This window comes from Micromonospora sp. WMMD1102, from assembly GCF_029626265.1.
In the GTDB taxonomy this organism is placed as follows: domain Bacteria; phylum Actinomycetota; class Actinomycetes; order Mycobacteriales; family Micromonosporaceae; genus Plantactinospora.
The window spans coordinates 6,818,558-6,930,815 of record NZ_JARUBN010000001.1 but is presented as its reverse complement, the minus strand read 5'-3'; the positions used below and the strand labels follow the sequence as shown (position 1 = coordinate 6,930,815).

General features: G+C 72.5%; 111 protein-coding genes, 5 pseudogenes and 1 riboswitch (2 of these 117 cut by a window edge). Of the genes and pseudogenes, 57 read left to right on the top strand and 59 right to left on the bottom strand.

All coding sequences use genetic code 11. The features are described 5' to 3' along the window. The 3 genes in view from O7626_RS31340 to O7626_RS31330 are tightly spaced (at most 15 nt apart) and all read left to right on the top strand, a layout consistent with a single transcriptional unit that may run on beyond the window. Positions 1-34 carry the final stretch of a hypothetical protein gene (locus O7626_RS31340; RefSeq protein ID WP_278064630.1) on the top strand. 377 nt of this gene lie to the left of the window's left edge, so 34 of the gene's 411 nt are visible here — the last part of the coding sequence; the start codon falls outside the window, past its left edge; its stop codon occupies positions 32-34. Beyond that, positions 31-405, top strand: a complete 375-nt coding sequence (locus tag O7626_RS31335) for a hypothetical protein (RefSeq protein ID WP_278064629.1) — start codon at positions 31-33, stop codon at positions 403-405. Before O7626_RS31340 ends, O7626_RS31335 begins: the two co-directional genes overlap by 4 nt. Before the next feature lie 15 nt (positions 406-420). After that, positions 421-783 (top strand): hypothetical protein, encoded by a 363-nt coding sequence (locus tag O7626_RS31330; RefSeq protein ID WP_278064628.1) that lies wholly within the window; start codon positions 421-423, stop codon positions 781-783. Positions 784-787: 4 nt separating this feature from the next. Here the strand turns inward: O7626_RS31330 and O7626_RS31325 are convergent, their stop codons facing one another. The 4 genes from O7626_RS31325 to O7626_RS31310 all read right to left on the bottom strand — a co-directional run bounded on the left by O7626_RS31325 (position 788) and on the right by O7626_RS31310 (position 2,377). Further along, complete coding sequence (locus O7626_RS31325) at positions 788-922, bottom strand: hypothetical protein (protein ID WP_278064627.1); 135 nt, start codon at positions 920-922, stop codon at positions 788-790. A 648-nt stretch (positions 923-1,570) separates the two neighbouring features. Next, complete coding sequence (locus tag O7626_RS31320; RefSeq protein WP_278064626.1) at positions 1,571-1,840, bottom strand: hypothetical protein; 270 nt, start codon at positions 1,838-1,840, stop codon at positions 1,571-1,573. Continuing rightward, positions 1,830-2,003, bottom strand: coding sequence for a hypothetical protein (locus O7626_RS31315; RefSeq protein ID WP_278064625.1), 174 nt, complete (start codon positions 2,001-2,003; stop codon positions 1,830-1,832). The genes O7626_RS31320 and O7626_RS31315 overlap by 11 nt, the downstream gene beginning before the upstream one ends. Continuing rightward, on the bottom strand, positions 2,000-2,377 hold the full coding sequence (locus O7626_RS31310) for a hypothetical protein (RefSeq protein WP_278064624.1): 378 nt from the start codon (positions 2,375-2,377) through the stop codon (positions 2,000-2,002). Before O7626_RS31310 ends, O7626_RS31315 begins: the two co-directional genes overlap by 4 nt. Before the next feature lie 232 nt (positions 2,378-2,609). On the opposite strand from O7626_RS31310, the gene O7626_RS31305 reads away from it, so the two are divergent. Then, on the top strand, positions 2,610-3,815 hold the full coding sequence (locus O7626_RS31305) for a helix-turn-helix transcriptional regulator (RefSeq protein ID WP_278064623.1): 1,206 nt from the start codon (positions 2,610-2,612) through the stop codon (positions 3,813-3,815). Further along, complete coding sequence (locus O7626_RS31300; protein ID WP_278064622.1) at positions 3,812-4,045, top strand: hypothetical protein; 234 nt, start codon at positions 3,812-3,814, stop codon at positions 4,043-4,045. The genes O7626_RS31305 and O7626_RS31300 overlap by 4 nt, the downstream gene beginning before the upstream one ends. On the opposite strand, the gene O7626_RS31295 is transcribed toward O7626_RS31300, so the two are convergent. Continuing rightward, positions 4,019-4,231, bottom strand: a complete 213-nt coding sequence (locus O7626_RS31295) for a hypothetical protein (protein ID WP_278064621.1) — start codon at positions 4,229-4,231, stop codon at positions 4,019-4,021. The genes O7626_RS31300 and O7626_RS31295 overlap by 27 nt on opposite strands. Before the next feature lie 87 nt (positions 4,232-4,318). Here O7626_RS31295 and O7626_RS31290 point away from each other — a divergent pair, with 87 nt between their 5' ends. Further along, positions 4,319-4,564: a hypothetical protein gene (locus O7626_RS31290; protein WP_278064620.1), complete on the top strand. Its 246-nt coding sequence runs from the start codon at positions 4,319-4,321 to the stop codon at positions 4,562-4,564. A gap of 59 nt (positions 4,565-4,623) precedes the next feature. On the opposite strand, the gene O7626_RS31285 is transcribed toward O7626_RS31290, so the two are convergent. From O7626_RS31285 to O7626_RS31235, 11 genes are all read right to left on the bottom strand, one after another. Beyond that, positions 4,624-6,771, bottom strand: a complete 2,148-nt coding sequence (locus O7626_RS31285) for a hypothetical protein (RefSeq protein ID WP_278064619.1) — start codon at positions 6,769-6,771, stop codon at positions 4,624-4,626. Between the two features lie 81 nt (positions 6,772-6,852). Continuing rightward, positions 6,853-8,118, bottom strand: coding sequence for a hypothetical protein (locus O7626_RS31280; RefSeq protein ID WP_278064618.1), 1,266 nt, complete (start codon positions 8,116-8,118; stop codon positions 6,853-6,855). 133 nt (positions 8,119-8,251) lie between these two features. After that, entirely contained in the window at positions 8,252-9,172 is a 921-nt protein-coding gene (locus tag O7626_RS31275; RefSeq protein ID WP_278064617.1) for a hypothetical protein, read from the bottom strand. Beyond that, positions 9,169-9,351, bottom strand: coding sequence for a hypothetical protein (locus O7626_RS31270; protein WP_278064616.1), 183 nt, complete (start codon positions 9,349-9,351; stop codon positions 9,169-9,171). Before O7626_RS31270 ends, O7626_RS31275 begins: the two co-directional genes overlap by 4 nt. Next, positions 9,348-9,770, bottom strand: coding sequence for a hypothetical protein (locus O7626_RS31265; RefSeq protein ID WP_278064615.1), 423 nt, complete (start codon positions 9,768-9,770; stop codon positions 9,348-9,350). The genes O7626_RS31270 and O7626_RS31265 overlap by 4 nt, the downstream gene beginning before the upstream one ends. Further along, positions 9,767-10,015, bottom strand: coding sequence for a hypothetical protein (locus tag O7626_RS31260; RefSeq protein ID WP_278064614.1), 249 nt, complete (start codon positions 10,013-10,015; stop codon positions 9,767-9,769). The genes O7626_RS31265 and O7626_RS31260 overlap by 4 nt, the downstream gene beginning before the upstream one ends. After that, complete coding sequence (locus O7626_RS31255) at positions 10,015-10,593, bottom strand: hypothetical protein (protein WP_278064613.1); 579 nt, start codon at positions 10,591-10,593, stop codon at positions 10,015-10,017. Before O7626_RS31255 ends, O7626_RS31260 begins: the two co-directional genes overlap by 1 nt. Further along, entirely contained in the window at positions 10,590-10,937 is a 348-nt protein-coding gene (locus tag O7626_RS31250; protein ID WP_278064612.1) for a hypothetical protein, read from the bottom strand. The genes O7626_RS31255 and O7626_RS31250 overlap by 4 nt, the downstream gene beginning before the upstream one ends. Next, the gene (locus O7626_RS31245; protein WP_278064611.1) at positions 10,934-11,839 is read right to left on the bottom strand and encodes a hypothetical protein; all 906 of its coding nucleotides are present in this window, start codon (positions 11,837-11,839) and stop codon (positions 10,934-10,936) included. Before O7626_RS31245 ends, O7626_RS31250 begins: the two co-directional genes overlap by 4 nt. Next, positions 11,839-12,276, bottom strand: a complete 438-nt coding sequence (locus O7626_RS31240) for a hypothetical protein (RefSeq protein WP_278064610.1) — start codon at positions 12,274-12,276, stop codon at positions 11,839-11,841. The genes O7626_RS31245 and O7626_RS31240 overlap by 1 nt, the downstream gene beginning before the upstream one ends. Continuing rightward, positions 12,273-12,563, bottom strand: coding sequence for a hypothetical protein (locus tag O7626_RS31235; protein ID WP_278064609.1), 291 nt, complete (start codon positions 12,561-12,563; stop codon positions 12,273-12,275). The genes O7626_RS31240 and O7626_RS31235 overlap by 4 nt, the downstream gene beginning before the upstream one ends. A gap of 130 nt (positions 12,564-12,693) precedes the next feature. Between O7626_RS31235 and O7626_RS31230 the strand changes: the two are divergent. The 6 genes and pseudogenes from O7626_RS31230 to thpR form a co-directional block, all read left to right on the top strand. Then, positions 12,694-13,251, top strand: a pseudogene (locus tag O7626_RS31230) (NCS2 family permease); the annotation flags it as partial. 135 nt (positions 13,252-13,386) lie between these two features. Beyond that, on the top strand, positions 13,387-13,836 hold the full coding sequence (locus tag O7626_RS31225; protein ID WP_278064608.1) for a MarR family transcriptional regulator: 450 nt from the start codon (positions 13,387-13,389) through the stop codon (positions 13,834-13,836). Between the two features lie 104 nt (positions 13,837-13,940). Next, positions 13,941-15,227, top strand: a complete 1,287-nt coding sequence (locus O7626_RS31220; protein WP_278064607.1) for an MFS transporter — start codon at positions 13,941-13,943, stop codon at positions 15,225-15,227. Between the two features lie 225 nt (positions 15,228-15,452). Continuing rightward, positions 15,453-16,238 carry a maleylpyruvate isomerase N-terminal domain-containing protein gene (locus tag O7626_RS31215; RefSeq protein ID WP_278064606.1) on the top strand — a complete coding sequence of 262 codons (786 nt, stop codon included), beginning with the start codon at positions 15,453-15,455 and terminating at the stop codon, positions 16,236-16,238. Positions 16,239-16,298: 60 nt separating this feature from the next. Continuing rightward, positions 16,299-16,808, top strand: a complete 510-nt coding sequence (locus O7626_RS31210; protein WP_278064605.1) for a hypothetical protein — start codon at positions 16,299-16,301, stop codon at positions 16,806-16,808. A gap of 41 nt (positions 16,809-16,849) precedes the next feature. Continuing rightward, complete coding sequence (thpR, locus tag O7626_RS31205; protein ID WP_278064604.1) at positions 16,850-17,419, top strand: RNA 2',3'-cyclic phosphodiesterase; 570 nt, start codon at positions 16,850-16,852, stop codon at positions 17,417-17,419. Positions 17,420-17,436: 17 nt separating this feature from the next. On the opposite strand, the gene sepH is transcribed toward thpR, so the two are convergent. The 3 genes from sepH to O7626_RS31190 all read right to left on the bottom strand — a co-directional run bounded on the left by sepH (position 17,437) and on the right by O7626_RS31190 (position 21,143). Then, positions 17,437-18,507, bottom strand: a complete 1,071-nt coding sequence (gene sepH / locus O7626_RS31200; RefSeq protein ID WP_278064603.1) for a septation protein SepH — start codon at positions 18,505-18,507, stop codon at positions 17,437-17,439. Between the two features lie 190 nt (positions 18,508-18,697). Then, on the bottom strand, positions 18,698-19,825 hold the full coding sequence (serC, locus tag O7626_RS31195) for a phosphoserine transaminase (protein WP_278064602.1): 1,128 nt from the start codon (positions 19,823-19,825) through the stop codon (positions 18,698-18,700). 211 nt (positions 19,826-20,036) lie between these two features. Beyond that, on the bottom strand, positions 20,037-21,143 hold the full coding sequence (locus tag O7626_RS31190) for a citrate synthase 2 (RefSeq protein WP_278064601.1): 1,107 nt from the start codon (positions 21,141-21,143) through the stop codon (positions 20,037-20,039). 246 nt (positions 21,144-21,389) lie between these two features. Between O7626_RS31190 and pdxH the strand changes: the two genes are divergently transcribed. The 6 genes from pdxH to O7626_RS31160 all read left to right on the top strand — a co-directional run bounded on the left by pdxH (position 21,390) and on the right by O7626_RS31160 (position 26,863). Then, positions 21,390-22,043 carry a pyridoxamine 5'-phosphate oxidase gene (gene pdxH, locus O7626_RS31185; RefSeq protein ID WP_278064600.1) on the top strand — a complete coding sequence of 218 codons (654 nt, stop codon included), beginning with the start codon at positions 21,390-21,392 and terminating at the stop codon, positions 22,041-22,043. Positions 22,044-22,219: 176 nt separating this feature from the next. Further along, positions 22,220-23,482 carry an MFS transporter gene (locus O7626_RS31180; RefSeq protein ID WP_278066397.1) on the top strand — a complete coding sequence of 421 codons (1,263 nt, stop codon included), beginning with the start codon at positions 22,220-22,222 and terminating at the stop codon, positions 23,480-23,482. 16 nt (positions 23,483-23,498) lie between these two features. Next, positions 23,499-24,437 carry an aldose 1-epimerase family protein gene (locus O7626_RS31175; RefSeq protein ID WP_278064599.1) on the top strand — a complete coding sequence of 313 codons (939 nt, stop codon included), beginning with the start codon at positions 23,499-23,501 and terminating at the stop codon, positions 24,435-24,437. A 21-nt stretch (positions 24,438-24,458) separates the two neighbouring features. Beyond that, complete coding sequence (locus O7626_RS31170) at positions 24,459-25,091, top strand: nitroreductase family protein (RefSeq protein ID WP_278064598.1); 633 nt, start codon at positions 24,459-24,461, stop codon at positions 25,089-25,091. Between the two features lie 187 nt (positions 25,092-25,278). Next, positions 25,279-25,578 (top strand): type II toxin-antitoxin system VapB family antitoxin, encoded by a 300-nt coding sequence (locus O7626_RS31165; protein WP_278064597.1) that lies wholly within the window; start codon positions 25,279-25,281, stop codon positions 25,576-25,578. A 94-nt stretch (positions 25,579-25,672) separates the two neighbouring features. Continuing rightward, complete coding sequence (locus tag O7626_RS31160) at positions 25,673-26,863, top strand: acyl-CoA dehydrogenase family protein (protein WP_278064596.1); 1,191 nt, start codon at positions 25,673-25,675, stop codon at positions 26,861-26,863. Between the two features lie 210 nt (positions 26,864-27,073). Here O7626_RS31160 and O7626_RS31155 read toward each other — a convergent pair. The 6 genes and pseudogenes from O7626_RS31155 to O7626_RS31130 all read right to left on the bottom strand — a co-directional run. After that, positions 27,074-27,322: pseudogene (locus O7626_RS31155) on the bottom strand (transposase); the annotation flags it as partial. Positions 27,323-27,380: 58 nt separating this feature from the next. Continuing rightward, entirely contained in the window at positions 27,381-27,710 is a 330-nt protein-coding gene (locus tag O7626_RS31150) for a hypothetical protein (protein WP_278064595.1), read from the bottom strand. Positions 27,711-28,127: 417 nt separating this feature from the next. Continuing rightward, positions 28,128-28,286: a hypothetical protein gene (locus tag O7626_RS31145; protein WP_278066396.1), complete on the bottom strand. Its 159-nt coding sequence runs from the start codon at positions 28,284-28,286 to the stop codon at positions 28,128-28,130. Positions 28,287-28,396: 110 nt separating this feature from the next. After that, entirely contained in the window at positions 28,397-28,897 is a 501-nt protein-coding gene (locus O7626_RS31140; protein WP_278064594.1) for a transposase, read from the bottom strand. A 50-nt stretch (positions 28,898-28,947) separates the two neighbouring features. Beyond that, positions 28,948-29,136 carry a carboxymuconolactone decarboxylase family protein gene (locus tag O7626_RS31135; protein WP_278064593.1) on the bottom strand — a complete coding sequence of 63 codons (189 nt, stop codon included), beginning with the start codon at positions 29,134-29,136 and terminating at the stop codon, positions 28,948-28,950. Between the two features lie 43 nt (positions 29,137-29,179). Next, positions 29,180-30,199: an ABC transporter substrate-binding protein gene (locus O7626_RS31130; RefSeq protein WP_278064592.1), complete on the bottom strand. Its 1,020-nt coding sequence runs from the start codon at positions 30,197-30,199 to the stop codon at positions 29,180-29,182. A 250-nt stretch (positions 30,200-30,449) separates the two neighbouring features. Between O7626_RS31130 and O7626_RS31125 the strand changes: the two genes are divergently transcribed. From O7626_RS31125 to O7626_RS31110, 4 genes are read left to right on the top strand one after another with little or no spacing between them, the layout of a single operon-like run. Further along, a complete protein-coding gene (locus O7626_RS31125; protein ID WP_278064591.1) occupies positions 30,450-32,252 on the top strand; it encodes a glycoside hydrolase family 15 protein in 1,803 nt (600 codons plus the stop codon). Further along, entirely contained in the window at positions 32,252-33,031 is a 780-nt protein-coding gene (locus O7626_RS31120; RefSeq protein WP_278064590.1) for a glucose 1-dehydrogenase, read from the top strand. Before O7626_RS31125 ends, O7626_RS31120 begins: the two co-directional genes overlap by 1 nt. Positions 33,032-33,075: 44 nt before the next feature. After that, positions 33,076-33,513, top strand: a complete 438-nt coding sequence (locus tag O7626_RS31115; RefSeq protein WP_278064589.1) for a DUF1622 domain-containing protein — start codon at positions 33,076-33,078, stop codon at positions 33,511-33,513. After that, positions 33,510-33,845 (top strand): hypothetical protein, encoded by a 336-nt coding sequence (locus O7626_RS31110; RefSeq protein ID WP_278064588.1) that lies wholly within the window; start codon positions 33,510-33,512, stop codon positions 33,843-33,845. The genes O7626_RS31115 and O7626_RS31110 overlap by 4 nt, the downstream gene beginning before the upstream one ends. Here O7626_RS31110 and O7626_RS31105 read toward each other — a convergent pair. From O7626_RS31105 to O7626_RS31090, 4 genes are all read right to left on the bottom strand, one after another. Further along, a complete protein-coding gene (locus O7626_RS31105) occupies positions 33,842-35,002 on the bottom strand; it encodes an endo-1,4-beta-xylanase (RefSeq protein ID WP_278064587.1) in 1,161 nt (386 codons plus the stop codon). The genes O7626_RS31110 and O7626_RS31105 overlap by 4 nt on opposite strands. A 205-nt stretch (positions 35,003-35,207) precedes the next feature. Beyond that, positions 35,208-36,659: an extracellular solute-binding protein gene (locus O7626_RS31100; RefSeq protein ID WP_278064586.1), complete on the bottom strand. Its 1,452-nt coding sequence runs from the start codon at positions 36,657-36,659 to the stop codon at positions 35,208-35,210. Next, positions 36,652-37,155, bottom strand: coding sequence for a sigma-70 family RNA polymerase sigma factor (locus O7626_RS31095; RefSeq protein WP_278064585.1), 504 nt, complete (start codon positions 37,153-37,155; stop codon positions 36,652-36,654). Before O7626_RS31095 ends, O7626_RS31100 begins: the two co-directional genes overlap by 8 nt. Positions 37,156-37,279: 124 nt before the next feature. Next, on the bottom strand, positions 37,280-38,056 hold the full coding sequence (locus tag O7626_RS31090; RefSeq protein WP_278064584.1) for a GntR family transcriptional regulator: 777 nt from the start codon (positions 38,054-38,056) through the stop codon (positions 37,280-37,282). Between the two features lie 404 nt (positions 38,057-38,460). Between O7626_RS31090 and O7626_RS31085 the strand changes: the two genes are divergently transcribed. After that, on the top strand, positions 38,461-38,715 hold the full coding sequence (locus O7626_RS31085) for a flavin reductase (protein WP_278064583.1): 255 nt from the start codon (positions 38,461-38,463) through the stop codon (positions 38,713-38,715). A gap of 6 nt (positions 38,716-38,721) precedes the next feature. Here O7626_RS31085 and O7626_RS31080 read toward each other — a convergent pair. Next, positions 38,722-38,832, bottom strand: a pseudogene (locus O7626_RS31080) (bifunctional 5,10-methylenetetrahydrofolate dehydrogenase/5,10-methenyltetrahydrofolate cyclohydrolase); the annotation flags it as partial. Between the two features lie 405 nt (positions 38,833-39,237). Here O7626_RS31080 and O7626_RS31075 point away from each other — a divergent pair. Together O7626_RS31075 and O7626_RS31070 are read left to right on the top strand one after the other, a co-directional pair. Then, a complete protein-coding gene (locus O7626_RS31075) occupies positions 39,238-40,062 on the top strand; it encodes a DUF4230 domain-containing protein (RefSeq protein WP_278064582.1) in 825 nt (274 codons plus the stop codon). Then, positions 40,059-40,958, top strand: coding sequence for a hypothetical protein (locus O7626_RS31070; RefSeq protein WP_278064581.1), 900 nt, complete (start codon positions 40,059-40,061; stop codon positions 40,956-40,958). The genes O7626_RS31075 and O7626_RS31070 overlap by 4 nt, the downstream gene beginning before the upstream one ends. Before the next feature lie 101 nt (positions 40,959-41,059). On the opposite strand, the gene O7626_RS31065 is transcribed toward O7626_RS31070, so the two are convergent. Beyond that, on the bottom strand, positions 41,060-41,266 hold the full coding sequence (locus O7626_RS31065; RefSeq protein ID WP_278066395.1) for a PspC domain-containing protein: 207 nt from the start codon (positions 41,264-41,266) through the stop codon (positions 41,060-41,062). Positions 41,267-41,619: 353 nt separating this feature from the next. Between O7626_RS31065 and O7626_RS31060 the strand changes: the two genes are divergently transcribed. From O7626_RS31060 to O7626_RS31040, 5 genes and pseudogenes are all read left to right on the top strand, one after another. Then, a complete protein-coding gene (locus O7626_RS31060; protein WP_278064580.1) occupies positions 41,620-42,990 on the top strand; it encodes an L-serine ammonia-lyase in 1,371 nt (456 codons plus the stop codon). Positions 42,991-43,128: 138 nt separating this feature from the next. Next, a complete protein-coding gene (locus tag O7626_RS31055; RefSeq protein WP_278064579.1) occupies positions 43,129-43,956 on the top strand; it encodes an ABC transporter permease in 828 nt (275 codons plus the stop codon). A gap of 43 nt (positions 43,957-43,999) precedes the next feature. Continuing rightward, on the top strand, positions 44,000-44,746 hold the full coding sequence (locus tag O7626_RS31050; RefSeq protein WP_278064578.1) for an ABC transporter ATP-binding protein: 747 nt from the start codon (positions 44,000-44,002) through the stop codon (positions 44,744-44,746). Continuing rightward, positions 44,746-46,827: pseudogene (locus O7626_RS31045) on the top strand (DUF5941 domain-containing protein); the annotation flags it as partial. The gene O7626_RS31050 and the pseudogene O7626_RS31045, both read left to right, overlap by 1 nt. 253 nt (positions 46,828-47,080) lie before the next feature. Further along, positions 47,081-49,324 carry a CDP-glycerol:glycerophosphate glycerophosphotransferase gene (locus O7626_RS31040; RefSeq protein ID WP_278064577.1) on the top strand — a complete coding sequence of 748 codons (2,244 nt, stop codon included), beginning with the start codon at positions 47,081-47,083 and terminating at the stop codon, positions 49,322-49,324. A gap of 100 nt (positions 49,325-49,424) precedes the next feature. Here the strand turns inward: O7626_RS31040 and O7626_RS31035 are convergent, their stop codons facing one another. Then, entirely contained in the window at positions 49,425-51,077 is a 1,653-nt protein-coding gene (locus tag O7626_RS31035; RefSeq protein WP_278064576.1) for a glycosyltransferase, read from the bottom strand. 156 nt (positions 51,078-51,233) lie between these two features. On the opposite strand from O7626_RS31035, the gene O7626_RS31030 reads away from it, so the two are divergent. The 8 genes from O7626_RS31030 to O7626_RS30995 all read left to right on the top strand — a co-directional run bounded on the left by O7626_RS31030 (position 51,234) and on the right by O7626_RS30995 (position 63,990). Then, positions 51,234-53,264: a hypothetical protein gene (locus tag O7626_RS31030; RefSeq protein ID WP_278064575.1), complete on the top strand. Its 2,031-nt coding sequence runs from the start codon at positions 51,234-51,236 to the stop codon at positions 53,262-53,264. Between the two features lie 105 nt (positions 53,265-53,369). Beyond that, on the top strand, positions 53,370-54,677 hold the full coding sequence (locus O7626_RS31025) for an ABC transporter ATP-binding protein (protein WP_278064574.1): 1,308 nt from the start codon (positions 53,370-53,372) through the stop codon (positions 54,675-54,677). 68 nt (positions 54,678-54,745) lie between these two features. Further along, entirely contained in the window at positions 54,746-55,879 is a 1,134-nt protein-coding gene (locus tag O7626_RS31020; protein WP_278064573.1) for a hypothetical protein, read from the top strand. A gap of 381 nt (positions 55,880-56,260) precedes the next feature. Next, the gene (locus O7626_RS31015) at positions 56,261-56,725 is read left to right on the top strand and encodes a DUF4442 domain-containing protein (protein WP_278064572.1); all 465 of its coding nucleotides are present in this window, start codon (positions 56,261-56,263) and stop codon (positions 56,723-56,725) included. Between the two features lie 150 nt (positions 56,726-56,875). Then, the gene (locus O7626_RS31010) at positions 56,876-58,411 is read left to right on the top strand and encodes a multicopper oxidase domain-containing protein (protein WP_278064571.1); all 1,536 of its coding nucleotides are present in this window, start codon (positions 56,876-56,878) and stop codon (positions 58,409-58,411) included. 138 nt (positions 58,412-58,549) lie between these two features. After that, entirely contained in the window at positions 58,550-59,338 is a 789-nt protein-coding gene (locus O7626_RS31005; protein WP_278064570.1) for a beta-phosphoglucomutase family hydrolase, read from the top strand. Then, positions 59,335-61,710: a glycoside hydrolase family 65 protein gene (locus O7626_RS31000; protein ID WP_278064569.1), complete on the top strand. Its 2,376-nt coding sequence runs from the start codon at positions 59,335-59,337 to the stop codon at positions 61,708-61,710. Before O7626_RS31005 ends, O7626_RS31000 begins: the two co-directional genes overlap by 4 nt. 162 nt (positions 61,711-61,872) lie before the next feature. Beyond that, positions 61,873-63,990, top strand: coding sequence for a hypothetical protein (locus O7626_RS30995; protein ID WP_278064568.1), 2,118 nt, complete (start codon positions 61,873-61,875; stop codon positions 63,988-63,990). A 44-nt stretch (positions 63,991-64,034) separates the two neighbouring features. Here O7626_RS30995 and O7626_RS30990 read toward each other — a convergent pair whose 3' ends face one another. The 5 genes from O7626_RS30990 to O7626_RS30970 form a co-directional block, all read right to left on the bottom strand. After that, positions 64,035-65,063 (bottom strand): hypothetical protein, encoded by a 1,029-nt coding sequence (locus O7626_RS30990; RefSeq protein ID WP_278064567.1) that lies wholly within the window; start codon positions 65,061-65,063, stop codon positions 64,035-64,037. A gap of 2 nt (positions 65,064-65,065) precedes the next feature. Further along, a riboswitch (cyclic di-AMP (ydaO/yuaA leader) is annotated at positions 65,066-65,199 on the bottom strand. A 107-nt stretch (positions 65,200-65,306) separates the two neighbouring features. Continuing rightward, positions 65,307-65,978: a DNA alkylation repair protein gene (locus O7626_RS30985; protein WP_278064566.1), complete on the bottom strand. Its 672-nt coding sequence runs from the start codon at positions 65,976-65,978 to the stop codon at positions 65,307-65,309. A 52-nt stretch (positions 65,979-66,030) separates the two neighbouring features. Continuing rightward, the gene (locus tag O7626_RS30980; RefSeq protein ID WP_278064565.1) at positions 66,031-66,684 is read right to left on the bottom strand and encodes an SRPBCC domain-containing protein; all 654 of its coding nucleotides are present in this window, start codon (positions 66,682-66,684) and stop codon (positions 66,031-66,033) included. Continuing rightward, entirely contained in the window at positions 66,681-66,899 is a 219-nt protein-coding gene (locus O7626_RS30975; protein ID WP_278064564.1) for a hypothetical protein, read from the bottom strand. The genes O7626_RS30980 and O7626_RS30975 overlap by 4 nt, the downstream gene beginning before the upstream one ends. A 150-nt stretch (positions 66,900-67,049) precedes the next feature. After that, positions 67,050-67,253, bottom strand: a complete 204-nt coding sequence (locus O7626_RS30970) for a hypothetical protein (RefSeq protein ID WP_278064563.1) — start codon at positions 67,251-67,253, stop codon at positions 67,050-67,052. Positions 67,254-67,531: 278 nt separating this feature from the next. Here O7626_RS30970 and O7626_RS30965 point away from each other — a divergent pair, with 278 nt between their 5' ends. After that, positions 67,532-68,182, top strand: a complete 651-nt coding sequence (locus O7626_RS30965) for a hydrolase (protein WP_278064562.1) — start codon at positions 67,532-67,534, stop codon at positions 68,180-68,182. Between the two features lie 102 nt (positions 68,183-68,284). On the opposite strand, the gene O7626_RS30960 is transcribed toward O7626_RS30965, so the two are convergent. The 4 genes from O7626_RS30960 to O7626_RS30945 all read right to left on the bottom strand — a co-directional run bounded on the left by O7626_RS30960 (position 68,285) and on the right by O7626_RS30945 (position 72,314). Beyond that, a complete protein-coding gene (locus O7626_RS30960) occupies positions 68,285-69,097 on the bottom strand; it encodes an FAD:protein FMN transferase (RefSeq protein WP_278066394.1) in 813 nt (270 codons plus the stop codon). 42 nt (positions 69,098-69,139) lie between these two features. Then, entirely contained in the window at positions 69,140-69,646 is a 507-nt protein-coding gene (locus tag O7626_RS30955; RefSeq protein ID WP_278064561.1) for an FMN-binding protein, read from the bottom strand. Positions 69,647-69,684: 38 nt separating this feature from the next. Continuing rightward, positions 69,685-71,340: a ferredoxin reductase family protein gene (locus O7626_RS30950; RefSeq protein ID WP_278064560.1), complete on the bottom strand. Its 1,656-nt coding sequence runs from the start codon at positions 71,338-71,340 to the stop codon at positions 69,685-69,687. Positions 71,341-71,528: 188 nt separating this feature from the next. Continuing rightward, positions 71,529-72,314, bottom strand: coding sequence for a hypothetical protein (locus O7626_RS30945; RefSeq protein ID WP_278064559.1), 786 nt, complete (start codon positions 72,312-72,314; stop codon positions 71,529-71,531). A 554-nt stretch (positions 72,315-72,868) separates the two neighbouring features. On the opposite strand from O7626_RS30945, the gene O7626_RS30940 reads away from it, so the two are divergent. The 3 genes from O7626_RS30940 (at position 72,869) to O7626_RS30930 (ending at position 77,388) form a co-directional block, all read left to right on the top strand. After that, positions 72,869-75,985 carry an AfsR/SARP family transcriptional regulator gene (locus O7626_RS30940; RefSeq protein ID WP_278064558.1) on the top strand — a complete coding sequence of 1,039 codons (3,117 nt, stop codon included), beginning with the start codon at positions 72,869-72,871 and terminating at the stop codon, positions 75,983-75,985. 95 nt (positions 75,986-76,080) lie between these two features. Next, entirely contained in the window at positions 76,081-76,839 is a 759-nt protein-coding gene (locus tag O7626_RS30935; protein ID WP_278064557.1) for a YafY family protein, read from the top strand. Between the two features lie 93 nt (positions 76,840-76,932). Further along, entirely contained in the window at positions 76,933-77,388 is a 456-nt protein-coding gene (locus O7626_RS30930; RefSeq protein WP_278064556.1) for a nuclear transport factor 2 family protein, read from the top strand. A gap of 27 nt (positions 77,389-77,415) precedes the next feature. On the opposite strand, the gene O7626_RS30925 is transcribed toward O7626_RS30930, so the two are convergent. Both O7626_RS30925 and O7626_RS30920 read right to left on the bottom strand, forming a co-directional pair. Further along, a complete protein-coding gene (locus O7626_RS30925; RefSeq protein ID WP_278064555.1) occupies positions 77,416-77,829 on the bottom strand; it encodes a VOC family protein in 414 nt (137 codons plus the stop codon). Continuing rightward, positions 77,826-78,707 carry a helix-turn-helix domain-containing protein gene (locus O7626_RS30920; protein WP_278064554.1) on the bottom strand — a complete coding sequence of 294 codons (882 nt, stop codon included), beginning with the start codon at positions 78,705-78,707 and terminating at the stop codon, positions 77,826-77,828. The genes O7626_RS30925 and O7626_RS30920 overlap by 4 nt, the downstream gene beginning before the upstream one ends. Positions 78,708-78,828: 121 nt before the next feature. Between O7626_RS30920 and O7626_RS30915 the strand changes: the two genes are divergently transcribed. Continuing rightward, positions 78,829-79,455, top strand: coding sequence for an NADPH-dependent F420 reductase (locus O7626_RS30915; protein WP_278064553.1), 627 nt, complete (start codon positions 78,829-78,831; stop codon positions 79,453-79,455). Between the two features lie 298 nt (positions 79,456-79,753). Here O7626_RS30915 and O7626_RS30910 read toward each other — a convergent pair whose 3' ends face one another. From O7626_RS30910 to O7626_RS30885, 6 genes are all read right to left on the bottom strand, one after another. Further along, positions 79,754-80,935 (bottom strand): AI-2E family transporter, encoded by a 1,182-nt coding sequence (locus tag O7626_RS30910; protein WP_278064552.1) that lies wholly within the window; start codon positions 80,933-80,935, stop codon positions 79,754-79,756. 150 nt (positions 80,936-81,085) lie between these two features. After that, on the bottom strand, positions 81,086-82,009 hold the full coding sequence (locus tag O7626_RS30905) for a hypothetical protein (protein ID WP_278064551.1): 924 nt from the start codon (positions 82,007-82,009) through the stop codon (positions 81,086-81,088). A 166-nt stretch (positions 82,010-82,175) separates the two neighbouring features. After that, entirely contained in the window at positions 82,176-82,859 is a 684-nt protein-coding gene (locus tag O7626_RS30900) for a response regulator transcription factor (protein ID WP_278064550.1), read from the bottom strand. Further along, entirely contained in the window at positions 82,829-83,995 is a 1,167-nt protein-coding gene (locus O7626_RS30895; protein WP_278064549.1) for a hypothetical protein, read from the bottom strand. Before O7626_RS30895 ends, O7626_RS30900 begins: the two co-directional genes overlap by 31 nt. Beyond that, positions 83,985-85,226 (bottom strand): ATP-binding protein, encoded by a 1,242-nt coding sequence (locus O7626_RS30890; RefSeq protein ID WP_278064548.1) that lies wholly within the window; start codon positions 85,224-85,226, stop codon positions 83,985-83,987. The genes O7626_RS30895 and O7626_RS30890 overlap by 11 nt, the downstream gene beginning before the upstream one ends. A 189-nt stretch (positions 85,227-85,415) precedes the next feature. Then, positions 85,416-86,462, bottom strand: a complete 1,047-nt coding sequence (locus O7626_RS30885; protein ID WP_278064547.1) for an L-dopachrome tautomerase-related protein — start codon at positions 86,460-86,462, stop codon at positions 85,416-85,418. A 167-nt stretch (positions 86,463-86,629) separates the two neighbouring features. Between O7626_RS30885 and O7626_RS30880 the strand changes: the two genes are divergently transcribed. Beyond that, positions 86,630-87,109, top strand: a complete 480-nt coding sequence (locus O7626_RS30880) for an NUDIX domain-containing protein (RefSeq protein WP_278064546.1) — start codon at positions 86,630-86,632, stop codon at positions 87,107-87,109. A gap of 130 nt (positions 87,110-87,239) precedes the next feature. Continuing rightward, a complete protein-coding gene (locus O7626_RS30875) occupies positions 87,240-87,863 on the top strand; it encodes a DedA family protein (protein ID WP_278064545.1) in 624 nt (207 codons plus the stop codon). A 116-nt stretch (positions 87,864-87,979) separates the two neighbouring features. On the opposite strand, the gene O7626_RS30870 is transcribed toward O7626_RS30875, so the two are convergent. From O7626_RS30870 to O7626_RS30845, 6 genes are all read right to left on the bottom strand, one after another. Further along, a complete protein-coding gene (locus tag O7626_RS30870) occupies positions 87,980-88,441 on the bottom strand; it encodes a hypothetical protein (RefSeq protein ID WP_278064544.1) in 462 nt (153 codons plus the stop codon). A 230-nt stretch (positions 88,442-88,671) separates the two neighbouring features. Further along, a complete protein-coding gene (locus O7626_RS30865) occupies positions 88,672-89,298 on the bottom strand; it encodes a LysE family translocator (RefSeq protein ID WP_278064543.1) in 627 nt (208 codons plus the stop codon). A gap of 76 nt (positions 89,299-89,374) precedes the next feature. Continuing rightward, on the bottom strand, positions 89,375-90,745 hold the full coding sequence (locus O7626_RS30860; RefSeq protein ID WP_278066393.1) for an endo-1,4-beta-xylanase: 1,371 nt from the start codon (positions 90,743-90,745) through the stop codon (positions 89,375-89,377). A gap of 535 nt (positions 90,746-91,280) precedes the next feature. Further along, entirely contained in the window at positions 91,281-91,838 is a 558-nt protein-coding gene (locus tag O7626_RS30855) for a GNAT family N-acetyltransferase (RefSeq protein ID WP_278064542.1), read from the bottom strand. Between the two features lie 45 nt (positions 91,839-91,883). Beyond that, positions 91,884-93,179 (bottom strand): DUF6596 domain-containing protein, encoded by a 1,296-nt coding sequence (locus O7626_RS30850; RefSeq protein WP_278066392.1) that lies wholly within the window; start codon positions 93,177-93,179, stop codon positions 91,884-91,886. A 41-nt stretch (positions 93,180-93,220) separates the two neighbouring features. After that, a complete protein-coding gene (locus tag O7626_RS30845) occupies positions 93,221-93,577 on the bottom strand; it encodes a YciI family protein (protein WP_278064541.1) in 357 nt (118 codons plus the stop codon). A 207-nt stretch (positions 93,578-93,784) separates the two neighbouring features. Here O7626_RS30845 and O7626_RS30840 point away from each other — a divergent pair, with 207 nt between their 5' ends. The 5 genes from O7626_RS30840 (at position 93,785) to O7626_RS30820 (ending at position 97,835) form a co-directional block, all read left to right on the top strand. Next, positions 93,785-94,615, top strand: a complete 831-nt coding sequence (locus O7626_RS30840; protein WP_278064540.1) for an NAD(P)-dependent oxidoreductase — start codon at positions 93,785-93,787, stop codon at positions 94,613-94,615. 107 nt (positions 94,616-94,722) lie between these two features. Further along, complete coding sequence (locus O7626_RS30835; protein ID WP_278064539.1) at positions 94,723-95,331, top strand: helix-turn-helix domain-containing protein; 609 nt, start codon at positions 94,723-94,725, stop codon at positions 95,329-95,331. Between the two features lie 221 nt (positions 95,332-95,552). Then, a complete protein-coding gene (locus tag O7626_RS30830) occupies positions 95,553-96,236 on the top strand; it encodes a hypothetical protein (protein ID WP_278064538.1) in 684 nt (227 codons plus the stop codon). Continuing rightward, positions 96,160-97,155 (top strand): sensor histidine kinase, encoded by a 996-nt coding sequence (locus O7626_RS30825; protein WP_347404877.1) that lies wholly within the window; start codon positions 96,160-96,162, stop codon positions 97,153-97,155. The genes O7626_RS30830 and O7626_RS30825 overlap by 77 nt, the downstream gene beginning before the upstream one ends. 5 nt (positions 97,156-97,160) lie before the next feature. Further along, a complete protein-coding gene (locus O7626_RS30820; protein WP_278064537.1) occupies positions 97,161-97,835 on the top strand; it encodes a response regulator transcription factor in 675 nt (224 codons plus the stop codon). A 6-nt stretch (positions 97,836-97,841) separates the two neighbouring features. Here the strand turns inward: O7626_RS30820 and O7626_RS30815 are convergent, their stop codons facing one another. Beyond that, the gene (locus tag O7626_RS30815) at positions 97,842-99,446 is read right to left on the bottom strand and encodes a MerR family transcriptional regulator (RefSeq protein ID WP_278064536.1); all 1,605 of its coding nucleotides are present in this window, start codon (positions 99,444-99,446) and stop codon (positions 97,842-97,844) included. Positions 99,447-99,638: 192 nt separating this feature from the next. Here O7626_RS30815 and O7626_RS30810 point away from each other — a divergent pair, with 192 nt between their 5' ends. Beyond that, complete coding sequence (locus O7626_RS30810; RefSeq protein WP_278064535.1) at positions 99,639-103,073, top strand: BTAD domain-containing putative transcriptional regulator; 3,435 nt, start codon at positions 99,639-99,641, stop codon at positions 103,071-103,073. A 109-nt stretch (positions 103,074-103,182) separates the two neighbouring features. Here the strand turns inward: O7626_RS30810 and O7626_RS30805 are convergent, their stop codons facing one another. After that, complete coding sequence (locus tag O7626_RS30805; protein WP_278064534.1) at positions 103,183-104,496, bottom strand: S1 family peptidase; 1,314 nt, start codon at positions 104,494-104,496, stop codon at positions 103,183-103,185. 134 nt (positions 104,497-104,630) lie between these two features. Here O7626_RS30805 and O7626_RS30800 point away from each other — a divergent pair, with 134 nt between their 5' ends. The 4 genes and pseudogenes from O7626_RS30800 (at position 104,631) to O7626_RS30785 (ending at position 107,931) form a co-directional block, all read left to right on the top strand. Next, positions 104,631-106,031: an ATP-binding protein gene (locus O7626_RS30800; RefSeq protein WP_278064533.1), complete on the top strand. Its 1,401-nt coding sequence runs from the start codon at positions 104,631-104,633 to the stop codon at positions 106,029-106,031. Next, entirely contained in the window at positions 106,028-106,726 is a 699-nt protein-coding gene (locus O7626_RS30795) for a response regulator (RefSeq protein ID WP_278064532.1), read from the top strand. The genes O7626_RS30800 and O7626_RS30795 overlap by 4 nt, the downstream gene beginning before the upstream one ends. A gap of 382 nt (positions 106,727-107,108) precedes the next feature. Beyond that, positions 107,109-107,588, top strand: a pseudogene (locus tag O7626_RS30790) (DUF5996 family protein); the annotation flags it as partial. Positions 107,589-107,655: 67 nt separating this feature from the next. Further along, complete coding sequence (locus O7626_RS30785; protein WP_278066390.1) at positions 107,656-107,931, top strand: DUF5996 family protein; 276 nt, start codon at positions 107,656-107,658, stop codon at positions 107,929-107,931. A 109-nt stretch (positions 107,932-108,040) separates the two neighbouring features. On the opposite strand, the gene O7626_RS30780 is transcribed toward O7626_RS30785, so the two are convergent. Beyond that, entirely contained in the window at positions 108,041-108,175 is a 135-nt protein-coding gene (locus O7626_RS30780) for a hypothetical protein (protein ID WP_278064531.1), read from the bottom strand. Between the two features lie 532 nt (positions 108,176-108,707). On the opposite strand from O7626_RS30780, the gene O7626_RS30775 reads away from it, so the two are divergent. Beyond that, positions 108,708-110,939 carry an Ig-like domain-containing protein gene (locus tag O7626_RS30775; protein ID WP_278064530.1) on the top strand — a complete coding sequence of 744 codons (2,232 nt, stop codon included), beginning with the start codon at positions 108,708-108,710 and terminating at the stop codon, positions 110,937-110,939. A gap of 249 nt (positions 110,940-111,188) precedes the next feature. On the opposite strand, the gene O7626_RS30770 is transcribed toward O7626_RS30775, so the two are convergent. Next, positions 111,189-111,659 carry a VOC family protein gene (locus O7626_RS30770; protein ID WP_278064529.1) on the bottom strand — a complete coding sequence of 157 codons (471 nt, stop codon included), beginning with the start codon at positions 111,657-111,659 and terminating at the stop codon, positions 111,189-111,191. A gap of 574 nt (positions 111,660-112,233) precedes the next feature. On the opposite strand from O7626_RS30770, the gene O7626_RS30765 reads away from it, so the two are divergent. Further along, positions 112,234-112,258: the start of a hypothetical protein gene (locus O7626_RS30765; protein ID WP_278066534.1), read on the top strand. The gene runs 323 nt beyond the window's last position; 25 of the gene's 348 nt are visible here — the first part of the coding sequence; its start codon is at positions 112,234-112,236; the stop codon falls past the right edge of the window.

Genomic DNA, 112,258 nt, shown 5'->3' with positions numbered 1-112,258 from the left:
TCGGTCGCTACGGCGGATGGAGAAGACGCCGTGAACTGGCAGATCGTCGGCATGGTTCTCGGCGCTGGCGGGATCTCCGGGTTCCTCGGGTCACTGCTGTCCGGCCTGTTCAACCGGCCGTCGATTCGAGCCGACGCGGTGGTGAAGCTGACCGAGTCCGCCGTGCGGCAGGTCGACGAGCTACAGGAGCGGACCGCCGCTGCCGAACGTCGGGCGGCCGAGGCGGAACAGGCCGCCGACCAGGCGCGGATGAAGGTCCGCATCCTGTCCGACGAGGTGGACGGGCTGATCGCCCGGATGCGGTTGTGGCGTGCCGAGATCCTGGCCGACCCGGGCGCTTCGGAGCGGTTGAAGCAGCTCGTATCTGTTGACCCCGGCCAGTCGTCGAACGGCCGGGCACCCTGACCTGAGGAGGGTCACATGATCCGCAAGTACGGTAAGGCGCTCGCCGCCGTGGCGGGCGCTGCCCTGGTGGCCGCGTACGGGGCGTTGAACGGCAACCAGCACGTCGACCCGGAAGAGGGCGTACAGATCGCGATTGCCGCCGCGACGGCGGTAGGGGTGTATCTGGTGCCGCTGGCACCCCAATACCGGTGGGCGAAGACGGCGGTGGCGGTGGTGCTCGGCGTGTTGCAGGTGTTGGCGACGTCGATCCTCGGTGGGCTCGACGGGCAGGAGTGGATCGCGCTTCTGCTCGCCGGGCTGACCGCTGCTGGTGTCGGGTTCGCCCCGGCGGTGTCCGACAACGGAATCGCCAGCGCCTCGCCCGCCGCACGATCCTGACCGGTCACTCCGGCGTGTTCAGGATGCCGCAGCAGCAGAAGATGGAGAGCACGCCGAAGAAGATCAGTACGGCGCTTAGGGTCACCGGGGATGTGAACTGGAGAGGCCCAAGGCGGAAGTTCCAGCGAACTTTGCTCACAGCCGATGACCGTACCGTCCGCGCGCAACAAGCCACCGGCTGTCTCATGCGTGACGGTAGATGTCACCTGTGAGACACTTTCACTGGTTGTCGTCGTCCTCGATCTGACGCGTTCCTGACTCCCCAGCCAGGAAGATCCCCAAGAAGCGGCCCGCCCCAAGACCCCCGGGGCGGGCCGCTCTTTTGTGTTCCCACACAACCCACGATCAACTCAGTTGGGGGAATCCTCGCCGGGCTTGGCCGGTGCCGGTTCGACACCATCCGGTGGGATGCTCCGGTACCAGTCACACGAGGCCCGGGTGTGCCGGCCCATGTATCCGGCGCCGCACCGCTCGCACGTCTTCACCGTCGGCCGCCTCGGCATCCCGCCTCCCCTTCCTGACCCGGACTTGAATTCTCGCCCCCGCCGTTCAAGTCGCGGGGACGACACTTCAAATCGGCTACTCGAGCGGCGACCCGTCACCAGGGCCGAGGCGCAGCGGCGGCGGTGCCGGCGGCGGACCATCCGGCCAGCACACCCGACACTCGCACAGCAGGGTCACCACCCCGGCACCCTCACCGATGATCACCGACCCCGGGCAGCCGTGCGGCGTGTCGCTCGCCAACGCCGGCCGGACACCGAGACGGCACGGCATACAGATCGTCGTGTCAGTCACGGCCGACCCGCCCCCGCAACGTCTGCGCCACCTGCCGCAGCTCGGCCGGCGACACCTGCTCCGGGTGGCAGGCACGGGCCAGGATCTCCGCAGCCTGCCCCGGCACCGGATCACCAATCCGGGCGAAGTAGCCGACAGCCCATGTCAGGTACCGGCAGCGGCCGTCGTCGTCGCACTGCCAACAGCGGGCGCCGTTGCGGTGCATGTGGAGGAATCGGCGGGCCGTCAGATCCTCCAACGTCGTCGACCAGCTATCGAACATCGACGTCACCGTCCGCCCCTTCCTGCTCGGGATGCGCCAGCGGGCCGTACTGCCGGTCAAGAGCATCGATCAGCAGCCGGGCCAGCGACCCCGCAGGCAGGCTGCGCTTCAACGCGTACGCCCGCCGCAGCACCGCCCGCACCTGCTCCGGGTCGGCGCTCACTGCCGATCCAATGCGTCAACCAGGGCGTCGAGCCGGGCCAGCACATCCACGCACGGGGCATGATCCGGGCGGGCGCCGCAGCGGACGGTGTGACCCCACACATGCGCCCAGCCGACCCCCTGCCGGTACTCGACCGGCTCGTGGACCTTCGCCACCACCAGTTGCACCCGCCGGTCGAAGCCGGGTGCCGTCTTGCTCAGCCAGTCCGCCGGTTCCAGGTCGACGACCAGGCCGGGCCACACCCGGCGCAGCCGGGCCACGTCCAAAGCGCGCTGCCGGGCGCGGTCCGCTTCCGCGTTCTGCTCGACCTGGCCCCGGTCGAAGACCCGGTTGGGCCGGTTGTCACCGGGCCGCCACCTGTCGAACGCGCCCATCGTCCCTCCCTGCCAGTCGGGGGAGGTGCGACGGCCGATGCCCTCTGCCGTGCCGACCGGCCGCCGCACCCGCTAGGGGTGGGTGGCACCCCGCACGGGGGACGGAGCGCCACCCGGATACGGGCCTGTCCGGGGGAGAACGATCCCGCATCCTTGCCCAACAGCCTTCACGCACTTACCGTGCGTAGGGAGCCACCCCGCGTCCACAACCGTCCACAGACAGGGCCGCACCATGGGTGACAGCTTCGGAGAGGTGCTGCAATCACTACGAGAGGCCGCAGGCGTCAGCCTGCGCGCACTCTCCGCCCGCACCCACTACAGCACGTCGCAGATCAGCTATGTAGAGACTGGGGAGCGGCGACCGTTACCCGAGTTCGCCGCAGCATGCGACCGAGCGTTGGGGACAACGCCGCTGCTCACGGTCCTCATCGCACTCGACGGAGAGGACCAGGCCATGAGACGACGCGCACTCCTGACCACCCTGACCGCAGCGACCGGAACCGTCGGGATCGCCGGGGCGACCGTCGTCGCCGAACTCATCCGACAGGGTTTGCTCGACGCGTCCGGAAACGTCGAAGACTGGGGCCAGGTCGTCGCCGACTACTCCCGGCGCCTCGTCGTCGACCCGTCCCCGTCGTACGGGGTGGCGCTCGCCGGTCAGATGGCGATAGCGCAGCAGCAGATCATCACCAGGGGTGCGACGCCGGAGCTGCTGCGGGCGGCCGGACTCCTCACCCAGTTGTACGGCCTGTGGTGCGGCAACCAGAACGACGTCACGTCGGCGCACGGCTGGTACCGAACGGCGGCGATGCTCGCCGACCGGTCCGGCGACACCCCGTCGCGGGTGTTCGTCCGAGCCCGGACCGCCTCGCGGGGCATCTTCGAGGGGTACACGCTGCGGGAGACGATCGACCGGGCCAACGGTGCGTTGGGGATCTCGAACCGGCCATCTCTCGGCGCCCTGGAAGCGCATTCGGCGCTGGTGCACGTGCACGCCCTCGCCGAGGACCTGGCCGGCGGTAGGCGGGCGTTGGGCGGGATGCTGGACGTCGCCGAGCGGCTGCCGGACAGCGGACCGGACGGGCCGACGGCGCGGACTGTGAGTTTCGCTCACTACCTGGAAGCCCGGGTCGGCACCCCGACGACGGCGGACGAGGCGTGGCAGACGGCGGAGCCGATCCTTCGGTCGGTGCCGGTGTGGTGGCGCGAAGCCCAGGTGTACTACGGCCTGTCGCTGGTCCGGCGGGGTGACGTCGCCGACGGGATCGCCTACGCACTGACAGCCGTCCGGGCGCTCCCGACGCCGGTTCGTACGGTCGGCGTCGCTGTCGCGGACCTGCTCCGGGCCGTCCCGGCGCAGTACCGGTCGGCCGAGTTGGACGAGCTGCGCGGGTACGCGGCGGCCGGTGACGGGCCGTGGGTAGCGTTGGGCTCATGACCAGGCCACGAAGGCACACCCCGGAGCAGGCGGCGGAAGCGCAGCGGATCGTGGACGAGTCCCGGCTGACGACTGAACTGGTCGGGATCGTGCGGGATCAGCCGGGCCGGTTGATCCGGAACCCGTGCGGTGACCCCGACGGCTGTCAGCATGGGCACTGCTACGGCACCCCGGCCGAGGCGGAACAGGTGCGGCGTACCGGGCTACCCGCCGACGACGGGCGGGAGTGACGCCCGGTCGGTGTCCCAGAAGTCGGCCGGCGCGGCGACGATCTCCTCACGGAACAGCGGCTCGCCCGTGTGCGCCAGGTGGTGACCCTGGCAGTAGTACAGCAGGGCGTGAAGCTTCTGCTCGTCGACACCGGGCAGCCGCCGCCGGATCTCGGCCGCGACGTCGTGGACTGACACCACCGTCATACCTCCAAGCGTAGAGGGGTGGGAGATTAGCTCCCACCCCTCTGTCGGTACTGGATCGAGGTCGCACCCGTGTGCGATGGTGGAGACATGGACAGCGACGACGCCATCGCAGCCCGGTACACCCGGCGCGCACGAGACGCCGCCGACTCCGCGATCCGGCTCGGCGCCGACCCGGACGCGGTTCGTGCCGCCGTCGAGGAGGGCATCGCCGACGCGGTACGCGCCAACGCCCGGATTGCTGCCGCCGACCAGCCGGCCGCCGACCAGCCCCGGCCGAAGTTCGTACCGAAGCCGGGCAGCGCCGTCGAAAGGTTCCTCAAGGCCGTCGGCTGACCCCAGACACGGAAGAACCCCCGCGCCCACATCGGGCCGGGGGTTCCTCTCGTTTCCGCCTACTCGCGGACCAGCTCGTACCTGTTCCCTTCCTGCCGCACCTTGCCGCCGGCCTTCGCCATCGACTTCAGCAGGTCATAAACCCGCTGGTACGACACCTCGACACCCTGCTCGCCCATCTGCGCGTGGACCTGGGCGGCGGTCATCATGTCCGGGTACCCGTCCCGCAACACCAGCTCGATCCACTCGCGGGCGTTCTCCGGCTTGCTGCGATCACCCGGTACGCCGTCCAGCTTCAGGTGAGCCTCGGACAGCAGCCGCTCCGCCTCCGCGTCCATGCCACTGTCGGGTGCCCGATCCTGGACGCCTGACGTCACCTCGGCCCGCGCACGCTGCCGCTCCAACGTCACCCCGGTACCGATCAGGAACCGCTCCGTCGCGCTGCCGATCGGCGCCACCGTCGGCCGCTCCAACGCGGGCGGCTCCGCCGGCCGGTCATCCTCCGGCACTTCTTCGCCGCGCAGTTCGGCCAGCATCGCCGCCTTCCGCTTCCACCGGTTCGCGTACACCAGCCCATCCCGAAGGTCCCGGAACACCGGGTGTCGCCGCAGTTCGGGGAAGCCGTCGGCATCCCGACCACCGAGCACATCCTGAACCCGAACCCCGGCCGCCACCCGCTTGCCCCGGTCGTCGAGGTCCGGGCGCAGGTGCGCGGTTGCGATGGCGTGCCGCTCGATGCTGGCGATGTCGACGTCCACCGTCCGGGCCAGAACCGGCCGGTAGTCGACCTTCGTCCGGTACACGTACGCCGACCCCATGTGCAGCAGCCGGGCACGGCCCGGGTTCACCCCGAGGACGTACGTGTACTCGTCCTCCTCGTCCATGCGGAGACACAACCGCAGTGAAGCGACGGTGCGCAGCCCTTTCCCGAGCAGGTCCCCGGTGCCGCGCAGCACCGACATGATGACCCGGCCGCCCTGGGCTCGGCCGATCTGCGCCAGCCGGGCGATACCCTCATCCACGATCTTGGAAATCAGTCCGGCCATCTGCCGCAGCTCACCGCCCTCGTCGGTGATTACCAGGATCAGAGGGAGTTTCGCGTCGACCGGAAGAACGGTCGTGTTCGCCGCCCGCATCCGAGCCGTGGCCTCGGGGCTCGTCTTCCGGTCCTTCACGATCGCGGTAGCGACAGCGACCAGGGCAGCAGCCTCGTACTCGTCCTCCGCCACCCAGTCAACCGTCGGCTTCGACGCCTCGCCGCGCGCCCACGGGCCGATCCACGGGGCGGCGACACCGCCGCCGTTCGGGTCAACGATCCAGATCAGGGCATCCACACAGCGGGCCATCCGCATGATGACCCGGTGTAGGAACGTCGTCTTGCCCGACCCGGTGGTGCCGCCGACCACCATCGAGTCTTCCCGCAGCGACACGTCCAGCTTCTCGCCCCGGGCGGTCGTCGCGATGTCGAACTCGTCATAGATCGACACCTTGTCGGTTGGCTCCGAGATCCGCCGGCCGTCACCGGCGAGGCAGTCCCGGAGCATCACGTCGAGGATCGCCGCGCCCTGGTGCGGCCCGTCCAACACGCGGACGACGCAGCCGGCGGGAAGACGTCGGGCGCCTGCGATCTTGTCGGTCTGCCCTGCCAGATCCTTGACCGTCATTCCCTCCGGCAGATCAAGGTGCACCTGCTCCCCGGCGGTCCGGTCCGGCCACGGCGTCACGGCGGAGACCCGGAGCTGGGACCACTCCCAGTCTTCCTCGGCCTCACCCCTCTTCTTCCTCGTCTTGGTGAGACGCTGAAGCATCGCCTCCCACTCCCGGACCGCCGACGGCCGCCGGTCGACGTCCGGCAGGTTCGGGATCGTCTCCACGATCACCCGGTTCCGGGCGACCGCGAACTCAAGCGCCGCGAACAACGCACCCACGGCGCCGAGGCTGACGGCCGCCCACTGCACCGCACCCGTCTTCGCCACGAACGCCACCCACACCGACCCGGCCAGCACCACGGCAGACCGGTGAACGGACGCCCACGGCTTGTCCGTCGCGAACGACACCACCACCGCCGCCGGCACACCGATCACCGGACCGGCAACCAGCGAAATCCACCACTCGACCGGGGCGAACCCGAGCCGGATCGCCACCACCAGCAGCACCGCCAACAGCATCCACATCGGCACCCACACCGCGCCGCTTCGACTCCGCATCACCCAACCCCCTTCACTTCCTGGCCACGAACCCGGCAGGGGTGCCCCGCAGCGTGTACACCACGGGACACCCCGGACAGGTCAGGTGTCCTGCTCGGCCGCCGAAACGTCGGCCCGCTTCTCCCGCGCCCGGCCGCCACGCTCACCGGCCAGCCGCGCCTCATCGACCTCGTGTTCCTGGCCGTACCGGGCCGCCAGCGCCTCCGACCGGGCCGCCAACGCCCGCAGCCGGTTCGCCCGATCGTCGTCCTCCTCGCGGATCTTCCGCAGCTCGGCCGCGATCACCTCGGCCTCCGACGTCAGCGCCTTGCTCGCCGGAAGGTCGTTCTCGCCCTGGTCGGCGAGCCGCTTCATCCCGGTAGCGATGGCCTCCACGATGTCGCCCTGCTGCCGGGCCGTCGTCGCCAGCTCGTCGATCGACGGGGCAACGGACCGCAGGTTCCGGCCCCACCTCTGAAGGCTGGCGTCGTCCTCGTGTCGAACTCCCATGGGTGTCTCCTTTCCTCGCTGCGGCGCCGGTGCGGCCCGCTTCTCGTTGTGCTGTTTCGGTGCGGGCTTGTCCGACACCTGTTCCGGATCGGCGGGGGTTGGGTTGGTCGCCTTCTCCGGCCTTTCCTTCTTGCTCTCGTCGCGCTTTCCGTCGCGTTTCTTGTCCTCGGTCCGCTTGTCGTTGAATCCCTTGCGGAGGTCATCCCAGAAGCCCGGCTTCTTCTTCCGGCCCGGCCCTTTCCGGTTGCCGGATGGAGAACTCCCCGACCGTGACGCGTCACCCGACGGCTTCGACCCGCCCGACTTGCCCGGCCGGTTCTTGCCACCGAACGGCCACAGCTTCGACTTCTTCGGACGCGTCCCCGATGCGTCACCCGACCCGCCCGGCTTCCGCCGTGACGCATCACCGGACCCGGCCGGCTTTCGTGACGCACCCGGCCGCTTGCCCCGCAGTGCGTCAAGCAGACCCGGCTTCTTCCCCGATCCGTCACCGCGCGGACGTGACGCACCCTTGGGGTTCAGGAGGCGACTCAGCGGGTTCCGTGACGCACCGCCCGGCTTCTTCGATGACGCGCCCTTGGGTGACGCACCAGACCGGGATGACGCACCCGGCCGACGTGACGTACCGAGGAGACGATCGAGAAGACCGCCCTTCCCGCGACGGCGCCACGCCAACAGGGCCGCGAACACGATCACGGCCGCCACCGCGTTGATGACCGCCCACCACAGCCAGCCGACGCCGGCCCACAGCGCCATCTCCAGCACGGCCAGGAGCATGATCGCGGTCATCAGGATCGGCGGGTCGAGCAGCGGGTTCGGCTTCTTCCCCCGCCGGGTTCCGGCCGCCTTCTCGGTCACGCTCTGTCGACTCTCAAGGGGTTGAGAAGTCAAGGGGGTTGATGCCGGGGGAGATGCCGTCTCCCGGTCCTTGGCGACCGTCTGAGGCGGGTTCTCCGGGGACTCAAGGGGTTGAGTCCTCAAGGGGTTGAGGTTACGCACCGTGACCTCCCACCGTGTGGCCGTTGGTCCGGTGCTTCCGCACGTACCGCTGGGCCGCCTGCTCGTCGATGCCGACCTTCTTCGCCGCCGCACGGGCGGACATGCCGTCCTCCTCGACGAGCCGGAGTACCTCGGCCATCCGCTCGTCCTTGCCCGGCTTCGGACCGCGACGCGTCTTCACCGGCTCCGGCTGACGCGTCACCTCGGACCCGTCCGGACCGTCGCCGGGTGACGCGTCACTGCCGTTGATCCGGTGCGTCACCGTCCGGCGGGCCGGATGCGTCAGTGCCGGGTACGTCAGCCGTGCGTCACTGGCCGGCAGGGCGGGCGTGTCGTGACGCGTCACCTCCGGCATCGGGTGACGCATCGCCGGTACGTCGAACGGGTCACCGAGTGATGCATCCGCGTGGACTGGCAGGGATGCGTCACGAGCCGGCTCGGCGAGCGACCACGGATCGAACGACGCATCACGTACGTCAACGTCCGTCGCGTCGATGTCTGGCATGCCAGATACGGGCTCGGCGATCGACGGTTCCGGCTTCGTCTTTTCCGCCCGAGATTTGGTGCCAAGCGCGTGCGCCCGCCACGCCACGATCGGCGGAATGCACGAGATCGCAATCACCAACCCCCACGGCACCTTCTCTTCGCCGGTGATGTGGAGCGGGAGCAAGTGAACGGCAATCTGACAGCCGATCATCAACGCCAACCCGGCGAGGACATCCCCCGTGCGGTGGCGCAGGAATGCTGCCGCCGAATACACATCAATCGAGATCGGGAATAGGACTGCCATCCATTCGCCGTAGTGCGCCATCCGAGCCAGGTCGTACTCACCTTTCGCGGTGAGCGCCACGGCGGCGACCAGTGCCGGCCAGCGCAGGTGCCGGGCGATGAAGTTCGGCTCCTCCTCGGTCACGACTTGTCTCCCGTCCCGCCGGGCAGGCTGACGTTCAGGTACACGGTCACGTAGTCAGGAGTGGCGGCACTGCTCGACCGGATCGGCCGGGAGTCGGCCCGCCACACCACGAACGTCCGCTTCACCAGCTCCTTCGCCGCCGCCACCTCCGACGGCAGGCCACTCAGTACGAGCCTCACTCCCAGTCCCCCCGATCGAGCAGACGCCGCCGCACCAGCAGGGCGTCGACCTTCAACGCCCACCGGGTCGGCCGCACGTTCGGAACGACGTCGATGAACACCGCCGCCGTCGATTCGCTGACCGGGTCGGGGATGACCCGCACGACCCGCATCCATCCGCCGTCCTCAGCCCGGACCAGGTCGGTCGGCCGGACCTGCCGGGCCTCGACAGGCTCGGCGGGGATCGTGGTCTTCATCCGGAACGGCGGGGTGACGACCAGGTACGGCGCCTCGGCCGGGATGTCGGCCTGGAGGTACGCCATCGGGGTGCCGTGGTTCCGGGACTGCCGGTGGTGGACGTCGGTGACGTCCAAGCCGTCACGGAGCAGGTGCTCCCCGACCTCGATCTCCCGCTCGGTGCCGATGATCCGAACCTTCACTTGGCACCTCCCAGCAGAGCCCGTACCGCACCCATGTGGATCTGCTCGTGCGCGGTACGCGTCGCCAGAGCCGCCGCCGTGCGGCCGTCCAGCCGCTCGCCGACCATCCGGCCGCCACGGGCCGCGACCTTCCACCCATCGGCGCTGCGCATCGCGATAGCGAAAGCGCCCGCGTTGGGCTGGTCGGCGTCGTGCAGCTCGTACGCCCGGTTCTTCACCGTCCGCCGCTTGATCAGGACGGTCATCACGACACCGCCTTACGCACGCGGACCGGCGTGCCGATCGGGTACCGGTAGTGCTCCTCGTCCTCGCTGTGCGCGGCAGTGTTGATCGACACCGCCGACGGGTGGCCCTCGTACAGCCAGCCGTCCACGTCCACGATCTCGACGACTTCCCAGTTGCCGTCCGGGGTCAGCAGCTCGTCACCGAGCCGGACCCGCTCGACGGGCATCGGCACACCGGCCGGGCCGGCGGCGGTCATCAGGTGGTCGCGGACGACCTCGATGAACACCAACGCCTGCTCCGGCGTCAGGTCCGCCATGCTGCCGAGGTTCCGGCCGACGTTCAGGGACACCTGCGTCTGCCCGGCCTCGGTCTCCTCGTCGAGTTGGCAGAGGCGCACGTCGAGCAGGCCGGTTCCGGCGGCGGTGGGCACGTCGACCGCCGGGGACATGTGCATCCGCGACCCGTCGTGCCGGTCGGGGGTGCACGGGGTCCACAGGCACCAGTCGGGTTCCGGCAGGGCCGGGGCGGCGGCTACCGCCGGGACCGAAGCCCCGACGGCAGCCTGCCCGACCGTTACCGGAGTAACGGTGATCGTCATCGCGCAGCCTCCGACTCGGCGGCGTCGGCCAGGGCGAGCAGTTCGGCTGCGAACATCCGTGCCCGGGTTGCCGTCAGGAGGCCACTCTCGGCCAGCAAGTCCCACTCGCCGACCTGTACGGCGATGTACGGCTCTCCCGGGTCGATGCCCTCGGCGTCGGCCAGGTCGTACCGCTCCACCCGGGCCGAGACACCCAACGCGGGGTCGGTGTCGGTGCCGCCGTTGACGGTCGTCACGGGGCCGGTGTGGTGCTCGATTCCGGGAATCCGGGACTGGCAGTCGTCCCCGCACCACGGCTGGCACGGCGTGGCCAGGTCGGCGGGCCGAACGGGCGTGATCGTCATCGGGCACCGCCAACGATCAGGGCAGGCACCCGCAGCAGGTTCGCCGCCAGCATCCGAGCCTCACCCGTCAGCAGGTCCGCGAACTGCCGGTCACAGTGCGACAGCTCCACCTTCGACTCCGCCGACTGCTCGTCCTGCACCAGCGACACCTCGACGAACGAGTCGAACCCGTCCAGCGACAGATCGACCTTCACCATCGACCCGGCGGCCGTGCGGTGGAACCGGTCGCCGACGAGTTCGGTCTCCCGGTGGTCACAGTCCGCCCACACCGGGCACGCCGTCTTCTGCCACGACGGCGAACCGGCCGGCGGCGGGGACAGCGGCAACGGCTGCTCGCCCCACTCGACGTGCCGGAGGATCTTCCCGGCCAGGTCGACAGCCTCACCGACCGTCAACCGCAGCGACCGATGCTCCCAGTGGCCGAGGGACGCCGACAGGATCACCATCGGCTCGGCGGCGCCGGGCATCTGCCACACCTCGACGGACAGCGTCGCCGGGCACGGTCGGGGCATGTGGGCGTCGGCCGGGATCGGCGGCATCGCCCGCAGCGGCAAACCCTCGATCAGGGTCCGGGCGCACATGCGGTCGTCGCCCTTGTCGGTCTCGTTGTGGATGCCGCAGCACCACGGCCGGTCCGGGACGGTCATCCACGACGGCCGGTCGCCGGTCTGCTCAGGGTGGGCGTCGTGCCACGCCTCCACGTCGAGATCCGGCTTCGAGAACGTGATCGCGTGCCCGGCCGCCAGGGCGGCGGCGTGGTCGACGAGCCGGTCCGCCGTGACCCCCTGGCCCCGGTCGTCGGTCTTCTCCTGGTGCAGCGACGGCTGACCGGCACGCGGCGCCGGAAGCTTCACACCGCCGGTCGGGTACGGGTCGCGGGAGGAGACGCTGAAGACGCCCATCAGCGGGTCACCCCCAGCAGTGCAACGCTGTTCGCGGACGACGACCGGGCGGGCAGGGCACGGGTCGGGGTGACGACCTCACCGTCCAGCACCGACGGCCGGGCCGCCCGCACGTTGTCGACGTACGACTGTTCCTCGCGGTGCTGGGCCATCCGGTCACGGGCGACGTAGAACGCCCGGTACGCCAGACCCCGGAACCGGGTGTTGACGTTCGTGTGCAGGCTCGCCGACGTGATCGGGGCGACGTCGAGCAGGCGGCCGATCTGCGCCATCTCGGCGAGGCCGTCCCGGTCGTTGTCGGTCAGCACGATGTGCTCGAACTTCGGCGACGACGGGATCGGCATGTCCGGGTTGGCCTCGAAGAAGTCGGCCAGGGCGCGCAGGCCGGCGACCAGCTCGGCGCGCGGGTCCGGGCTGGCGGGGACGAGGTTCGTCATCGGGCCACCCCCGACCGCTCGGCGACCAGGGCGGCGATCCGCTCGTCCTGCTCACGGGCCAGGTCAGCGAACGCCCGGTCCATGCCGGCCACGATGTCGGCGACCCTGGCCCGGTGCTCGGCGTCGGTGAGCCCGGCGGGGAGGGTGCGGATCAGGGTCATGGCGTACACGTAGGCGTGGTCGGCGCCGTTGTCGGTGATGGTCTGCCGCATCGTGGCGGCGATCCGCTCGACCTCGGTCGGCGGGGCGGTGTTGTTGCCCGTGGTGGGCGTCGTGGAAGATGACACCTGGGTTCGTTCCTCTCGTGTGTACGACGAGTGGTGCGGGTCAAGTCGTGCCGGGGGAAGGAGTGCCTGCTCCGGACCCCGGGGCGCACCTCCTAGCTACTCCGAGCTACTAGGCGCATGTTGACTTGTCTTCTTCGACACCATGGGCACGATGGTGGCGGTCGGCCAGGAGGGTGACCTGCTCGACGAGCAGAAGATGCCGCCGCGTACCCGGGAGATCCTGCTGGTGGACTCGATCGCGGCGGCGGCCGGCGGCGCGGCGAGCACGTCGAGCAACACGTCGTACATCGAGAGTGCCGCCGGGGTCGCGGAGGGTGCCCGGACCGGGGCGGCCAACCTGGTGACCGGCGGGTTGTTCCTGCTGGCGATGTTCCTGGCCCCGCTGGTCGTGGTGGTGCCGTTCGAGGCGGCCTCGGTGGCGCTGGTGATCGTCGGGTTCCTGATGATGACGGCGGTGCGGACCATCGACTGGGCCGACTACGAGATCGCCATCCCGGCGTTCCTGACCATCGTGCTGATGCCGTTCACCTACTCGATCTCGAACGGCATCGGTGCCGGTGTGATCAGCTTCGTGGTGGTCAAGCTGGCCCGGGGCAAGGCCCGGGAGGTGCACCCGCTGCTGTACGGGGTGGCCGCGCTCTTCGTGCTCTACTTCCTGCGCGGCCCGATCGAGAGCGTGCTGTTCTGACCCGTGTCTGACCCGTGCGGCAGCTGTTCTAACCTGTTCGGCAGCCGTTCCGACCGTGCGCCAGTTCGTCGGGCAGCGGTGACGGTGGTCATAGTCGGTGGTCGTTAGCCTAGCTTATTAGTTAGGCTAACGACCGTGACGGAGTGGACGGTGATGGCGAAGCGCACGCCACCGGCGCAGCTCGCGACGCTGCTGCGCGACGCGATCACCAGACTCAACCGACGGGTACGGCAGACCCGGCCGGTCGGCGATCTCACCGGGACCCAGCTCTCCGCCCTGACCAGCCTGGAGCTGGCCGGCGCGCTGAGCCCCCGCGAACTGGCCGACACCGAACGGGTCCAACCGCCGACGATGACCAAGATCGTCGCGAAGCTGGAGGAGCGCGGTCTCGTGCAGCGCACCCCCCATCCGACCGACGGCCGGCAGGTCATCCTCTCGACCACCGACACCGGCCGCGCGATGCTCGCCCAGTTCGACCGGGCCCGCAACGAGTGGCTGGCCGGCCGACTCGCCGAGCTGACCGCGGAGGAGCGCGACACGCTGGCCCGTGCCGCCGAGATCCTGCAGAAGGTGGCGCGCGCCTGACCGCCGCAGCACACCGGGTCCGCTTCGTCCACCAGGACCGTACGGCCGCGACGTAGCGGCAGGCGGTCGGGATGACGCGTACGACCCGAGGAGGCGCACCCCGAGTGCGGGCAAAGCTGAGCACCACCTTCCAGTCCCTGACGGTTCGCAACTACCGGCTCTTCGCCACCGGTCAACTGATCAAGTTGATCGGGGTGTGGATGATGTTCACCACGCAGGACTGGCTGGTCCTGGACCTCTCGGACAACTCCGCCTCCGCGCTCGGCGTGGTGATCGCGCTCCAGTTCACCCCGGTGCTCCTGCTCACCCTGCTCTCCGGCCGGCTCGCCGACCGGTACGACAAGCGCCTGCTGCTCTTCCTCGCCAACTGCGCCTGGAGCGTGCTGGCGCTCGGCATGAGCGTGCTGGTGCTGACCGGGCTCGTCCAGCTCTGGCACGTCTTCGTCTTCGCCGCCCTGCTCGGGGTGGCGAACGCGGTCGAGACCCCGGTACGCCAGTCCTTCGTCTCCGAACTCGTCGGTACTTCGCTGCTGCCGAACGCACTGGCGCTTTCCGCCGCGACGTTCAACTCGGCCCGGATCATCGGCCCGGCGGTGGCCGGGTTGGGGATCGCCCTCCTCGACGTCGGCCCGGTCTTCCTGGTCAGCGCGGTCAGCTCGATCGCCCCGGTGGTCTGCGTGGTGCTGATGCGCGCCGCCGAGCTGCACCGCGAGGAGCTGCCGCCGCTCGCCGAGCGGGGCTCCGCCCGGGTGATCGACGGCCTCAGGTACGTCGCCCGCCGCTCCGACCTGGTGCTGCCGATGGTGCTGATGTCGGTGCTGGGGCTGGCCCTGTTCAACTTCCAGCTCACCCTCTCGGCGCTGGCCAAGACCACCTTCAACACCGGGGCCGCCTCGTTCGGCCTGTTCACCACCGCGCTCGCGGTGGGTGCGCTGGTCGGCGCGCTCGCCGGCAGCGGCCGGCGGAGCCGGCCGTCGGTCTGGGTGGTGCTGGGCGCGGCCGTGGCCACGGGTGTCTGCGGCACCCTGGTCGGGCTCGCTCCCGCGTACTGGATGGTGGTGGCGCTGCTGCCGCTGACCGGGTTCTTCACGGTCTTCTTCGCCCAGGCGTCCAACCAGCGGGTGCAGCTCGGCGTCGACGCGGCCTTCCGGGGCAGGGTGATGGCACTCTGGGTGCTCGTCTTCCTCGGCTCCAACCCGGTCGGTGCGCCGATCATCGGCTGGATCGCCGAGCGCTTCGGTGCCGGGGCGAGCATCTGGATCGGCGGCCTGATCTCGCTGGCCGCCGCCGGTGCGGCGCTGGTCTGGCAACTGCACCGCACCGGTACCCGACTCCGGCTGCGCATCCTCCCGCTGCCCCGCTTCTACGTGGTACATCCGGCCGACACGTGAACCGCCTCCCGGGGCGCGCGGCGCACTCGCCGCGAGGGCCGTCGATCGCGGCGCGCCTGCCGTCGGGCGGCTGATGGTGGGGCGCGTCCGCCCGTCGGACCCGCTGACGGCGGGGCGCGTCCGCCTCTGGCCCGCTGATGGCGGGGCGCGCTCGCCCGAGGGCTGTCGATGGCGCGGCGCCCTGCGGGCGTCGGACCCCTCTGGTTAGCTGGCCCCATGCTGCGTGTGCGACTTCTGGAGTGCCTGGCCGCCGACCAGGCGCGGCTGCGCCAGGTCGCCGCCACCGACCTGGCGGCCGCCGTGCCGGCCTGTCCGGACTGGACAGTTGCCGACCTCGTCCGGCACGTCGCCGTGACCTACCTGCACAAGGTGGAGTGCATGCGGACGGGCCGGATCCCCTCGTCGTGGCCGCCGGACGTTTCCGCCGAGGAGCCGCTGCCGCTCTTCGACCGGGCCTGCCGGGCGCTGGGCACCGAGTTCGACGGCCGCGACCCGGCCGCGCTCGCCCCCACCTGGTACGACCCGGACCAGACCGTCGGATTCTGGCTCCGCCGGATGACACAGGAGACGGTCATCCACCGGGTGGACATGGAGCTGGCGACCGGGCGGTCGGTCGCGGAGATCCCGGCCGACCTCGCCACCGACGGCATCGACGAGGTGTTGCGGCTCTTCCTGGGCTATCGCTCCCGGCGCTGGCCGGAGGACTTCGCCGAGGTGCTCCCCGAGTCCGCGGTCGAGATCCTGGCCGCCGCCGGGCCGGCGAGCTGGCTGGTCCGGCTCGGCCCGGAGGGGGCGACGGTGGCCCCCGACAGGGCGGTGGCGCTCGGGGCCACCATCCCGGCCGCCCCGTCCAGATCCGCGTCCGCCGGTCCGGCGGCGACCGTCAGCGCTAGTCCGGACCGGATGCTGCTCTGGCTCTGGCGACGCCGCGCCGACGACGCGATCGGCTGGTCCGGCGACCGGGCGGCCGTCGACCGGCTGCGCCTCGCCCTCGCCCCGGCGACCCGGTGAATACCCGTTCCGTGCAAAACCGGTAGCGGGCCGGGGTGCCGCCGGTTAGCGTCGGAGAACGTGGCCATCGTGCATGCATTCGCGCTGCCGCTGGCCCTGCTTGCCACGATCTGCCTGCCGGTCGCTCTGGCCGCGCTGATCTTCGCCGACGAGCTGGTCGACCGGCTCGCCGGCTGGCTCGCCGAGCGCCGGGAGGACCGCCGCTCACGCCGGACGATAAGTCGACTGGACCAGGCGTTCGAAGTGGACCCGCGGGCCGGCGAAATCGATCTTTCCGGACTGGAGCGGGTGGATCATCCGGCGATCGAACGGATCGCCGCCGACCTGCGCCGGCTGGGCGACCAGCGGCTCAGCATCGCCGGCCGGTCCCGGGTCTGGCAGGCGGCGGTGCTGGAGGCGTACGACGACCGGCTGCGCCTGGCCAGCCGCTGCCTCGGGGTGGCCGAACATCTCGGCGCCCTGGACGGCATCGACCTGGAGATCGAACGGGTACGCGTCGAGGGCGAGTTGCAGGCCGCCGGCCTGGTCCTGCCGTCCCCGCAGGCCGGGCCGCGCCAGGGCAGCGGTTGAGCCGCCGGCCCGCGACCCGCTGCCGGCGAAAGGCGCGCTAGGTGCGTCTCTTCGTGGCCGTCTATCCACCGCCGGAGGCCGTGCACGACATCGTCGCGCAGGTCCACCGGCTCCGGATCGGCGCGGCAGCCCGGTCCGGGGTCAACGTGCGGCTGACCGCCCCGTCGACGCTGCACGTGACCGTCGCGTTCCTCGGCGAGGTGCCGGACGAGCGGCTGCCCGTGGTCGAGGAGGCGCTCTCCCGGGTGGAGACGTCCGGCGGACTGCGGGCGCCCCGGCTCCGGTTCGGCGGCGGTGGGCGGTTCGGCCGGGGACGGTTCACGGTGCTCTGGGTGGGGCTGCGCGGCGAGGTCGACGTACTGCGCCGGCTGGGCGCGACGGTCCGCCGGGAGTTGCGCCGGGCCAGGATCCCGTTCGACGTCCGGCCGCTGCGACCGCACCTCACCCTGGCCCGCCCCGGCGAGCGGATCGATCCGGGAAGTCTGGACGAGGACCTGAGCACCCTCGACGGCTATCTGGGACCGTCCTGGCCGGCGACCGAACTGGTGCTGGTGCGCAGCCAGCTCGGCCCCCGGCCGACGTACGACCGGCTGGCGAGCTGGCCGTTGTAGCGGCGCACCCGGTGGGGTCAGGAGGTCTCGCGGGCGGCGGGACCGCCGCCGAAAAGGACGTCGTCCCAGCTCGGCAGGCGCTTGCGCGGCTTGCCGGCGGCGTCACCGGACTCACCGGAGCCGGCTGCGGCGGCCCGGCGCGGCCGGAGCACCGCCAGCGACGGCACCGCCGGGACCTCCTTCGGCGCGTCGGCGTCGTCGTCGAACGCGGAGCCGGGACCACCGCCGAGCAGTGCGGCGGCGCCACCGGCGACGGGGCGCTGCCGGGGCGCGTCCGGCGACGCCATCGACGCCGCCGGGTCGAGCCCGCGCCCGGCGGTCGAGCCGAGCGGCCGGTCCAGCCCGGCGAGCAGCGCGTCCCGGCCGGCCCGGATCGGGTCGCGGCTCGGGCGCGGATGGTCACCGGCGGCGGCCGGCAGGCCGTGCCCGCCACGGCCCGGCTCCACCCGGGACGGACCGGGCAGCGCGTGGCCGCCGCGTTCCGGCGCGGGCTCCTGGCCGAGCAGCGGCGCGGGACGCTCGGCGCACAGGTACTGCGCCATGTCGTCGTGCGGGGTCACCGCCTGGCGGGCCTTGTCGAGATCCCAGATCGCCTGCGCGGTGGCCTTGCCGGAGGGCCAGGTCGCGATGATCCGCCAGGTGCCGTCGTCGCGCCGGTAGGCGTCCCAGGAGATCTTCTCGGTGTCGATGCCGTGCTGGGAGAGCCGGCCGTCGACGATCTCGGCGAGCGGGGACTGGTTCTCGGCGTTCTTCAGCCGGGTCCGCCGGGCGTGCTGGGCGAGCATCGCCCGCTCCTGGAGCACCGGGCCGGCGTACCGCAGCACCCGGTCGACCGGCACCCCGGCGATCCGGGCCACGTCCTCGGCGGACTCGCCGGAGCGGATCCGGGCCTGGATGTCCCTTGGCGACAGTGAGGGTGCCGGTTCGGTGCCGGGGCCGGCCACGGCCAGTGGAGCGCTGCCGGGCTCGTTGTGCAGGACGGTCGCGACCCGCTCGTCGATCGGCAGCGCGAGAAGACGGCCCACCTCGTCGGTGAGCACCATAGCTTGGCCGTCCTCGGAGAGGGCGACGAAGCGTACTGGCCGCATCGCGTTGCCTCCGTCCCGCCTCGCTGGCCCCACGCCACGGGTCAGCCACCCGGGCGTCCTCGTCACACGGTACGCCGCTCGGTCACCCGTTGGGGAGAGGCGCGCCCGCATGTCGCGGGTGAGCTGCGTCTTTCGATCCACTCGGGTCGGGCGGTCCGGCCGACCGGCCCGACCCGGGTGGCGGCGGGGCTCAGAGCCGGTCGACCACGTAGTCGACGCAGGTGGTGAGGGCTTCCACGTCGCCGGGCTCGACGGCCGGGAAGAGCGCGATCCGCAGCTGGTTGCGGCCGAGCTTGCGGTAGGGCTCGGTGTCGACGATCCCGTTCGCCCGCAGCACCTTGGCGATCGCGGTCGCGTCCACCCCGTCGGCGAAGTCGATCGTCGCCACCACGTTGGAGCGCAGTGCCGGATCGGTCACGAAGGGTGTCGCCACGGCGGAACGCTCGGCCCAGCCGTACACGGCCGCGGCGCTCTCGGCGGTGCGCTTGGCCGCCCAGGCCAGCCCGCCCTGCGCGTTCATCCAGTCGGTCTGCTCGGCGGCCAGGAAGATGGTGGCCAGCGCCGGGGTGTTGTACGTCTGCTCCAGCCGCGAGTTGTCGATCGCGGTGACCAGGTCGAGGAAGGCCGGGATGTACCGCCCCGAGGACTTGATCTCGGTGGCCCGGGCCAGCGCGGCCGGCGACATCAGGGCCAGGAAGATCCCGCCGTCGGAGCCGAAGCACTTCTGCGGGGCGAAGTAGTAGACGTCGGTCTCCCGGACGTCCACCTCCAGCCCGCCCGCCCCGGAGGTCGCGTCGACGAGCAGCAGCGCGTCGTCGTCGGCGCCGGCCACCCGGCGGATCGGCACCGCGACACCGGTCGAGGTCTCGTTGTGCGGCGTGGCGTAGACGTCGACGCCGGCCTCGGCGACAAGCGACGGGGCACTGCCCGGCTCGGACTTGCGCACGGTCGGCTGGCCCAGGAACGGGGCGTCGGCGACGGACTTGGCGAACTTGGCGCCGAACTCGCCGAAGCTGGCGAACTGGGCCCGGTCGCGGACCAGCCCGAAGGTGGCCACCTCCCAGAAGGCGGTGGTGCCGCCGTTGCCGAGTACGACCTCGTAGCCCTCGGGCAGGGAGAAGAACTCGGCGATGCCCCGGCGCAGTCGGGCGACCTGGTCGCGTACGGTCTTCTGCCGGTGCGAGGTGCCAAGGTACGTCGTCGCGACGTCGGCCAGCGCGGAGACCGCGGCCGGACGCACCTTGGAGGGGCCGCAGCCGAACCGGCCGTCAGCAGGTCTGATCTCGTCGGGGATCCGAATGGTCGATACGTCAGCCACGGTTACGAAGATCCTTCCGGTGGGCCGAGAGGCCCGTGAGCCGAGCGGGTTGCCGGCGACGCTGCCGCCCGCCCATCCTCGCACCTCCACCGGGCCGCCCGGGCGACGATCCCACCGCACCGGCTGAGTTCTGCCCCACAGTCCGGGGTGAGACGTGAGGAAGGGCCCCCGCATCTACCGGAAGCGATAAGCGGGGGCCCTTCCTTGCACCTCAGACGTCGTGTGGGACGGCGTCCCAGCCTTCCACCCCGGCGGGCTTGCGGGGGCCGGGGCCGGTGTACCGGGCGGCCGGCCGGACCAGCCGCTTCAGCTTCTTCTGCTCCAGGATGTGCGCGCTCCACCCGCCCATCCGGGCACAGGTGAACATCGAGGTGAACATGTGTGCCGGTACCTCGGCGAAGTCGAGCACCACGGCGGACCAGAACTCGACGTTCGTGGCGAGTACCCGGTCCGGCTTGCGGGCGTGCAGCTCGGCCAGCGCGGCCTTCTCCAGCGCCTCGGCGATCTCGAAGCGCGGTGCGCCGAGTTCCTTGGCGGTACGCCGGAGCACCCGGGCGCGCGGGTCCTCGGCCCGGTAGATCCGGTGCCCGAAGCCCATCAGCCGCTCGCCCCGGTCGAGTACGCCCTTGACGTACCCCTCGGCGTCGCCGCTGCGCTCCACGGCCTCGATCATGTGCAGTACCCGGGACGGCGCACCGCCGTGCAGCGGCCCGGAGAGGGCGCCGATCCCGGACGAGATGCAGGCGGCGGCGTCGGCACCGGTCGAGGCGACGATCCGGGCGGTGAAGGTGGAGGCGTTCAGCCCGTGCTCGGCGGCGGAGATGAAGTAGGCGTCGACCGCCTTCACGTGCCTCGGGTCCGGCTCGCCCCGCCAGCGCTTCATGAACCGCTCGACGATCGTCTCCGCCTTGTCGATCTCCTTCTGCGGTACGGCCGGCAGCCCGAGCCCGCGCGCCGACTGGGCGACGAAGGAGAGCGCGGTCACCGAGACCCGGGCCAGGTCCTCCCGGGCCTGCTCGTCGGAGATGTCGAGGAACTGGTTCAGCCCCCAGTACGGCGCCAGCATCGCCACCGCCGACTGCACGTCGACCCGGATGTCGCCGGAGTGCACCGGCACCGGGAACGGCTCGGCCGGGGGCAGGCCGGGACCGAACCGGCCGTCCACGAGCAGCGCCCAGACGTTGCCGAAGGAAACCTGGCCGATGAGGTCTTCGATGTCGACCCCGCGATAGCGCAGCGCCCCTCCTTCCTTGTCAGGCTCGGCGATGGCGGTCTCGAAGGCGATCACGCCTTCCAGCCCCGGTTTGAAGTCGGACATGCGCGCTCCTGGATCGGTCGTCCGTGCGTTGCGGGCCCGCCCGGCAGTACCCGGCGCGGGCCCTTGCGTACTCAGCGATGTATTCGTGCCATCTTGCCTGCTGGGTAACTAACTTTGCGAGAGGTCACGGTTGTGCTACACGCGACACGAGGCGGTCCGGAGGTGCCCGACGGGGGGACGTCCACGGGCGGCGGGCGGGTTGGCGCGGGCGCTCCGCCTTCGATCGAGGAACAGGGATGTGACGTGATGCGGGACACACCGCCGGCCGGACTGCGCCGGGAGTACGGGTCGGTCGACGGGCTCACCGAGGCGGATCTTGCGCCGGACTGGTGGACCCAGTTCCACCGCTGGTTCCTCGACACGGTCACCGCCGGGCTGCCCGAACCGAACGCGATGGTGGTGGCCACCGCCGACGACCGGGGCCGGCCGAGCACCCGGACGGTCCTGCTGAAGGGGTACGACGAGCGCGGACTGGTCTTCTACACCAACTACGGGTCGCGCAAGGGCACCGAGGCGGGGACGAACCCGTACGCCAGCCTGCTGCTGCCGTGGTTTCCGATGCAGCGGCAGGTGGTGGTCTGCGGCACGATCGGGCCGGTCGACCGGGCCGAGACGGAGGAGTACTTCGCCACCCGGCCGCGTGGTTCGCAGCTCGGCGCCTGGGCCAGTCCGCAGTCGGAGGTGGTCGCCGACCGGGCCGCCCTGGACGACCGGTTCCGGGAGGTCGCGCAGCGGTTTCCGGACGGCGTGCCGGTGCCGCCGCCACCGCACTGGGGCGGCCTGCGGGTGGTGCCGGCGACGGTGGAGTTCTGGCAGGGACGGGCCAGCCGGTTGCACGATCGACTGCGCTACCGTCGGACCGGTGCGGACGATTGGATCATTGAGCGGCTGGCACCTTGACCGGCGTTGATCCCGGCGCCGAACGGGGGGACGGCGACTCCGCCGCACCGGACCAGGCCGCCACCGGCTCCGCCGCACCGAACCAGGCCGCCGCCGCGTCGGGGCTGGCCGGAACCGCCGAGCCGGCCGCCGCCGCGGTCAGGGCACGGTCCGGGGGGCGGTTCGCCCGGTGGGCGATGGACGTACGACCGCTGCGGGTGCCGGCGTACCGGCGGCTCTGGATCGGCAACGGCGTCTCGATGTTCGGCTTCCAACTCACCGCGGTCGCCGTACCGGTGGAGATGTTCGCGCTGACCCGGGAGTCGTTCTGGGTCGGACTGCTGGGCATCGCCGGATTCGTCCCGCTACTGGTCTTCGGCCTCTGGGGCGGTGCCGTCGCCGACGCGGTGGACCGGCGCAAGCTGCTGCTGGCCAGTTCGGTGCTGATGTGGCTCTCCACCGGCGGACTGCTGCTCCAGGCGGTGTTCCGGGTCGGCAGCCCGGTGCTGCTGCTGGTGCTGGTGGCGGTGCAGACCACCGCGTTCGCGATCAGTTCACCGGCCCGGCAGGCGATCATCGCCCGGTTGGTGCCCACCTCGCTGGTGCCGGCGGCGAACACCCTCGGTTACACCACGTCGACCGCCGGTGGCGTACTCGGTCCGCTCGCCGCCGGCCTGGTCTTCTCGGCCGGCCCGGTCGAGGTGGTGCTCCCGGTGGCGTACGGGGTGGACGCGCTGCTCTTCACCGTCTCGCTCTGGGCCACCTACCGGCTGCCCCCGATGCCGCCGCTGGACGACGGCGGGCAGCCCCGGCGGGTCGGCCTGGCCAGCGTGGTGGACGGGTTCCGCTATCTGGCCACCACTCCGGTGCTGCTGCTCTCCTTCGCCGTCGACATCATCGCGATGGTGCTGGCGATGCCCCGGGCGCTCTTCCCCGAGGTGGCCCAGGAGCGGTTCGGCGGCGGTTCGGCGGTCGGCTGGCTGTTCAGCGCGATCGCCATCGGATCGGTACTCGGCGGCCTCACCTCCGGCTGGATCAGCCGGGTACGCCGGCAGGGGCTGGCCCTGGTCGGCGCGGTGGTCGGCTGGGGGCTGGCGATCGCCGCCGCCGGACTGGCCCGGCAGCTCTGGCTGGCCGTCGTGCTGCTCGCGGTGGCCGGGGCGGCCGACCTGGTCAGCGCGGTCTTCCGGCAGTCGATGTTGCAGGTCTACGCCCCGGACCGGCTGCGCGGCCGGTTGCAGGGGGTGAACATCACGGTGGTGGCCGGCGGTCCCCGGCTGGGTGACCTGCGGGCCGGCAGCACCGCCGCCGCCTTCGGGGTCGGCTTCGCCTGGGTCGGCGGTGGGCTGGTCGCGGCGGTACTCGCGCTGCTGCTCGGGGTCCTCTTCCCGGCGCTGGTCCGCTACCGGCCGCCGCACCCCGGCGCGGCGGGCGGCCAGCCGGGCGCCACCGGCGGGTAACGGCTATCGTCCCGGCATGGACAACGTCAAGGCGGCCCGGCCGCTCTCCGGTGCACAGTGGACCATCTCGGCGGGCGACCAGCAGGCCGTGGTGGTCGAGGTCGGTGGCGGCCTGCGGGCGTACCGGGCGAACGGCGTGGACTACCTGGACGGGTACGCGGAGGACGAACTGCCGGCCGGCTGCGCGGGTCAGGTGCTGGCGCCGTGGCCGAACCGGATCCGGGACGGGAAGTACACCTTCGCCGGGCAGGAGCTGCAACTTTCGCTCACCGAGCCGCAGCGGCACACCGCCATCCACGGTCTGGTCAACTGGCTGCCGTGGCGGCTTGTCGAGCAGCGGCCGGACGAGGTGGTGGTGGCCTGCGAGATGCCCGCCCAGGTGGGCTACCCGTGGCCGCTGTCGATGCGGGCGCGCTGGCAGGTCGGCGCCGACGGGCTGCGGGTCAGCCACGAGGCCACCAACGTCGGCCGGGAGCCCTGCCCGTTCGGCTTCTCGGTGCACCCGTACCTGCGGCTGCCCGGGGTGGCCGTGGACGACCTGCGGATGCGGGTGCCGGGGCGCAGCCGGCTGCTGCTGGACGGCCGGCTGCTGCCGATCGGGGCGGCGAAGGTGACCGGCGGGGAGTACGACTTCACCGAGCCGCGCCGGATCGGCCCGGCCGTGCTGGACCTGGCCTTCGGGGACCTCGACCCGACGCTGGTGCACGACTGGGGTTCCAGCGTCACGCTGGCCGCTCCCGACGACGGTGCGGCGGTGAGCATCTGGGCCGACCCGTCGTTCGGCTGGTGGCAGGTCTTCACCGGGGACACCCTGACCGGCGACCGCTACCGGCGGTCGGTGGCGGTGGAGCCGATGACCTGCCCGCCGGACGGGTTCCGGTCCGGCCGGGACGTGATCGTCCTCGAACCGGGGCAGACCTGGCAGGGCAGCTGGGGCATCCGGCCCGGCGCCTGACGCGGAGAGGCGGCGCTCGCGATGGAGTTCTCGACGGTGGTCCGGCGCCGGCGGATGGTCCGCAACTACGACCCGGACCGGCCGGTGCCGGCCGAGCTGGTGGACCGGTTGCTGGAGCACGCCGTCCGGGCCCCGTCGGCCGGGTTCTCCCAGGGCTGGGCGTTCCTGGTGCTGACCGAGCCGGCGGACCGGGAACTGTTCTGGACGGCGACCGCCCCGGACACCGGCCGGCCCGACCCGGCCGGCCGGGGGCAGAGCCGGTGGCTGACCGGGATGCGCCGGGCGCCGCTGATCGTCGTACCGCTGGCGGACCGGTCGGCCTATCTCGACAGGTACGCCGAGCCGGACAAGGGCTGGACGGACCGCGACGAGTCCCGCTGGCCGGTGCCGTACTGGTATGTCGACACCGGTTTCGCCGCGCTGCTGATGCTGTTGACTGCGGTGGACTCCGGGCTAGGCGCCTGCTTCTTCGGCATCCCGGTGGAGCGGGTCGATCCGTTCCGGGCGGCGTTCGGGGTGCCGGCGGAGCTGGTGCCGATCGGCGCGCTGAGCATCGGCTACCCGGCCCCGGACCACCGCTCGGCTTCGCTGCGTCGCGGTCGCCGGCCGCCGGCCGAGGTGGTGCACCGGGGGCGGTGGGGACTGACATCCTGACCGAAAGCCGTCGACAGGTCACCGATAGTAGTAACGAAACTGACATCGGCGGACAAACCACGGGGTAGTCGGAGGTCGCTAGGCTGACGGGCGTCGTTGGTAGCGTGCGGCGTGCGTCGGTGGCGGGCCGCCGGAGCAGCAGGGCGAGGGGTCGGGCCAGCACGGCCATGGGGAGGAGCGTGCCGTCGTGATCTTCAAAGCGGTTCGGGACGGGCGTCCCTACCCGGACCACGGGCTCACGTTGAAGCAGTGGGCAGAGATCCCGCCACGCCCGCTGCGCCTGGACCAGCTCATCACGACCAAGCGGGAACTCGCGCTGGACAAGCTGCTCGCCGAGGACTCCACCTTCTACGGCGACCTCTTCCCGCACGTGGTGCAGTGGAGCGGCGGCCTCTATCTGGAGGACGGGCTGCACCGCGCGCTGCGCGCCGCGCTCCAGCAGCGCAACCAGATCCACGCCCGGGTCCTGATCCTGCCGGCTGCCTGAATCGCACGGCCGCCCGAACCGGACGACCTCCGGGCCGGCGGGGCCGTGCGCCCGTCCGGGCCGCCGCGACCGCCGGCTGACTAGGGTGGCGGCCATGACCGAGGAAACCGGTCGGGCCGGGACACCCCCGCTCGACCTGCTCGACCTGGACGGAACGCTTTCCGAGGAGGACCGCCAGATCCGGTCCGTCGTGGCCCGGCTCGTCGACACCCGGGTACGCCCGCACGTCGCCGACTGGTACGAGGCCGGTCAGGCCCCGGTGCGGGAACTGGCCGTCGAGTTCGGCAGGCTGGGCCTGCTCGGCATGCACCTGACCGGGTACGGCTGCGCCGGTGCCTCGGCCGTCGCCTACGGCCTGGCCTGCCTGGAGTTGGAGGCCGGCGACTCCGGCGTACGGTCGCTGGTGTCGGTGCAGGGATCGCTTGCCATGTACGCCATCTGGCGGTACGGCTCCGAGGAGCAGAAACGGCACTGGCTGCCCCGGATGGCGACCGGTGAGCTGATCGGCTGCTTCGGGTTGACCGAGCCGGACCACGGCTCCGATCCCGCCTCGATGACCACCCGGGCCAGCCGGGACGGCTCCGACTGGGTCCTCTCCGGCGGCAAGATGTGGATCACCAACGCGCCGGTGGCCGACCTAGCCGTGGTCTGGGCGCGCACCGACGAGGGGGTGCGGGGTTTCGTCGTACCCATGGGAACGCCCGGGGTGGCGGCCCGGGAGATCCGCCGGAAGATGTCGCTGCGCGCCTCCTCGACCGGCGAGATCACCCTCGACGGGGTCCGGCTGCCGGCCGATGCCCAGCTGCCGGCGGCGACCGGGCTGCGGGCTCCGCTGAGCTGCCTGACCGAGGCCCGCTACGGCATCGTCTGGGGTGCCCTCGGCGCCGCCCGGGACTGCCTGCACGCCACCCTCGACTACGCCGGCAGCCGGACCCAGTTCGGCCGGCCGATCGCCGGTTTCCAACTCACCCAGGCGAAGCTGGCCGACATGGCTGTCGAGTTGCAGAAGGGCTATCTGCTGGCCCTGCACCTGAGCCGGCTGGCCGACGCCGGGACGCTCCGGCCGGAGCAGGTGAGCGTCGGCAAGCTGAACAACGTGCGGGAGGCGATCGCGATCGCCCGGCAGTGCCGGACCGTCCTCGGCGCGAACGGCATCAGCGGGGAGTACCCGGTGCTCCGGCACGCCAACAACCTGGAGAGCGTGCTGACCTACGAGGGGACGTCCGAGATCCACCAGCTGGTGATCGGGCAGCGGCTCACCGGGCTCGCCGCGTTCGGCGGCTAGGTGTTCTGCCATGGGCGTTGGTGACAGGGCGGGATCTTGAAATAGGTGAGGACCTCCGGGTGAAGTGTGGAGCTTGTCGAAGATTCCGCATCACCCGGGAGGTCCTCTCACCGCGATGTACGCCGGCACCGCTGGAGCGGAAGGTGCTGCACCGGTGGGCGAAGCGGCGGTGGGGACCCGCGCGGATCGGCGGCCGGCTGGGCGTGGCGGAGTCGCGGTGAGGATCCGCTGCCGGGTCCCGTTGCGCTGCCAACGTCGGAACAGGGCGTACACCGCCGGCCAGGACCCGTACAGGGGTGGCACGTCCCGCCACGGGGGGCTGACCCGGATCCGCCACCGAATCCCGTCGATCAAGCGCCGTCTGCTCCACAAGGACGGTCGACCCGGCTGCTTCGCCGCTGGCAGCAACGGCTCCAGCGTTGCCCACTGGGCGTCGGTCAGATCGAACCGCCTCGTCACCGCTATGGTGACAAACCTGACCACTCAACTTTGTAGCGTGTGAAGCAGGCCGCCGGCGTCAGCAGGAACCGATGATACGTGGGCTGTGCAACCCGTAGGCGGGATACGCCACAAGACCCGCCTGGTGCGCTGGCACGCAGGCCTCCACCGTCTCGGCCGGTTCCGGGTAGTACAAGAGACTGCGGATCAGCACGCCCTGGGAAGAACAGTTCCGGTAGTAGGTCTGCGTGTTGCCCATGCCGTCCGGCACCTCGGAGAAGCCGCACGGCAGGGAGGGGTTCGACGGAGAGTCTTGCGTGGAGGCCGATGCGCTGGAAGAAGCTCCGGCGCTCATGGCTGCTGCGGTCAACGCGATGACAACAGCCTTGGATGCTCGTGTGCGAATCATGCATCTCCAATCTTCACTACGCTGGCCGGCTGCCCTGGCCGTGGCTACGTGACTCACCTTCGTCAATCTCCGGCGGCAGTCCGGCGACACGCCGCTCCGACAACTCACACTGCCAGGTCGCGGTTTCAGGTCGACTTCAGACGCGGGCCGCGCGACCTCCAGCACCCTGAGCGGATTGCCGGGAGTAGCTCTCGGCGGCCGGTTAGGCGTTTCAGGACGCGCCGCCCCGGCGATGGCGCTGCTGAAACGGGACGCGGGACGCCCAACTCAACGGTGTCTCACTCAAGTACTAGTAGTGCTTTGTCATGATCTGATTGGGTAGCGGGGTTTCCGTGTGGGGAACCGTGTCTTGCAGGTGGGCAGGCCCGGCCAGGCGGACGAGTAGGTGTTGCAGGTGCCGGAGTACGGCGTAGAGGGTCAGGCCGGCGCCGTCGCTTTTGGGTTGAGGCGTTGCAGGGTGAGGAAGGCGTGGACGGCGGAGACGAGGGTGATGTGGTGGTGCCAACCCTGCCAGGTGCGTCCTTCGTAGTGGTCCAGGCCGAGGCCGGTCTTCAGTTCGCGGTAGTCGTGTTCGATCCGCCAGCGGAGTTTCGCCCATCGGACGAGGGCGCGTCGCGGTGTGGTGGCGGGCAGGTTCGAAAGCTAGTACCTGATCGACTCGGCCTGCTCGGGTGGCCATTCGGCGATCAGCCACGTCTCGGAAAGGTCCTGGTCGCGGTGTGTGTGGCCAGGAGTCTCCGTTCGGCTGGTCGGACCCGGAGGAACACGAAGCGGGACCGCATCGTCACTGGTGTTCCGGCCCGGACGCGGGAGCCGGTCCGCCAGGCGACGGTCCGCGCCTGTCCCGGCCCGGCGGCCAGCACGAGTTCCTTCACCGATGTGGCGGGCTCCCGGTACCGGGGTCGGGGATACAGTCCGACGCCCTGGTACGGCGGGGTCGTGCGCACGGTCTCGCCCGGGTACACGCCGACGCGCATCGACACCTGCACCACGTGGGACAGGCCACGCTCGGCCAGACCATGGCGGAACTCCGCCGCGTCGCCGTAGCCGGCGTCGGCCACGATCAGCGGCGCCCGTAGACCCCAGCCGGTCAGTTCATCGATCATGTTCAGGGCCAGGCGCCACTTCTCCCGATGCCGTACCTCGTCGGTAATCCCGGCCCGACGCCGCGATGGTCCAATGGCCATGATCATTGTCATGACCCGCCGCCTCGCCCGCCACCAAACCCCTGACACCCTTACTTACCAGGGTCTGAGCGTTCCGGATTCTCTGCGAAGACCTGGGCCGCGACCTGGTAGCCGTCGAACGCGCGTGCTACGCCAGCGTAGGCCGCGACCTGAAGAAAGACTTCGGCGATCTGTTCCTTGGTGGCGCCGGCGTTGAGCGCGATGCGGAGCTGACCACAGGGGCACTTCGAAGCTGCCATGACATCGACTTCGACACGCCCTAGCCCGGCGGCCCGCTTCGGCTCAGCTCAGCTTGCGGGCGGAGCGGAGGGCGGCGGCCAGCGTCTCCAGGGCGGCGGCGCTGCCGGCGTACGAGAAGCGGGGTTCGCTGTTCCAGCCGACGACCTGGTTGGCGTTCACCGCCGGGAGCTGGGCCCAGGTCGGCTTCCTGGTCAGGTCCTTGGGCTGGAGCGTCGAGCTGCGGTTGTCCAGCAGCAGCACGTCGGCCGGGTACTTGTCGGCGTTTTCCCAGCTCAGGCTCTCGAAGTAGCCGAGGTCGTCGAGCTTGTCCGGCACGATCACGTCCACACCCAGCGACTTGTAGTAGTTGATGTCGGAGTTGACGGCCGGGTTGGAGGCGTAGAAGAGGTCCTCGGCGGCGGAGCAGGCGAGCACCCGGAGGCCCGGGTTGGCCGCCACGGCTTCCCGGATGCTCGCGGCGGCGGCCTCGAACCGGGCCTTGGCCTCGGTGACCTTCGTGGCGTTCAGGTCCGCGCCGAGTGCGGCGGCGAGTTCGGCGTGCCGGCCGATCACCTTGTCCAGCGGAGCCCGGGAGGCGACCAGCGCCACCGTCGGGGCCAACGGCACGATCTTGTCCTTGCTCTCGTCCGGCACGTACCAGAGGGAGTTCTTCTCGTACTCGTGCGTGACCAGCAGTTCCGGCCTGACCGAGGCGTACGCCTCGATGTTGAACTCGCCCCAGGTGTTGCCGATGACTGTCAGCCCGGCCACCGGCAGGTCGCCGGCCTGCACGTCCGGGCTGCCGTCGGCGCGCTTGGTCGGGCCGAAGACGCCGACGAGCGCCTCGGTGACGCCGAAGTCGTAGAGCGCGGCGGCGGTGCCGACGAACGCGACGACCCGCTTCGGCCGGCTGGCGGCGGTGGCCGTCTGGCCCCGGTCGTCGGTGAAGCTCCACGCACCGCCGGAACCGGTCTCCGTGCCCGGCCCGTCGTCCTGGCCGCAGGCGCCGAGCAGGGCGGTGAGGCCGAGCGCGCCGGCCGCGCCGAGCAGGTTCCGGCGGGTGAACTGACGAGGGTGCGGCATGACGTGCTGCTCCTTGGCTGGCCGCTACGCAGAGCGGAACTGTGTTCGGGTCGGCAAACCATTGTCGCCGGGCGTAAGGTTAGCCTGACCTAAATTGCCTTTGTCAAGTCGGGTCGACACCGTCGAACCGTTCCTGACCTGCCGGTCGACACCTGCGGACCGCCCCAGGGTCGGACGAGACGGACCTTGTCGGCGACGGCTCGGGCGGACCCGGGGGATTAGAGCCGGCGGACCGGGGGTAGCCCGTCGCGTGGAAGCCGGAGGGATCGCCGCGCACGGACTGCTGGCCGACGGCCGCAGCGCCGCGCTCGTCGACCGTGCCGGCTCGGTCAACTGGTGGTGCCCGGAGCGGTTCGACGCGCCCTCGGTCTTCTGCCGGCTGCTCGACGTCGGCGGCGGGCACTGGTGGATCCGGCCGACGGAACACTTCGAGGTGCACCGGGACTACCTGCCGGACAGCCTGGTGCTGCGTACCGTCTTCCGGACCGCGCACGGCGAGGTGGCGCTCACCGACGGGCTGCTGCTGGAGCACGGTTCCCGGGGGCACGCGATCGGCTGCCGGTCACCCGGCATCCTGGTCCGGTCGGTGCAGGGACTCTCCGGCACCGTCCCGATGGAACTCTCCTACTGCCCCCGGTTCGAGTACGGCCGGCGCACCGCGTACCTGGTCTGGCGGGACGGTGAGCTGACGGCGACCTCCGGGCCGACGACGCTGGCGCTGGCCGCCCCGATGCCGTTGACCGTCTCCGGCGCCGAGGCGACCGCCCGGTTCACCGTCGGTGCCGGGCAGCGGGAAACCTTCGTGCTGGCCTACCGGCCGACCTTCCACGAGCCGGCGGCACAGCCGGTCGACGGGTCGGACGCGCTCGACGACACGGTCGCCGGCTGGCGCTCCCTGGCGGCACACCACGACTACCAGGGCCGATACCCGGAGCTGGTCCGGCGTACCGCCCTGGTGCTACAGGGACTCACCTACGGGCCGAGCGGTGCGGTGGTGGCGGCGGCGACCACCTCGCTGCCGGAGGAACTCGGCGGCGACCGCAACTACGACTACCGGTACGCCTGGCTGCGCGACTTCAGCCTCACCCTGCGGGCGCTCTGGGTGGCGGCCTGCCCGACCGAGGCGAACCGGCTCTTCGGCTGGGTCGCCTCGGCCGTCGGCCGGATCGGCGACGAACCGGTGCCGATCATGTTCGGTGTCGAGGGGGAGCGGGACCTGACCGAACGGCGCATCGAGACGCTGCGCGGCTACGCCGACAGCTCGCCGGTCTGGGTCGGCAACGAGGCGTGGCGCCAGCACCAGCTCGACGTATCCGGTGAGGTGCTGGACGCGGCCTGGCGGCTGCGGGACTATCTCGACCCGATGCGCCCCGAGGTCCGCGACCTGCTGCGCAGCCTCGCCGAGCAGACGGTGCGGAGGTGGCGGGAGCCGGACGCCGGGATGTGGGAGGCCCGGGACGCCGCCCGGCACTACGTGTCCTCGAAGGTCGGCTGCTGGACGGCGCTGGACCGGGCGGTCCGGTTCGGCGACCGGCTGGGCGACCCCGGCGACCTGGCCCGCTGGACGGCGACCCGGGACGAGATCCGCGAGACGGTGCTCCGGGAGGGCTGGAACGCGGACGTCGGCGCCTACACCGGGGCCTTCGGCTCGGACCAGCTCGACGCCAGCGTGCTGCTGATGCCGATCGCCGGCTTCCTGCCCGCCACCGACAAGCGGATGCGGGCCACCATCCGGCTGGTCGAGGAGCGGCTCTCCCGGGGCGGCCTGGTCCGGCGCTGGGCCGGCGACCCGGCGGCGTTCACGCTCTGCTCGTTCTGGCTGGTGCAGTGCCTGGTCCTGGCCGGCGAGCGGGAGCGGGCGGCGGCGATGTTCGAGAACGTGGTGTCGGTCGCCAACGACCTCGGGCTGCTCGCCGAGCAGGTCGACCCGCACACCGGCGAGCAGCTCGGCAATTTCCCGCAGGCCTTCTCGCACATCGGACTGATCAGCGCGGCCTGGGAACTCACCACCGCCGCCTCGGACGGGGCGGCGCAGACAGGGGGAGGAAGCTGATGACCGGACGGCTCGAAGGAACGACGGCTCTGATCACGGGTTCGGATTCCGGGATCGGTCAGGCCACCGCCATCGAGTTCGCCAAGGAGGGCGCCGACCTGGTGGTGCACTACCTGCACGACCACGACGGCGCGCAGCACACCCGGGAGCAGGTGGAACAGGCCGGTGGCCGGGCCGTCGTGGTGCACGGCGACATCAGCGACGAGGAGCAGGTCGACTCCATGTTCGACACCGCGCTCGCCGAGTTCGGCGAGCTGAACGTACTCATAAACGATGCCGGGGTGGATGCCTCGGGCATCCCGGTGATCGACCTGGACACCGAGACCTGGGACCGGGCGATCCGGGTCAACGTCTACGGCGCGTTCTTCTGCTCGCGGCGGTTCGCCCGGCACCGCCGGGACCAGGGCGGCAAGGGAAAGATCATCAACATCACCTCGATCCACCAGGAGGTGGCCCGGGCCGGCGGCTCGGACTACGACACCAGCAAGGGCGCGCTGCTCAACCTGGCCAAGAGCATGGCGCTGGAACTCGCCCCGATGGGGATCAACGTCAACAACATCGGGCCGGGCATGGTGCTCACCCCGTTCAACCAGCGGGCCATCGACGACCCGAAGTACCTGGAGGAGCAGGTGCAGAGCATCCCGTTCAAGCGGGCCGCCGAACCTGTCGAGATCGGCCGGCTGGCGGTCTTCCTGGCCAGCTCCGACGCCGACTACGTGACCGGGTCGACCTACTTCATGGACGGCGGCCTGATGCAGAACCAGGGCCAGGGGGCCTGATGCCGCAGCGGAAGAACCGCTGGTCGCGGTAGGGTCGGCCCGGTTTGCCCGAGGAACTGCTGGCCCGCGCCGTCGGAGTACTGGTCACCATCGTGGAGGCGGTGGGGGCGGCGGTGATCTTCGTCGGCGCGGTGTGGACCGCCGGCCGGTTCGTGGTGGCCGGCATCCGCTACCGGTCGGCCGCCGTCTTCACCCCGATCCGGCTGTCGCTGGGCCGGTTCCTCACCCTGGGGCTGGAGTTCCAGCTCGCCGCCGACATCCTGCGTACCGCGGTCTCGCCGAGTTTCGGGCAGCTCGGCCGGCTGGCCGCGATCGCCACCATCCGGACGGCGCTGAACTACTTCCTCGGCCGGGAGATCCGGCAGGAGCAGCGGCAGCTCGGCACCCCGGCCGAGCCGCCACCGGGCCGGCACGGGCCGGGCGCGGGGACGCCCGCACCGGGCGGCGGCGGGGAAGCGGCCGGCGCAAGGAACCGGCGGTGAGGGGGCTCGGCACCCTGCTCACCGCGCTCGCCCTGGTGGTGGCGACGGTGACCCTGCTGACCACCAGATCGTGGCGTACCGCGCTGCGGTTGCTGCTGGAGCTGCTGGTGGCGGCCGGTCTGGTCCGGCTGGCCACCCTGGAGAACTGGACCGATCTCGCCGGTGCCGCGATCGTGATCGCGCTGCGCCAGCTCGTCTCGGCGGCCCTACTCGGCTCCGGCCGGCCCGACGTGGGAACCGGGCCGGCCGGAGACCGGGTGGTGGGAGGATGGCTGAGGGGGAGGTGGCCGGGAACGGGTACGGGCCGAACCCGCTCCCGACCGACCTCTTAGAAGCCGCGCCTGCTGTTCGGGTCGGAGGCGACGGCGAGTGTCTGCTGGAGACCCCGGTAGGCGGCCTTCGGCTGGAAGTTCTCGTCCAGCGGGGTGGCCGCGCCCTGACCGTCGAAGAAGCCGGGGACCCAGGAGTACTTGTCGGTGAAGCCCCACACGGTGAACATCACGCAGCGCGGGGTGAGCAGGCAGGCCGTGAGCAGGGTGTTGAAGCTGCCCACCTGCCCGGCCTCCTTGTAGGTGTCGATCGGCAGGAAGAACCGCACGTCGACCTCGGTGAACGCGGTCTCCAGGCCGAGCTTGTCGAACCGGGCCAGGTTCTGCGGGGCGTCGATCGGCAGCGGGTACTGGAGGTCGAGGTGGCCCTGGAAGCCCATGCCGTGCATCGGCACCCGCTGCTTGCGCAGCTGCTTGGCCAGCTCGTAGTAGGCGGTGCTCTTCGGGTTGATGTTGTCGATCGCGTAGTCGTTGAGGAAGAGCTTGGCCTTCGGGTCGGCCGCGTGCGCCAGGCGCAGGGCGTAGGCGATGTAGTCCGGGCCGAGAAGCTGGTGGAAGATGGTGTCCCGGAGCACCGGAAAGTTGCCGTCGGTGAACGCCTCGTTGACGACGTCCCAGGCCCGGACCTTGCCCCGGTAGCGCTTCACCACCGTGGTGATGTGGTTGCGGACGATGTCACGCAGCTCGGCCGAGTCGATCGAGCCGTCGGCGACGCCGTCGGTCAGCCAGGCGGGGAGCTGGCTGTGCCAGAGCAGCGTGTGCCCGTGCACCTTCTGCCCGTTGCGCCGGGCGAACTCGACAAGCTCGTCGGCCGGGCCCCAGTTGTACTCTCCCCGGGTCGGCTCCAGCTCGGCCCACTTCATCACGTTCTCGGCGGTGACCGCGGAGAACTCCCGGGCGGCCAGCTCGCGGTACTCGGTGTCGGCTTCCAGGGCGGCCATGTCGACCGCGGTACCGATGCCCAGGCCATGCTTGCGGGCCAGCACCCGCAGCGGAAGGTCGGTGGACGTCCCGCCCGGTCCGTGCGCGGCGGGGCCGCCCAGGGCCTGCGGTGCCGGGGCCGGCGCCTGGGCCGGTCCCGCGCTGGCGGTCGACGGCCCGATCGGGTAGAGGGCACCAGCGGCGAGCACGCCGACCAGGGCAATCCGAAGCTTTCTCATCGAGCAAGGCCTCCAGGGTGGGGTTCTACGCTGCGCCGCCGGCCGGAGCCGGCGGGACCGGCGCGCGACGGGGACGGATGCACGGCGATCACTACCGGAACGCCGACCGGACCCGGATTGCTGCCGAATGGACTGTCAGAGATCCGACACTTCGAATGAGTCGCAGGGTATTCTCATGACCTCAGTGGAGGTGTTAGAGAACCGTTCAGCCTGTCTGTGCCATCATCGCCACGAACTGCTCCGGGGTGAGTTCCCCCTCGAACAGCCGGCGCAGTTCCCGCACCAGCGCCGCACCCGCCGCAGGCTCCACCGCCTGGTCCCAGGCCAGCCCGTACGACGGGGCCCGGCTGACCAGCTCGTGCACCGAGGAGGTGAAGCCACCGTGCTCGGTGCCCCGCAGCCGGTCGGCCGCGTCCGTCACCGGCGGCACCTCGCCGTCGGCCACCAGGTCGTCCAGGTACTCGTCGGAGGCGACCGCCCGGACGAAGTCCAGCGCCGCCTCCGGCTGGCGGCTGCCGGCGAGTACCGAGAAGTAGTGGGTCGGCACGCCGACCAGGCCGGCCGGGTCCCCGACACCGCCGGCGACCGCCGGAAACGGCACGAAGCCCAGGTCGCCGTCGACCACGAAGTCCGGGTTCCGGGCGAGCTGGGTCGGATATTCCCAGGTGCCCATCAGGTGCATCGCGGCCTGCCCCTTGGCCAGCCGGCCCGGCGCGGTGCCGTCGTCGTAGCTTGTCCAGGAGAACGCGGTGCCGAAGGCTCCCCGCTCGACGAGCGCGCGCGCCTCCCGCAGCGCCGTCAACACCGCCGGATTCGACCAGGCACCGGGGCGGCCGGCCACGATGTCGGCGGTGACCTGCGGGCCGCCGATCCGCTCGGCCAGGTACATCACCCACATCAACTCGGTCCAGCCCTGTGCGCCGCCCAGCGCGATCGGCGTGACCTCCCGCGCCTTGAAGGTGTCCACCAGGGAGAGCAGTTCGGCGTAGTCGCGCGGCGGCCGTACGCCGGCGTCGGCGAAGACCCCCCGGTGGTAGAAGAGCACCACCGGCTGGGTACCGCCCATCGGGATGCCGTACTGCCGGCCGTCCACCGCCCCGCCGGCCAGCGCGGTCGGCAGGAACCGGTCGCCGACCCCGGGCTCGTCCCGCAGCGGGGTCAGGTCGGCGAGCAGGCCGCCCCGGGCCAGCCCGGCCAGGGTCGAGCCGCCCCAGCTGGCGAAGACGTCCGGACCGTCCGCCGAACCCACGGCGTTACGCAGCTGCTCCTTGTACTCCTCGTTGCCGAAGGTCTGTAGGTCCACCTTGACCTCGGCGTCGCGGTTGTACCGGTTCACCAGTTTCTGTAGCGCGGGCGCGTCACCCGGCTGGTGGATCGCCCAGACCCGGATCGTCCCCGGCAGCCGCTCGTCGGTCGGCGGCACCTGCCGTACCGACCGGAGCAGGTCCGCCCCGGTAAGCGTCACCGCCAGCACCAGGACCGCCACCGCCAGGCTGGCCAGCCCGGCCCGCTGCCGGTGTCGGCGCCGGTAGCGCCGGCGGATCGCGGCGACCGCACCGGGACCGGCCGCCGGCAGGGCCTGCTGCGCCTGGTTCAGGGTGCTGGCCAGCTCCCGGGCCAGCCGCCGGTCCTCCGCCGGACCCCACTCGTCAACCACGTCCGCTCCGAATCGTCGACTCCGCGGGTGCCAGGTGCGCCCGCAGCACGCGCTTGGCCCGCGCGTACCGGCTGGAAACCGTGCCCGGAGGTTCGTCGCAGATCCCGGCGATCTCGCTGAACGTGTACCGGTAGAGCACGTGCAGCACCACGACGGTCCGCTCCGCCTTGCCGAGCTGCTGCAACGCCTGCCACAGCGCGCCGTTGCCGACCGCCGTCGCGGCCGGGTCGTCGGGCCGGTGGTCCACCTCGTCGGTGGGCACCTCGCGACGCCACCGCCGCCACCGGCTCACGTTCCGGGTCACGATCACCTGCCGGGCGTACGCCTCCGGGTTCTGCCCGGCCTTCGGCCACCGCTGCCACACCTCGACCACGGCGATCTGAGCCAGGTCGTCCGCCTCCGCCGCACTGCCGCTGATCAGGTACGCGAACCGCCGCAAGGCGTCCAGGCGCGCCCGAGCGAACTCCTCGGCGTCGCTGAACCCACCCTGGGCCATCGGGATCCTCCTCCGGGCTCCTGACGCCGGCCGCCGTCGATTCGCTGCATCCCGAACATAGACGGCCGACGTCGCCAGGTCAGCCGGCCAGTCGTCCCTTGTCCGGGTCCGAGGGGTCGCCGGATCAGGTGAGGTCGATGAAGTAGTCCAGCTCGACCCGGTCCGCCGGGATCACGATGTCGGTGGCGACCTCGACCACCCGGTCCCCGGCGTACGTCTGCCGGGTGATCGTCAGGACGGGCACGCCGCCGGGGATCCGCAACGTCTCGGCCTCGTCCCGGACCGGCATCCTTGCCCGAACCCGCTCCCGGACGCCAGTGACGACGATGCCGAGGCTGGAGAGTTGGCCCGTGTTGCCGGCCGGCCAGGGCTCCCGGTCCGGGTCGGCCACCGGCGTACCCGCGACCATGTCGAGCAGCAGGCACGACGTCGACATCTGCTGCGGTACGCCCTGCGACCTGAACACGAACCGGCGCTCGAGGATCATTGTCCCGGGGTCGACGCCGAACAGTTCGGCTGTCGTCGGATCCGCGGGCACCTCTCGGAACGTCCTGTCCAGTTGGTAGTCCGACCAGCCGATCCGCTGGTCCGCCGTGAACGAGGTGCCCAACTCGCCGGTGCGAACCTGTTCCAACTCCCGGCGATACCGCTCGGAGCCGAGCCGCCGCACCGGCAGGACGGGGCGGGCGTAGGTTCCTCGGCCCATCTCGGTGACGACCAAGCCCTCGCTCCGCAGCAGCGCGACCGCCTCGCGGACGGTACCGCGTGCGACACCGAACTCCTCGATGAGAGCTGACTCCGACGGCAGGATGCTGCCGGGCGGGATCGCGCCGGACAGGATCCGGCGGCGCAGCTCATCGGCAACCCGTCGATAACGAGGTCGGTCGTGCGGGGTAGGCACGTCGGTCACCGTACCCCCGATCAACGTGGTCGTAGCCGCTCGCTCTTCGCATTGATCCTGTCTAAACGGCCTATCTAGATAGGTGTAACTTGTTGTCCGGGCGGCCGGCACGGTTAGTGATCTAGGGGTAGGCGCTTCTGGGTCGGTCGTCCCTCAGGCTGGCACGACATCGACTGGCCCACGTCGGGTTCGGCCGTCGCCATGGCCCTGACGTCGCCGGTCCCAAGAGCCCATCACGGGCCGCAACGACCAAAGGAGCGGAGGTCAACGTGAACCTATGGGAGCGGTGGCGAACCCGCCGCGACCGTCGACGCCGGGTCCGGGATTACCGGTGGGACGGTCGCCGCTGGTGCCGGGTCCATGGGCCGAACCGGTGATCGGCCCATGGGCGCGCTGGGAGCGGTTTGCCGCGCGACAGCGCCACCGCGAGCGACGCCGACGGACACACCCCCGCCGACACGTACGACTGCCTGAAATGTGAGTACCCCTGGCCATGCCCGCAGGCTCGTCTGGCCCTGCTCCTCGGCTTCGCCGGGGACCGGGTCGGACTGATGATCTACCTCGGTGCCCGTCTTGCCCGCGCCCTGGAAGCGTTGCCCGATCGGCACCCCGCATTGATCGTCGGGCAGATCCTGCACTGGGTGCCCCGACGCAACTGACCCACTTCACCGTCGCGCGCCCGACTCGTCCAGGTCGGGCAGCAGCCGGCGACCCGCATAGCGCGTCCCGCCGCCAGCCGCGACCGCGCCGGACCGCAGGTGTTCCGGCCGCACGATCCGGTCTGGTCATACCTCGCGCGACGACTGTCGAGCTGGGTGCACAGGCGGGGCGCGACATTCCGGGCATTCTGTTGGAGCTGTTGGGCGCGTAGGCGGGGCAGCTCGACAGTCTCCGTCCGAGGAACCGTCTGGTCCCACCGCGGCGACCACTACGTCGGCCTGCCGGGTGCGCCGATCCCATCAGGGTGCTTCCCAGTGGTACCACTCCACCCGACGCCAGTCACGAGCGCCGCGCCGAGCCTGTTCCAGGTCCGTCACGCGCCGGCCACAGTGCGTCGACACGTCGCTGAGCTGGGCAGACGTCCGGCCGAACCGGGCCGGTGCCACTCGACTCGCGGGTGTCGTACCGGGGCCGTACCGTTTTCCTCAGGTGCTCTGACGACCAAGGACGGTGAGGGCGAGATGTCCCGAGAAGGCGATGTCAACCAGCCCACTCGTGAGTTCCCCGGCTACGCGAAGGGAAAGGCCACCCCGCCGGAGCCGGCCGACCCCTGGTCCGACAGCGCGTCGGACGGGACCCGGGAGTTCGACGCCGACCCGGCCCGGCCGGAGCGGTCCGACCCGGAGCCGGCCGGTGCCGGCGGCGGGCGGTGGGGACGCGGCGTGTTCGTGCTGGTCGGCATCATCGGCCTGGCCGCCGTGCTGGTGCTCGGGGTGCAGGTCAGCGGCATCCTGCCGGACTGGCGCAACCCGTTCACGAAGGAGGAGACCGACCGCAGCCAGCCGCCGCTGCTGAAGTCGATCCAGGACCTCAGCCGCTACGTGGCCGCCGAGGGCAACTTCGAGGTCGTCGTCGACCTGGAGAACAACCGCAAGTACGTGCCGGAGTTCCTGCTCGGCGAGCGCACCCTCTTCGTCGGGGCCGGCACCGTCGACGCGTACGTCGACTTCGGAGCGCTCCGCGACGACGCGGTGGTGGTCTCGGAGGACCGGAAGTCGGTCGAGATCAAGCTGCCGGCGCCGCAGCTCGGCGAGGTCAACCTGGACCTGGAGCGCAGCTACGTCTTCGCCGAGAAGCGCGGCATCCTCAACCAGCTCGGCGAGGTCTTCGGCGGCGACCCGAACCGGCAGCGCGAGGTCTACCTCAAGGCCGAGCAGAAGATCGCCGACTCGGCGAAGAGCAGCGGGCTCGGCGAGCGCGCCCAGGAGAACACCCGGAAGATGCTCGACCAGATGCTCCGCTCGCTCGGCTACGAGCAGGTGACCATCAGCTACGTCCAGCCGTGACCGGAGCGGGCCTGTCCGCGCTGGCGGCGCCGCCCGCCGACGAGCCACCGTTGCTGTTCGCCGCCGCTGTCTGGTCCATCCTGGTCATGGCGGTGGTCCTGCTCGCCAACCTCGCCGTGCACCTGCTACGGCACTGGATCGGCCGCCTCGACCGGCTGGTGGAGGCGGCCCGACAGGACGTCTACCTGGCCCACGTCCGGGGGCCGGCGGCGGCGGTGATCGTCGCGGCCACCAGCGGGTACGGCATCAACATCCTCACCGGGGACGCCGACTCCCTGCTGGCGTACCTCGGCCTGCTGATGGCGTTGCCGCTGCCGCTGGCGATGGTCACCTGGGCCGGCGTGCAGGCGGTACGGCAGGCCGACTTCGAGCAGGTGTGGCCACCAGAGGCGATCCCGGTCGACGACCGGGTGAAGGTCAGGTACGTGCTGCGGCGGGTACGTGCCGACGCGGACCGGCTCGCCGACCTGCCGGCCGGGGAACTCGACCGGTTCGGCGCGTTGGTGGGTAGACTCTGCGAGGAGACGGTGCCGGCGCTGCACGCCCGGCGTGACCGGCGGCTGCGGCGGTGGCTGGCTGACCACCCGGTCGTCGCCGCCGGGCTCGGAGTCTGGGGCGGGCTGACCATCGTCGCCGTCGCGGTGGGGGTCGGGTCCGGGTTCGCCGGGCCGCCCTGGCGGATCGTCGCGGTCGTGGCCGGTTTCGCCGCCGTGGTCGCCGGCATCCAGGCCGGGCTGCTTACGGTGCTGCGCAGGCGCAGTAGGTACCGGTGCGCCCGGCTCGCCGACGAGGTCGAGGCGACCGCCGGCGGCATTCGGCGGCGCATCACCGAACAGCGGTTGGGCCTGGCCGGGGAGTTGACCGTGCCGCCCGGCCGGCAGCGGCGCCGGAGCTGAACACCCGCCGGGGGCGGAGCGTTCGGCAGCGGGGCCGGCACGCCGGGCCGGGCCTGTCGGTCGGTGCGCCCCGAGGCGGTCAGTGGTGCGCCGCGAGGCGGTCAGTGCGCCGCGACGTAGTGGCGGTCCTCGTTCGGCATGATGATCCAGAGCGCCAGATAGATCACTACCTGCGTGCCGGGAAGCAGCAGCGACAGGATGAAGAGCAGCCGCACCATTCCGGCGGACATGCCGAAGCGGCGGGCCAGGCCGGCGCAGACGCCGGCGATCATGCGGTTGTCCCGGGGGCGGGTGAGCTTGCGGCTCATCGTCGTCTCCTCGATGCGATGGAACGGGCGGCTGATTCCACGGTAGGAACGCGGGGGCGCGCCGCCCTCGGCCTCCAGACGGATCCGGACACCCCGTACCCGTAGGTACTTACCCGGGCGGGCCAGCCGGACACCCGACGTGACGGCCCGAGCGCGGAGCCCGCGCCGCAGGCCGGGCGCGCCGAGCGCACAGGCCGGGCGTGCCCAGCGCCGCAGGTCGGGCGTGCCGAGCGGGGTGGAGCGGGCCGAGGTAGGCTCGCGGACCGGCAGCTCAGGGGCGGGTTCGGCGGATATACCGGTGACCGCCCGGCGGCCGGTGGGCGGCAACGGGGCCGGCCCGGGAGGAGTTTTCGATGATCAGCGCCTTCGACCTGTTCACGGTCGGGATCGGGCCGTCCAGCTCGCACACCGTCGGGCCGATGCGGGCCGCCCGTACCTTCGCGGCCGGGTTGAAGGCGGACGGGCTGCTGGCCGAGACGGCCCGGGTACGCGCCGAACTCTTCGGCTCGCTCGGCGCCACCGGCCACGGGCACGGCAGCGGCCCGGCGGTGCTGCTCGGGCTGCTCGGCGAGGCGCCGGAGACGGTGGACCCGGACGGGGTTCCCGACGCCGTGGCGGCGATCCGGCCCGGTGGCCGGCTGGCCGTACTCGGGGTGCACGAGGTCGACTTCGACGCCGACCGGGATCTGGTGCTGCACCGCCGCCGGTCGTTGCCGTTCCATCCGAACGGGATGACGTTCACCGCGTACGCCCCGTCGGGTGAACCGGTGCGGACCCGGACCTACTACTCGGTCGGTGGTGGGTTCGTGGTCGACGAGACCGCGACCGGCGCGGACCGGATCAAGCCGGACAGCACCCGGGTCCGGTACCCGTTCACGACCGGGGCGGAATTGCTGAGGCTGACCGCCGGGACCGGGTTGTCGATCAGCGGGATCATGCTGGCCAACGAGCGCTCCTGGCGCAGCGAGGCGGAGGTCCGTGCCGGCCTGCTGGAGATCTGGCGGGTGATGCGCGAGTGCGTCGACCGGGGCAGCCGGCGGGCCGGGACGCTTCCCGGCGGGCTGCGGGTCCGGCGCCGCGCCGCCGAGCTGCGGCGGAGCCTGGAGGCGGATCCGGGCTCGGCGGACCCGCTGCGGGTGATGGACTGGGTGACGCTGTTCGCGCTGGCGGTGAACGAGGAGAACGCGGCCGGCGGCCGGGTGGTGACCGCCCCGACGAACGGGGCGGCCGGGATCATCCCGGCGGTGCTGCACTACTACACCCGGTTCGTGCCGGGGGCGTCCGAGGAGGGCGTACTGCGCTTCCTGCTCGCCGCCGCCGCGATCGGCGTGCTGTTCAAGGAGAACGCGTCGATCTCCGGTGCCGAGGTCGGCTGCCAGGGCGAGGTCGGTTCCGCCTGCTCGATGGCGGCGGCCGGGCTGGCCGAGGCGCTCGGCGGCACCCCGGCGCAGGTGGAGAACGCCGCCGAGATCGGCATGGAGCACAACCTGGGGCTGACCTGCGATCCGGTCGGCGGGCTGGTGCAGATCCCGTGCATCGAGCGGAACGCGGTGGCCAGCATCAAGGCGATCACGGCGGCCCGGTTGGCACTGCGTGGCGACGGGGAGCACGCGGTATCCCTGGACAAGGTGATCAAGACGATGCGGGAGACCGGCGCCGACATGAAGGTCAAGTACAAGGAGACCGCCCGGGGCGGCCTCGCGGTGAACGTCATCGAGTGCTGACCCTGGCCGTCGGGTAGCGTTGACGGGACAGCCGGGAAGACGTTCTATCCCGGTCGATCCCTGTTAGGGCGATTTTTCCGACTGTTACCCTATGTCGGGCCCGAGCGATCGGACCAGGACGAGCCCCGGGAGGCGGCCGTGACGTCTGGCGTGGTGGCGGTGTGGTCGCACCGCAACACGCTCCGGCTGCTCGTCCGGCGGGACCTGGCGGTCAAATACCAGCAGTCGGTGCTGGGCTACCTCTGGTCGCTGATCGAGCCGCTCGGCATGGGCGTCATCTACTTCTTCGTCTTCGGGGTGCTCTACCGCTCGGCCACCGACCGGCACCTCGGGGACGCCGCCGAGTCGTACCCGCTCTTCCTGATCACCGGGATCTTCGCCTGGATGTGGACGAGTTCGGCGATCAGCGAGGCGACCGCCGCACTCACCGGGCAGGCCCGGCTGATCACCACGATGAACCTGCCCCGCGAGGTCTTCCCGATCGGCCGGGTCGCCGGCAGGTTCGCCGAGTACGTCGCCGGGCTGCCGATCCTGGCCACCATCGCGATCGTCTACGCCTCGCTGGACCGGATCGAGATCGGGGTGTCCCTGCTGGCCCTGCCGCTGGCCGTGCTGATCCAGGCCACCCTGCTGGTCGGGATCGCCCTGCTGCTCTCCTCGCTCAACGTGCTGATGCGGGACATCGAGCGGCTGATGCGGCTGGTAACCCGGGTGCTCTTCTACGCCACCCCGATCATCTATCCGCTGACCCTGGTCCGGGACTCGTCGCTGCCGGACTGGGTCAAGACCGGGTACGAGCTGAACCCGCTGGTCGGGATCTTCCAGCTCCACCACGCGGTCTGGTACCCGGACGAGTTCCCGGACGCCCGGCTGCTCGGGGTGTCGGTCGGCGGCAGCCTGCTGGTGCTGCTCGCCGGCTGGTGGGTGTTCCGCCGCCTCGAACCCGCCGTGCTGAAGGAGCTGTAGTGGCCGGCGGAACTGTGCCGGCCGGTGCGACGGGGGAGCCGTAGTGGCTGGGGCGATGGTGCAGGCGGAGAACCTCGGCATCCGGTTCGTCCGCAACCGGCGGCGCAACCTGCGGCTGCGGGAGATGTTTATCCACCGGGGGCGCCGGCAGCCGGCCGCCGGGGTCTTCTGGCCGCTGCGCGGCGTCTCCTTCTCGGTCGCCCCCGGCGACACCGTCGGGATCATCGGCCGCAACGGCACCGGCAAGAGCACCCTGCTCCGGCTGATCGCCGGGGTGCTGATCCCGGACGAGGGCCGGATCCGGGTCGGCGGCGCCGTCGCACCGCTGCTGGAACTCTCCGCCGGCTTCTCCAACGACCTGACCGGGCGGGAGAACGTCCACCTGCTCGGCTCGCTGCACGGGCTCAGCCCGAGCTTCCTGCGCCGGCACTTCGACGAGATCATCGAGTTCTCCGGCGAACAGATCGCCAAGGCCATCGACACCCCGGTCCGGCACTACTCGTCCGGGATGAAGGTCCGGCTCGGCTTCTCGGTGATCGCCCAACTCCAGCACCCGGTGCTGCTGATGGACGAGGTGACGGCGGTCGGCGACGCCGACTTCCGGAAGAAGTGCTACGACACCATCGACCGGCTGATCGCCGAGGGCCGTACCGTGATGCTGGTCTCGCACAACGAGAACGATCTCACCCGGTTCTGTAGCCGGGGACTCTACTTCGACGGAGGACGATTACGGGTGGACGGCACCATACGCGAGGCACTTGACGCATACCACGACGTGGTCAGGCCGTGATGCTGGCGATCCTGCTCACCCCCACCCGGCCGGGCGCCCCGCTGACCCGGCCCGACGGCCTGCCACTGGCCGCCCGGCTCCGCGACCAGTTGCGCGCGGCCGGCGCCCGGGACGTCGTACTCACCGACGATCCGGGGCAGGTCGCCGTGCTGGCCGGTACCGCCCGGGAGCCGGTGCTGCTCTGCTCCGGCGACCTGGTCGCGCACAGCGCCGTGCTCCGGCACCTGGCCAGCAGCCCGATGCCCGGCACCGTCGCCCTGGTGCTGCCCGAGCCGGGCGCCGGCCCGGTCGGCGTGGTCGAGGACCGCAACCAGGTGGTCGCCGCCGGCCCGGCCGGCACGCTCGGCGCCGCCGCCCCGAGCGGCGCCTCCGGCGGAGCGGTACGCGTCGCCGTCGCCGACCTGCCCGCCCTGGCCGCCGCCGCCCGCGCCGTCGCCGACCAGACAGCGGCGGAGACCGCCGTCGCCGACCTGCCCGACCCGGGCGTCGGGGCGGCTGCGGTGCCGGCCGCCGCCGGCGGCGTGGTCCAGGTCGTCGCCGACGGCGGCGTGGCGCAGGCCGTCGCCGCGCCCGGCGATACCGGGCCGGCCGGTTCCGTGCCGCTGCTGGACCGGCTGATCGCCGGGCTGACCCGGCCCGATCCGGCGACCGGCCGCGACGTCACGATCTTCGCCCACCGGGTGCGCCTGCTCGTCGCCCGCCGGGTCGCCGACCCGACCGGGCTGGCCGAGGCCGAGACGGCGGTGGCGGCCGTGGACGCCGACCGGGCCGAGCTGCGGCTCTCGGTCAAGGAGAAGGACGACTTCTTCACCACGTACTTCGTCAGCACCTGGTCCCCGTGGGTGACCAAGCTCTGCGCCCGGCTCCGACTCACCCCGACCGGGGTCACCGCGATCTCGGTCGCCTTCGCGGTGGCGGCGGCGGCGCTCTTCGCGTTCGGCGACCGGCCGGCGCTGGTGGCCGGCGCGGTGCTGCTCTACCTCGGCTTCGTGCTCGACTGCGTCGACGGGCAGCTCGCCCGGTACACCAGGCAGTTCAGCCCGTGGGGCGGCTGGCTGGACACCATCGCCGACCGGGCCAAGGAATACCTCGTCTACGCCGGCCTCGGCATCGGGGTCGAGCGGGCCGGCGGCCCCGGCTGGGCGCTGGCGATCGCCGCGATGACCCTGCAAACCGTCCGGCACATGACCGACACCTGGTACGGCGCGCTGCACGACGAGGCGGCCAGGCGACCGAAACCGGCGGCCGGGCAGGGCTCCGGCGGGCTCGGCGACCGGCTCAGCCAGGCGTCCAACCGGGTGCAGGCGGACACCGGCTCGCTCACCTACTGGGCGAAGCGGACCGTGGTCTTCCCGATCGGCGAGCGGTGGGCACTGATCTCGCTCACCGTGGCGATCCTCAGTCCGCTGGTCAGCCTGGTCGCCGTACTCGCCTGGGCCGGGTTCGCGGCGCTCTACACGCTCGCCCTGCGTACCCTGCGGGCCCGCTCGATGCGGGTGGCGGTGCTGACCGGCGTCGACACCGGGCTGCACCGCGACGACGGGCCGGCGGTGCGCTGGCTCAGCACGCTCGGCCGGAGCGCCGGGCTGCCCGGCCCGCTCGTGCTGGCCCTGCTCGGGGTGGCGGCCGGACTGGCCCTGCTCGGCGCCGGCCTGGCCGGGGTCGGCACCGGGCCGGCCCGCTGGCTGGTGCCGCTCGGCGTACTCGTGGCGCTCCTCGCCGGGCTGCCGGCGGCGAACCCGCACGGCGGCGCACTGGACTGGCTGGTCCCGGCCGCACTGCGGGCCGCCGAATACCTGACGGTGATCGGCACCGGGCTGCTCGTCGACGCCGACGGCGCGGTGATCTTCGCGCTCCTCTTCGTGCTGGCGCTGCGGCACTACGACCTCACCGCCCGGCTGGAGAAGCGGGAGCGGGCGCCGCTGCTGCACGCGCTCGGGCTCGGCTGGGACGGCCGGCTGATCCTGCTCGCCGCCGCCGTACTCGCCGGGCCCGGCTTCGGTCGGCTGGCCATGCTGCTGCTCACCGGCTACCTATCGGCGATTTTCGTGGTGAACGCGCTGCGAGGCTGGGTACCCAGGGACATTCCCGCGCCACGACAGCCGGCCGACGCCGCCGTCGGGTCCGGTGGCCACCCCGCCGCGCCCGCCGCGTTCGTCACCGCCGGGGCGGGAGAGGGGCCCGTCGCGACCCCGACCCGAGCCGACCCGGCCGGGCCGGCACAGCGGCGGGCACCGGAGGAGAGGACGCCGCCGGTGCAGTGACACGGGCACCTTCGCGCGGGCGGCGCGGCGGAGAGGAACGCATGACGCTGCCAGCGGGGGTACGGCGTCGATGACGCTTGTCAGTTTCGTGGTACCGGTCTACCGGGTGCAGGGCTACCTGCGGGAGTGCCTCGACTCGATCCTCGGCCAGCCGGTCGAGGACATCGAGGTGGTGGTGGTCGACGACTGCTCGCCGGACAGCTGCGGCGAGATCATCGCCGAGTACGCCGCCCGGGACGACCGGGTCCGGGCGGTGACCCTGGGCCGCAACGTGGGGCTGGGCGAGGCCCGCAACACCGGCCTGGACCAGGCCACCGGCGAGTACGTCTGGTTCCTGGACAGCGACGACTGGCTTGTCGACGGCTGCCTGCCGGCGGTGGCCGAGCGGCTGCGCCGGGTCGGGCCGGAGGTGCTGCTGGTCGACCACGTCCGGGCGTACTGGGACCACCGGGTCCGAGGCGGTGACCTGGCCCGGACGGTGCCGGACTCCGGCGACGGGGTCTGCACCGTCCGGGACCGGCCGGAGCTGCTGGAGGTGCTGCACACCGCCTGGAACAAGGTGGTGCGCCGCCGGTTCCTGCGCGACGCCGGCCTGCGCTTCGGTCCCGGCTGGTACGAGGACGTGTCGTTCAGCTATCCGGTGCTGCTCGCCGCCGGCCGGATCAGCGTGCTGGACGAGGTCTGCGTCAACTACCGGCAGCGGCGGTGTGGTGCCATCACCCGGACCCGGGACGACCGGCACTTCGAGGTGTTCCCGCACTGGCACCGGGTCTTCGACCTGATGGACCGGTGGGGGCCGGAACACGACGACCTCCGCCCGCTGGTCTTCGAGCGGATGCTCTGGCACTACCTGATCGTGCTCGGCAACGGCCGGCGGCTCTCCCCGGAGCTGCGCCGCGACTTCTTCGCACAGGTGGTGGCGGACTACCGGCGCTGGCTGCCGCCGGGCGGCTACCGGGTGCCGGGCGGGATCGACGGGGTGAAGCACCGGCTGGTGGCCGGCGACCACTGGTGGGCGTACGCCCTGCTGCGCGCGGTGCACCACGCCCGGGGCGACGCCCGCCGGCTGGTCCGCCGGGCTCGCCGGTCGACTCCGCCGAGCGGGGTGAACCGGCTGCCCGGCCCGGCCTACCTGGCCCGGCTGCCGGGGCCGCTGTCCCGGGTCGCCGGGCTGGCCCGGGAGGGGCTGCTGCGCGGCTACTACCGGGTCCAACTGCGCCGCCGGCTGGATCCCACGCTGGCGGTCTACGCCGCGTACTGGTATCGCGGCCACGCCTGCAACCCGGCGGCGATCTACCAGCGGGCCAGCGAGCTGGCTCCCCGGGTCCGGGGCGTCTGGGTGGTACGCCGGGACCGGGTCGCCGGCCTGCCGCCCGGGTTGCCGTACGTGGTGGCCGGCAGCCGGCCGTACTTCCGGGTGCTGGCCAGGGCGAAGTGGCTCGTCAACAACGTGAACTTCCCGGACTACGTGGTCAAACGCCCGGGTTCGGTGCACGTGCAGACCCACCACGGCACCCCGGTCAAGGTGATGGGGCTGGACCAGCAGGACTATCCGCGCGGCGCGGCCGGACTGGACTTCCCGGGGCTGCTGCGCCGGATCGACCGCTGGGACTACAGCGTCAGCGCCAACACCTTCTCCAGCCAGATGTGGGAGCGGGCCTATCCGGCGGAGTACCGGACCCTGGAGGTCGGCTATCCGCGCAACGACCGGCTGGTGAACGCGGGGCCCGCCGAGGTCGGGGCGGTGCGGCGGGCGCTCGGCATCGACCCGGGCGAGCGGGTGGTGCTGTACGCGCCGACGCACCGCGAGCACCGGCCCGGGTACTCGCCGCCGTTCGACCCGGCGGCGCTGCTCGACGTCCTCGGCCCGGCGGGCCGGGTGCTGGTCCGCGGCCACTACCTCGACCCGGCCGCCCCCACCGTCCCGGGGGTCGTCGACGGACGGGACCGGGTGTTGGAGGTGACCGGACACGGCTGCGTCGAGGACCTCTATCTCGCCGCCGACGTGCTGGTCACCGACTACTCGTCGGCGATGTTCGACTACGCCACGCTGGACCGGCCCATCGTCGTCTACGCCCCGGACTGGGCCGAGTACCGCCGGGAGCGCGGGGTCTATCTCGACGTGCTGGCCGAGGCACCGGGGGTGGCGGTGCGGGACTTCGCCGGCCTGCTGGCGGCGTTCCGGACCGGTGTGGTGGACGGACCGCCGGCCGCGCTGGCCCGGAGCCGCTTCCGGGAGCGGTTCTGCGCCCTGGACGACGGCCGGGCGGCCGAGCGGGTGGTCCGGCGCGTCCTGCTCGGCGAACCCGACTGACCGGCTGCCCGGCACGTTGTCCACAGCGTCCCGGCCACTCGTACACATGTTCCATCCACAGCCTGTGGATAGCACATGTGTACGACGGGTGGACCGGTGCTCAGTCCGCCGGGGCGGCGGGGCGGCGTACCCGCTGCCGGAGTCGGTCGGCGGCGAGCCCGGCGTACCGGCCGGCGACGAACCGGGTGGCCGTGGCCAGGGACCGGATCCCGCCGACCGGGATCGTCTCCACCCCGGCCAGTGCCGCCCGCCGGGCCCGCCGGTCCGGCCGGACCACCTGCCGGGGGCGGGGCGAAACCCAGCTGCTCTCCGGCAGCAGCCGCAGGTCGACCACCCCGAAGTCGTCGCCGCTGACCCAGCGCCGCCCGGCCACCTCGGCGACCACCTCGGCGAGTTCCTCGGCCGGGCCGCGCACCCGCAACGCCCGGCTCAGTGCCGAGGTACGCCAGAGCGACAGTCCGTCGTCCGGGGTGGCCGCCCCGACCGGCAGTACCCGGAGCAGCCCCACCTGCCACTGGTCGGCGACCGCCACCAGCCGGCGTACGGTGTCGCCGTCCACCCCCAGGTGCGACCCGACCTCCAGCAGGTAGGCGGCCGGGTACGCGGTGCGGGGCGGCTCCTCGGCCAACTCCACCCGGGGCTCCGAGCGGTACGTCGCGGCGAGCAGTCGACGGTCCAGCAGCGGGTCGGCCAGTACCGGGCGCCGGTCGTCGGTCAGCTCCGCCCAGTGCGCCACCAGCACCACCCGCAGGTCGGTCTGGTCCCCGGCGAGCAGCCGGTCGACGCAGGTGCGGACCATCTCGTACGGCCCGTCGGCCCGGACCACCGCCACCACCAGCGGTACGGCCCAGCCGCGCTGTGCGGCGGCGCGCAGGTAGCGGGGCTGCGGCATCAGGTCGGCCAGGAACGGCCGGTTGTACCGGCGCAGCGCCTCGCCCCGGGTCATCATGTGCGACCGCCCGAGGTGCCAGCTCCTCGCCCGGGGTTCGGGCACGAAGACCGCACCCGCCTGGGCCAGCCGGTAGCCGAACTCGGTGTCCTCGCCGAGCCGCAACCCGGGGTTGAGCCCGCCGGTCTCGGTGTAGAGACCGCGGGACAGTGCGGCGGTGGCGCCGACGTGGGCCCGGAAGTTCAGGTGGTCGCCGCCGCGGAGCTGGTCGGTGGCGTCGATCAGGCGTTCCACGTACTCGTGCGGTTCGGAGTCGTCGAGCCGGAAGAGTTGGTCGGCGGTGCCGCCCGCGCAGCTCTCGGCGACCTGTTCCGGGGTGGGCCAGTCGGCCTCGACGAACCGCTTGTAGCCCAGCGTCACCGCCTCGTCGCTGACGTGCTGCCAGCGGGCCTGTGCCGCGACGTGCTCCGGGAAGACCACCATGTCCGCGTCGAGCCAGTGCAGGATCTCGCCCTCGCTCCGCGTCGCCCCGGCGTGCAGTGCCGCCGACCGGCCCCAGCCGTCGCCGTGCTCGGCGAGCCGGAGCAGCCGGCAGTTCTCCGGGCGGAGCCGGGGCAGCACCAGCGGCGGGTCGCTGCCGTCGTCGACCACCACCACCTCCAGCAGCCCGGACGGATAGGTCTGGGTCGAGAGCGCGGCCAGGGTGAGGTCGAGGGAGCGTTGGCAGTCGTGCGCCGGGATGATCAGCGAAACGGACCGGCTCGGCTGCCACTCGCCCGGTTCGGGCGGGCTGAGCCGGCTCCAGTCGTTGCGGAACAACCGGACCGGGGAGCGGGCCGTCGTGGCCCGGGTGCGGCTGGACACGCGGCACAGTGTAACCATCCCATCGCGGAGCGCTGACAATTCATCCCGCGCGGCGGGTGTCGGTCGAGGAATCGGTCCGGTTCTCGACTACCTTGAGTGTCTTCGCGACAGCGTCGCGTAGCTCGGCGCCCATGGTCGGCCGACGAAAGGATCGGCGTGCCAGGCAGGGACGACCCGGAGAAGTACCTCCGCTGGCGGATCGCCGTCGGTGAACCCGGCGGCCGGCGGCGGTGGCCGCTGGCCACCCTCGGCTCCCGGCTGACCGAGATAACCGGCCCGCCGCCGGGCCGGCCAGCCGGGCCGGGCACGGCGACCCTGGCCGGCACAGAGCGGTCCGGACCCGACCGCACCCCGGCCTGGCCCCGGATCTTCGTCGGCCGGATCGCCGTGGTCGCCCGCTCGGTGACCTGGCTGCGGCACCTGCTCGACCATCCGGTCGGGCTGGCCCGGGTACGCCGGCTCAGCGTCGCCGTGCAGGACTGGGAGATTCCGCAGCGCGGCTGGTCCGGCCGGCTGGGACCGGTGCCGCACCTGCTCACCCAGCGGGTCACGCTGCCCCGGCACGACCGGGGGCGGGCGGTGGTCGAGATCGAACTGCGCTGGTCGGTGCCGCTGCGCTCGCTGCTCGCGGCCGTCCTGCCGGTGCTCACCCCGATCCGGGCACTGCCCAGTCCGGGCAGCCCGGAGGTCACTGCCCAGGACGTCTTCCCCGGCTGGCTCGGCGCCGGACCGAACCTCGCGGTCGTCGCGGGCACCCTGCCGGGCAACCCCGACGTCCGGCCGTACGACCTGGTGCTCCGGCCGGACGGCCGGGACCCGGCGGTGCGGGGCGACGACGCCGGTACGGCGTACCGGGCGGCGCTGGCCGTGGACCGGCTGGGCGTACCGGACGCCTCCGACGGCGGTCGGACCGGGCCGGTACTGCTCGATGCCGAACACGCGGTGCCGGTCGGCCGGTACGGGCCGTTCGGGCCGGACGCCCCCCGGGCCGAGTTGACCTTCTGCGCCGGCCCGGACGGCGGGAGCTGGCAACTGCGGGGACCGGCCGGGCTGGACCTGCGGGGGCGGCTCGACCGGCCGTGGCTGGACGAGTCGACCTGGGCGGCGCTGGCCGGGATCGGCGTACTCGACTGCGTGGTGCCCGGGCGGCGGCCCCGGGCCGAGGCCGCCCTGCTGCTGCACCTGGCGCTGGCCGGGGTGCTGCTGCGGGTGCCCGAGCTGCCGGTCGCCTGCCGGGCGCAGCTGGCCGACGAGGTGGTCGAGCTGTTCCGCGCACCGCTGCCGCAGCGCCCCGGCGGCCGGCCCGACCCGCAGACCGAGTTGGAGTGGGAGGCCCGGACGGTACGCCAGCGCCGGGCGGTGCTGCGCCGGCACGCCCGGGGCTTCGCGCTGCCCCGGCTGGCGGCGGCCACCTTTCCCGGCCTCGGCGCGCTGCCGTCGGTCTCGGTGCTGCTGGTCACCCGTCGGCTGGAGCACGTCCTCGACGCGGTCGGCATGGTCGCGGCGCAGCGCTATCCCGAGCTGGAGATCGTGCTCTGCCTGCACGGGGTGGGACTGCCGGTCGGGCTGCGGCAGCGACTGGCCGACTGCGGGCGGCCGGTGGAGGTGGTCGAGGTGCCGGCCGGGCGGAGCTTCGGCGAGGCGATGACCGCGGCCACCGCGCGGGCCCGGGGCACCCTGGTGACGAAGTTCGACGACGACGACACGTACGGGCCGGAGCACGTCTGGGACCTGGTCCTCGCCCGGCACCACTCCGGCGCCACGCTTGTCGGCAAGGCGGCCGAGTTCGTCCACCTCGGCGCGCTGGACACCACCGTGCGGCGGGACGCCGGGGCGGCGGAGAGCTTCGCCCAGGTGGTGGCCGGCGGCACCATCCTGGTCGACCGGGGCGACCTGGCCGAGGTCGGCGGCTGGCGCCCGGTGCCGAGCTCCGTCGACCGGGGACTTCTCGACCGGGTACGCCGCTGCGGCGGGCTGGTCTACCGGACCCATCCGCTCGGGTACGTCTACCGGCGCCGCCCGGCCGGGCACACCTGGGACCCGGGGCTGGAGTACTTCCTCCGGGACGGCGGCGCACAGTGGACCGGGCTGCCCCGGCACGGCGAGTTCGGCACCGCCGGCGCCGACCCGGCACCGCCGACCGGCCGGTGGAAGTTGCGACAACGGAGCCCGAAACGAGTCTGGTAACCGTCATGTCACAACGTGAACATGGCACGTTTACCCGATGGGCTTCCGTGATGATCCTCGTCACAGTCATTCCGGGGCCGGCCAAAACGCTGCGGGGAGGTGACGGTGACTACCGTCGCGCTCAAAGACGTCACGAAGGTATTCCCGGACGGGACAGTGGCTGTCGACAACGTCAGTCTCGACGTCAACGACGGTGAGTTCATGGTGTTGCTCGGCCCCTCGGGCTGCGGAAAGTCCACCGTACTGAGGATGGTCGCCGGGTTGGAGGATCCGACAAGCGGCGCCGTGCTGCTCGACGGCGAACTCGCGAACGAGCTGCCGCCCCGGGACCGTGGAATTGCCATGGTGTTCCAGGATTTCGCGTTGTATCCACACATGTCGGTGGGTGCGAACATCGCCTTCCCACTCCGGCTCTCCGGAGTCGAGGAAGGGCCGCGCACCGAGCGGGTGGCCGACGTGGCGAGCGCGCTCGGCATCGGCGACGTACTCGGCCGCAAGCCCAGCCAGCTCTCCGGCGGCCAGCGGCAGCGGGTGGCGATGGGCCGGGCGATCGTCCGGCGGCCGGGCCTCTTCCTGATGGACGAGCCGCTCTCCAACCTGGACAGCGGCCTGCGCGCCGAGCTGCGGGCGGAGATCTCCGGCCTGGTCCGCGAGCTGGGCGTCAGCACCATCTACGTCACGCACGACCAGGCCGAGGCGCTGACCATGGCCGACCGGGTGGCGATCATGCGCAAGGGCGTCCTCCAGGACGTCGGCACCCCGACCCAGGTGTACGGCCGCCCGGCCACCCTCTATGTCGCCGCGTTCCTGGGCAGCCCCCGGATGAACCTGCTGGAGGCGACCGTCTACGTGCACCTCGACCGGTACGTCGCGCTCAACTTCGGCGAGCAGGCGCTCTATCTGCCCTGGGACGACATCCGGGCCCGGGCGGTGGCGCACTACCACGGCGAGCGGATCGTGGTCGGGATGCGGGCCGAGGCGCTCACCCCGGTCGCCCCGGACGCCCCGGGCGACGTGTTGCAGGGGCGGATCCGCTATCTGGAGCACCACGGGCACGAGTCGCTGGCGTTCCTCGACATCGGGGCGACCGCGATCGTCGTCGACGACCTTGGCGGCCCGGTCACCGAGGAGCGTTCCGGCGGGGCGGGCCGGGGTCTGAGGCGGCTCGGCCAGGTGATGCAGCGGCTGACCGGGCGGGCCGTCGGGCCGACCCAGCCGACCCAGGAGGCCCAGGGCGGCCGGGGCAGCGTGCTCGACCCCGGCCGGCACCACCGCCGGCCGGCCGAGCTGGCGGTACGCCTGGCGCCGTACCCGGCGGTCACCTCCGGTCACCCGATGGCCGTCTCGGTACGCATGGACGCGGTGCACTTCTTCGACGAGCGCGGCGACCGGATCGACGTGGGGTGGCGCTGACCGCCTCGGGTCCCTTAACGTTCTTCGATTCCCACCGTCGACGGTGGTCGGAGTGAGGAGTACCGCTCGTGTCCCAGGAACGACCCGGCCTGCTCGTGATCGAGCGGATTCTCCGTGACCGGCAGGGCATCTGGCAGCAGATAGTCGACGAGCGCGACCTGAACGCGCTGACCGGCCGGATGATGGCCAGCTCGGCGATCGCGCTGGCCTGTTACGGCGCCGTGCTCGGTGCCTTCCAAAGTGTCCTGATGGCCCTGACCTCGGCGGTGAAGCTGCCGCTGCTCTTCCTGGTCACGCTCGCCATCTGCCTGCCCACGCTGTATCTGTTCAACCTGGTGTTCGGGGCCCGGCTGTCGGTGCGGCAGGCCATCGCGATGGTGATGGTAGCGATCACGGTGACCGCGATGCTGGCCGTGGCGTTCGCGCCGATCAGCCTCTTCTTCCTGGTCACCGCGCCGGACTACGCCTTCTTCAAGCTGCTCAACGTGGCGATCCTGGCCCTGTCGGCGCTGGTCGGGCTGCGCTTCCTGACCAGCGGCATGCAGGTGCTCAACGCGCACGGCCTGCTCGCGCCGGCCAACCAGCCCGCCGCGACCGCCGGTCAGCCCGCCGTGGCCGTGCCGGCCCAGCAGGTGTCGCAGCCGGCCACCGCCGTGCCGGCGCCCGGGAACGTCCCGCCGGTCCCGGTCCCGGTCGCGGTGGGCGCTGCGGGCGGCGAGGCGGCGGCTCCGGCGAGCACGGCCAACGGGGACGGCCCGACCACCCCGGTTCCGTCCGCCGCGCCGGCCGGGTCTGCCCAGCCGACGCCCGCCCAGCCGACGCCCGCCCAGCCGGCTCCGGCCGAGACGGCGGCTCCGGCGCAGGTGGCTCCGGCGGCTCCGGCTCTCGTGCCGGCGGCTCCGGTGCAGGTGGCCCCGGCCCAGCCGGCACCCGGTTTCTACGTGCCGCAGTACGGCTACCCTGCCGCAGGCCCGTACCCGGTCGGACGGCCGGGCGGCCCGCACTCCCCGGCCGGCGGCCCCCGCCCGGCGAGCATGACCCTGCTCTACATCTGGATCCTGCTCTTCGGGTTCGTCGGCACCCAGCTGGCCTGGACGCTGCGGCCCTTCTTCGGCAACCCGGACCAGCCGTTCGCGCTGTTCCGCAGCATCGACGGGAACTTCTACGCGGAGATCCTGCGCAGCCTGGGCAGCCTCTTCTAGCGCCTCGTCTTTGCGGGTTGCCCGGGTGACCCCTTGATCGGGCATCTCTTGGTGGCCGTCTTCCGGCCTTTCATCGCTGGGCGGACGGCCCGGCTGACCGGACGAGCGGCCCGGCGGCGGAGCGGGGGATAGTCGGCGCGGAGACTGTCGAGCTGGGTGCACAGACGGGGCACGGAAGCCCGGATTGCCGACGTGGTGCTGCGGTTCGAGTCGGCCGGCAGGCCGGGAGCGGGGTTCGGGGTAGGCCGGGAGCGGGACTCGGGCCGCCCGGGAGGGTGGGCGCACAAGCGGGGCAGCTCGACAGTTTCCCCGGCGACCATCCCCACGCCCGCATCTCACGGGGCCTTGCCGACGGAAGTTACCAGCGAGTAGCGTACGGCCATGTCTCCCGACGTACGGCAGATCGCCGCCGGCCTGCTCGAGGCCGTACCGTTCGCCCGGACCCTCGGCTTCGAGCTGGTCGAGGTGGCCCCGGACGGGGCCGGCGGGATCCGCGCCGTCGTCCGGCTGCCCGACTCGCCGCCGACGTACAACCACGTCGGCGGCCCGCATGCCGGGGCCCTCTTCACGCTCGGCGAGACCGCCTCCGGCGCCGTGGTGCTCGCCGTGTTCGGTCAGCTCTTCGAGCGGGCGGTGCCGCTGGCCACCAGGGCGGAGATCCGCTACCGGCGGCTGGCCATGGGAGCGGTCCGGGCCACCGCCCGGCTCGGCCGCCCGGCCGCCGAGGTACTGGCCGAGTTCGAGCGCGGCGACCGGCCGGAGTTCCCGGTGTCGGTCGAGATCGGCACCGAGGACGGCGTGCCGACCACCGCGATGACCGTGCACTGGACACTCAAGCCGCGCTGAGCCACCCACGCCGCCTGCCGCCCGCCGGAGCCCGGAGGATCTCGTCCGGGTCTCCCTGAACCGTCCCTGACTTCCGCCGCCGGCTATGGACGCGGCACTACATATGAAGGGAGCCTACATGTAGTCAGCTGAGTTATGGGAGGTGTCGGAATGGCCGGCGGGGGATCGCGGCGCTGGCTCCGGGTGCTGCTCGGAGTCTTCTCGGTCGTACTGCTGCTCTGCGGAATCGGCACGGCGGCGGCCACCTGGGGCTGGACCCGTGCGGTCGTCGACACCACGGGAGAGGTGGACTTCGTCAACCGGCTGGCCGTACCGCCGCTGGCGCCGTCCCGGATCGACGACCGGGGACGCCGGGTCTTCGACCTGCGGGCCCAGCCCGGCCAGCGGGACTTCGGTCCGGGCGGACCGACCCACACCTGGGGCTTCAACGGCGACTACCTCGGCCCCACCCTGCGGGCCGAGCGCGGCGAGGAGGTGCTGGTGAACGTCGTCAACGGGCTCGGCGAGCCGACAAGCGTGCACTGGCACGGCATGCACCTGCCGGCCGCGATGGACGGCGGGCCACACCAGATGGTCCGGCCCGGCGCGACCTGGTCCCCGCGGTGGAAGGTCGACCAGCCCGCCGCCACGCTCTGGTACCACCCGCACCCGCACGGCGCCACCGCCGAGCACGTCTACCGGGGGCTGGCCGGGATGTTCCTGCTCGACGACGCGCCGTCGCGGGCGCTCCCACTGCCCCGCCGGTACGGCGTCGACGACTTCCCGGTGATCGTTCAGGACCGCAAGTTCCGCTCCGACGGGCGCTTCGACCACGGCCGGGGAGCCCTCGGCGGGGTCGGCATCCTCGGCGACACCCTGCTGGTCAACGGCACCGTCGGGCCGTACCTCGACGTGACGACCGAGCGGGTCCGGCTGCGGCTGCTGAACGGCTCCAACGGGCGGACGTACGACTTCGGCTTCGCGGACGGGCGCGGATTCGCGCTGGTCGGCACCGACGGCGGGCTGCTGGCCGCCCCGCACCAGACCGGCCGGATCCGGCTCTCGCCCGGCGAACGGGCCGAGATCGTGGTGTCGGTGCGCCCCGGCGAGCGCCCGGTGCTGCGCAGCTTCCCGCCGCACACCGGCGTCGACTTCCTCAACAGCCGGTTCACCGGCGGCGACGACACCTTCGACGTGCTGGAGTTACGGGCCGCCGGCACGCTCGCACCGGCGCCCGAGGTGCCGAGGCGACTGGTCCCGGTCGACCGGCTCGACCCGGCCTCGGCGGCCGAGCAGCGGCACTTCCGGTTGAGCGGCCGGCAGATCAACGGTCGCGCCATGGACCCGGACCGGATCGACTTCGCGGTCACCAAGGACAGCACCGAAATCTGGGAACTCGACAAACAGGACGGTACGCCGCACAGCTTCCACGTACACGACGTGCAGTTCCAGGTGCTCTCGGTGGACGGGGCGCCGCCGCCACCGGAACTCGCCGGCTGGAAGGACACCGTACTCCTGACGGCCGGGCGGCCGGTCCGGGTCATCGCCCGGTTCGCCGACCACGCCGACCCGAACGTGCCGTACATGTTCCACTGCCACATCCTCGACCACGAGGACCAGGGGATGATGGGGCAGTTCGTGGTGGTCGAGCCGGGCCAGCGACCGGGTCGGCCACCAGCCGGCCACGGTCACGGCCAGCACCGCTGACCGGCGCGGCTCGCTCGACCGACGCCGCGGGCCCGCCCGGCGGCACCGTCACCGGGCGGCCCGGGCGGGGCCGGGCGTATCGGCGTGGCCAAGCCGTAAACCGTGCCCCGGGATGCCTTCCCGGTTAGGTTGTTAGGCGTGTTGGGCCTACCCGCGCATGTGACCGCATGCCTCTTCGACCTCGACGGCGTGCTGACCCAGACCGCCCGGGTGCACAACGCCGCCTGGGCGGAGACCTTCGACGACTTCCTCCGGCGGCGATCCGCCATCACCGGCGAACCGTTCCGGCCGTTCGACCCGGGCGACGACTACAACCGGTACGTCGACGGCCGCCCCCGGGCCGACGGGGTGCGGACCTTCCTCGCATCCCGGCAGATCACCCTGCCGGAGGGCGAACCGGACGACCCGCCGACCGCCGACACCGTGCACGGGGTGGGCAACCGCAAGAACGTCATCCTGCTCGCCCGGATCCGCACCGACGGGGTGCTGGCGTACCAGGGATCGGTGGACTACCTGCACGCCGCCCGCGCCGCCGGGCTGCGCCGGGCCGTCGTCTCGGCCAGCGCGAACGCCGCCGACGTGATCTCCGCCGCCGGCCTGGAACCGATGGTCGAGGCCCGGGTGGACGGGGTCGTCGCCCGGGCGCGCGGGCTGCGCGGCAAGCCGCATCCGGACACCTTCCTGGCCGGCGCCGAACTGCTCGGGGTACGCCCCGACCAGGCAGTCGTCTTCGAGGACGCGCTGGCCGGGGTGGCGGCGGGCCGGGCCGGCAACTTCGGCTTCGTGGTCGGGGTCGACCGGGTGGGCCAGGCCGACGCGTTGCGCGAGCACGGCGCCGACATCGTGGTGCGGGACCTGTCCGAACTACTGCCCGGAGCCGGGCGGGGGGCCGGAGGTGGTCCGGTGACCGCGAGGAGACACCGATGATCCGGGAGCGGGCCTATCCCGTCGAGCCGTGGCACGTCCGCGAGACCCGGCTCGACCTTGACGTACTCGCCCAGTCCGAATCCGTGTTCGCGCTCTCCAACGGGCACATCGGGCTGCGCGGCAACCTGGACGAGGGCGAGCCGCACGGCCTGCCGGGGACCTACCTGAACTCCTTCTACGAGCTGCGACCGCTGCCGTACGCCGAGGCGGGCTACGGCTTCCCCGAATCCGGCCAGACGATCGTGAACGTCACGAACGGCAAGCCGATCCGGCTGCTCGTCGACGACGAGCCGTTCGACGTCCGGTACGGCGAACTGCTCAGCCACGAACGGGTGCTCGACCTGCGCGGCGGCACCCTGCAACGGTCGGTGCAGTGGCGCTCCCCGGCCGGGCGTACCGTGCGGATCTGCTCGACCCGGCTGGTCTCGTTCACCCAGCGCTCGGTGGCGGCGATCGAATACCGGGTGGAGCCGGTCGACGGCCCGATGCGGCTGATCATCCAGTCCGAGCTGGTCGCCAACGAACAACTGCCGGCGCAGAGCCGGGACCCCCGGGTGGCGGCGGTGCTGGAGTCGCCGTTGCAGGCCGAGGAGCGCCTGGTGCACGCCGACGGTGCGCTGCTGATCCACCGCACCAAGGCGAGCGGGCTGCGGGTCGCCGTCTCGATGAGCCACGAGGTGCACGGGCCGGAACGCAAGCTGGTCGGCACCGAGGCGTACGAGGACTGGGCGCGGACCACCGTCACCTCCGTGATCAAGCCGGGCGAGCAGCTCCGGCTGGTCAAGTTCGTCGCCTACGGCTGGTCCAGCCGGCGGTCCCGCCCGGCCCTGCGCGACCAGGTGGCGGCGGCACTGGCCGGCGCCAAGTTCTCCGGCTGGGACGGGCTCTGCGGCGAGCAGCGCCGCTATCTCGACACCTTCTGGGACGACTCCGACGTCCGGGTCGAGGGCGACCCGGAGGTGCAGCAGGCGGTCCGGTTCGGACTCTTCCACGTGCTCCAGGCCGGCGCCCGCGCCGAACTGCGGCCGATCGCCGCCAAGGGGCTGACCGGACCGGGGTACGACGGGCACGCGTTCTGGGACACCGAGACGTTCGTACTTCCGGTGCTGACCTACACCCTGCCCCCGGCGGTCGCCTCCGCGCTGCGCTGGCGGCACTCCACCCTGCACCTGGCCCAGGAGCGGGCCCGTACCCTCGGCCTGCGCGGCGCCGCCTTCCCGTGGCGGACCATCCGGGGCCAGGAGACCTCGGCGTACTGGCCGGCCGGCACCGCCGGGTTCCACGTCGCCGCCGACATCGCCGACGCGGTACGCCGGTACGTGCAGGCGACCGACGACGTGCAGTTCGAGCGCGAGGTCGGGCTGGAGCTGCTGGTGGAGACCGCCCGGCTCTGGCGTTCGCTCGGGCACCACGACCGGGACGGCCGGTTCCACCTGGACGGGGTGACCGGGCCGGACGAGTACACGGCGGTGAAGAACGACAACGTCTACACCAACCTGATGGCCCAGCGGAATCTGCTGGCCGCCGCCGAGGCCGCCGTCCGGCACGGCGAGGAGGCCCGGCGGCTCGGCGTCGACGACGAGGAGACGGCCTCCTGGCGGGACGCCGCACACGACATGCACATCCCGTACGACCGGGAGCTGGGCGTACATCCGCAGGTGGAGGGCTTCACCCGGTTCCAGGAGTGGGACTTCGCCGGCACCCCGCCGGAGCAGTACCCGCTGCTGCTGAACTATCCCTACTTCGACCTGTACCGCAAGCAGGTGATCAAGCAGGCCGACCTGGTGCTGGCGATGCACTGGCGCGGCGACGCGTTCACCGACGAGCAGAAGGCGGCCAACTTCGCCTACTACGAGCGGCGGACGGTACGCGACTCGTCGCTGTCGGCCTGCACCCAGGCGGTACTCGCGGCCGAGACCGGGCATCTCGAACTCGCGCACGACTATCTGGGCGAGGCGGCCCTGATGGACCTGCACGACCTCAACCAGAACACCCGGGACGGCGTGCACGTCGCCTCGCTGGCCGGGGCCTGGATCGCCCTGGTCGCCGGCTTCGGCGGGATGCGCGACCACACCGAGACGCTCTCCTTCACCCCCCGGCTGCCGAGCCGGATCGACCGGCTGGAGTTCTCGCTGCGCTACCGGGGCGTGCACATGCGGGTCGACGTACGGCGGCACGAGGCGACGTACTCGCTGCGCGACGGGGAACCGGACGACGCCCTGGAGCTGCTGCACCACGGCGAGAAGGTCCTGGTCACCTGCCTGGAGGAGGTGACCCGGCCGATCCCGCCGTTCCGGCCGACCGGTCCGCAGCCGGCCCAGCCCGCCGGTCGGGCCCCGGTCCGGCGCGCTCCGGAGGGCGAGCCGAGCTGACCGTCCTATCCCGACGGTCCGCCTGGCCGGAGGTCTTGGCCGCCGCGCCAGACATCGGCGTCCGAATGAGGACTGTCGAGTGATATATCTACATGGCAAAATCCTGTGACTCTGCATTTTGACGGAGGGTAACGGGGGTTTGCTGTGGGTCACGTCGATGCCATGCGTCCGAAATCCTTCCACCGCACCGGCTGGGCGGCGCTCGCCGCGACACTGGCGGTACTCTCCGCCGGTCTTGCCGCGCCCGCGGCGGCCCAGGCCACGACGCCCACGCCAGGGGCCGCGGCCTCCCCGACCGCGTCCGCTGCCGCGCCATCGCCGGTCGCGGCCACGCCGACTCCGGTCGCGGTCACGCCGGCCAAGGCGGCGCCGAAGGCCGGCGCCGAGCCGTGCGGCGGGTCGTTGCCCTTCGGGCAGATCGTCACCTGCCCGTCGATCAGCGGCGACGAGCGGCACCTCTACACCGTGACGACGCAGCGCAACGGTGACGTCCTCTACGCGACCTTCCACGAGGGCGACGGCGAACCGGTGCACGCCGCCGTCACGGCGCCCGACGGTACCCACGCCTGCTATCTGTGGTCCTCCTCGCAGTGCCAGCTGGGCGCGGTCGGCACCTACACGATCACCGTGACGGTCGACTGGGGCGGCACCAACGACTACACCGTGGCCGTCGACTCGCTGAAGACGCCGTCCTCCTGCACCCAGTTGCCCAACGCCTTCTTCTCGTTCGCGTCACCCGGCATCACTGCCACGTTGCCGAACGGTTCGGCGGGGCACTGCTACCGGTTCAACCAACCGGTCGGCAGCGTCTTGCAGCTGCGGGCGCTCGGACACAGCGTGCGCGGCGCGATACTCGATGCCAACTCGCAGCCGGTCTGTCCGATCGCCGATACGACGGAGTGCCGGCTCGACAGCGCGGGCCCCTACCGCTTCTTCCTCACCCAGCTCTACGGTGCCGAGGCCACGTACACGCTGCGGATGTCCCGGCTGTCCCAGTCGGCCGGATGCCCGCTGCTCCGGCCCGCCGCGTTCGGCGATCCGGGCGACAACACCGGTACCGGCATCGTGCGGTTCGACGGAGACCTCGCCTGCCACAAGATCCGTACCAGCGCGGCCGGCCCGGTCCTGGTGCGGATCGCCGACAGCCAGCTCCTCTGGTGGGACCTCTACGACGACGCCGGAGCAAAGATCTGCGACCAGTACTCGCAGAGCCGCGCATGTGCGCTGCCGACGGTCGGTGACTACACGCTGGTCGTGCGTAGCCAGACCTGGGACGAGAAGTCCTACCAGGTGGCGGTGACCGCGCTGATCCGCAACGCGGGCTGCGCGCCGGCGACCGGAACGGAGTGGACCGGCCCGACCCTCTCGGTACGGCAACTGTCGCCGGTGGGTACCCAGTGCCAGCCGTTCCGGGGCCGTGCCGGTGACCGGATCCTGACCTTCGTGGCGCCGACCGTCTACAACGAGGTGTCCGCCTGGATCGTCGACAGCACCGGGACCGGGACGACGGTCTGCCCCGGTTGGCCGTACTGCCAGTTCCCCGCCGCCGGCCGGTACACCCTGGTGGTCGGCTCCTCGCCGGGATCGATCGTCGACAACGACGTCAGTTACGCGGTTTCGTTCCTCCCGGTCGCCCCGTCCGGCTGCGCCACGGCCGGTGACGACGGCACGGTCCAGCATGGACAGTTCGGCGTGGTGGGCGAGGTCGACTGCTTCGAACTGCCCAGCGCCGCCGGCTCCAAGGTGGTACGGCTGACCCCGGGCGACGCGGCCGGGGTGGCGAACCCCCAACTGACGGTGTTCGACGCCACGGGTGGCTACGTCTGTGACGCCTTCCAGCTCTACCAGTACTCCTGCGAGCTCACCGGCACCGCGCCGTTCTTCGTGGTGGCCGACAACCAGGCGAGCGGGGAGCCGACCGGTGACTACCAGCTCGCCTTCCGGCGGGTGGCCGCCCCGCCGTCCTGCCCGGTCCTGACCCGCGACCCGGCGGGCCTGACGGTCACCAGTGGCAGCGAGCGGTTCGGGTTCTGCTTCACGGTGCCGGCCGACCAGCACGCGGTGCGCGAGGCGTTCCGCTACCAGCGCATCTCGGGGACCGGCGACGCGACGATCTCGATCTTCGACGAGAGCGGGATCCGGCACTGCTACACCCTCAGCCCGTCGGCCGACCGCACCCTCACCTGCACGCTGCCGGACGGCCTGCTGACGGTGCTGCTGGAGACCGATGCGGTCGATGCCACCTACCAGGTGACCCATCGCGACGCCAGCACACCGTGACAACCTGGCCGGGGCTTGTCTCCCGGGGCTGTTCTCCCGGGGCGTCAGACCAGCGACAGGTGCACGTGGTTGGTGTGGTCGCTGGACGGGTCGCCGCGCGCCCCGCCGTACGACTTCCAGCCGGTGGTCGGTAACCAGATCTGCCGGTACCAGATCACGTAGAGCACGCCGATCCGGTCGGCGTTGCGGACGAAGAACGCGGCGAGATTGTTGCCGTAGGTGCGGTCGGCTCCGCTGGCGGCGCCACGGAACCCGCCCGGCTCGGCGGAGAAGTCGCAGGCCCGCCCCTTCGGGTGCTCGTACGGGCCGCCGGAGCGGTAGCAGCCGGCGAACCTGGTGAAGCCGGCCTGGCGCGCCTCGGCGAAGGCGTGCAGGGTTCGCGGCGTGACGCAGCCGGTGGTGGTCGGGTCGGGCCGGCTGCACGACTGCGGCGGCCAGGAGCCGTCGCCGGCCCGTGGCGCCGGCCGGGCCAGCGGCGAGCTGGCGTTGACGAATCCTCCGGTGGAGGCCCCGCCGACCTGGGCCAGGGCCCGCTCGGCGGCCTGCTTCTGCCGCAGCATGATGGCGAGCTGCCGGCGCTCCTCGACGACCTGGGCGTCCAGCGCCCGCTTCGCCCGGGTGGCCCGCTCCCGAGCCTCGCCGAGCGCGCGCAGCGCGTCGTCGTCCTGCAGCGCCACCGCCTCCAGCCGACGGGCGCGCTCCAGCAGCTCGTCGGCCGAGCTGCTGTGCAGGAGGGCCAGCACCGGGCCGATCCGACCCGTCCGGTACGCCGTCCGGGCCACCTCCTCGACCCGGGGGCGCAGCTCCGCGATCCGTGCCTCCACCCGGCGCAGCTCGGCGGCGATCTTCGCCTGCCGGGCCTTGGCGTTGGCCAGCGCGTTCTTCGCCTGTAGGTAGCCTCGGCCGGTGGATTCGAGCACGTCGCGTAAGAGTGGTGTGTCGCCCTCGTCGCCGAGTGCGGCGGGGCTGTTCGCCTCCGCGACGTCCGGCCGGAGCGCCGCCCCGGTGAGCGCGCCGAACGTGGCGATCAGGGCCAGGGCCAGCGGCAGCCGCCGGCGGGTGGATCCCGTCATGCATGTCCCTCCGTCGCCCGCCTACCGGGTTAGCTGACGGGTTCGGGACGGAACAAGCCCCTACCGCGGTTGCGGACTCACCCCACCTACCTGGGTCCCCGGCTCACCCTGACGGGTGACTCGGCGGCGGTCACGCCGGCGCGGAGGGGTGCGCCACCGGGCGGAACCGGAGTCAGACTACCTGGTCAACCGGGTCGATTCATGGATTCGGCGGAGTCCGGCGTGGAATTTGTGCCCCCCGGGTCAGCCGCCCCGCTGCCGGCGCACCATCTCCCCGATCCAGACGGGCGCGTACGGGGACGTGCAGCCGGGCGACGTCGGGTAGTCCTTGAGCACCTGTAGGCGCTCGCCGATGTCGATCGCCCGGGCGCGGTGTCCGGGGTGGTCGATGCCGATCTGGGCCAAGCAGCTGTTCATCGCCCACTGGAGACGATCCGGGGCGTCCCTCATCTCCGCCTCGATGGTGTCGAGCAGTCCGCGCAGGTCGAGCCCCTCCGGCTTCTTCGCCACCCGCTCGCTGGTCAGGGCCCAACCGGCGCTGGCGACCACCGGATCCGGGTCGGCGAACCAGGTCAGCCGCAGCTCCTCGGCGTGCGGGTTCTTCTTCACCACGTAGTTGACCAGCCAGTCGTGCACCTTGGGCGTGCGCGCCTGCCGCAGCATGGTGTCGAGTTCGGCACGGTCGAACGCCTTCGGGCGGCAGATCAGCAGCGCCAGCAGCCTGGCCGCGGTGTCCTCCGTCCGCCAGAGCTGGCGGGCGAGGTCCTGCTGCGTCTTCAGCTGCTTGGCCAGCGCGCGCAGCTGGCCGAGGTTCACCCCGTGGTCGTCACCGTGTCTCTCGTTCGCCTCGCGCATCTTCGGGTCGTCCAACGCGGCCAGCTCGGCCATCACCTCGGGCACTCCCGGCTCGGTCATCGGCACCTCCTGATTGTGCTGTGCTCATTCGCCCACCGGGCGACGGGGGCCGTCAGCCGGCGCTGTCGGTCTCGGGGACGAAGTGCTGCGTCGCGAACGCGACGGCGGTGGCGACGTCGTCGTCACTCGTCCCCCAGGCGACCTGGACCGCCCGTCCCCAGGCGTGGCAGCCGCGGGTGGCGAAGTCCCTTGCCTCGGGGGTGTGCTGCCAGCTGGCGGGATCGAATTCGACGTCGCGCAGGAAGAGGTCGAGGCCGAGCAGCGCGAGGTCCCAACCGACGCCGATGCCGATCGTGCCGCCCGGACCGTAGGTGTTGACGAGTTCGTCGACGATCTGGGCCGGTGAGGCGTGTTCCAGCTCGAAGAGGGTCCGGCCGTCCTCGCCGGGTGACAGTCGTACCTCCACCTCGGTCGGCATGCCCTCGCCGAAGAGCCAGGTGACCTTGAGCAGCCGGGGTTCCTCGCAGCGCAGGATCTCGCCACCGGCGTTCTCCTTGAGCTGGAACCTGCCGCCGACCCGGAGGTTGCCCTCGACCACGCCGAGCCATCGGCCGAGCCGCTCCGGGTCGGTGCAGGCGTGCCAGACGTCCTCGACCGGGGCGTCGTAGCTCCGGCGGAGCAGCACCGACCGCCCCGGTCCGCCGGTGACCGCCTGGTTGCCTATCTCCCGCTGGGTGGCGTTGATCTGGTTGACGATGTCGATCACGGGTTCTCCTCGTTGACGGGCTGGTCCGGTGTTCCGGCGGTGTCCGCGCCGGTGACGTGCTGTTCGGGGCGTTCGCCTTCACGGCGGGCGAGTTCGCCGGCCAGCGCGTCGAGGCGCTGGCTCCAGAACAGCCGGAGGCGTTCCAGCCAGCTGCCGATCTCCCGGCTGACCGCTGTCGGCCCGCCCCGGCGCGCGGGGGTGTCGAACGTGTGCACCCGGGAACTATGTCAGCTATAACTTAATTAAGTCAACACTGATATTGCTGCAAAAAGATCCTTGGAGACTCATGGTCGAGACTGACCACGGGTCTCCAAGGATCTGACAGCGGATCGTCGATCGGTTCGTGCCGGGCTGCCGTCGCCCGGTCAGTGGTCGCGCGGATCCTCCGAGTACCGCTCGCCGCTGGACGGCATGCCTACCGCGTCGCGCGGCGGCATCCGGCGCGGGTCGTCGAGCGACCTCGCCTTGGCCGCCTCGTCCGCCCATTCGCTCCGGTCGGGGGCCTGCTGCCCCGCGTCGTCGGTCCGGGCCGAGCTGGACTTCGCCTTGCCGGATTTGTGGCGGGCCATAGCGCCCCTTCCGTTCCTCCGCCGGTCGGCACGGCGGCCGGCCGGCGTCTAGTCGGATGCTGCGGTGGCCTTCCCCGGTCAGGCAGCCGCAAACCCCGTTCCGGGGCGGCCGGGTGGTTGACCCGGGCACCGGCGGGTAAGCCGGACGAAACCGCCGGCTGAGACCGGACCGAAACCGCCGGCTGAAACCGGACCGGAGGCGCCGGGTGGGACCGACGGAGCGGCGGGTCGGTGGTACGCGGCCGAACGCGCCCGGCGACAGGCAGGAGAGGCAGCCGATGGACGGAACCACCGAGACCACCATTCCGGCCGGGGAGGTACGCCTCGTCGGCGACCTGGTCGTCCCCGCCGACGCGCGCGGGATCGTCCTGTTCGCACACGGCAGCGGCAGCTCCCGGCACAGCCCGCGCAACCGGATGGTGGCCGAGGCGCTCAACCGCAGCGGCCTGGCCACCGTACTCGTCGACCTGCTGACCCGGGACGAGGAGGCGCTCGACGACCGGACCGGGGAACTGCGCTTCGACATCGGCCTGCTCACCGACCGACTCGTCGGCGTCGTCGACTGGCTGTCGACAGCGCAACCGGCCGGCCGGCTGCCGATCGGGCTCTTCGGGGCGAGTACCGGAGCCGCCGCCGCGCTCCGCGCCGCCGCGCAGCGCCCCGACCAGGTGTACGCGGTCGTCTCCCGGGGCGGGCGCCCGGACTTGGCCGGCGCCGACCTGCCCCGGGTACGCGCCGGAACCCTGCTGCTGGTCGGCGGCCTGGACGACGAGGTACTGCGGCTCAACGACCTGGCGCTTGGCGACCTCGACGCCGGTGCGCGACTGCGGGTGGTGCCCGGTGCCAGCCACCTCTTCGAGGAACCCGGCACCCTGGACCAGGTGGCCCGGGAGGCGGCGGAGTGGTTCGTCGGCCGACTGCCCGGCTGACCCCGCTCCCGCCGGCTCCTCCCCGCCGGTTCCGTTCCGGCAGCTCCGCCCTCGGCAGCTCCGCCGGCCGTCAGCTCCGCCGGCCGTCAGCTCCGCCGGCCGTCAGCTCCGCCGGCCGTCGGCCCAGCCGTGGGCGGGCTGGCCGGTGACATCGGAGTGCGCCGGTGACGGCGGCCCCGGCGCGTCCGGGTCGAGCGGCAGCACCGGGAAGCCGTCGGTGCGGTAGCAGAGTTCCTCGGAGGTGACGATGCCGACCTCGTACTCCGGCAGATCGGCCAGCCAGCGCAGCCCGGCCTGCCCCATCGCCACCCCGGCGGTGGCGTACGCGTCGGTGCGGCCGAGATCCGTGCCGACCACGGTGACCGAGGTCAGCTCGGTGGCCGGAGCACCCCGGTACGGGTCGACCACGTGGAAGCCCCGCTCGTACGTCCCGGAGGTGGCGATCGCGAAGTCGTTCCCGCCGAGTACCCAGCAGATCTGGTCCGCCTGCCACGGGTGCCGGATGCCGATCCGCCACGGCTCACCCGGACGCGGGCCGCCCCGGGCCCGGATGTCCCCGCCCGCGTTGATCCAGTGCGACCGGCAGCCGGCCGCCAGCAGCCGGTCCGACGCCACCTGCACCGACCAGCCCTTCACATAGCCGGACGGGTCGAACCGGCCGGTGGCGTACGCGTCGAAGTAGCCGTCGGTCTCCCGCCACAGGTCGGCGCAGGCCTCGACCACCAGCCGCAGGTCGGCCGAACAGTCCTGGATGGACAGCTCGCCCCGGTGGAAGCGGTTGACCTCGCTGTGCTCCTTGTAGGTGCTGAACCGCTCGTCCACCTCGCGGAACCAGTCGAACGTCTGCTCGGCGAGCGCCGCAAGGCGCCGGGGCGGCAGCGGGTCGGTGAGCTGCACGCTTATCGGCGTACCCATGATCTGCTCGACCCGACGCAGCCCGGCGGTACCCATCGCCGCTCAGGCCTTCGCCTTGTCGAGCGCGGACTGCAACGACGCCTTGTAGGCCGCACTGGTCAGACTCGCCCCGGAGACCGTGTTCACCTTGCTGGCACTGGTGGCCGCGAGCGCCTGCTGGCGCAGCTTCGGGATCGCGCCCTGGTTGATGCTGGCGCTGGTCGGGTCCTCGTCCGGATAGCTGGCGTCGGCGTCGGTGACCTTGCCACCGGCGACCGTGATGGTCACCTTGATCGCACCGTAGTCGTAGTTGGCGGTCGCCCCCGCGTAGGTGCCGTCCTTCAGGCCGCCCGCCGGAGCCTTCGCCGGGGGCTTCTTGGCCGGCGGCGCGGTGGTCTTCTTCGCGCCCGGCGTGCTGCCGGCCGGTGGCGCGGCGGCGGCCCCGCCGTCGGTCTCCTCCTCCAGCGCCACCTGGTCGCCGGGGGCTTCGGTCGAGGTGCCGAGCTTGGCGCCGATCAGCAGGCTGGCGCCGATGGCGGTACCGAGGACGGCGAAGGCGGCACGACGCACGGGAGTTACCTCCGTAGGGGGTGGGGGTGTGCGGGGGGTCAGAATTCGAACGGGTCGAGGTGGATCTGCCGGCGCGGCACCCGGAGCTTGCGCATCGTCCGCATCGAGACGTCGACCAGGCCGGGCGGGCCGCAGAGGTAGACGTCCCGACGGCGTACGTCCGGCACCAGCTCGCGCATGCCCTTCGCGGTGAAGAGATGCCGGGGTGCCGGGTCGTCGCGGGAACCGATGACGTACCAGACCTGGGCGTTGCGGGAGCGGGCCAGGAAGTCCAGCTCGTCGCGGAAGAGCAGCTCCTCCTCGCTGCGCGAGCGGTAGATCACCACGGTCTGCTCGGGCAGGTCCTCCAGCAGCGCCCGGATCGGCGCGATGCCGCTGCCACCGGCGATCAGCAGGGCCCGGGGCCGGATCGCCCGGTCGGCGGTGAAGACCCCGGACGGCCCCTCGGCGAAGATCCGGGTGCCGGGCTCCAGGTATTGCAGCGACTCGGTGTGGTCGCCGACGACCTTGACGGTCAGCCGCAGCCACTGCTCGTTCGGCGCGGCCGAGAGCGAGAACGGGTGCGCCTGCCACCAGCAGCCCTTGGTCAGGAACCGCCACCGGAAGTACTGCCCGGCGCGGGCGTCCAGCTCGTCCAGTCGGTTGCCGGAGATGTAGATGGAGACCATCTCGAACGCCTCCGGCACCACGTCCTCGACCCGCAGCCGGTGCCGCAGGTTGAACGCGATCGGGGAGATGATCCGTCCCCACAGGACACAGGCGACGACGAAGACGTAGAGCCCGGCCCAGAAGTACATCCCGAAGCCCGGCTTGGACAGCTCCCGCCCGGTGGCGAACTGGTGGCCGTAGCTGAACAGCAGCACCAGGTAGGTGCTCAGGTGCAGGTAGTACCAGAGTTCGTAGTTCATCATCCGGCGGATCGCCCGGATGGCCAGCAGCGCGATGCCGACCAGGATGCCGGTGGCCACCGTCGCGCTGATCATGTCCTCGTACGTGCTCAGCAGCGTCCAGGTGCCCTCGACGATCGGGGTGTTGGTCAGCTTGCTGTAGCCGACCGCGATCAGCCCGGCGTGCGCCAGGATGGCCAGCAGCAGGAAGGCGCCCAGCTCCCGGTGCCAGATCAGCAGCGAGTGCGCGCCGATCCAGCGCTCCAGCCAGCGCACCCGGCTCATCAGCAGCACCTGGGCGAGCAGCAGGAACCCGCCGACCATGCCGGTGAGCCGGCCACCGGCGATCAGGATGTCGGCGGTGTTCCGGATCGAGCCGGTCGGGGTGTTCAGCCACCAGAGATAGACACTGGTGGCCAGCGCCGACCAGAAGACGATGTGGAAGAAGAGCCGGCCGCTGCGGTCGTACGGCTCGACCTCGGCGGTCTCCCGGTGCCGGGCCGCCTCGGCGGCCCCGCTGATCGGGTTGGGCCGGTACGCCGGGGCCTGGTCCGCGTACGACCAGGAGTTCCTGCCGCGCGACGGCTCCCGGCCACGCGACGGCTCCCGGCCGCGCGACGGATTCGACCAGGCGTCCGCCGGATCCGCGGGTTCGGCGGGGGCGTACCTGTCGAACTCGTCGTACCCCTCGCGGTCACGCCCCCGGGGTGGCCGGTCGTAGGGGTCCTCGGACGGCACCCGGGGCAGCAGGCCGGTCACCCATTCGGTGAGCGGCTCGGCCGTATCGACATCCCGACGACGAGTCACGAAGAATATGTACCGGGTCGATGTGTCGGAAACCAAGCCCGAGCGGCCCGCTTAGTTCAGTCTTAAGAATCGCTTGGTTGCTGGCTAAGGAAGCGACCCGGCCGTCGACCGCGTCGCCGCGCGTCCCGCCCCCTGTCGGCCCGCCCCCTCACGGGCCGCGAGGGGGCGGGCCGACATCGGCTCGGGCGTCAGCGGGCCGGGGCTACGCACAGGATGAAGTCCTGGAGCGTCCCGATCGTGCCGTCCTGGTAGAGGTACTGCGTGTAGTCGGTCTTCTCGCAGGCGGACTCGCTGATGGTGCCGTCCTTGCGGAGCAGCACCTTGAGCGCGCCCCGGGCACCGCAACTTGCCTCCTCGACCTTGCCGGAGTCGTCGAGGGTGAGGCAGTCGCCCTTCTTGAACTGGTCGAGGTTGCCCTCCACCGAGTCCTCCTCCGGGGTCGGCGACGGCTTGCCCTTCGGCGGCGTCGTCTTTGCGCTCGGCTTCGGGGTCGGGGTCTGCTCGGCGGAGACGTTCGACGGGTCCTCGTCGTCACCGGCCCAGAGGACCGCCGCCGTGCCGCCGCCGCAGCAGAGCAGCAGGACGCCGAGGACGATGCCGACGATCAGCGGCGCCTTGCTCTTCTTCGGCGGGACCGGGGTGCCGGTCTGCCCCGCAGGTCCGGCCGGCGAGCCCGGCGCCGACGGGTAGTCGCCCTGCGCCGGGTAACCGGACGGCGGCGGGTACGAGCCCGAGCCCGAGGGCGGCGGGTAGGAGCCCGAGCCGGGCGGCGGGTAGGAGCCCGAGCCGGGCGGCGGGTAGGAGCCCGAGCCGGGCGGCGGGTAGGAGCCCGAGCCGGGCGGCGGGTAGGAGCCCGAGCCGGGCGGCGGGTAGCCGGAGTCGCCGCCGGCTCCCGGAGCGCCGTACCCGCCAGACTGGCGAGGGTCCTGGGAAGGCCCGTCCGGACCGTAGCCCGGGGGTGGATATGTGGACATCGTTGCCTTTCGAGGGTAAGTATTGCGGTCGCGCCCGTCCGGGCCGGTGCGAGCGGCCTGCCGGGGTTGTTGGAAGCTGCGCCGGTGGGGACCGGCGGCCGGAGCGGCCCGGCCGGAACTGACCGGCGCGGGCCGCCGACACCGGGAAGTGTCGCAGCCGCAGTCCACCGGCAGTCCGCCGGCCCGGTGACCTGGCGGCCCGGTGACCTGGCGGCTCCGGTCTGGCGGCCCGGTGTGGCGGCCCGGCGGACGACGCCGCACCGCCATGCCGCCTCGGGCTCGACCCGGCGGTGCACATCGGACGGCTCGGGTGCCCGGCGTTCGATCCGGTGCCGGAGACGCTCTCCCCGGCACCGGATTCCCTCCGAACGCCGACCCCCGTGACCGGCCCGCCCCCCGCGGGCCTCTAGCAGCTTGGGGATGCCCGCCACACAACTGCCACACGATTGCCACACGCCACGCCGGGACCGGGCCGATCCACCGCCGCATGCTGGGCAGACACCGTAGTACGGTTTCATGTCCGTGATTCGCCTGCGGCCATCAGGAGACGGCGAGTGAAGTTCGGGGTGCTCGGCCCGCTGCGGGTCTGCGCGGACTCCGGCGCCGAGCTGGTACTGCGCAGCCGGCACCAGCGCACCGTGCTGGGCACGCTGCTGGTCGGCGCCGGCCGACTCGTCACCGTCGACCGACTGGTGCAGACGCTCTGGGGCGACCGCCCACCGGCCTCGTACGCCTCCAACCTGCAGACCTACGTCTCCCGGCTGCGGGAGCGGCTGCCCGACGTCGCCATCGAGCACCGCGGCGACGGCTACCTGCTGCGGGTGGCGACCGACGACGTTGACGTGCTGGTGTTCCGCCGCGAGGTGGCCACCGGGCGGGCGGCCCTGGCCGCGGGCGACCCGGCGCTGGCGGCGCAACGGTTCCGGCTCGGGCTGCGGCAGTGGCGGGGACGGCCACTGGCCGACCTGACCGTGCCGACGCTGGAACCCGAACTCGCCCGCTGGGAACTCGAACGGGTCGGCGCCCAGGAGGACTGTGTCGACGCCGACCTGCGCAGCGGCGGCGACCTCGCCACCGTACTCACCGAACTGCACGAGCTGGTGACCGGGCACCCGATGCGGGAACGGCCGTACGGCCAGCTGATGGTGGCGCTGTACCGGGCCGGGCGCCGGGCCGACGCGCTGGCCGCGTACCAGCGGGCCCGGGAGGTCCTCGTGACCGAACTGGGCGTCGAGCCGGGACCCGAGCTGCGCCGGCTGCACCAGACGATCCTGCGCGGCGAGGAGCCGGCGGTCGACCCGGCCGGCAGCCGGGCCGAGCCCGTCGCACGGTCCCCGTTCCCGGTCTGCCAGCTGCCGCCGGCCCTGCCCGGCTTCGTCGGCCGGGCCGCCGGCATCGAGCGGATCGAGCGGATGCTGGACCCGACCGGCGGCGGGGTGCCGGTGGTGGCCGTCTCCGGCCAGCCGGGCGTGGGCAAGAGCGCCCTGGCGGTGACGGTGGCACACCAGATCCGGGACCGGTTCCCGGACGGGCAGCTCTTCGTACACCTGGCCGGCGCCTCGGCCGCGCCCCGCGATCCGGCCGCCGTCCTGGCCGACCTGCTCCGGGTACTCGGCGTACCCGGCTCGGCGCTGCCGCAGAACCTCTCCGCGCTGGCCGCCGCCTACCGGGCCCGGCTCGCCGACCGGCGGGTGCTCGTCGTGCTCGACGACGCCGCCACCGCCGCGCAGGTCCGGCCGCTGATCCCGGGTACTCCCGGCAGCGCCGTGCTGACCACCAGCCGGCGCCGGCTCAGCGGCCTGATCGACGCCCGGCACCTGCCGGTCGGCCCGCTCACCGACGACGAGGCGCGGGCACTGCTGGCCGACGTCGTCGGCCCGGAACGGGTGGCCGAGGAGCCGGGCCAGGCGGCCCGGATCGCCGCCGCCTGTGGCAACCTGCCACTGGCGGTCCGGATCGCCGGCACCCGGCTCGCCAACCGGTCGTGGCCGCTGGCCATCCTCGCCGACCGCCTCGACGACGAGCGGCAGCGCCTCGACGAACTGGCCGCCGGAGACCTCCAGGTCCGGGCCAGCCTGGCGTTGAGCGTGCAGGCGCTCTCCCCGCCGACCCGGGAGGCGTTCGGGCTGCTCGGCTCGCTCGGCCCGGTCTCCTTCGCGGCCTGGGCGGTCGCCGAACTGCTGGACAGCGCCGACGCCGACCGGATGCTCGACGAGCTGGTCGAGGCGAGCCTGCTGGAGGTGGCCCGGCCGGCCGACGGCGGCGAGCCCCGCTACCGGCTGCACGACCTGCTCCGGGTCTACGCCGAGGAACTCGCCGCCACCGCCGACCGACCACTTCGGACGGTGGCCGGCCCCGACGGGACACCGGCCCCGAACGGTTCCCCCGCCGAACCGGCCGGGCAGCCGGGTCGGCGGGCGGCGGCGCGGCGCCGGCTGGTGGCGGCGGCAGCGACGCTCGTCGGCAGCGCCGCCCGCCGGCTGCCCCGGACCCTGACCTGGGCCCGCCTGACGGAGCCGGCCGAAGGGGTACGCCCGGCGCGCGCCGCCGAACGGGTCGCCGCCGACCCGCTCGGCTGGTTCGCGGCCGAACTCGACTTCCTCACCGGCCTGCTCGGGCTCGCCCCGGAGTGCGGTGCCGAGCGGGCCGCGATCGACCTCGCCGAGCGGCTCGCCCCGTTCTGCTGGGTGCACGGGCACTGGACGGAACTCCAGGCGGTGCAGCGGCTGGCCCGGCAGGCCGCCGAGCGGATCGGCGACGACCGGACGGTGGCCCGCGCCGACTTCGTGCTCGGGCTGCTGCGACTGGCCCGGGGCGACCTGACCGGCGCCGCCGAGCGGCTGCGCGAGGGCCGGATCCGTTACGAGCGGCTCGCCGACCGGCACGGCCTGGCCTGCGTACTCAGCGACGAGGCGGTGCTCTACGACTACCAGAACCGCGCCGAGGACGCCGCCTCGACGGCCGAGCGGGCGGTGGCGCTGTTCCGGGCCGAGGGGGACCCGCTGGGCGCCCTGCTGGCCGCGCCGGTGCTCTCGGCGGCGTACCGGGGGCTGGGGCGGCTGGACGAGGCGTTGGCCGTCGACGAGGCGGCGGTCGCCGAGGCCGACGAGCTGGGTGCGGCCGAGATCGTCACCGCCCGCTGCCTGAACGCGCTCGCGGTGACCCGGCTGCTCCGCGACGAGCCGGCGCTGGCGTACGCCGCCGCGGAGCGGGCCGTGGCGTTGCTGCGTACGGTCAACGACCGGTACGTGCTGCTGGCCGCGTTGCGGCACCTCGCCTCGGCGGCGGTCTGCCTGGGCCGGCGGGCCGAGGCGGTGCACCGGCTCCAGCAGAGTCACGACCTGGCGGTGCGGTTGGGTGACCGCCCCTGGGCCACCGGGCTGGCCCGGGACCTGGCGGTGAGCTGGATCGGCGAGGGCCGGGCCGAGGCGGCGGTCGGCGTACTGCGCCGGTGCGTGCGGACGTTCGAGGAGATGAGCATGCCGTCGGCGCAGGCGGCCACGTTGCAGATGCTCGCCCGGGCGTACGACGAGACCGGTGCCGGGGACGCGGCCCGGGACGCCCGGTTCTGGGCCGGTCTGCTCAGCGACCCCCGGGACACCCGTACCCCGGCACTGGCCGGGATCGTACTGCGGCTGGCCGACACGCCCCTGGTGAACAGCGGCTCCTGAAGGTGTAAGGAAGGGCCCCCGCTACAACAAAAAACGATATGCGGGGGCCCTTCCTTACACCCGGAAACGTCGTACCGGATCGGTAGTTTTGGCAGGTGAACCGTACCGATCGGCTTTATGCCCTGGTGGAGGAGTTGCGTGCGGTCGCACCCCGACCGCGCAGCGCACGGTGGCTCGCCGACCGATTCGAGGTCGACGCGCGCACGATCAGGCGGGACATCGGCGCCCTACAGGAGTCCGGCGTGCCCATCTATCCCGAGCTGGGCCGGGGCGGCGGCTACGTGCTGGACCGGGCCTACACGCTGCCGCCGGTGAACATCACCCCGCGCGAGGCGGTCGTCGCCGCCGTGGCGCTGGAGACGATGGCCGACACCCCGTTCCTCGACGCGGCACGCTCGGTGCTGCACAAGATCCTCGCGGTGATGCCGCCGTCCGGAGTGGAGGCGGTGGCCGAGCTGGCCGGCCGGATCCGGCTGGCGGCGCTGGAGCCGGAGCCGGCGGCGGCACCACCGGCCCGGCAGGTGCTCCGGACCGCCGGTGAGGCGCTGCTCAGCCGCACCGTGCTGGCGATCGAGTACGTCGACCGCAACGGCGCCACCTCGCACCGGCTGATCGAGCCGGTGGAGCTGCTCGGTGCCGGCCGGCTCTGGTATCTGGTCGGCTGGTGCCGGCTCCGGCAGGAGGTGCGCGGCTTCCGGCTGGACCGGGTGCGCCGGGCGGCGCCGACCAACGAGACCGCGCCGCCCCGGCCGGTCGAGCCGGCCTGGCGGGCCGGTGTGGACCTGCCGGCGACCCGGCTGCGGCTGCCCGGACGAGCGGATTCGCCGAGAAAAGCGGACAGGATGCTGTCCTGACCGGCGTCGAGAATGGTGGGTGACGAGGCCGGCCCGCTCCGTCGGCCGATCGCCGGAGCGGGCCGGATCACCGCCCACGGGAGGACTCTCGCGATGACCATCAACACCAACCACAGCTCGGTCGTGGTCCCGGTCGACTCCCGGCCGATGCTCTGGCAGAACTGGATCGCGCTGCGCAACGGCGACCGGTCGCTCGTCGAGGAGATCCTCGCGCCCACGGTGCTGGCCCACCTGCCGGTGCCCGGTGGTTCGCCGGAGCGGGTCCGGGGCCGGCAGGCGCTTGTCGCCTGGGTCTCCGGCCGGCACGCCAACTGTCCGGACGCGCGGCTCGCCGTCGAGGTCGGGCCGATCATCGGGCCGGACCTGATCGCCGGCCGGTGGCAGCTCGTCCGGGCCGGCGACGACCCGGAGACGCCTTGTCCACATCGGATCATCGTGGCCTGTTCCGGGGTCGACATCCTGCGGGTGGCCGGCGACCGGATCGTCGAGTACTGGAGCCACGACGACAGCGTCCGTCTGGACCACTGCCTCACCTACAGCGCGGCGTAACCGGGAGGCGGGGGCGGGGCGGGTCGGTCAGGAGGGGACCGGCTCGCCCCGGTAGGTGCCGAACGACCAGCGGTTGCCCTCCGGGTCACGGACCAGGAACTCCTGCGTGCCGTAGTCGGTCTTCCGCAGCTCCCGCACCACCTCGGCACCGGCGGCGACCGCCCGGCCATAGAGTTCGGCCAGCTCGTCGGTGACGGCGTACGCTCCGAAGCTGCCCGGCTGCACCGGCCACGGGTCGGCCGGGTCGTCCCGTACCGAGCCGAGCATGATGCCGCCGCCGGGCGGCCAGCGGAGCTGGGCATGGTGCACCAGGTCGCCGTCGGCGCTGACCATCACCTCCTCGAAACCGAACGCGTCGACCAGGAACCGGATCAGCCCCCGGGCGTCGCGGGCTCTCAGCGTGGGCCAGACCTGCGGCGGAGGCGGCGAGTTGACTGTCATGCCGCCGAGTCTGCCGCCCCGGCAGCCGCCCCGGCTTGGACGTTTCGGAACTCGCCACCGGCGGTCTCCTCGGCCAGCCAGCGGCTCGGCGGGCAGCCGGCGAAGGCCCGGAAGTCCCGGTCGAGGTGCGCCTGGTCGTAGTAGCCCGCCGCGACGGCCAGCTCGGCCAGCGCGCCGGGCCGGCCGGTGGCGGACCCGCGCCGGAGCAGCCGCCGGGCCCGGTCGAACCGCACCACCCGGGCGGCCCGCTTGGGGCTCAGCCCGATCTCGGTGTCGAAGCGGCGGCCCAGATAGCGGGAGCTCCAGCCGGTTTCCCGGGCCAGCTCGGTCACCGGCACCCGGCCGCCGCTGGCCCGCAGGCGCCGCCAGGCGTGCACGAGTTCGGCCGGGAGCGGGGTGTCCGGGGCGAGCCGTGCGGTGAGCAGCCGGTCGAGCAGCGCGAACCGCCCGGCCCAGCCGTCGGCGGCCCGCAACCGGTCCCGCAGCTCGTCGGCGAAGGAGCCGAGCACGTTGCCGGCGTCGACGTCGGTGTGCGCGAGTTCCCCGGCGGGCAGGCCGAGCAGCGCCCGGGCACCGAGCGGGTGCAGCGCCAGTTGGATCCCGGACTGCTGCCCGGGGTGCGTGATCAGGGCGGGTGCGGTGTGCAGGCCGCCGAGCAGGGTGTCGTACCGGCCGGGCGGGGTGGCCGGGTCCGGATGGGCGGCCACCACCAGCGGATCGTCGAGGGTGACGATGAGCGTCAGGTACGGCGACGGCAGCCCCCGGTGCCGCCCCGGCGGAACGCCGCTCTCCCGGTAGCCGACGTACCCGGCGAGGTACGGCCGCAGCGCGGGCGCCGGGCGCCGCCCGACGAACTCCGACCTCGGTCCGGTCGTCACCCTGCCACCTCCTCCCGACGGGTCCGACCAGCCTATGCCCGCCGTCCGGACCCCGGGGCGGGTGTTTGTCCGGTGGCCGGCCGGGAATTCGGCGCCCAGGCGGTGGAGAAGGGGGAGGAACGTGCGGATCGGCATCGTCGGCACCGGGAACGTCGGTGGCACGCTGGCCCGGTTGTTCAGCAGGGCAGGTCACGAGGTGGCGGTGGCGAACTCACGGGGGCCGGACACCCTCCGGGGGCTCGCCGACGAGTTGGGCGAGCGGGTGCGCCCGGTGACCGTGCCGGAGGCGGCCCGGTTCGGCGAGGTGGTGGTGGTCTCGGTACCCGTCGGCCGGTACGCCGAGTTGCCCGCCGAGCCGATGGCGGGCAGGACGGTGATCGACACCGGGAACTACTACCCGGAGCGGGACGGCCGGGATCCGGCGCTCGACCAGGACCGGACCACCTCCAGCGAGTTGCTCCAGCAACACCTGCCGGAGGCGCACGTGGTGAAGGCGTTCAACACGATGCGCTGGGACCACCTGCGCGAGTACGGCAGGCAGTCCTCGGCACAGCGCCGCTACGGCGTCCCGGTCTCCGGTGACGACCCGGCCGCCAAGCGGCGGGTCGCCGACCTGATCGAGCAGGTCGGGTACGAGCCGGTGGATGCCGGCCGGCTGGCCGAGGGGCGCCGGCACCAGCCCGGTACCCCGGTCTACCTGGCCGACCTGGACGGTGCCGAACTGCACCGGCAGCTCGGCGCGCCGTAAGCCGGCCCTGCCTCGGCAACTGGCCCGCTGCCAGGCCAGCCTTGTCGGGCTCCGGCGGGCGGGATACCTCCGCGGGCTCCGGCGGGCGGGATACCTCCGCGCGCAGACTGTCGAGCTGCCCCGTCCGTGCGCCCAACTGCGAGTGACCGCAAGGCGCTGGTCCGCGCGTGGTGCCCCGTCCGTGCGCCCAGCTCGACAGTCTCCGTGCGAGGTTGTCCTCCCGCGGTCCTGTTCCCGGGAATCGCCGCGCACGCGCCCGACGCGCCCGACGCGCCCCCGAGCCGGCACCGGTCAGTGATCAGTGACCGGAGCCGTCCCGACCCTCCCCGTCAGCCGCCGCCGGGTCCGCCCGGTCTCCGCCTCCCGCCGGGTCCCGGTCCGCCGCGGCGCCCTGACTCGTCGCGAGCCGGTCCGCGGCTATGGTGTCGATCGTCCGGTACAGCACCGCGGTGATCGGCACCGAGACGAAGGCGCCGACGATGCCGCCGAGCAGGGTGCCGGCGGTGACCGCCAGCAGCACCACCACCGGGTGCAACCGGACCTGCCGCTTCATGATCAGCGGTTCGAGCAGGTTCCCCTCGGTCTGCTGCACGGCGATCACCGCGGCCAGCACCAGCAGTGCGGTGGTGGGACCCTTCGCGGCGAGCGCGACGAGCACCGCCACCCCGCCCGCGACGGTGGCGCCGATGATCGGCACGAAGCCGCCGAGGAACGTGATCACCGCCAGCGGCAGGGCCAGCGGCACCCGGAGCACCACCAGGGCGATCCCGATGCCGATCGCGTCGATCGCGGCGATCATCATCGTGCCCCGGGTGTACGCGCCCAGCGTCCGCCAGCCGGCCCGGCCGGCCGCCGCCGTCCGGGCCCGGTGCCGCCCGGCCACCCGGTCCAGCACCCACCGCCACATCGGGCGGCCGTCCTTCAACAGGAAGAACAGCAGCACCAGGACCAGCAGCAGGCCACCGAGCGCCTCCGCGACGGTCGCCGCGCCGCTGAGCGGGTCGGGCGCCGCCTTCTGCACGCCGCCGACCGCCTGCTGGGTCAGCCTGTCGAGCTGCTGCTGGCTGATCGGCAGCGCGCCGGTGACGAACTCCCGGGTCCGTTCCAGCCCCTGGTCGAGCTGTTTCGACAGGTCGGAGAACTGGTCGGCGGTCAGCCGCCAGATCAGCAGTACGGCGCCGCCGAGCAACCCCAGCAGCAGCAGTACGGTGGCCAGTGCGGCGAGCGCGGGCGGGAAGCGGTACCGGCGCAGCCGGCTGGCCACCGGGTCGAGCAGCGCGGTCAGGAACAGGGTGGCCGCGAGCGCGATGCTCAGCGGGGCGAGCCGGGTGGCGATCTGCGCCAGCACGTACGCCCCGGCGGTGAGCACCAGCAGGCACAGGCTGGCCAGCACCGCCCAGCGCACCAACCAGGGAAGACGGTCGAGTAGCTGACCAGGGCGCCCGCCGTACCCGTCCGGCCGGTCGGCCGCGTTGCCCATATCCGCCTCCTGTCGACCCCGGCGCACGGATACCCGCCCGGAACCCGGGCGACACCTGCCGCTGTGGGTCGATCTGTTCGGTTACGGCGGAGACGGGGCGCGCGGTCGGTTCGGCAGGCCGGCAGGACGTGGCGAGGGCGGACGGTCGGGTCAGGCCGGGCCGGGCTGCCGTTCCGGCCAACGGGTCGGCGAACCGCCGGGCATCCGGCCCGGCGAGTTCCGCCCCGACGGCGACGCGTTCCGGCCGGGTGTCGACGAACCCGCACCCGGCGCCGCCGAGTTGCCGGTCGGCGAGGCGGCACTGCGGCTCGGTGCCGGCAGGTTCCGGTGCCGCAGGGCGCGCCGGTAGTAGTCGTCGCGGTGCGCGAACTCGACCGGCAGCGATCCGGGCAGGTCGACGCCGCGCCGGGGATCGGCCAGGGCGTCGGCGTGCAGCGCCAGCCCGGCCCGGGTCAGCAGCGCGTCCCACTCCGGCGGGGCCAGCTCCACCATCGCCGGGTTGGCGAGCCGGAACCCGGCCACCGCCCGCCGGATCACGGTGGCCAGCCGCCGTACGCTCTGCGGCGAGTCGAGCGGGCCGCCGGAGAGGGCGAGCGCCGGCCGGCCGATGGCGCGTACCGCGTCGCAGACCACGAGCAGGCGCTCGTCGGTGCTGCCCGGTGCGGTCCGCGGGTCCGTGCCGGCGGCGAGGATGCGCAGCCCGGCCGGCCACTGCCAGCGGATCTGCCCGGTCACCACCCCGGTGCCGACCGGGCCGACCGGGCGCCGGTGCCGGGCGGCGAGCCGCGGCGCGGGCGCCGGTCCGATGTGGCAGTCGCCGCAGACGTACGTCAGCCGGCGGTCGGTGACGGTCACCTCGGCCGGCCGGGGCAGCGACCAGGCCAACTCGTCCGGGCCGGCGTCGGGGGCGAGCAGGTAACCGGCCACCTCGACCCGGTCACGCCACAGCACCCGCTCGTCGGTGTCCAGCACCAGCCGGCGGTGCCAGTCGAGCCGGGGGAAGTAGGTGTCGTCCTGGTCCGGGTCGTCGAAACGGTGCGGCCGGATGAAGAACGGGGACGCGTTCTCGGTCATGGGGGAGGGCCTCCCGGGTACGGGACGTCGTACCTCATAGGCTGGCGGACTTCCGATCCGCTGTCACGACGGTTGTTGGGGGGTCGGACGCTCGGCTGAGTCACGGACAACGGTTGGGCGGTAACCGTTGGATCTACGGTCCCGCACCGGCGACCCGGGGACCGAACTAGTTGCCGATCTCGTCGGCCCGGACGAGCCCGTCCTCGATCGCCCGGGCCAGCAGCGCCGCCTTCGTCGGTGCCGGCCGGCCGGCCCTGGCGTACTTGATCCGGGCCCGGTCGACGTACTGCTTGACGGTGTGCTCGCTGATGTTCATCCGGCGGGCGACCGACGCCTTCGACATCGACTGGAACCAGAGCAGCAGCGCCTCACGTTCCTTCTCGGACAGTACCGGCCGGCCGGTGCGCCGGTCGCCGACGATCGCCCCGGCCAGCGCCGGTGGCACGTACGGCCGGTCGCTCGCCGCCGCCAGCACGGTGTCCACGCAGTGCTCCCGCCCCTCCTGCTTGGCCAGGAAGGCGACCGCGCCGGCGTCGAGTACGGCCAGGATGGTCTCCGGGTCGCTGTGTTCGGAGTAGACCACCACCCGGCGGCCGGCACCGCTCAGCTCGGTCACCTTGTCGATCGCCATCCGGCCGCGCAGCCGCAGGTCGAGTAGGATCACGTCGGCCGGCTGGCCGGCGGCGAGAACCGTGTCGGGGTCCTCGCCGGTCGCCACCACCGCCAGCCGGGGCTCGGTGGCCAGCCACGAGCGGATCCCCTCGATGACCACCGGGTGGTCGTCGACGATCGCCACGGTGATCCGCGACCGTTCCGGGGTCATGCCGCCCGCCACCGGGTCTGCACCCATACCAGTTCCTCGTTCTCCTCGTAGACGTACTCGACGTCGGTGCCGGTGACCGCGTCGCCGTCGGCACCGACGGCCGGCCCGGCCGGGTCGGCCGCGCCGGCCGGGTCGGTGACGATGGTGGACGTGCCGGGGGTGGTCAGGCTCACCACCACCTCGTCGGGCTGGCCGACCACGGTCAGCCGGGCCCACCGGGTCGCGGCGGCCAGGGTGCTGGTCAGCGGCTCGGCGAGCTGCCGGCGGATCTCCACCGGCAGCGGCGGCAGCGTGCCGACGGCCACGAAGTCGACCGGCAGCCCGTTGCGTTCCACCACGTCGACACAGGCGCGCAGCTCGTGCAGCAGCGGGTCCGGCACGTCGTCGGACTCGGCGATCAGCCGGCGCAGCCGGGACGCCTCCAGGGCACACCGGCGCTGCACGCCCGGGTCCGCCGGGTCGGCCCGGCCCTGCGCGAGGTCGGTCAGGATCGCCCCGGCGGTCCGGTCCAGCGCGGCGAGCCGGTCCCGGCGGCTCTGGTGCATCCGGCCGGCGGCGGCCCGCTCGGTCTCGATCGCCGTCCGGGCCGCCGCCGCCCGCGCGGTGCTGCCGGCGAGGGTGCCGAGCAGGTTTACCGCGACCATCATCGCGATCGGCAGCGTCGCGTTGCCGTAGACGGCCATCGCGTACCGGCTCAGGTCGGCGGCACCGGTGCCACGCAGCGTGACTACCCCGACCAGGGCGATCGCCGCGCCGACCGCGAGTACCGCGACCAGGGCCGGGATCCGCCGGCCCCAGAGCAGGAGCAGGACGAACCAGCCCAGCGTCGCCCAGCCGAAGTTGGCGGAGTCGAAGACCAGCGAGCCCGGTACGCAGGCGAAGACCAGCACGTCGACCGCGAGCAGTACGCCGACCAGTGGCCAGGCCGGCGAGGGCCTCCCGCGCAGCAGGTTGACCGAGGCGACCACCCCGACCGCGCCGAAGACCAGCCAGCCGGTGCCGACGAGCCAGGGCAGCCGGTACTGCGACCAGGCACCGAGTACCGCCGGCAGGTTGATGGCGAGATGCCAGCCGAAGGCGATCAGCACGGCGGCGATCCGGGGACCGCGTTCGACGGTGGCGGTGACCGTGCCCGCGGCACCGCCGTGGAGGTCAGCCGACATCGGACCACTCCAGCCGGATCCGGGTGCCCCGGCCGGGGGCGGAGTCCACCTCGGCCAGGCCGCTGACCGTCGCCATCCGGCCGTGCACGGACTCGCGCAGGCCGTACCGGTGCCGGGGGACGGTGGCCGGGTCGAAGCCCGGCCCGTCGTCGACCACCTCGACCGCGACGGTGTCGCCGTCGCGGCGCAGCCGCACCGAGGCGGTCGCCCCGGGCGCGTGCCGGAGCACATTGGACAGCGCTTCGCCGGTGCTGTGCGTGACCGCCTCGGCGACCGGGGCCGGCACGGCGCACGGCTCCAGTTCCGCGCCGACCCGCAGCTCGGGCAGCCGGCCGAGCAGGGCACGCAACCGCTCGTCGAGGGCGACCAGCCGGACCTCGTCCGCCGGCCCGGCGCCGGCCGTCGACCTGTTGCCGGCCAGCGCGGCCAGGGTGTGCAGGTCGGCGGCGGCCCGCTCACGCAGCAGCGGTGACCGCCCGGCGACCGCGCCGAGACCGACCACGGTGAGCGTGGAGAGGACGGTGTCGTGCAGGTCGCGGTTCTGTTGCCGCTCCGCGGCCCGGGCGGCCCGAGCGGTCAGGGCGGCCCGCGCGGTCTCCTGGTAGGCGGCGAAGGCGGCGTCGGCGAGCCGGCTGCTGCGCCGGGCCACCCCGGCCAGTGCGGCCGCGGAGCCGGTCTGCACGGCGAGGGTGATCGCGTGCCCGAGCGCCTCGGCGTCGTCGCCGGCCAACTGCGCGCCGATCCCGTACGCGGCGGCGACCAGCAGCCCGGCCGGGACCGAGCGGGTGGCCGGCAGGACGAACTGGGCGACGATCACCGAGGTGCTGGACTGGATCGCGACCCAGCTCACCTCGCCGGGCAGTACCTCGGTGGCGACGAGATCCCGGATCAGCAGGCAGGTGCCGACGGTGAGCAGCAGGTCGACGGCGATCGCCGGGCCCGGCCGCCGCCACCGGACCACCAGGACGGCGAAGCACACCGACCAGACGGTCAGCAGACCCACCACGGCGACCAGCAGCGGGGTCCGCACCGGCGGGGTGCGCACCGCCAGCGCCGGCACCGCGCAGGCCAGCCCGCAGGTGAGCCGGAGCAGGGCCGGGAAGACGGTGTAGACCCAGCTCAGCGCGCTGGCCGCCGGCATCTCGGCGGTGGCCGGTGCGGGATCGACCCCGCTGGCCGGGGCGCCGGTGGCGGAGCCGGTGGCGGAGCCGGTGGCGGAAAAGGCAGACATGTGTGCCCCGACCCTCCCGTCGCTCCACCGCCGCCGCGCGACCGACCACCGAACAGGGGTCACGGTGACGGCCGGACGGGGGTCAGTGTGACAGCCGTACGGGGGTCAGCGCGACCCGTGTCGGGGGTCGGCGTTACCCGGATCGGGGCGCGGCGCCACCCGTACGGATGTCGGCGCGGTCCGGCGGAATCAGGCGTGGTCGTTGGCGGGTGGCACGGCACCCACCGGCATCCGGTAGATCCACACCGGGTAGTCGACGCTGGACGAGCCGCCGGCCAGCCCCGGAGTGCGGTTCAGCTGGGCGGCCGGGATCCAGAGCTGGCCGGCGCCGTCCAGCCAGAGCGCGTCGCCCCAGACCAGCCGGGGGTCGGCGAGCAGCACCTCGATCCGGCGGTCCGGGCCGATCGCCAGGATCCGCCGTCGGTCCACGTCACTCAGGTAGATCACCCCGGCCGCGTCGATCGCCGTACCGCCGGTGGTCGGGGTGTCCACCCACGGCTCGACCTGCCGGGCCACGATCTCGGGCGGGATCCCCGGGTCGTCGAGGCAGCGGGTCTCGATCCGGTGCAGCGGCCCGGACGCCGGCTGGTAGTACAGGTACCGGCCGTCCGGGGAGACCTCCAACTGGTCGGCGTGGATCCGCAGTTCCCGGCCGTGCGCGTCGCGCAGCAGCTCTCCGTCGGCCCGCAACGGGCGCCGGGCGACGGTGCTGGCGTGCCCGTCGAGTACCCGCCGGCACGCCCCGGTCGCCAGGTCCAGCACGATCAGTCCGGGCGCCCCCGCGTCGGTCAGGTAGCCCATCCGGCCGTTGAACCGCACGTCGTCGACGTAGCTGTTCGGCCGCAGCGCCGGGCCGAGGTCGTAGCCGCGGACCACCGTCGCCGAGTGCGGGTCGACGACGATCAGCCGGGGACCTCCGGGTACGACCGGCAGCCCGATCCCCGGGCTGCCGGCGTCCACGATCCACAGGTTCCCGTCCGGCCCGATCCGCAACCCGTTGACGTGCACGAAGGCGCCCTCGGGATCGGGCCGGTCGCGTACCTCGTTCCAGCCCGCGTCCGGATAGGGGAGGATCCGGCCGTCCGAGACCACCTCCCCGACCTGCATGCCGGGGCCGTCGGCGGACGGGAAGCTCACGAAGACCCGGCCGTCGCCGGTGGTGGTCACGCCGGTCCAGACCCGGTCGGTGGCGGTGACCGGCCGCAGCCGGGGATCGGACTGGATGGTGGGGCGCACGCTGCCGAGCCTATCGCCCGACAAGCCCCGGAAAGTCCGTTTCGATCGGAGGTTTGTCGCCGTGATCCGGTGCGCCCGAGCGGCTGTCGATTCCGGCGGTGCGGCCCGAGCGGGTGTCGCGGCTTGGCTCGGCCGGCCGGCGGCGGGCAACGCCTACCGTGACGTACATGCCGATTCCGCCGCACATCGCCCGGCTGCGGGCCGCCGTCGGGCCCACCGAACTGCTGCTACTGCCCAGCGCCTCGGTGCTGCCGGTCGATCCGGCCGGCCGGCTGCTGCTGGTCCGCCACCGCGGGCACACCGACGGATGGGGTCTGGTGGGCGGCGCCGTCGAGCCCGGCGAGTCCCCGGCCGAGGCCGCCGTACGCGAGGCTTGGGAGGAGATCGGGGTCGAGGTGCGGGTGGTGCGGCTGCTCGACGTACTGGGTGGGCCGGACTTCGAGGTGATCTATCCGCACGGCGACCGGGCCGCGTACGTCACGGCGGTCTACCAGGTCGAGATCGTCGCCGGTACGCCGCTTCCGGACGGGGACGAGATCGGCGCGGCCGGGTGGTTCGACCGGACGGAGATCGCCACGTTGCCGATCAGCCGGTTCGCTCGGGCGGTGCTCCGGGCCACCGGTCACCTCGACGAGTCGGCCGGGTAGCGGCGGTACCAGTCGCGGCAATCGCAGCGTTTCGCGGCATCTCGTCGGGCACGATGGCCGGGTGGAGACCGCCCCGGCCGACCCGACCGCCCGCCGCCGGCCGGCAGCCGGCGGCTGACCGGCGGCAGGCGTGGACGGCGTCATCGACACCCTTACCGCGCTCTCCGGCTGGGCGGCGCTGCTGGTGGTCGGCGGGCTCGCCTTCGGCGAGTCCGCCGCGTTCGTCGGCCTGGTACTCCCGGGCGAGACCGCGCTGCTGCTCGGCGGAGCACTCGCCGCGACCGGCCGGGTGAGCCTGCTGGCGATGATCGTGGTCGCCACCGTCGCCGCCATCGCCGGGGACAGCGTCGGTTACGAGATCGGCCGCTGGAGTGGCCCGCCGCTGCGCCGCAGTCGCGCCGGCCGCTGGATCGGCGAGCGGCGCTGGTGCCGGGCCGAGCGGTTCGTCGCCCGGCACGGGCCGCTGGCGGTGCTGCTGGGACGGTGGGTCGGCGTCCTCCGGACCCTGGTGCCGGCACTGGCCGGGATGAACCGGATGCCGTACCGCCGGTTCCTGCTCTTCAACGCGCTCGGCGGCGCCGCCTGGGCGGGCGCGGTGGTGCTGGTCGGCTATCTGGCCGGCGCCTCCTGGCGACGGATCGAGGACCATCTCGGGGAGGCCGGTGCGGGCCTCGCCGCGCTGGTGGTGCTCTGCCTGGCGGCGTGGTGGCTGATCCGCCGGCGTCGCCAGGCACGGCGCGAGGCGCGGCCCTGACCGGCGAATCCTGGCCAGCCCGGCCCGTCCGGTGCAGCCGGCCGTCACCGGGCGAGCGGTCGCCCCGGCGACGGACCGGCCGGAGCCGGATCAGCGCCGTACCGGTCCGAGCCGGATCAGTCGCCGAGCGGCCAGGGAGAGGCGGCGACCACGATGCCGTAGAGCAGGTGGTCGGCGAGCAGCGCCGACGACTCCAGGGCGCCGTGCCGGCGCTCGTCGATGCCGAGCAGGGGCGCGAGAGCCCCCTCGAACATGGCCCAGAAGACGAAGCCGTACGCCGGGCCGGTCCAGGCCAGCCGCCGCACCCCTCGGGGCAGCAGTCCGAAGATCGCCCCGCCGCCGGCGCCGTACCCCCAGTGCAGCAGCTCGACGAGCGCCTGCCGACGGGCCACCGGGATCCGGCGGAACAGGCTGGGTGCGGTCTGCCGGAGTACGTGCTCGGGCGGCGTACGCCGGACCAGTCCCAGGCCGGTGGTCACCTGCCGGAAGCCGGACATCGCCATCGCGGCGACCACCCCCCGGGCGGCGCCGCGCACCGCCGCCGTCGAGCCGGCACGCAACCACTGTCGATCCGTCACCTGGACTCCCTCCGGGTCGCCGAGCCGGGCGCGCGCCGGTGGCCGGTACGACGCGCACCGTGACCGGTACACGGTGCTACCCGGACGAAGCGGCGGGAAACCCGCGACGTGCCGGTTGTCGCACCTCGCGAAGTCGACACCCGGCCCCGCCCGCCCCGGGCCTGCCCGCGCCGGATCCGCCAGCCCCGGCCCCGCCCGCGCCAGGCCCGCTCGCCCCGGGCGGGTGCCGCTCACCGCTCGACGGCGAGCCGCACCCCGAGGCCGATGAAGATCCCGCCGGTCGCGGTGTCGATGCGGCGGCGCGCGGCCGCCCGGCGGCGCAGCCAGCCGCCGATCCGCCCGGCGAACACGCCGACGGCACCGTCCACCAGGAACTCCAGCCCGATCAGGATGGCGCCGAGGATGACGAACTGTAGCCAGACCCGCCCCAGTTCCGGGCTGACGAACTGTGGCAGGAACGCGATCGTGAAGGTGACCATCTTGGGGTTGAGCAGGTTCGTCAGCAGGCCGCTCAGGTATGCCTTCCGGCCCGACAGCCCGCCGGTCGGCAGCTCGGCCGGGGTGTCCCGGCGGTGCCGGATCAACTGCACGCCGAGATAGATCAGGTAGGCGGCACCGACGATCCGGACCACCGCGAACGCGGTCGGTGCCGCCGCGAAGAGCGCGGCCAGCCCGGCCGCCGCCACGGCCACGTGCACCGCCTCGCTGGTCGCCACCCCCGCGGTGGCGAGCAGCCCGGCGCGGGAGCCGCCGCGCATCCCACAACCGAGCACGAAGAGCATGTCCGGTCCGGGCGTGACCATTGCGACGATCGTGGTCAGGGTGAACGCCAGCAGCAGGTGTTGGTCGACGGGCATCCGATGATCGTCGCACAGACGCCGGTGCGGAGGACCACAGTGGTCCTCCGCACCGGTCGGGCTGTGCTTGGTCAGGTCAGCTGGCGCTACAGGTGGGTGACATCCCGGTACCGCTGCCGGTGCCCTGGAAGCCGAACTCCGTCGACCCTCCGGCGGCTATCCGGCCGTTGTAGCTGACGTTCGTGAACGTCACCGCTCCGCTGCTGCCGCTGCGGTTGGCGTTCCAGGCGTTGGTGACGGTGGCGCCGGAGGGCAGTGTCATGCCCACCGACCAGCCGTTGGTGCCGGACGAGCCGGCGGTCACCCGTACGGTGGCCACGAAGCCGCCGTTCCAGGAGTTCAGCGACACCGTCGCGGAGCAGCCGCCCGGTCCCTGCGTCGGCGGGTTCGTCGGCGGGTTCGTGGGCGGGTTGGTCGGCGGGTTGGTCGGGGTCACGCCGTTGTTCAGCGCGTTGAGCGTCGCGTCGTACGCCTGCTTCTTGTTGCCGTTGCACTCGAAGAGCAGGGGGGTGCCGCCGCTGCGCCAGGAGTCGCAGTCTCGTACGCCCCAGACGGTGATGCCGTTGCAGCGGGCGACGGCGAGGCAGTCGTTGACGACGTTGCGGTAGGTGTTGGCCTGGGTGGTGCCGGAGCCTTCGATGTCGAGTTCGGTGATCTGTACGTCGACGCCGAGAGCGGCGAAGCTGGAGAGGGTGGTGCGGTAGTTGCTGTTGTACGGGGAGCCGGCGTTGAAGTGTGACTGGAAGCCGACGCAGTCGATGGGTACGCCGCGTTGTTTGAAGTCCTGGACCATGCGGTAGACGGCCTGGGTCTTGGCCCAGGTCCAGTTGTCGGTGTTGTAGTCGTTGTAGCAGAGTTTCGCGTTCGGGTCCGCGGCGTCGGCGGCCCGGAACGCGGCCTCGATCCAGTCGTTGCCGGTGCGTTGCAGGTTGGAGTCGCGGCGGGCGCCGTTGTTGCCGTCGTCGAACGCCTCGTTCACCACGTCCCAGGAGTCGATCTTGCCGGCGTAGTAGCTGGCAACCCGGGTGACGTGGTTGAGCATGGCCTGGCGCAGCGCGCTGCCGGACATGCTCTCCATCCAGGCGGGCTGTTGCGAGTGCCAGGCGAGCGTGTGGCCGCGGACCTTCCAGCCCCGGCTGAGGGCGTGGTTGACGATCCGGTCCCCGTTGGCGAACGTGAACTGGTTCTGCTGCGGTTCGGTCGCGTTGATCTTCATTTCGTTCTCGGCGGTGATGCTGTTGAACTCGCGGTTCAGGATCGTGGTGTAGGTGCTGTCGCCGAGCTTGTTCGCCGCCACGGCCGCGCCGAAGTAGCGGCCCCGTTCCGCCGCCGACGCGCCGAGCGTCGTCGCGGCGCTGGCGGAGCCGGCGAAGGTGAGGGCCGCGCCGGCGGCGAGGACGCCGACGGCGAGGGAGACCAGTGCGGCGCGCGGGCCGGGCCTTGCCATCAGGCGTCTGGGGTCAGGGACGGTCTTGTCACTCATTTCCTGTTGCCTCTCGGGTCCGGGAAGGGGCGGGGTGGGGTGTGTCGTCGACGTTCCCGTCCTCTGTGGCTGCCGGCTCGGTGGACGGTGCGGCTGGGGGATGAGCGGAGGCCCAACCTTTGTTGAATCGACAGGACTCGATTTCAGGAGGCTAACGGAAAGATTCCGAAACTTCAATCGACGCCAATCTGGCTCCAATCGGCGACCGTCCCGATACGGATAGCCCGGTTTGGCCTGGCGAGGGCTTCGCGGCCCGCTCGATACCTGGCCAGGAGCGCCGACCGGAATGGCGCCGGACGGGGACGGGGCGGTGCGGAAGATGACCGGAAGTTTCGGCACCGCGATGCATTGCCAGCATCGTCCGTACTGGGCGGTATTCGCCGATCGCCTATGGATGGTGGCGGATCGAGATGATCTCACAGAATCCATCGGCCGGGGCGGTGCCGGCGCCGGTGTCGGCGCGGCGTGCCGTCGGGCGGCCTGGCGTGCCGTCGGGCGCTCAGCGGCGGAGTTCGTGGGCGAGCGCGGCGTAGACGTACTCGCTGCCCCAACGTCCCGCGTAGCGGTCGTTCTCGACCAGGTGTGCCTCGCGGCGCATCCCGAGGCGCTCGCAGACCCGCACCGACCCGGTGTTCTCGGTGTCGAGCCGGGCGAAGAGCCGGTGTACGCCCAGCCGGTCGAAGGCGGCCGCCGCCAGGCAGCGGGCCGCCTCGGTGGCGTACCCCCGTCCGTGCTGTGCCGGGTGCGTGATCCAGCCGATCTCGGCCTGCCCCGCCTGCGGGTGGTCGAGGGTGAGCACCACCTCGCCGAGTAGATCCGGTGTGCCGGCGCGCCGGCAGACCGCCAGGAGGAGCTGGTCACCCTTGCGTTCCCAGCGGGTGGCCGGGCCTAGCCGGGAGATGATCCGCGCGCACTGCTCCCGGGTACGGGGCGGCCGGTAGAGGTACCGCGCCACCTCGGGCAGCTGCTGGTAGGCGTACATCCCGTCGACGTCGTCCGGGGTGAACGGGCGGAGTACGAGGCGGTCCGCGGTCAGGGGCAGCGGTTCGAGATGCACTGTGGCGTACTCCGGGCGGTGCGGCGGCGAGGGGTCGACCCTATGTCACGGCCCGCCCGGGGTGCCGTGGTTTCCGGCCCGCCGGCCGGAGCCGGCGACCTCCGCGAGCCGCCGCCGCAGGAACGCCCGCTCCGGCTCGTTGCCGACCAGGTCGAGAGCCCGACGGTACGCCTCGGCGGCCTCCCCGGCGCGACCCAGCCGACGCAGCAGGTCCGCCCGGGCGGCCGGCAGCAGGTGGTAGCCGGCCAGCCGGCCGTCCCGGTCGAGCGCGTCGAGCAGGCGCAGCCCGGCGGCCGGACCGTCCCGCAGCGCGACCGCCACCGCCCGGTTCAGTGCCACCGTCGGCGACGGCGCCATCCGGGCCAGTACGTCGTAGAGCGCGACCACCTGCGGCCAGTCCGTACCGGCCACGTCCGGGGCCTCGCCGTGCAGGGCGGCGATCGCGGCCTGCACGGCGTACGGGCCGGGCCGGCCGGTCAGCGCGGCGGGTACGAGTCCACGGCCCTCCTCGATCCGGTCGCGGTCCCAGCGGGTCCGGTCCTGCTCGTCGAGGAGTACCAGGTCGCCGTCGGCGGTGCACCGGGCGGCCCGGCGCGCGTCGACGAGCAGCAGCAGGGCGAGCAGCCCGGTGACCTCCGGTTCCCGGGGCAGCAGCCGGTGCAGCAGCCGGGCCAGCCGGATCGCCTCGTCGGACAGGTCGGCCCGGACGAGCTGCGGGCCGCCGCTGGCCGCGTACCCCTCGGTGAAGATCAGGTAGATCACCCGGAGTACGCCGGGGAGCCGGGCCGGCAGTTCGGCGACGTCCGGCACCCGGAACGGGATCCGGGCGGCCCGGATCTTCTCCTTCGCCCGCACGATCCGCCGGGCCATCGTCGGCACCGGCACCAGGAACGCCCGGGCCACCTCGGCGGTGTCGAACCCGGCCAGGCAGCGCAGGGTCAGCGCGATCTGCGCCGGGCCGGGTAGCGCCGGATGGCAGCAGGTGAAGAAGAGTCGCAGCCGCTCGTCCGGCAGGTCGTCGCCGTCGTCCGTGGCGGGCGCGGCCGGCTCGTCCCGGACGGCCTCGGCCTGGAGTACGGCCAGCCGGGCCGCGTAGGCGCGGTCCCGGCGGAGCCGGTCGACGGCCCGGCGCCGGGCGGTGGTGAGCAGCCAGCCGGTCGGGCGGGTCGGCACGCCCCGCTCGGGCCAGTGCCGCAGGGCCGCCTCGATCGCGTCCGAGGCGACCTCCTCGGCGAGGTCGAGGTCGCCGAAGTGCCGGACCAGGCTGGCGAGCAGCCGGCCGCGCTCCTCCCGGAACACCCGCTCCACGGTGTCGGCGGTCGGCCGCTCGCCGCCGGTCACGGCTGTCTCCACGGTGTCGGCGGTCGGCCGCTCGCCGCCGGTCACGGCTTCTCGAACTCCAGGATCGGGCGGATCTCGACGGTGCCGCGCAGCGCGGCCGGGCAGCGGGCCGCCCAGCCGATCGCGGTGTCCAGGTCCGGCAGGTCGACCAGGTAGTAGCCGCCGAGGATCTCCCGGGTCTCCGCGAACGGGCCGTCGGTGACGGTGCGGTCGCCGGCCCCGCCGACCCGCACCGTCGTGGCGGTCTCGGTGCCCTGCAACGCCTGGCTGTCGAGGAGCGCGCCGGCGTCCTCGAGCAGCTTGTCGTACGCCCAGTACGTGTCGATCTCCGCCTGGATCACCGCCGGGTCGGTCGGGTCGCTCGCCGGGTCGCCGTAGAGCAGGAACAGGTATTTCACGCCGGTCTCCTCCGGTTCGTCGCGTACAGCGGGCTGCTGCACAGCATGACGACGAACGGACCGGATCGGGAACGACAACCCGCGCGGACTTTTCCGTACCCGCCGCTCCGTGTACCCGCCGTCTCTGTGTCCGCCGCGCCGTTCCCGGTGGCCGTGGCGGGTTGCCCGGAAGTGCGCTGCGGCGCGGGTCCGGCGGAGAATGGTGCGATGCGGATGGCGGTGACCGGCGGGGCGGGGACGGTCGGGCGGTCGGTGGTCGCGCACGCGCTGGCCGAGGGGCACACCGTGGTGGAGATCGACCGGCCGTCGGCCCGGGACGCCGGTCCGGGGACGCCGGCCGGGCTGGTACGCCGCCCCGCCGACGTGACCGACTATCCGGCGCTGCTGCGGGCGCTGGACGGGTGCGAGGCGCTGGTGCACCTGGCGGCGTACCCGAAACCGTGGGACGAGCCGGACCACGTGGTGCACGGCGTGAACGTGACCGCCAGTTACCACGCACTGCGGGGCGCCGTCGAACTCGGCATCACCCGGGTCTGTCTCGCCTCCAGCGTGAACGCCGTCGGCGGGGCGTACAGTCGCTCGCCGCGCTACGACTACTTCCCGCTGGACGAGCGGCATCCCAGCTACACCGAGGACCCGTACAGCCTGTCGAAATGGCTCGGCGAGGCCCAGGCGGACAGCTTCGCCCGCCGGTACGCCGAGCTGCGCGTCGCCAGCCTGCGGCTGCACGGCGTGCAGCCGGCCCGCCCGGTTCTCCGGCCCGAGGCGGAGCAGCCCGCCCAGGCCGCCCGCGAGCTGTGGGGGTACACCCTGGCCGGGGCGGCTGCCCGGGCCTGCCTGCTGGCCCTCACCGCCGACTTCTCCGGTCACCAGGTCTGCTACGTGGTAGCCCCGCGGACCGTCACCAGCACCCCGACCGAGGAGCTGTGCCGGAAGTACTATCCGGACGTGCCGGTGCGCGGCGAACTCGGCGGCAACCAGGGCCTCTTCGACTGCACGAAGGCGGAGCGGGTGCTCGGCTGGCGGCACGACGGATAGCGGGTGGCCGCCCGAGCCGCCGTGGCGCCCCGAGCTACCGTGGAATCCTGTCCTCCGACAGCCTAGCTTTCCTTGACGACAAGAGTTGTCGGTGGGACGCTAGCCTCATGTTCGACATCACAGTGATCGAGGATCCGGCGGCGGCCGAGGCGTCGCTCGACCCGATCCGGGCGCGGCTGCTGGCCGAGCTGGCCGAGCCGGCGTCGGCCACCATGCTCGCCGGCAGGGTCGGCCTGGCCCGGCAGAAGGTCAACTACCACCTCCGGGCGCTCGAACAGCACGGACTGATCGAACTCCAGGAGGAACGCCGCAAGGGCAACGTCACCGAACGGGTGATGCGGGCCACCGCGGCCTCGTACGTGATCTCCCCGGCCGCGCTCTCCGCCGTGCGACCGAACCCGGGCAGGTCGCCCGACCGGCTGTCGGCGCGGTGGCTGCTGGCGGTCGCGGCCCGACTCGTCCAGGACGTCGGCGCGCTGATCACCGGTGCCGACCGGGCCGACCGGCGGGTGGCGACGTTCGCGATCGACGCCCAGGTCCGGTTCGCCTCCGCGACCGACCGGGCCGCGTTCGCCGAGGAGCTGGCGGCGACGGTCACCAGGCTGGTCAGCAGATACCACGACGAGTCCGCGCCCGGCGGCCGGGAGCACCGGGTGGTGGTCGCGCTGCACCCGCACGTCCCGACCGACCGGGAGAGCACCGGTCAGCCCGGTTAGCCGTCCGCCCCGCCCCCGCCCCCGCCCCGCCCCGCCCCGCGCCCGCCCGCTCCGTTTCCGCAAGCCAGTGCATTGGAGACCGTCACCGTGGGACACGAGTTCGAACTGTGCAGGGAAATCGAACTGGCCGGGACGCCGGAGCAGGTCTGGGCGGCGATCGCCACCGGCCCCGGCATCGACTCCTGGTTCAGCCGTGACCAGGGCAGCACCGTGCTGCACTGGTGCAGAGCGGGGTGCTCGGCGACAACTGGGAGACCGAGTACGAGGCGATGGGGGTCGGCTGGGACATGTACCTGGCCAGCCTCGCCTCGTACCTGCGCCACTTCCCGGGCCGGCACGGCGTCCCGGCCGCCGCGTTCCGGCCCGGTGCCGGCGAGCCGGAACAGGTCTGGGCGGCCGTGGCCGACGCGTTCGGCATCACCGGCGGGATCACCGAGGGCACACCGGCCCGGCTCACCGTCGACGGCCTGCCGCCGGTCGACGGAGTCGTCGACATCGCCGGCCTGCCGACCTACTTCGGGGTACGCACCGACGACGCGCTCTACCGGTTCCTGCACTCCGGAGTGGACCGGGGCAGCGTGCTGGTCCTCGGCCACCACCTCTTCGGCGCCGACGTCGACCAGGCCAGCGTCGAACGCGCCTGGCATGGTCGCCGTGCTGGGCTACAACCTGACCGACTTTCCCAGCATCTCGCCGATCTGTTCGCTGCTGGTCCCGCTCTACGCGGTCACCCGGGCGGGCCAGATCCTGATCGGTACGGCGGTCGGCGTGTCGGCTCTGCTGGTCTCCACCGGCTGGGTGCTGAACGCCGGAGTCGAACCGCTCCGGATGCTCGACGGCCTGCTCCGCGAGGCCACGATGCTGGCCCTGGCCCTGGTGGCCGGCACCGCGTTCCGCACCGCTGAGCTCTACCGCAAGGAGGCCGAGGCCCGGCTCGCCGCCGAGCAGGCGGAACGGGCCCGGGAGTCCGCCCGGTCGGTTCTCGCCGAACGGATCCGGATCGCCCGCGAACTGCACGACGTCACCGCGCACACCGTCGCGGTGGTCGGGATCCAGCTCAACCTGGCCCGGGAACTCGTCCGGCGCGACCCGGACGCCGCCCGGGACCTGCTGGACAGCGCCCGGGGGATCAACGTGGACGCGATCGACGAACTGCGCCGGGCGGTACACCTGCTCCGTGCGCCCGATCCCGCCGCCACCGCACCCGACCCGGCCTCCCCACCGGAGCTGGGATCTCGGCCGGAGCTGGGATCTCGGCCGGAGCTGCGGCCTGCGCCGGACGAGACGCAGCTCGGGACGCTGCTGGACCGGGCTGCCGAGGCCGGCCTGACGACGACGCTGCACCGCGAGGGCGAGCCCCGGCCGCTGCCGCCCACCGTCGGCCTGACCGTGTACCGGATCGCCCAGGAGTCCGTCACCAACGTGCTGCGGCACGCGCACGCCCGGTCGGTCACCCTCACCCTCCGGTACGCCCCGGACGGCGTCGCCCTCGACGTCCGCGACGACGGCAGGGGCGCCGGCACCGGCACGGCACCCGCCGGACATGGTCTGACCGGGATGCGGGAACGGGCCACCGGGTTGGGCGGGAGGCTGCACGCCGGCCCGCTGCCCGACGGCGGGTACGCCGTCCGGGCCTGGCTGCCCCGCACGGTCGACGCCCCCGCCGACGCCGCTGCTCCGGCTCTTGCCGACGTCCCCGCCCCCGCCCTCGCCGACGTCCCCGCCCCCGCTTCTCCCGACGATGGCGTCGCCGCCCTCGCCGCCCTCGCCGGTGCCCCGGCCCGCGTCGGTGTCGTGCCGGCTCGCGCCGCGTCGGGGTGGTGAACCGGTTGCCGATCCGGGTGCTGCTCGCCGACGACCAGCCGCTGGTCCGGGCCGGGCTACGCGGTCTGCTCGGGCTGGACGGCGACATCGAGGTGGTGGCGGAGGCGGCCGACGGCGCGGACGCGGTGCGCCAGGTACGGCAGCTCCGACCCGACGTCGCACTGCTGGACATCCGCATGCCGGTGCTGGACGGCCTGACCGCCACCGAGCGGATAAGCGCGGATCCGGCCACCGCCGGGGTACGGGTCATCGTGCTCACCACGTACGAGATCGACGAGTACATCTTCTCGGCGTTGCTGGCCGAAGCGAGCGGCTTCCTGGCCAAGACCGTGAGCCGGGAGGAGCTGTGCCACGCCGTCCGGGTCGTCGCGGCCGGGGACGCGCTGCTCAGCCCGAGCGTGACCCGACGGGTGATCGAGGAGTTCGGTCGTCGCCCCGGGCCCCGGCAGGGCTCGGTGGAACGACTCGCCGAGCTGACCGCCCGGGAACGCGAGGTGCTGGCCCTGGTGGCGGGTGGGCTGGGCAACGCCGAGATCGGCCGGGCGCTGCGGATGAGCCCGCTGACCGCCAAGACCCACGTCAGCCGGATCATCACCAAGCTCGGTGTCCGGGACCGGGCCCAACTGGTGATGCTGGCGTACGAGACCGGACTGGTCGCGCCCGGCGGGGCCGGCGGCTGAGCTGCGTCAGCCAGCTCCCGTCGCCGGGGTCGGGCGGACGCCGGCGACCCAGAGCCGGTCCGCGGTGCCCTGCCCGACGGCCTCCTCGTACGCGGTGACCTTGTCGGTGATCAAGTCCAGGCAGTCGTGCAGTTCGGCGATCCGGTCCAGTACCCGCTGCCGGTGCGCCCGGAGCAGTTCGAGCCGCTCCGCCTCGTTGCCCGGACCCTCGCCGACGAGTTCGGCGAGCCGGCGGATCGTGGCCAGCGGCATCCCGGAAGCCCGGAACTTCGTGCAGTTCGCGAGCCACTGCACGTCCCACTCACCGTAGACCCGTCGCCCGCCGCTGCTCCGGCGCAGCCGACCGGTCAGCAACCCCTCCCGCTCGTACAGCCGGAGGGTGTGCACGCTCAGGCCGGTGCGTTCGGCCACCTGCCCGATGCTGAATTCCGCTGGGGTGTCGAGCATGGCCGGAGCATACGCGCGCCGGCCCAGCCCAGCCCAGCCCAGCCCGGCCCAGCTCAGCCCGGCCCAGTTCGGCCCGACCCGGGCGCCCTGGGCCGGGCCGACCAGGGATCGACGCATTCGACATGATCGATGACAGAGGGTAGGTAATTTTCCGCGCACTATGCGGTAACTCACCCGCCGTAGCGTCGGTCCGGCAAGGGCGGTTCGACGGCGGCGACCGCGGCGCTGATCGACGACGGTGACCCGGGTGAGGGGCGACGAGCGATGGACGAGCACCTCTTCTACAGCCAGCATCCCGGCGACTTCTACGACCATCCGGCCGCTGTCGAGGCGCCCGGCTTCGCACTGCCGGACATCGCGTCGGCGGCCGACTGGACCAGCGGCCGGGACGGCTACTGGACCCAGCTCACGCCGGTCGACGTCGAGCTGCCCGAACAGGGCTGGAAGATCCACGTCTCGGCCACCCTGGACGAGGCCGGCGCCGGATGTCGTGATAGCGGAGGGCGGCCTCGGCCTGCCTGCCGTCGGCGGCGAGCAGCAGCATCCACTGGGCGTGCAACCGCTCGTCGAGCAGACTGAGCCGGGCGGCGCGACCCACCGCCGGAGTACGTCGCGGGCGTGACCGATCCGCACGGCGACCTCGGCGGCTTCCTGGACCGCGATCACGCACTCCTGGTCGACGGCGTCGAAGGTCGGATGCGGGCCGGTGGCCGGCTCGATCCCCGCACCGAACCGGCCCTGCCACAGTCGCAGGGCGGCGAGGTAGTACCGGATCGCAAGGCTCGGCCGGCCCTCCGCGGCGGCCTGCCGGCCGGCGCCCAGGTGCCGCCTGAAGTCCATCAGGTCGAGATGGTCGGGTCCGGCGGAGAGTCGGTAGCGGTGCCCGTCCGACAATAACCATTTCCCGAGCGACCGGCGGGGCAGGCCCGGTTCGATCAGGCGGCGGATGTTGCCGATGTACCGGTGGATCAGGTTGGTGGCCCGGGCCGGCGGCCGGTCGTTCCAGAGCAACTCGGCCAGGTCTCCGCGGCTGACCGAGCAGCCCGGCGAGGCGAGCAGCCGGGCCAGCACCAGCTGTTGTTGCCGGTTGCCGAGACGTTGCTCGATCCCGGACCGCCAGAACCGCAGGTCGCCGAGTACCACGAAACGGAAAGGCTCTGTCATCGGAGTACCCCCGCCCAGGAGATCCGCCCGTCGTCACACGTCCCGGCAACCCACGGTACGAAGGTGCTCAGCCCATCCACTGACTATTGAGTGACCGGCCCCTCCCGGGCTCCGCCCCGCGGGCTCCGAGCGGCGATCTGTCCCCGGACCGCCACCTTCCAGTGTCGATTGCTCTCTTGTAACGTCGATCACGTGTCGGGGCGGACAGAGGCGCGCAGCGGGCCCACGTCGGCCGACGCCCCCGCCCCGGCACCTCCGGTCGGCATCCTGCTGAAGTCGTACCGTGAGCGCGTCGGCCTGACCCAGCAGGACCTCGCCGGACGGTCGGGCGTCAGCCTGGCGGCGATCCGCGACCTGGAACAGGGACGCAGCCGCCGTCCCCGGCGTGACTCGGTCCGCGGTCTCGCACGCGCCCTGGAACTGAACGCCCAGGACGAGGCCCGGCTTTTCGCCGCCGCCTTCGCGATGCGGCCCACGGCGGTTCCGGCGCCCACCCGGCCGACCGAGACCGACCCGGCCGCGCCTGCCACGCCGACCCGGCTCGGCGTGCTGGGCCCGCTCACCGTGTGGCGCGGCGGAGGCGCGGTGCCGTTGACCGCCAGGCAGAAGGTCGTCGTGCTGCGGCTCGCGCTGAGCGCGGGCGACGTCGTCGGGCGCGAGGAGCTGATGGACCTGCTCTGGGGTGGGCGGCGACCGGCATCGGCGAAGAACTCGCTGCACACCTGCATCGCACGGCTGCGGGCGCTGCTGCAACCCGAGCCGACGCCGGTGCGAATGCTCTCGACGACCGGCGGCGGCTACCGTCTCGTCGTCGGTCCCGACCAGCTCGACCTGCTGCGGTTCCGGGAACTCGCCGCGCGCGGGGCCGGCGAGGAGGATCCGGAACGCGCACTCGGGCACTATGCGGAGGCAGCCCGGCTGTGGCGCGGACACCCCGACGTGGACCTGCTGTCGAGCAGCCCGCTGATGACCGCGGTGATCGAGGAGTACGCGGCCCTGCTGTGCGGCTACGCCACGGTCGCGCGTGACGGCGGCGAGGGCGAGCAGGTGCTGCCGCGCCTGCGTGACCTGGCCGGCCGGTTGGAGTTGCACGAACCGCTGCACGCCGAGCTGGTGATCACCCTGTCCGCGACCGGCCGGCAGGCCGAGGCACTCGCCGCCTACCAGCGGGTGCGCGCGGCGCTCGGCGACCAACTCGGCATGGACCCGGGTGACCAGCTCCGGGCGGCGCACCAGGGTGTGCTGCAGCAACGGTGGCGCGGCACGCCGCGTGCGTCGGGGCGTACCGTGATCCAGCAGGCGCCGGCGGCACCGCCGGACTTCGTCGGGCGTGGCCGGGAACTGGCAGTGGTCGCCGAGGCACTCGGCCTCGGCCGGTCGGCGGCCGGGCTCGTGCCGCCGGCACGGATCGTCGCCGTCAACGGTCCGGCCGGCATCGGCAAGACCGCCCTCGCCCTGGAGGCGGCGCGTCGTCTGCGGGACGATTTTCCGGACGGGCAGCTCTACGCCGACCTGCGCGGAGTCTCCACCGACCCGGTCGCGCCGCTGGAGGTGCTCGGCCGGTTCCTGCGGGCCCTCGGCGTCCCCGCGCAGCGGGTCGGCGCCGACGAGGCCGAGGCGGGGGCGATGCTGCGCAGCGAACTCGCGGGCCGCCGAATGCTGGTGATCCTCGACAACGCCCGGGACACGCGGCAGGTGTCCCCGCTGTTGCCCGGCGCCGGGGAATGCGTCGTGCTGCTGACCAGCCGGCGGCGCCTTCCGGACCTCGCGGGCGCCACGGTCGTCGACCTGCCCACGCTGCCGGTCGCGGACGCCCTCGACCTGCTGGCCGCGGCCGTGGGCCCGCACCGGATCATCGCCGATCCGCGGTCCGCCCGGCAGCTGGCCGCGGCCTGCGGGCAACTCCCGCTGGCGTTGCGCATCGCGGGCGCACGGCTGACCAGCCGGCCGTCCTGGAGCACGGCCGACCTCGTCGAACGGCTGCGGGACACCAACCGCCGGCTGACCGAGTTGAGCGTCGGCGAGGTCGGTGTGCTGGCCAGCTTCCGGCTCAGCTACCACGACCTCAGCGACTCCGCACGGCGGGCCTTCCGGGTCTGCGCACTGCACCCCGGGGACGACTTCGGGCTGGAAGCCGCCGCCGTGCTGCTCGACGTCGATCCGGTCGAGGCGGACCTGGTCCTGGGCGAGCTGTTGGACGCCAACATGCTCCTGCAGTACGCCGCCGACCGGTTTCGCTTCCACGACCTGCTGGGCCTCTACGCGGCCAGGCTGCTCGCCGAGGACGACCGGGCGGAGCGCGCCGCGGCCCGGGACCGGCTGCACACGTGGTACCTGCGGGGTGCGACGGCGGCGCTGGAGTGGGTGTACCCGCAGCTGGTCAGGCGGACCTCGCACGGTGACCGGGGCGCCGTGTTCGACGGGCCCGACGACGCGTTCGAGTGGCTCGACACGGAGGCACCGGCGCTGGTCTCGCTGGTCGAGCGCACCGCGGACTCGGACCACCGCCGGCTGGCCTGGCAGATCGCCGACCAGTTGCGGGGGTACTTCCTGGTCCGGCGGCACGTCGACCGATGGCTGCGGACCGCGGACGCGGGTCTGCGCGCGGCGGTCGCGGAGGGCGACCCGGCCGCCCAGGCGGCGATGCTGATCAGCCGCGGCCAGGCGATGTGGGCACTGGGCCGGCACCCGGAGGCGCTCGACGCCTACACCGAGGGTGCCCGGTTGGCCGACGCCGGTGGATGGCGGCCGGCCGTCGCGTACCTGCGGCACAACATCGGCCTCGTGCTGGCCGAGCAGGGGCGGCTGGACGAGGCGGAACAGTCCTATCAGGCCGCGCTGGCACTCAGCGCCGACGACGACCTCGGGCACGTGCGCGCGGTGACCCTGAACGGTCTGGGCGTGATGTGTGCCGACCAGGGCCGCCTCAGCGCCGCGGCGGAGTACTTCGGCGCCGCCCTGCGGATCAACCAGGTGACCGGACGGGACACGTCCGTGCTGGCGAACCGCCTCAACCTCGGGATGGTCCTGCGGCAGCTCGGAGCCGAGTCGACCGCCGAGGAGCACCTCTGCGCGGCCCGGGACGGCTACCGGCGCCTGGCCGACCCGCACGGCGAACTGTCCTGTCTGGACGAGTTGAGCCAGCTGCACACCCAGCGCGGGGAGGGCGCCGCCGCGGTCGGCGCCGCCCAGCAGGGGTACGACCTCGCGCTGATCGTCCGGAACCAGCGCGCGCAGGCGGCGTTGCTGACCACGATGGGCGAGGCGCACCTGGGCGGCGGCGACGTTCCGGCGGCCCTGGAATCGTTCCGCCAGGCACTCCGGGTCGCCGCCGACTACCCGTACTTCGCCACCCGGGCGACCGTCGGGCTGGCCGAGTCGCTGCGGCAGGTCGGGGACGGCGCCGATGCGCACCGGCACGCGGAGCGCGCCGAGGAGGCGGCACGCGCGCACGGGTTCCGGATGGTCGAGGCCGGCGCACTGGAGGTGCGGGCACGCTGCGTCGCCGGCGACGACCCGGCGCTGGCCAGGCGACTCGCCGCCGGCGCCGCCGACACCTACCGGACCGCCGGCGCGGACCTACTGGCCGGACGGGTCGAGGCGGAACAACTGGGCCGGCCCCGCTGAAGCGGCACCTCCGGGGCCGGTGCACCTGACCGGCGACTTCAGCAGGGCCGGCCTGCCGGCGTTCCCGCTGGTGCATCAATCGTGACGCACCAGCGGGAGCGCCGGCGGGTCAGTTCCGCAGCACCGAGGCGTCGAGGTGGTTCGGTACCCGACTGATCCGGGTGAAGAGGCTGAACACGTTGTCCGCCGCGCCGGTGTGGCCGCCCCGGGCCGTGTTCCCGAAGAACCACGGGCCGCCGCTGTCACCACCCGCCGAGACATCGCGGTCGGTTCTGTCCAGACCGCAGTACCGATGGCCGCTCACGGTCCGGCAGCTGTCGGTGTCCGCGACGTAGGTGCAGCTGTACCCGGTGGTCCGACCCCAGTGGCACACGGCCGAGTTGATCGGCGCGTTGGCGACGGCGGTCACCGTCCGGTCGCCGCCGGCCTGCCGGTTCGTGGCCCGGAACTGCTTGTTCGTCGAGTGGCCGTTCGCGGTCGACGTCCGGTGGAACTGGAAGTCGACCGCGGCGTTCGAGCCCGAAGCGGGTCGGGTGCTGATCAGCCCCACGGCGTTGCCGTACCGGAGCGCGTTGTCGCAGTGCCGCGCGGTCAGCACACCCCGGGCACCGTTGCGGACAGCGGTGAAACCCGCGGTGCAGTGGCTGTCGCCGTTGGTCTTGTTCAGATCCCGACCGCCCTCGATGACCCGTTCGGCGACCGCAGCCGGGTTGGCGTCGAGTTCGAGTACCACCTCGACGGGAAGCTGTCCCCCGACGGTGCCCGCGGTCAGCGCCGACTGGAAGACCGAGCTGAGCGTGCGCAGCGGGCTCTGCCCGACCGGCGCGTACTCGAGACGCAGCACGCGTCGCTGGTAGTCGTAGCGGGTGCCCGCCGACCGGATGACGTCGGACCGTGCCGCCAGGGACGTGACGAGGGTGTAGGCGAGGTCGGCGAGTTCCTTCGAACTGGCCGGCGCACCGTACTGGACCTCGGTGTTCACCGGCAGCCGCTCCAGTTCGGCAACGACCTCGGCACTCGGCTTCGCGGTGAACTGGATCCAGTTGCCGGCCGCCCCGCCGGCAGCCAGCCCGGCCCGCACGAACGTGTCCGGGCTGGTCTCCTCCAGTTTGGTGGTGTAGGCACTGAACTCGTGGATACCCTGGTGCGCCGCGACCACCGTGGACAGCGCCTGTCCGGTGCTCTCGGCGTACGTGGTCAGGTCCTGCATCGCCTCGGCGTCCAGGGCCTGTGCGGAGCGAGCCGTCCCGGTCACCTGGAACGTGCCCGTCGACGTCGGCGCGGGGCGCACCGGCACGTCGACCTGGATGGCGTCGCTACCGGTGCTGCCAGGGTCGGTGGCCGCCTGGGCGGGAGCCACCACGACGACCGGCAGGCTGGCTGTGAGCGTGAGCGAGGTGAGCAGAGTCAACGCTCGTCGCATCTATGGTGTCCTCTCGGGGTGATATCCAGCGACGTTTCGCTGAAGTACCATGATCATTGCGTTTTCCGGGTGACCTGTGACCCAACGAATCCGCGAACTTTCGTCGGCGTCGGCCGCCGGCCGCGGGGAGGACCATGAGTGGCTGGCACCGGCTGCGGCGCGTCGCGGAGTTGCCGACGACCAGGGCCAACGTCGAGCGGGTGTTCTCGTACTTCATCGCGGCGGTCCGGCTGGGCACGGTCGCGCAGATGCTCCCAGCGGTGCACATCGGCGTAGCGACGTCACCACACCGCGTCGGCTACCTCGCCTGCTGGGCGGCCGCGGTCTGCGCTGCCATCGCGGTCAGCGCGGTGACGCTGGTCCGCCGTCGCCCGCTGGGCACGATGGGTGCCGCGGCGGACTTCGCGCTGGCCTGCGCCCTGCTCGTGCTGGGACCACTGGTGCTCACCTCGGGGGAACGCCTCGGCACCTGGGTCGCGTACCAGCCGGGCTATGCGCTGTCGGTCGTCCTCACGGCCTGCGGGGTCCGCAGCCGCGCCCTCTGCGCGGTGGGCCTGCTCGGCGTCGTCGTCAGCTTCGTGGCGTACCTCGGTGGAGCGGTCGGGCAGAACCTGACCTCGACCGCGATCAGCAACATCCTGATGTACGTGGTGTACGCGATCGTCGCGCGCATGTTCTTCGGATACACCCGCCGGGTCGCGCGGGACGCCGACGCGTCGCGGGCCCGCGCCGCGGAGCTGGCACGGCGCGAGGAGGAGCGACGGGCCCAGGTGATGATGCACAACGGCGTCGCCCTCATGCGCCTGCTCACCGAGCCGGGGACCGACACCGCACGCTCCCGGCTGATCGACCAGGCCGAGGTGGAGCTGCGGCGCATGCGCTCCTACCTACGTGGTCAGGCACGGGACGGGGACCGGGCCGCCTCCACTGCGGCCGATGCCGACTCCTCTGATGCCGAGTCCTCCGTTGCCGACTCCTACCTTGCCGACTCATCGGTGGCCCTCGCCGCGATGGTCGAGCGGGTCTGCGACCGGTTCGCCGACCTGTACGTGGACGCACTGCTCGACCTCGGCGCCGACCTGAGGATCTCCGCCGCGCGGGCCGAGGCGCTCGAGCGCGCGCTCGAGAGCCTGCTGCTCAACGTACGCATGCACGCCAGGGCACAGGCAGTCGTGGTCCACCTCGACCAGGGCGCGGACGGGAGCTGGACGCTGACCGTGCGCGACGACGGGGTCGGGTTCGACCCGTCGTCGGTGACTGTCGGGGTCGGCCTGCGCGAGGTCGTCGTGGCGGAGTTGCAGCGGCGAGGGCTCGACGTCGAGGTCGAGTCGGCGGTGGGCGCGGGAACGACCGTGACGATATCGTCCCGCCCGGCGACGGCGACGGCGACGGCGACGGCGACGGCGACGCTGACGACGACTGCGAGCGCGCCTGCGACTGCGACCGCGATGACGACTGCTGTGGCGACTGCGACTGCGGCGACTACGGCGGCGGCCGGTCGTACCGGCCGGGGCGCCGGCGTGGACACGGCATGAGGCCCCCGGTCGCGGTCGTCGACGACGCGTCGCTGATCCGCGAGTCGTTCGCCCTGCTCCTGACCGGTCTCGACGTCGTCGCCGCGGTCGGGACCGTGGAAGAGTTGCTGCACCGTCGGCCGGCGGTCGACCTGGTCCTGCTCGACCTGCACCTGGCAAACCTCGAACAGCAGCCTGACGTCCGGCAGGGCATCGCCGCGCTCCGCGCACTGAGAAGCTGCGGCTACCGGGTCTGCGTCTACAGCCAGGAGGAGCGCCGTCTGGTCCTCGCCGCCTGCATCGCGGCGGGCGCGAGCGGGGTCGTCTCCAAGGCGCTGCCGATCGGCCGGGCCGAGCAGCTCCTGCTCGAGGTCGCCTCCGGCGGCACCGTCGTGCCACAGTCGGTCGTCGGGATCCTCGAGGTTCTGGTCCGGCGCAACTGCATCACCCTGCTCAGCGAACGCCAGCGCCAGATCCTGCACGGCCGTGCCCGCGGACTGAGCTACGCCCGGATCGCCGAGCAACTGTTCGTGAGCGAGTCCACGCTACGTGGGTACTGGCTCGACCTGACCCGGTCGCTCTCCGAGTCCCTGCGCACCCTCACCCCCGGGGAGATCGAACAGGCCCTCGGACTCGCGCCGGGAGACCTCCTGGAACCCTGGGCCGGAGAATCGGCCGCCGGGAGGGACTGGTGGTGCGTCGACACGGGCAGGTGATTCGGTCAGAGCACCGGCCAAGCCGTCGGGGCACCCCGGCGTGCGGAGTCCTGGCCCGCTCGGCCGCGGTGGTCGATCGGGCCCCTCAGCTGTTGCGACGTGGCCCGCTCTGTTCTCGGGCACCGCGTCGACTTCGTACCTGCTCCGGCGGCGCGCGTCGGTTCGGCCGGGTCGGCGACCGCCGCCGCCCGGTCCTGCGCCCGGTCGAGATCAGGGCCGCCTGGTCGAGATCACGGCGCTCGGCGAGACGGCCGCCGGCGACGATGCGCACCAGGGTGCTCTTGCCGGCGCCGCAACGAACGTTAAAAGACAACTCGGCCCAATCGGGCATTGGCCCCGGCTCCGCGTGGCCGACTGGACCGACACCCGCAACACGCTGCACATGTGGACTCAGATCGTCGGAAAGGTGCGGCTGGCGTACGCACCGGCGGTCAACCACTGGTGGCACGTGACGCTGTACCCCACCGCGCGCGGCCTGACCACTTCGGCGATGCCGTACGACCACGGCGTCTTCGACATCGAGTTCGACTTCCTCGAACACCGTCTGCACGTGCGCGCCAGCGACGGTCGGACCCGTGACGTGGTCCTGGGATCCAAATCGGTTGCCACGTTCTATGGCGAGACGCTGGAGGCGCTGGCCGCGCTGGGCATCGAGCCGCAGATCCACGCCGCCCCCAACGAGGTCGAGCCCGCGGTTCCGTTCGCCGAGGATCACCAGAACAAGACGTACGACGGCGCGGCCGCGCAGTTGTTCTGGCGGCAACTGTTGCAGGCCGAGCGGGTGCTGGGCCGGTTCCGTGGTGAGTTCGTGGGCAAGGCGAGCCCGGTGCATTTCTTCTGGGGTGCGATGGACCTGGCCTACACCCGCTTCTCGGGCGCCGTCGCGCCGCCACACCCGGGCGGGGGTGCCGAACTGCCCGCCGCAGGTGATGCACGAGGGCTACTCACACGAGCTGGCGAGCTTCGGTTTCTGGCCGGGCGGCGGCGAGGAGGGCGCCTTCTACGCGTACGCCTACCCGGAACCACCTGGCTATGCGGAACGCACGGCCATGTTCTACGACAGGTCGCTGCAGGAATGCGTCCTGCCCTACGAACGGGTCGCCGACGCAGCCGATCCCGACGCGATGCTCACCGATTTTCTCCGTACGACCTACGAAGCGGCCGCCGACCTGGCCGCCTGGAATCGTTCCGCGCTCGAGGCATAGCAGTGCTCGAGGGGTAGCAGTGCTCGAGGCATAGCGGTCTCACCGTTGTCCGGTGAGCGCAGGCCCGGTCCGGCCCGGCACGACGAGCTGGGCCGGGCCGTCGGGCATTTCATTCGCGCCCTTGGTCCTCCTCGGCCGCAGCGTCGAGGCCCAACTGCCGGCGCGCGAGGAGACTGGCCCGGGTGAGCACGTCGATCTGCGCGGGGTTGTAGATGGAGGCCACGGCGTCGACGAACGTCTGCATGGTGGTGTGTTCGCCTCTGACCAGGCCGGCGCCCGGTTGGTTCGGCGCGGGCCCTGGTCAGCCGCTGGATCTCGGCCGCGAGCCGGGCGTCGACCTGCTCCAGGACTTCTGTCGGCACGACCCCGTTGGTCCGGGCCACGCCGATCTCGGGCAGCGGTACCCCCAGCGCGACGAGGCGCGGGGTGGTCGAAGATCGGCGCGTACAGGCCGCGACCGAGCCGGTTGCCGAGGAAGTCGGCCCGGCAGTGACGCACCCAGGCGGGAGCGTCGATGACGTCAAGCACCCGCTGCGCTCCGGACGGGCCCGCTGGGAAGTGGGCCCGCGCGGGACCCGGGCGCGGCACCGGCGGCGCGCGAAAGGTCGAACAGGCGGGCGCGTTCCGGATAGCACGGCTGTAAATATCCAGACAGAGCTATCTGAAGGATCTTCGCGTATCTATACCGTCCACGCCGGGCAGGTGAGCAACGACGGGTGCTAGGGGGCACGATGCGCCGATCGGGTGCGACAGTGGTTGCTCGGGGCGGCTTGGCGGTGACCCTCGTGGGGGTCCTGACCGTGATGCCGGCCGGTCCGGCGGCGGCCAGCGCGAAGGGCAGAGCGGCGGCGGCCGATCCGTTGTCGGTCAACTTCTCCAGCCAGGGCGCCCCGCTGCCGACGGGGTACGTGCGCGACTTCGGCCAGGGCTTCGGCGACCGGGTCGACCCCGGCCAGAGCACCGGGCTGCGCTATGGCTGGGTGGCTCCGGGCAGCGACACCCCGCTGAGCCTGGTCGGCAGCGGCCGGGACCGCGACCGGACCGGCATCGAGCAGCGGCTGGACACGCTCATGCACATGCAGGGCGACGACCTGTCGAACTTCAACGGGGTGCGGGCCGAGGGCGTCTGGGAGCTGGAGCGTCCCAACGGCACGTACACCGTGACGGTTTCGGCCGGGGACGGTCCGGCGCTGGACAGCCGCCACCAGCTCAACGTCGAGGGTTCCGTCGCGGTCGGGCCGTTCGTGCCGGCCAGCGGGGGCGAGTACCGCCAGGCCACGGTGGCCACCCGGATCATGGACGGGCGGCTTACCGTGGACGCCGCCGGTGGCTTCAACACCAAAATCAACTATCTCGACGTCGTGGCCGCGCCGCAGTTGGACGGCCGGCCGGCGATCACCGGCGTCACCCCGGCGGCCGGGACCGTCGCGGTGTCCCGGGACACCCCGATCGCGGCGACCGTCGACCTGCCGACCGTCGGCGCCGGGGTGGACGCCGCGACCCTGACCGCGGACACCGTACGGCTGATCCGGGTCGCCGACGGCGTGGCGGTGTCCGCCAACCGCAACACCAGCGGTGGTGGTGACGTGGTCGTCCTGCAACCAACCGGGTTGCTGACGGCGGACACCACGTACCGTTTCGAGATCACCGATGGTGTACGTGACACGTCCGGCGCAGCCTTCCTGCCGTACGCGGTCACCTTCACCACCGGCACGGCACCGGCCGTTCCCGGTGGCCCGATCGCGTTCGACAAGGTCACCCTGCCCACCGCGAGCGGTCAGACCTTCACCGCCGTCACCTTCGGCCCGGACGGCAGGTTGTACGCGGCCACCGTCACCGGGCAGATCATCCGGTACGCGGTCAACGCCGACGGCACCCTCGGCACGGGTGCGGTGATCGATTCCCTGCGTACCAGCGCGGGCGGCGACCGGATGCTCATGGGGCTGGCCTTCGACCCGGCGGCCACCGCCGGTGCTCCGGTGCTCTGGGTTACCCACTCCGCGTTCGGCTACGGCAGCATGCCGGACTGGACCGGGAAGATCAGCCGGATGAGCGGGCCACAGTTGGCGACGGTGACCGACAAGGTGGTCAACCTGCCCCGCAGCACCCGCGACCACCTCACCAACGGGCTCGCCTTCGGCCCGGACGGTGCCCTCTACGTCAACCAGGGCTCCAACACCGCGATGGGCGCACCGGACAACGCGTGGGGACAGCGACCCGAACGCACCCTCGGCGCGGCGGTGCTGCGGGTCGACACCAGCGCCCTGGGATCGACCCCGCTGGACGTCAAGACGGCCGACGGCGGCAGCTACGACCCGTTCGCGGCTGGCGCGCCGGTGACCGTCTACGGCAGCGGCATCCGCAACGCCTGGGACCTCGTCTGGCACAGCAACGGACACCTGTACGTGCCGACCAACGGCTCGGCCGCCGGCGGCAGCGCTCCGGCCGCCCCGGCCGCCCTGCCGGCCGCATGTACGCGCCGGGTGGACGTGGCGACCAACGGCGCCTGGACCGGTCCCCTCACGCCGGGCCTGACCGGGGTGTCGACCCAGCGCGACTACCTGTTCCGGGTGCGGGCGGGCGGCTACTACGGGCACCCCAACCCGACCCGCTGTGAATGGGTGCTCAACGGCGGCAACCCGACCGCCGACGTCGACCCGGCGCAGGTTTCCGAGTATCCGATCGGGACAGCACCCGACCGCAACTGGCGCGGGGCCGCCCACGACTTCGGCACCAACCGATCGCCCAACGGGGTCATCGAGTACCGGGGGACCGCGTTCGGCGGTGCCCTCACCGGCAAGCTGCTCGTGGTCCGCTACAGCGGGGGTGACGACATCGTCGTGTTGACGCCGGGTGCCACGGGTGACATCACCGCGTCGACCAGCGGCCTGCCCGGGATGGGCGGATTCACCGACCCGCTCGACCTGGTCGAGCACCCCGAGACCGGTAACCTCTACGTCTCGGAGTACGGCGGCCGGCGAATCACCCTGCTGCGACCCCGGACGTGACGGCACCCTCGAAACCGACCTGGCGAGAAGGACGAGGCCGAGGATCGTCCGAGGGACATCCGCAACCGGGCACGCCAGAGCCGCCCTCGGTATGCCGGCGGCCCAACGTTCCGCGCCGCCTGAGGGAGCGCCTCCTTCGGCGACCTCGACAGGGTGTGCAGGAAGCGACCGTCCGCCACACCGATCGCGGGCGGCCCTTGTGGCGGCGCTACGGAGCTGGCGGCCACGGGTTGTTCCAGGTCGGCGGGTTCACCGTCCGGAGCCGGCTGGTGGGTCGGCGAAGACTCCGTCGAGCATGCCGGTGGCCTGGCCGATCTCGATCAGGTAGCCGTCGGGGTCGCGCAGGTAGCAGCGAAGCTCGGCCTTCCGGTCCAGGGGCTCGGTGAGGAACTCACCGCCCTTGGCGGTGGCCTGGGCGTAGAACGCGCCGATGTCGGCGACGCGGACGTTGAGGAAACTGGAGACGGTGTCGCCGGGCTGCGGAGCGGCCAGGCTGATGTCCGGCTTGTCCGGGGTGGGTCCGCCGCCGGGGTTCATGATGATCCAGCTGTTGGCGATCTTCACGATCCCCGGGTTCTGATCCAGCACCACCTCGCCACCGAAGATGTCGGCGTAGAAGTCCCGCGAGACGGCGACATCGCGGACGGTGAGGAAGTGGGTGAGGATCAGTCCTTCGACGGGGGCGGGCAGGTTGCCATGGGTTGCGGGGGCCAACAGCATGCTCCTCTGTTCGTTGTCTTCGACCTTTGGCCGTGCTCCCGTTGTGCTGGGATGGGTGCGTGGGCGCAGATGTCCGGGGCTGCCATGCAGTGGGTCGGCTGTCGGGGTGCCCGCCTACGCATGGGCTTCGACCGCGCCTTGAAATACGGACCGAGACTGCCAGACTATTCTAGAATATTTATATCAGGACTAATTGGTAAGGATGCGCGAGCTTGTCGCCGGTGTACGCCGAGAGCCGCTGGCAGTACCGAGGGGTGCAGGATCGAGTGTGGGACAGCCGCGCCGTCAGCGGATCGGCCGGTCAATCGGTCACCCGGCCGAGCGCAGACCGGGCGATAGCCTGGGAACGGCCGCGTGACCGTGGCCAGCCGCGACAGTTCGGGATGGGACATGGAACTGTTCGGGCGACGCGCCGAGACCGCAGCGCTGGACCGGCTGCTGGATCGGGCGGCGAATCGCGCGGGTTTCGGTCTCGTGTTGTGGGGTGAGCCGGGTATCGGCAAGACCGCTCTGCTCGACTACGCCGTCAGGGCGGCGTCCGACGCGACGGTGCTGCGGTGTAGGGGGCACCCGGATGGAGGCATTCCTCGCGTTCGCGG

Coding starts and splice junctions, on each gene's coding strand:
- O7626_RS31285 (WP_278064619.1), bottom strand. CDS start 6,771: ATGCGGAGTCGAAGCGGCGCGGTGTGGGTGCCGATGTGGATGCTGTTG.
- O7626_RS31290 (WP_278064620.1), top strand. CDS start 4,319: ATGGACAGCGACGACGCCATCGCAGCCCGGTACACCCGGCGCGCACGA.
- O7626_RS30925 (WP_278064555.1), bottom strand. CDS start 77,829: ATGACAGTCAACTCGCCGCCTCCGCCGCAGGTCTGGCCCACGCTGAGA.
- O7626_RS31255 (WP_278064613.1), bottom strand. CDS start 10,593: ATGACGATCACCGTTACTCCGGTAACGGTCGGGCAGGCTGCCGTCGGG.
- O7626_RS31160 (WP_278064596.1), top strand. CDS start 25,673: ATGACCGAGGAAACCGGTCGGGCCGGGACACCCCCGCTCGACCTGCTC.
- O7626_RS30985 (WP_278064566.1), bottom strand. CDS start 65,978: ATGACCGAGCCGGGAGTGCCCGAGGTGATGGCCGAGCTGGCCGCGTTG.
- O7626_RS30905 (WP_278064551.1), bottom strand. CDS start 82,009: ATGACCGAGAACGCGTCCCCGTTCTTCATCCGGCCGCACCGTTTCGAC.
- O7626_RS30970 (WP_278064563.1), bottom strand. CDS start 67,253: ATGGCCCGCCACAAATCCGGCAAGGCGAAGTCCAGCTCGGCCCGGACC.
- O7626_RS31175 (WP_278064599.1), top strand. CDS start 23,499: ATGGACAACGTCAAGGCGGCCCGGCCGCTCTCCGGTGCACAGTGGACC.
- O7626_RS31330 (WP_278064628.1), top strand. CDS start 421: ATGATCCGCAAGTACGGTAAGGCGCTCGCCGCCGTGGCGGGCGCTGCC.
- O7626_RS30900 (WP_278064550.1), bottom strand. CDS start 82,859: ATGGGTGCAGACCCGGTGGCGGGCGGCATGACCCCGGAACGGTCGCGG.
- O7626_RS31040 (WP_278064577.1), top strand. CDS start 47,081: ATGACGCTTGTCAGTTTCGTGGTACCGGTCTACCGGGTGCAGGGCTAC.
- O7626_RS31130 (WP_278064592.1), bottom strand. CDS start 30,199: ATGCCGCACCCTCGTCAGTTCACCCGCCGGAACCTGCTCGGCGCGGCC.
- pdxH (WP_278064600.1), top strand. CDS start 21,390: ATGCGGGACACACCGCCGGCCGGACTGCGCCGGGAGTACGGGTCGGTC.
- O7626_RS31240 (WP_278064610.1), bottom strand. CDS start 12,276: ATGACGAACCTCGTCCCCGCCAGCCCGGACCCGCGCGCCGAGCTGGTC.
- O7626_RS31135 (WP_278064593.1), bottom strand. CDS start 29,136: ATGGCAGCTTCGAAGTGCCCCTGTGGTCAGCTCCGCATCGCGCTCAAC.
- O7626_RS30865 (WP_278064543.1), bottom strand. CDS start 89,298: ATGCCCGTCGACCAACACCTGCTGCTGGCGTTCACCCTGACCACGATC.
- O7626_RS31180 (WP_278066397.1), top strand. CDS start 22,220: ATGGACGTACGACCGCTGCGGGTGCCGGCGTACCGGCGGCTCTGGATC.
- O7626_RS30840 (WP_278064540.1), top strand. CDS start 93,785: ATGCGGATGGCGGTGACCGGCGGGGCGGGGACGGTCGGGCGGTCGGTG.
- O7626_RS31310 (WP_278064624.1), bottom strand. CDS start 2,377: ATGGGCGCGTTCGACAGGTGGCGGCCCGGTGACAACCGGCCCAACCGG.
- O7626_RS30770 (WP_278064529.1), bottom strand. CDS start 111,659: ATGCTGTTGGCCCCCGCAACCCATGGCAACCTGCCCGCCCCCGTCGAA.
- O7626_RS31320 (WP_278064626.1), bottom strand. CDS start 1,840: ATGTTCGATAGCTGGTCGACGACGTTGGAGGATCTGACGGCCCGCCGA.
- O7626_RS31260 (WP_278064614.1), bottom strand. CDS start 10,015: ATGACCGTCCTGATCAAGCGGCGGACGGTGAAGAACCGGGCGTACGAG.
- O7626_RS31295 (WP_278064621.1), bottom strand. CDS start 4,231: ATGACGGTGGTGTCAGTCCACGACGTCGCGGCCGAGATCCGGCGGCGG.
- O7626_RS31095 (WP_278064585.1), bottom strand. CDS start 37,155: ATGGCCCAGGGTGGGTTCAGCGACGCCGAGGAGTTCGCTCGGGCGCGC.
- O7626_RS30825 (WP_347404877.1), top strand. CDS start 96,160: ATGCTCGACGGCCTGCTCCGCGAGGCCACGATGCTGGCCCTGGCCCTG.
- O7626_RS30990 (WP_278064567.1), bottom strand. CDS start 65,063: ATGACGGGATCCACCCGCCGGCGGCTGCCGCTGGCCCTGGCCCTGATC.
- O7626_RS31150 (WP_278064595.1), bottom strand. CDS start 27,710: ATGATTCGCACACGAGCATCCAAGGCTGTTGTCATCGCGTTGACCGCA.
- O7626_RS30995 (WP_278064568.1), top strand. CDS start 61,873: ATGCGTCCGAAATCCTTCCACCGCACCGGCTGGGCGGCGCTCGCCGCG.
- O7626_RS30815 (WP_278064536.1), bottom strand. CDS start 99,446: ATGACAGAGCCTTTCCGTTTCGTGGTACTCGGCGACCTGCGGTTCTGG.
- O7626_RS31060 (WP_278064580.1), top strand. CDS start 41,620: ATGATCAGCGCCTTCGACCTGTTCACGGTCGGGATCGGGCCGTCCAGC.
- O7626_RS31305 (WP_278064623.1), top strand. CDS start 2,610: ATGGGTGACAGCTTCGGAGAGGTGCTGCAATCACTACGAGAGGCCGCA.
- O7626_RS30835 (WP_278064539.1), top strand. CDS start 94,723: ATGTTCGACATCACAGTGATCGAGGATCCGGCGGCGGCCGAGGCGTCG.
- O7626_RS30910 (WP_278064552.1), bottom strand. CDS start 80,935: ATGGGCAACGCGGCCGACCGGCCGGACGGGTACGGCGGGCGCCCTGGT.
- O7626_RS31170 (WP_278064598.1), top strand. CDS start 24,459: ATGGAGTTCTCGACGGTGGTCCGGCGCCGGCGGATGGTCCGCAACTAC.
- O7626_RS31300 (WP_278064622.1), top strand. CDS start 3,812: ATGACCAGGCCACGAAGGCACACCCCGGAGCAGGCGGCGGAAGCGCAG.
- O7626_RS31000 (WP_278064569.1), top strand. CDS start 59,335: ATGATCCGGGAGCGGGCCTATCCCGTCGAGCCGTGGCACGTCCGCGAG.
- O7626_RS30880 (WP_278064546.1), top strand. CDS start 86,630: ATGCCGATTCCGCCGCACATCGCCCGGCTGCGGGCCGCCGTCGGGCCC.
- O7626_RS31075 (WP_278064582.1), top strand. CDS start 39,238: ATGTCCCGAGAAGGCGATGTCAACCAGCCCACTCGTGAGTTCCCCGGC.
- O7626_RS31015 (WP_278064572.1), top strand. CDS start 56,261: ATGTCTCCCGACGTACGGCAGATCGCCGCCGGCCTGCTCGAGGCCGTA.
- O7626_RS31010 (WP_278064571.1), top strand. CDS start 56,876: ATGGCCGGCGGGGGATCGCGGCGCTGGCTCCGGGTGCTGCTCGGAGTC.
- O7626_RS30945 (WP_278064559.1), bottom strand. CDS start 72,314: ATGTCCACATATCCACCCCCGGGCTACGGTCCGGACGGGCCTTCCCAG.
- O7626_RS30795 (WP_278064532.1), top strand. CDS start 106,028: ATGAGGCCCCCGGTCGCGGTCGTCGACGACGCGTCGCTGATCCGCGAG.
- O7626_RS30805 (WP_278064534.1), bottom strand. CDS start 104,496: ATGCGACGAGCGTTGACTCTGCTCACCTCGCTCACGCTCACAGCCAGC.
- O7626_RS30890 (WP_278064548.1), bottom strand. CDS start 85,226: ATGTCTGCCTTTTCCGCCACCGGCTCCGCCACCGGCTCCGCCACCGGC.
- O7626_RS30800 (WP_278064533.1), top strand. CDS start 104,631: ATGAGTGGCTGGCACCGGCTGCGGCGCGTCGCGGAGTTGCCGACGACC.
- O7626_RS30895 (WP_278064549.1), bottom strand. CDS start 83,995: ATGTCGGCTGACCTCCACGGCGGTGCCGCGGGCACGGTCACCGCCACC.
- O7626_RS31250 (WP_278064612.1), bottom strand. CDS start 10,937: ATGACGATCACGCCCGTTCGGCCCGCCGACCTGGCCACGCCGTGCCAG.
- O7626_RS30965 (WP_278064562.1), top strand. CDS start 67,532: ATGGACGGAACCACCGAGACCACCATTCCGGCCGGGGAGGTACGCCTC.
- sepH (WP_278064603.1), bottom strand. CDS start 18,507: ATGCGGCCAGTACGCTTCGTCGCCCTCTCCGAGGACGGCCAAGCTATG.
- O7626_RS30785 (WP_278066390.1), top strand. CDS start 107,656: ATGCACGAGGGCTACTCACACGAGCTGGCGAGCTTCGGTTTCTGGCCG.
- O7626_RS30860 (WP_278066393.1), bottom strand. CDS start 90,745: ATGGCAAGGCCCGGCCCGCGCGCCGCACTGGTCTCCCTCGCCGTCGGC.
- O7626_RS31065 (WP_278066395.1), bottom strand. CDS start 41,266: ATGAGCCGCAAGCTCACCCGCCCCCGGGACAACCGCATGATCGCCGGC.
- O7626_RS30780 (WP_278064531.1), bottom strand. CDS start 108,175: ATGCAGACGTTCGTCGACGCCGTGGCCTCCATCTACAACCCCGCGCAG.
- O7626_RS31245 (WP_278064611.1), bottom strand. CDS start 11,839: ATGGGCGTCTTCAGCGTCTCCTCCCGCGACCCGTACCCGACCGGCGGT.
- O7626_RS31105 (WP_278064587.1), bottom strand. CDS start 35,002: ATGAGAAAGCTTCGGATTGCCCTGGTCGGCGTGCTCGCCGCTGGTGCC.
- O7626_RS30930 (WP_278064556.1), top strand. CDS start 76,933: ATGACCATCAACACCAACCACAGCTCGGTCGTGGTCCCGGTCGACTCC.
- O7626_RS31120 (WP_278064590.1), top strand. CDS start 32,252: ATGACCGGACGGCTCGAAGGAACGACGGCTCTGATCACGGGTTCGGAT.
- O7626_RS30960 (WP_278066394.1), bottom strand. CDS start 69,097: ATGGGTACGCCGATAAGCGTGCAGCTCACCGACCCGCTGCCGCCCCGG.
- O7626_RS31140 (WP_278064594.1), bottom strand. CDS start 28,897: ATGGCCATTGGACCATCGCGGCGTCGGGCCGGGATTACCGACGAGGTA.
- O7626_RS31190 (WP_278064601.1), bottom strand. CDS start 21,143: ATGTCCGACTTCAAACCGGGGCTGGAAGGCGTGATCGCCTTCGAGACC.